Raw genomic sequence first — 90,594 nt, forward strand, 5'->3', positions numbered from 1 at the left:
AGCCAAAGCGCGAAAAGCGAAGCAAGCAGACTCAGCTGAAGCGGAAGAAGCTGAAGCACCTGCCGAGCAAACCGAAGATCCGAAAAAAGCCGCAGTTGCCGCTGCAATTGCTCGAGCCAAAGCGCGCAAAGCTAAGCAAGCAGACTCAACCGAAGCGGAAGAAGCTGACGCACCTGCCGAGCAAACCGAAGATCCGAAAAAAGCCGCCGTGGCTGCTGCGATTGCACGTGCCAAAGCACGAAAAGCGAAGCAAGCAGACTCAATTGAAGCGGAAGAAGCTGAAGCACCTGCCGAGCAAACCGAAGATCCGAAAAAAGCCGCCGTGGCAGCTGCCATTGCACGTGCCAAAACGCGTAAAGCTAAGCAAGAAACGCAAACAGAGCCTGTTGAAGAAGCAACCTCCGAAGAACCAGAAGTGGATCCGAAGAAAGCCGCGGTTGCCGCAGCAATTGCGCGCGCGAAGGCACGCAAAGCGCAACAAGAAGCTAATAAAAATAATACTGAGGAGAACGAGTAGTGTCGTTTTTTATTGCCAGTTCACCGCATACCCACAGTCGTCGTAGTACGCCAGACTTAATGAAATGGGTGGCACTTTGCGCACTTCCAGGTTTAGTAGCTCAAACCTACTTCTTTGGTTGGGGTACGCTTATTCAGCTGATTTTTGCCATTGCAGTCGCTGTATCCCTTGAAGCCTTAGTCATGATCTGTCGTAAACGCTCACCAATGAGAGCGCTACGTGATAACAGTGCAATAGTTACCGCTTGGTTATTAGCCGTTGCTATACCACCATGGTCTCCGTGGTGGATTATGGTGATCGGGCTTATTTTTGCGATAGTAATCGCTAAACACCTCTATGGTGGCCTTGGACAAAACTTATTCAACCCTGCAATGGTCGCTTATGTGGTCTTGTTGATCTCTTTCCCAGTACAAATGACGAGTTGGAGTGCACCGACATCACTCATACCTGATCATGTAAATTTTGCAGATACACTCTCTTTAATTTTTACGGGCTATGATTACGACGGCTTATCACTTCAGCAAGTTCGCTCAGGTGTTGACGGTGTGACAATGGCGACACCACTTGATGCATTTAAGACTGGCATTCTTACAGGTGCCACTCCAAGCGAAGTAATGTCGCAGCCAATATTTGATGGCTTAGGTGGTATTGGTTGGCAATGGGTAAACCTTGCTTACCTTCTTGGCGGCATAGTCATGATCAAAAAGCGTATCATCCAATGGTATATTCCAGCAGGTTTCCTTGCGAGTCTGACTCTGTTTAGCCTAGTGTTCACGTTGCTGACGCCAGGGGAAACTGCGTCGCCAGTTTTACACTTGTTATCTGGTGCAACCATGCTTGGCGCATTCTTTATTGCAACCGATCCCGTTTCGGCGTCTACCACCGTCAAAGGACGTTTAATCTTCGGTGCGCTTATTGGTGCTTTGGTTTTTATCATTCGCAGTTGGGGCGGTTTCCCAGATGGTGTTGCATTTGCAGTGTTGCTTGCAAATATGTGTGTGCCACTGATCGATTACTACACCAAACCTAGAACTTACGGTCACTGAGGTAAACATGTTAACCGCTATTAGAAAAAATGGTCTGACACTCGCGATATTTGCATGTGCAACAACCGGATTAGTCGCCCTTACTCAGTACCTAACAAAAGACCAAATCAAGGTACAAGAGCAAAAACAATTACTTTCTGTTTTGAATCAAGTCATTCCAGAAAACATGCATGACAACGCACTCACGCAAGCTTGTACAATGGTCACGTCTCCAGATCTGGGGACATTACGTGCGATGCCAGCCTACCTCGCCACGAAGAATGGTGAACCAACAGCAATCGCAATAGAATCTATCGCGCCAGATGGCTACAATGGTGAGATAAAAGTGATTACTGGGATTGATAATCAGGGCAATATTTTGGGGACACGCGTCCTAAACCACCAAGAAACCCCTGGTCTGGGCGATAAAATCGATCTTCGTGTCACCGACTGGATCCTGAGCTTTACAGGAAAACAAGTCACGGAAAACAATTGGAATTCGTGGAAAGTTCGTAAAGATGGCGGCGATTTCGATCAATTTACTGGTGCAACGATCACGCCAAGAGCCGTCGTAAAAGTGGTGCGAAATACCGTTAACTACGTAAACCAATCTCGTGAAGACATTCTTAACCAGCCGTTAGGCTGTGAAGGAGAGCAGTAATGAATGAGAATAAATTACTGATGAAAAACGGTATGTGGAGTAACAACCCCGCTCTCGTACAACTGCTGGGCTTATGTCCACTGCTAGCGGTTTCTTCCACGATAACCAATGCATTAGGTCTTGGTATTGCAACCTTACTCGTGCTAGTTGGATCCAACGTAACAGTTTCTCTTATTCGTAACTATGTGCCAAAAGAGATCCGTATACCTGTATTCGTTATGATCATTGCCTCACTCGTTACCTGCGTTCAGTTGTTAATGAATGCCTATGCGTACGGTTTGTACCTGTCTCTAGGTATCTTTATTCCTCTGATTGTAACGAACTGCATTATTATTGGCCGAGCAGAAGCTTACGCGTCAAAAAATGATGTTGCACCCGCTGCGCTAGATGGTTTGTGGATGGGCCTTGGTATGACGAGCGTCTTGGTTGTTTTAGGTGCCATGCGCGAATTGATTGGTAATGGCACACTATTCGACGGAGCAGACCTTCTCCTAGGAGACTGGGCTTCAGCTCTACGGATTCAAGTTTTCCAATTTGACAATAGCTTCCTGTTAGCGCTTCTCCCACCTGGTGCATTTATCGGTGTTGGGCTGTTGATAGCGCTCAAAAATGTCATAGATAATTCAATTCAGGCACGTCAACCAAAAGAAGAAAAACCAACCATAGAACGTGCTCGCGTCACTAACGCATAACAAGATAAGGCTCTGTCATAGGAGCCTTTTTCATAAACCGCAGAGACGGTATTGGAAGTCAGCAATGAACAAAATAAAAAGAATCGAAATTCTTGAGCGATTACGAGAAAACAATCCGAATCCTCAAACTGAGCTTAACTGGAGCTCCCCTTTTGAGCTGCTAATCGCTGTATTACTATCAGCTCAAGCAACCGATGTAAGCGTCAATAAAGCCACCGACAAGCTTTTCCCTGTAGCGAATACACCTCAAAGCATTCTTGATTTGGGAGTCGATGGCTTAAAAGAATACATAAAGACCATCGGTTTGTTTAACTCAAAGGCAGAAAACACAATCAAGACTTGTAAGATCTTGTTGGAAAAACACAATGGTGAAGTTCCTGAAGATCGTGCCGCGTTAGAAGCGCTACCAGGCGTAGGTCGCAAGACCGCAAACGTCGTGCTCAACACCGCTTTTGGTTGGCCAACTATTGCCGTCGATACGCACATTTATCGCGTGTCGAATCGCACTAAATTTGCGATGGGAAAAACGGTTGATGATGTCGAGCAGAAGCTATTAAAAGTTGTGCCAAAAGAGTTCAAACTCGATGTGCACCACTGGCTCATTCTTCATGGTCGTTATACGTGCGTAGCAAGAAAGCCTCGCTGCGGTAGCTGTATTATCGAAGATTTGTGCGAATATAAAGAGAAAGTATACCCAGATAGCTAATGCTATTTGTAAATCAAAGCTAGGAGCAAAAAATGTCAAACGGTCGAATTCTCCACACTATGCTTCGCGTAGGTGATCTAGACAAATCCATCAAGTTTTACACTGAAGTTATGGGCATGCAGCTGCTTCGTACTAACGAAAATAAAGAGTACGAATACACGCTAGCGTTTCTTGGTTATGGTGACGAATCCCAAGGTGCAGTGATCGAACTGACTTACAACTGGGGTAAAACTGAGTATGACCTAGGTACTGCTTTTGGTCATATCGCCATTGGTGTTGATGATATCTACACAACTTGCGACGCTATCAAAGCGGCGGGCGGTAATGTGACGCGTGAGCCAGGTCCAGTAAAAGGCGGAAGCACGCACATTGCATTCGTAAAAGACCCAGATGGTTATATGATTGAGCTTATTCAAAACAAGCAAGCTTCATCAGGTCTTGAAGGCTAAGCGGCACTTCTAATAATCACTTGTACTGCAAGTTGAACTCCGATTACAGGCAGGTCTGCGATCTGCCTGTCCTTTTATAAACAAAACCCTTTACTTGATAATAGTTATCGTTTAGATTTATCCGCAACTTCGATATGCGGGATTACGATAATGATCAGTGAATGGGAAAAACACACACTTCTAGCCGATACGGCACTTCAACTAGATGACCCTGTTCGCAGCATTCTTCATTACCAGCAAGCCCTAAGCCTGAGTGAAGATATCAGCGAATGTGTGGAAATTGAGGCGGACGAGCGATTATTAATTTCTGTGATTTCTTGTCATAACTTAGCTCAGTTCTGGCGTTGGGCTGGAGATACTGACTATGAACTCAAATACCTTCAACTGGCCTCTGAGAAGGTCTTAACACTTATCCCACAATGCCCAAATAAAGAGTGTGCAAGCTTTATCGACTCGATAGGATGCTGTACTAAGGCGTTGATAGACTTTATGAAGCGTCACCCTAATCCGGCTATTGCCAAACAGGTTGAAAAAATCGATACCGCCACCAATTGCGAAGTCATTGCCAAATTCCGCTTAAACTAACATTCAAATTATACAGCAGGAATCACCGAAACGTGCTTGGCAAAATACCACTAAAATATTATTAACAACGTCAGTAAATCAAAAATGCCGAAGCTTTCAGCTTCGGCGTTTTTATATGCATCACACTTGGGTTCGCCCTAGAGATATCACGACTCGGCGGTTTTTGTCTTTTCCTATTGGCGAACCGTTATCTGCAATAGGACGACGCTTGCCGTACCCTTGCACTTGAATTCGATCTTCCGGTAGCCCTAGAGACTGAAAATAGTCACGAAGTGACTCTGCACGTCGCTCTGATAAACTTTGACTCGCACTTTTACCATCGGTTGAATCTGTGTACGTCGCCACCAGCACGAGATCGATATCTTGATTATGTCGGATATAATCTGCAATTTGTGATAAACGCTTTTTAGAAGCCTTGGTTAACTGATCACCTTGTCTTTCGTAGTGCAAAATCGTAAAAGCAATGTCCTCGAAACTGTATTTCAATAAGTTGGAAATACAGTCGCTAAACGCGTTGTACTTGTTTTGAAACAGTACTGATGACAATGCGACTTCAATTCTCTGATCTCGGCTCTGCCAATCTTGGTAACTAAAAGTCGGATAACGGCCTTTTTCCAGCTCAGACAAAATGCCCCATGCTGTTTGCCCTCCGACATAACCATCAAACTGTTTAAAAAACTTTAAGTTTGTAATTCGATCGGCGTGTTCACCTGGTCGCCAAGGTGGCGGCATAGAAATGAGACTGACGTTACGTGTTTCTCCCATCGGGCGACGCATTTTTAACTCAAAGTCTAAATTGATTTTTTTATTTGCACGAGATGAAAATACCGCATCTCCAAAGCTTGGAATGGGGTGTACAAGCTGACATTCTAATGGTGTATTGACCACCATTTCCCATTGAGATTGCTGTGGAGTTGCAGCATAACGTTTGCCCATCAAAGCGAAGCTGCTTGTGCTAAACAACGAAAATACAACACCACTGGTAATCAGCCATTTCTTCATCTAATACTGTCTCTTAAACGGCAGTCTGTTGCCGTCAATTTGCATCAATAAAACCACTTCAACCGGCATGCAAAAATCTCGCCAATATAGGGTTATCTGTCACACTGCCATTAATGTGAGCCACCGTGTTCCAATCACCTTAACCGCCACTTAGCGTTTTACTTCCTCATGTTTTATCGGTTTACATGATGCAAAGTATGGCGAATAAACGTCTACATAATATGCAATACAAACTTATTGATTGGATGCAAAATAGAATTCCGGTTTTCTCTTAAATTGCGGTTTTTCTCATCGGTATAATCTGCAATAATGCAGCCTTCGTCACACAAAAATAAGCCAACATGACACTAGAAAATGAAGCTCTAACCTTGAAAAAACGCTTTCGTGGTTATTTCCCTGTGGTAGTAGACGTTGAGACCGCTGGTTTCAATGCTCAAACTGATGCACTTTTAGAAATCTGTGCCGTTACGTTGAAAATGGACGAACATGGCGTGTTGCATCCGGCCTCCACCATTCATTTTCATGTGGAGCCATTTGAAGGCGCTAACTTAGAAAAAGAAGCGCTTGAATTCAATGGTATTCGTGACCCTTTCAGCCCTCTTCGTGGTGCTGTTTCTGAGCAAGAGGCGCTAAAGGAAATTTATAAGCTTATTCGCAAAGAACAAAAAGCCGCAGATTGCTCACGTGCAATTATGGTTGCTCATAACGCAGCATTCGACTTGGGTTTTGTAAATGCAGCAAATGAACGCTGTAAACTAAAAAGAGTCCCTTTTCATCCCTTTGCTACTTTTGATACGGCTACATTAAGTGGCCTTGCTTATGGCCAAACAGTTCTCGCTAAAGCATGCAAAACAGCCGGGATGGAATTTGATAACCGTGAAGCACACTCTGCGCTTTACGATACACAAAAAACAGCAGAATTATTCTGCGGTATTGTCAACAAATGGAAGGCCCTCGGCGGTTGGCCGCTTGTCGACGAAGAATAATAAGTAAACACAACATATTAGGAAAAGTATGAATCCTGTCGTTATATCAGTGTGCGTCATGCTCGTGTTAGCATTGATGCGCGTAAACGTGGTGGTTGCCCTCACGTTTAGTGCCATCGTAGGCGGCCTAGTCGCAGGCATGAGCCTTGGGGATACGGTTGCCGCATTTGAAAGTGGTCTAGGTGGCGGTGCAACTATCGCGCTAAGCTACGCCATGTTAGGTACTTTCGCTGTTGCCATCTCGAAATCAGGCATCACGGATCTACTGGCCAAAAGTGTTATCAAGCGCTTAAATGGTAAAGAAAACTCCGCTTCCACTACTGGCTTAAAGTACGCCGTGTTGGTGGCGTTAGTGCTTGTCACGATGTCATCTCAGAACGTAATTCCGGTCCATATCGCCTTTATTCCAATTTTGATTCCACCTCTTTTGGGCGTATTCGCGAAACTTAAGCTCGACCGACGTTTGGTCGCGTGTGTTCTTACCTTCGGTTTGATCACACCTTACATGATCTTACCTGTTGGTTTCGGCGGTATTTTCTTAAACAACATTCTATTAAAGAACCTACATGACAACGGTTTGGAAAACGTGGTTGCAAGCCAAGTCCCAACCGCCATGTTACTGCCAGGTGCAGGCATGCTGTTTGGTCTATTACTGGCTATCTTTGTTAGCTATCGTAAACCGCGTGTCTACAAAGAAACTGAGTTGACTGTCGTTGACGAAACCGATCATGTCATCAATAAAAAGCACATCTTAGTTGCGGCACTTGGTATTGTCGCTGCATTGGGTGTTCAGCTTTACACGGGTTCAATGATTATCGGTGCTCTAGCTGGCTTTATGGTGTTTACTTTCGGCGGCGTTATTGCATGGAAAGAGACGCACGACGTGTTCACTAAAGGTGTACACATGATGGCAATGATTGGCTTCATCATGATTGCAGCGGCAGGTTTTGCAGCAGTAATGAAGCAAACTGGCGGTGTTGAAACACTAGTACAATCGCTATCAACCAGCATCGGTGACAATAAGCCTTTAGCTGCACTACTGATGCTGATCGTTGGTCTGTTGGTAACAATGGGCATTGGTTCATCGTTCTCTACGATTCCAATCCTTGCAACTATCTATGTGCCTCTTGCGCTAGCATTCGGCTTCTCGCCGATGGCAACGATTGCACTGGTAGGTACTGCGGCTGCGTTAGGTGATGCAGGCTCTCCAGCTTCTGACTCTACATTAGGCCCTACATCTGGTCTAAATGCCGACGGTCAACATGAGCACATTTGGGAAACAGTCGTTCCAACCTTTATCCATTACAATATCCCTCTAATCATCTTTGGTTGGATTGCAGCAATGGTGCTTTAATACTATCGTTTGGATGGATATACATTTAGTTACGAAAAAGCCGCTCAATGAGCGGCTTTTTGTTATTCATAACTGTGGTTATTGCGCTGGCATATTGTCAATAATACGCTCACGAATCAGCTTCAAGGTTGGTTCTGTCGACAGGTAATCGATGGCAATCGGAAAATAAGCGTCGTTAATTTTAAGAACCAAGCTAGGGTAAGAGTTCACATCTAGGCTCTTTGCAAGGCTCAATTGATCTTCGAACACACCTTCTAAGAAAGAGCCATCCATGTCATTCTTGAATTGCTGAACATTCAAGCCAATTTCTCTCGCTAGTTGCAAGTGAGTGGCTTCTTCATGAGGAGGCAGCGCACGTAAGTAGTACGCATGCTGAATCGCTTCTAGCATCTGCTCATAAGAGTCTTGAAAGCCCGCTGCAATAACCGCACGACAAGATTGGTAAGTGCTTCTAACTGGCGTACAAAGCTTCCAGAAATCGTAGTTAAACTTAGTGCCTAACTGGCGCTCAATCTGCTTCCAAATACCTTCGAGTTTTTGTTGCATCTCGGGCGGCATCGGTAAATTAGTATCTGGCGCAAGACCACCAACCACATACTCAAACTGAATCACACCTGGCAGTTGCTGTTTTAGTTTATCCAGCGTTGGTTTGTAACCCCAACACCAACTGCACATTGGGTCATGCACGTAGTAAAGCTTTATGTTCATTCCACTAACCTAAAAAGAAAAAGGAGCCAGTACGGCTCCTTCGTATTCTATCGCTAAATGTGAGTATTTACGAATTACTCAGCTTGATCTTCAGCGCGCGCTGCTGCTTCTTTGATTAGAGGCTGCAGTTCACCTTTTTGGAACATTTCTAGAATAATGTCACAACCGCCGATAAGCTCACCTTCAACCCATAGTTGAGGGAAAGTTGGCCATTGCGCGTACTTTGGTAACTCAGCACGGATATCTGGGTTTTGCAGAATGTCTACGTAAGCGAACTTCTCACCACATGCCATTAGTGCCTGTGACGCTTGAGAAGAGAAACCACAGCTAGGTAGTTTCGGTGATCCTTTCATGTACAGCAGGATTGAGTTTTCAGAGATCTGCTGTTTGATTTTGTCGATAGTTTCCATCGCTTCCTCATTCATGGGTTTGAACTTTATTTATTTGCCACATTCTACTCAATAACGACAGAATAAAAACCATATAATTAATAAGGCTTAATTTTAGGTTGCTCATTGGCGAGCAATGCAGCACTTCACCACTGCTAACCTCTTAAAATATTTTCATATCGGGGTTTTAATAAAGTAAAAACTTGCTAAAATACTTAGCAAGTCAGCCTTAAAGGCGACATAGCTATAAAAAAACACTGGAAGCAATCGAAAGGTCATCCTTTCAAATCAATGGAGAATCGAGTAATGGCATTTGAACTACCAGCTCTTCCTTACGCGAAAGACGCACTAGAACCACACATCTCAGCAGAGACTCTAGACTACCACCACGGTAAGCACCACAACACTTACGTTGTTAAGCTTAACGGTCTTATCCCTGGTACTGAGTTCGAAGGCAAAACTCTAGAAGAGATCATCAAGACTTCTACTGGTGGCGTATTCAACAACGCAGCGCAAATCTGGAACCACACGTTCTACTGGCACTGTCTTGCTCCAAATGCGGGCGGCGAGCCAACTGGCGCAGTTGCAGACGCAATCAACGCAGCATTCGGTTCTTTTGAAGAATTCAAAGCGAAGTTTACTGATTCAGCAATCAACAACTTCGGTTCTTCATGGACTTGGCTTGTTAAGAAAGCTGATGGCTCTCTAGAGATCGTTAACACTTCTAACGCTGCTACTCCTCTAACAGAAGAAGGTACAACACCACTTCTAACTGTTGACCTATGGGAACACGCGTACTACATCGATTACCGCAACGTACGTCCTGATTACATGAACGGCTTCTGGGCTCTAGTAAACTGGGACTTCGTAGCTGAGAACCTAGCGAAGTAATATACTTCCCCCTAAGTTCAATTTAGTCTTATTCAAAAGCTCGCTATTTAGCGGGCTTTTTTGTTTCGCCTTCCCTAGCACCTTTAAATAATTCCCTCTTTTACTAAAGTTCTTCTTATCCACGCCGTTAAAAGAGCATCGAGCGAGGAACATCATGCAAATTCATACGTTAGACAAAGCTGCAATTATCAACGAACTTCAGTTCGGTAATGGTATTAACCATGCCGTACACGAAGGTCGTCGTGCGGATTTCTCGCTGATTCTGTCTATGTTCTCTAATGATGTTCGCGATGTGGTCCCAGTTGAAGAGGTCCAGGAAGTCATCACCAGTGGCAGTATTCTTCGCCAACAATTGGGTTTATCGCAACCTCAAGCTCTTCGTTCTGATAGCAGCAGCTATGAACTCGCAGCTGAACAAGCGAAACAGTTTCACGATGCAGGATTGCCTTCCGCAAAGCTGAGCCATTACCTAAAACCAGATGCGCTGACTTATCTGCCTGAAGACACATTCAACCTACCAGAGGAGGTTTATCACAACCTATCTGGTCATGAGCGACGCAGATTGGGCGAACGCAACAAACAACTAATCCCAGATGCTGGGCTATATAATCAGCTAGTGACGGCTCAACGTCAGCATCAAATTCAAGCTAAAGCATAGAGATCCGCTTTTTATCCAATAGCTTGCAATACCTACACGTCAGAAATGTGACATCTTACAAATTACCGCACAATAGCCCTCACTCGAAAGCGTTAGTTTGAAGCCTTTCACACTGAACCCAACGAATTTCAACCATGCTATTAGCACAAACCACTGGTGTATTGTTTTTCACATATGGATACAGTGAAGGTGCTATGGATATCAAAGAATCAATTATTCTCGTCACGTCTGCAGGTTCGGTTATAGGAAGAACCTGTGCAAATCACTTTGCTCACCTTGGAGCAACGTTGATTCTTTGTGACCAAAATTCTAGCGCTTTGAGAGCGAGCTATGAGCAAATCAGCGCTTTCACTGACAAAGTGTATGCGATGAATGTGTGTAGTGATAACACAACGTCCATTAACTTATTGTTTGACCAGATAGAATCACAGCTACGTGCGACACCAGATGTGATTGTTAATTGCTGGACCAGCTCCCCTATGCCTGGCTTAATGGCGCCAGAACCAATGAGTACTTACATTGATCACTTGTCGTCTGCGGCACGCTTCCTTTATACCTACGGCCAAGTAGGAGCAGAGCGCTTTCGAGCCAGAAACAAGAAAGGCGTCATTGTTAACGTCATTTCTCATGACAACCATGAAGACTTTACGGGAGTTGAAAGCATGGCGGCGTTGGTGTCAGGTTTTACTCACAGCTGGGCAAAAGAACTCACACCATTCAACATTCGAGTGGGCGGCGTTATTCCCTCGGTAAATCATACAAAAGAGGAGCTCAACGAGAGACACTGGGCTGAGATCCAAGACGAACTAGTCCGCAACACAGCATACATCGTCGCGAATGAATACTTCAGTGGCCGAGTAGTTGCGACCGAAGTGTAAGCATACACAGCAACTCTGTTTTCCCGAGCCAGATGTAACTCCTGCACCAAAATAAAAAAAGCCCCAGTCACTTGACTGGGGCTTTAACCTTTTCCCGATTAAGGTTCCGTGCTAGCGAAAACCTTGCTCACTCGATTTTTTAATTACGCGTCAGCTTTTTCTTTCTTTGCTTTAGGTGCTGCTTTTGCTGCTTCTTGGTCTGCTTTCTTCTTGATAACAGTTGTACCTTCGAAAGTTTCGCCTTCAACAAATGCTTTACCGTAGTAAGAAGCCATCAACACATCTTTAAGTTCGCTGATTAGAGGGTAACGTGGGTTCGCACCAGTACATTGGTCATCGAACGCTTCTACCGCTAGCTCATCCAGTTTCGCTACGAAATCTGATTCAGCAACACCTGCCGCTTGGATAGACATTGGGATGTCTAGGTTAACTTTTAGTTCATCCAACCATGCTAGTAGACGTTCAATCTTCTGAGCAGTACGGTCACCTTCTTGGCTTAGGCCTAGGTGGTCAGCAACTTCAGCGTAACGACGACGTGCTTGTGGACGGTCGTATTGAGAGAACGCAGTTTGTTTAGTTGGATTGTCGTTCGCGTTGTAACGTACCACGTTAGAGATAAGTAGTGCGTTAGCTAGGCCGTGTGGCAAGTGGAACTCAGCACCCAGTTTGTGAGCCATTGAGTGACAAACACCTAGGAATGCGTTCGCAAATGCAACACCAGCGATAGTAGCTGCGTTGTGTACTTTCTCACGAGCGATTGGGTCATTTGCACCGTTCGCATAGCTTGATGGTAGGTACTCTTTTAGCATCTTAAGTGCTTGAAGAGCTTGGCCATCTGAGTATTCGTTAGCAAGAACAGAAACGTAAGCTTCTAGAGCGTGAGTTACTGCATCGTAACCACCAAATGCTGTTAGAGACTTAGGCATGTTCATTACTAGGTTCGCATCAACGATTGCCATGTTTGGCGTGATTTCGTAGTCAGCTAGTGGGTATTTAGCACCAGTCTTGTCGTCAGTAACAACCGCGAATGGAGTAACTTCTGAACCAGTACCTGAAGTTGTAGTGATACATACAAGCTCAGCTTTTTTACCCATTTTAGGGAACTTGTAGATACGTTTACGGATGTCCATAAAGCGCATTGCTAGTTCTTCAAAATGAGTTTCTGGGTGCTCGTACATTACCCACATGATTTTCGCTGCATCCATTGGTGAACCACCGCCTAGCGCTAGGATAACGTCAGGTTGGTAGCTAGCCATTTGAGCCGCACCTTTCTCTACTACAGACAATGTTGGGTCAGCTTCAACATCGAAGAATGTTTGAACTTCCATGCCTTGAGCTTTTAGTAGGCTTACTACGTCATCTGCGTAACCGTTGTTGAATAGGAAACGGTCAGTTACTAGGAATGCACGTTTCTTACCTTCTAGGTCGCCCAGTGCGATTGGAAGGCTACCACGACGGAAGTAGATTGACTTAGGTAGTTTATGCCACAACATGTTTTCAGCTCGCTTCGCTACAGTTTTCTTGTTGATTAGGTGTTTAGGACCTACGTTCTCAGAGATAGAGTTACCACCCCAAGAACCACAACCTAGCGTTAGAGATGGCGCAACGTTGAAGTTGTACAAGTCACCGATACCGCCGTGAGTAGTCGGGATGTTGATTAGGATACGAGCTGTCTTCATCTTGTCACCGAAGTAACGGATACGATCAGCGTTAGTATCTTGGTTAGTGTAAAGACCAGATGTGTGGCCGATACCACCAATCTCAACCATAGTTACCGCTTGAGCAACCGCGTCTTCGAAGTTGTCAGCACGGAATAGACCTAGAGTTGGAGATAGTTTCTCGTGAGCGAATGCGTCATCGTGAGATACTTTGCCCAGACCTTCACCAACAAGAACTTTAGTGTCTGCTGGAACTTTAACGCCTGCCATTTCAGCGATTGCTGCTGCTGGCTGACCTACGATTTTCGCGTTTAGCGCGCCATCGATAAGAAGCACTTTACGAACTTTATCAGCTTCTGCTTTGCTTAGGACATAAGCTTTGTGAGAAGCAAAACGCTCTTTCACTTCGTCGTATACTTCATCAACTACGATTGCCGCCTGCTCAGAAGCACATACTACACCGTTGTCGAAAGTCTTGGACATAAGGATAGAAGCAACAGCACGTTTGATGTCTGCTGTTTCATCGATAACAACAGGAACGTTACCTGCACCTACACCGATTGCTGGCTTACCAGAAGAGTAAGCGGCTTTAACCATGCCCGGACCACCAGTTGCAAGGATAAGAGCGATGTCATCGTGTTTCATTAGAGCGTTTGAAAGCTCAACAGAAGGCTGGTCGATCCAACCGATGATGTCTTTTGGTGCGCCTGCTGCTACTGCTGCATCTAGAACGAGTTTAGCTGCATCGTTAGTTGAGTTTTTCGCACGTGGGTGTGGTGAGAAGATGATACCGTTACGAGTCTTCAAAGAGATTAGAGATTTGAAGATCGCTGTAGAAGTTGGGTTAGTCGTTGGTACGATACCGCAGATGATGCCTACAGGCTCAGCGATAGTCATAGTACCTAGGTTGTCATCCTCTTCTAAGATGCCACACGTTTGTTCGTCTTTGTATTTATTGTAGATAAACTCAGAAGCGAAGTGGTTCTTGATTACTTTATCTTCAACAATACCCATACCAGATTCTTCTACCGCTTGTTGAGCTAGCGGGATACGGGCCTGGTTAGCTGCAAGCGATGCTGCACGAAAGATTTTATCTACTTGCTCTTGAGAGTAAGTAGCGAACTCTTCTTGCGCTTTCTTAACGCGAGCAACCATTGCATCTAGTTCAGCCATATTAGTTACAGGCATAGGGAATCTCCTAAAATTAACAAATATTAAAAACTTTTTACTAAGGCTATTACTTATCGTTTTTACTGTTTATCAGTCACTTAGAAAACAAACGTCTTAGTAAATTGCTTTCAGGACTGAGTATAATATTTCAGAGTGTGAAAAAAATTGACTTGGATCAGTTCTCACCACCTAAATACTACCAAAGTGGTGCCTCATCACACCAAAATGACATAAATCACTGATAAACAAATAAATTAACTTTCACTTTTTATTGAGTAAAAAAGAAGCAAATGGACAAATAAATAAAAGAAACTACAACAACCTGTAAAAAAGTTTCATTTTTGACCAACAAAATTACATGTAGGCCCAATTCTTTGTGCTACTGAGAGTATATCGAACCGAATACATCTCTCTACAAACCACCTTGGTTTTTATCAAAAATGTGCGAATGTTAACGTTTATGTAAAACAGTGCAATTTATCAGCAACCTTATACGTAACATTTCCTTTCCAGATTAGATACAGTTTATTAAAGAATTAGTTTTTCTCACTTAAATGGCACGGAATGCGTTAGTTTTTTTCATTTCTTACAACCTAACTTTTGCCTTACATTACGCCCAAATTACCCCTTCTCCTTTTCACTAATGTGAACTTTGATGAGTACGCAACATGCAAACTTTTGAACTTGCTATCTTCTTGCAGTTTTTTCTCGGTTTGGTAGCCGCAGTAAACCCTGTTGGTATCATGCCTGTGTTTGTGTCACTAACCGGGCATATGACACCAGACGAAAAGCGCAATACGGCAACAACAGCAAATGTGGCTGTTGCGATCATCCTGATCATTTCGCTTTTTGCTGGTCAGTTACTGTTAGACATGTTCAGTATTTCTCTGGATTCGTTTCGTGTCGCTGGCGGGTTGCTATTACTTAGCATCGCATTCTCGATGATGAGCGGTAAACTGGGGGAAGATAAGCAGAACAAACAAGAGAAAACGGAATACGTCAGTCGTGAACAGATTGGTGTGGTCCCTCTTGCAATGCCTTTAATGGCAGGTCCTGGTGCAATCAGTTCGACTATTGTTTATGGTGCACGCTACCCAAGCATGTTCGATACCGTGGGCATTAGTATTACGATTGGTTTGTTCTGCCTTTGTTCATGGCTATTATTCCGTTCTGCCCCATTGATCGTACGATTTTTAGGTCAAACTGGAATCAACGTCATTACTCGTATCATGGGTTTGATATTGGGCGCGCTTGGCATAGAGTTCATTGCGAATGGCTTACGCAACTTATTTCCAGGATTAGCCTGAGTTTCTATAAAATTGTATGATAGAGCGATTCAACAATGGATCGCTTTGTCATGACGACTGACTCTCTTAAACATACTCTATATGTCACCATTTTTGGTACTCATACCAAAGCTGGTAAAACGTTCGATATTGCTCTCATTATCGCGATCATCAGTTCGTTAATCGTACTGGTGTTAGATTCGATACCCTCCGTTCGGGCCGAGTGGGAAAAAGAGCTGAAGTTTATTGAATACACATTTACTGGCCTATTCACGATTGAATACCTTCTAAGGCTTTATTGCTCCCCCAAACCTGCCGCCTACGCAAAGAGTTTTTATGGTGTCGTCGATTTACTTGCGATTTTGCCCACTTATTTAGCACTCTTCTTCCCATCGGCTTCGTTTATGGGTGTGATCAGGGCGCTGCGAGTGATGCGAATATTCCGCATACTCAAGTTAGTCCGATACCTCCAAGAGTCCAATATCCTCTTACGTTCACTGCTTATGGCGCGCAGAAAGATTTTTATCTTCTTTAGCTCCGTCGCCATTATGGTAACGATTTTCGGCTCATTGATTTTTATCATTGAAGGACCTGAAAACGGATTTACTAGCATTCCTAAAAGTATTTATTGGGCGATCGTGACCATCACAACGGTTGGGTATGGTGACTTGGTCCCTCAAACAGACCTAGGTAAAGGGCTTGCATCACTCACCATGTTACTGGGTTATTCCATTTTGGCGGTACCTACAGGTATTTTCACTGCCGAACTGCACCAAGAGATGCAATCGCACAAAGTATTGGTGAAATGCCCAAACTGCTCCCACGCAGGGCACGACTCTGACGCAATTTACTGTAAACATTGTGGTAGTGAACTAGCCGATCCAGACAAAAGAGTCGTTCGAACGGAAGACGACGCATGAAAAAAGAGCTCCCTAAGGAGCTCTTTTATTTTGTCATCAAATAAAGGATTGATGTGATTATGCTTTCTCAGACAGAATAATTCGCAGAGTACGACGCAATGGCTCCGCAGCACCCCAAAGCAGTTGGTCACCAACAGTGAAAGCATTTAGGAAATCATCACCCATTTCCATCTTACGTAAACGACCCACTGGTACAGACATTGTGCCCGTAACTTTTGCCGGTGTTAGCTCTTGAGCAGTGATGTCACGGTCGTTAGGAATCACTTTCACCCAATCGTTATGAGTGGCGATGATTTCTTCGATTTCGTCCATTGGTACATTTTGTTTAAGCTTGATAGTAAGTGCTTGAGAGTGACAACGCATCGCGCCAATACGCACACAGGTACCGTCAATTGGGACAGGTGAACTTTGAGAACCCAAAATTTTATTCGCTTCAGCGCCCGCTTTCCACTCTTCTTTACTCTGACCATTATCGCGCTTCACATCGATCCATGGGATCAACGAACCAGCTAGTGGCACACCGAACTTATCGGTAGGGAAAGAGCCGCTGCGCATTGTATCCGCGACTTTCTTATCGATATCTAGGATAGAGCTTGATGGGTTTGCAAGTTCAGAGCTAACAGAGTCATTGATAACGCCCATTTGCGAGATCAATTCACGCATATTTTGCGCACCAGCACCAGATGCGGCTTGGTAAGTCATTGCGCTTGTCCACTCAACAAGGCCTTTCTCAAATAGACCACCTAGCCCCATTAGCATTAAACTAACCGTACAGTTACCACCGACAAATGTGTTCGTGCCACCGTGGATGCCTTGTTGGATTTGCTTTAAGTTCACTGGATCAAGTGTGATGATCGAATCTTCAGCCATACGTAGCGTAGAGGCCGCGTCAATCCAGTAGCCTTTCCAACCAGCCTGACGAAGTGCAGGGAAAACTTTTTCTGTGTAGCTACCACCTTGACAGGTGATTACCGCATCAAGCTGTTTTAAGCTTTCAATATCATATGCGTCTTGCAGTAAGCCTGCGTCTTTTCCTAAGTTAGGAGCAGGAATACCAACTTGAGAAGTACTGTAGAATACTGGTTCGATTAGGTCGAAGTCTTTCTCTTCAACCATACGCTGCATAAGGACTGAACCAACCATACCGCGCCAACCAACTAAACCAACTCTCATCGTATTAACTCTCCATGTATTAAAAAACCTACCCCATAGTTAATTTTTCACAGCAAAATCTCAACCCCTATTTTGTAAATAAGCGCGTTTTTTAACCTTTTCCTCTGAAAAACCGGGTTACACGAGATTTTTTAGTGTTTGGTTTGCGGTTTTAACCATTTTTCAAGTAGGGAAAGCACTTTAGCCCCCTAATTGGTCTTACCACTCAATGAGAAAATAACACATGAAGCACAATAATTTCACATTACACAACATTTAAAACCAAAAAAGTTAAAACAAACTAACAGTTAATTTCACAAGCAAACGTTTTTACCGACGAACATCAAGATAAAACACCAAATGTTCGAAATATAATTTTTGTTAATGTATGTTATGCGCGATTACAACAAGGAGCGCCTTCCTCTATTGCTCCAAGATTGACAGAGGCACATATGAAGCAAGTTACACCACGCCTACCAAGCTTGATACAGGTATTTATCTCGCTCGGTTTATTTCTCCTGCTGGCATTTTCGTTCACAGCCAAGCTAGACCTACCGATTCAGCTAGCGCTATACATCGGTTGGTTCATTGTCATGATATTGGGCATAAAGCTTGGCCATCAGTATAAAGATCTGGAAAAAGCAGCACTAAATGGCATTTCCAATGGACTTGGAGCCGTTTTAATCCTTTTGGCCGTTGGCGCGCTTGTAGGTACTTGGATCTCTGGTGGTATTGTTCCAACCATTATTTACTACGGCCTTAAAGCAATCCACCCTTCCATCTTTTTGCTCGCGACCATGATCATCTGTTCATTGACTGCGCTAGCGACTGGCACATCTTGGGGTGCGGCTGGCACGGCAGGTATTGCAATGATGGGCATCGGTCAAGGTCTTGGTGTTCCTGCGCCAATCACTGCAGGTGCCGTACTTTCAGGCTGTTACTTTGGTGACAAAATGTCGCCTCTATCGGATTCAGTAATCCTTGCTTCATCTATGTCTAACGTTGAAGTGATGGAACATATTAAAGGCATGTTGCCGATAGCACTCATTAGCTACATTATTACAGGCATTATGTTTACTGCATTTGGCTTCCACTACGCAGGTCAAGTTGACATGAGCCAGGTAGACTCTGTCATTAAGGCGATGGAACAGCAGTTCTACATCACCCCTTACTCATTTGTTCCTGTGGTCATCGTATTGTCACTTCTAGCGATGCGTATGCCTTCATTCCCAGTGATCAGTTTTGGTTCTCTGCTAGGTATTATTTGGGCAGTGATGATCCAAGATGTCGATTTCCTAACCGCGTTCAACACGGCTTGGGCTCCGTTTGCAATCTCATCTGGCGTAGATTTCATTGACTCAATCCTTAACCGTGGCGGCATGTCTTCAATGCTTGGGTCGGTAGCGGTTATCGTATTCGGCCTTGGTTTTGGCGGTCTACTAGATAAAGTAGGCGTGCTAGAGACTATCGCGAAGCTGTTTGAAAAACGCGTTCAAAGTGCAGGTTCATTGGCAACAAGCACAATTGGTACGGCCTTTATGGGCAACGTATTTGGTTCAGCGATGTACGTTTCACTTATCCTGACCCCAAAAATCTGTGCGAAGAACTATGACCGTCTAGGCTACAAACGTAAGAATTTGTCTCGTAACGCAGAATTTGGCGGCACGCTAACCTCAGGTATGGTCCCTTGGAGTGACAACGGTATCTACATGGCCAGTATTTTGGGTGTTGCTACACTGTCTTATGCCCCGTTCATGTGGCTGAGTTTTGTATGTATCATCGTAACGATCTTCACTTCTTACATGGGTTGGTTTGTTGATAAGTGCGAACCAACAGCAGAAGCAGTTGAAGAAGCTGAAGGCGAATTAAAGCAGCAAACCGCTTAACTTCGCAGAGATAGGAAGAACCTCCCTTCCGAATTCAATACTAAAAAAGAGCGCTTTAAAGCGCTCTTTTTTTATTTCCAAAACAAATCGTTAGCTTTGTTTGACTGGCGTTTTCACGGCTGAACGCTTCCCAAACCAATAGCCCAAGCCAAGCGGTGCAAAGAATATAACGGCAATGAACAGAATAAAGTAGATGATGGTACTTTTGACAAGTTCAATCAGCTTAGTCATTGCGAGATTCACAACCTCTTGCGACACTCGATCCATATCTTGAGCAAACTTCTCGCGCTCATGGGTAATGATCTGTGCGATTTCTTGGCGCTCTCTGGCAACCATCAGCTCTATAGCTTGGCGTTCTTCACCCAACTGAGATAAACGCGCCTCCGTCCTTTGATCGATATCGTCAACCAAAGGTTGTAACTCCAGCGCCATTTGCTCTGCCAAATAACGCATGTACTCTGGGTTGTTATCGATAAAATCCCTCACCGAATCAGCGGTAACTTGCAAACTATTGAGCGCCGCATTGACTTTTTCGATACTGGCAGAGCTATTCAAGGCCAACAACTGCGCTTTCCACGTCATAATTTTTGGTGTCTGTTCTGATACCAGACTTAGACGATCAGAGACATCCCCGAGTGCTTCTGGCATCGTGCCTAGCGTTGTAACGGCTTCCTCTTCGCTAATTTGGTTTGCATCTAACCACCTACGGTAAGCCGGAGTCCTAATCATGCTTAAATCAGCGAAGGGATGCTGCTTGGCGAACTCTGCAACAAACGTTTGTGTCTTGATGTATGCTTCTTTCTTCAATAAAGATTGAGCCAGTTTATCTACCTCTTTCGCTAAATAAACGGAAACTAACTTGGCCTCATCGGACGCAAAGAGCTCATTACCAGAAGCGGTAGTAAAAAACTGTTCCATTTGTAGCGTGAAAGTCCATGTATCAATCAGTGCAGCCATTGGGGACACTTGGTATGCAGAAGCTTGGATGCCTTCTTCAGCATTTATCTTCCAAAGTAAAATATAAGATTGATGAACTTCATCATGAGGCTCATATTGTTCGTGTAGTGCGTCTGCTGCTTGCTCAACCTGAGCAAAAAACTGCTGCGCATACTCACGAGTCAAAAGACGCATATTGAGCTCTTGTTTGGTAAGAGGGACGGTTTGACTCTCGATCTTGACTTCGAGCAGGGAGCACCCTGAAAGCATCATAACCAGCCCTATCAACATCATTGAAGACATTCGGCGAACGGACATGAAAACACCTTTAACAAATTGTATAGAACAGGAATAAAGCGAACTAAGTCATATAGTTCGAGCCTTTATTACCTCAACTCTTATGACATTAAGTCAGAGCAATATCAATCTGTTAGCGCTTCTGTTATCTTTTCACTATTGAGAACATTATTAGCAAAAAGTATGGTTTGTTTTAGGACATCATCTAAACATGCCAACTTCTCTTCCGGCACTTTTTGCCCTTGTTTAATCAACAGTTCAATATCACCCGAAATACAGTGCAATGGCATTGCACCTAAACTCCCTGAGACCCCTTTAAGACTGTGTGCGGCTCTTTGCGCTTGCTCTTTATCCTCTTCTAACAGCTGATACATTTTAGTGCCATCGCCAGAGTGGTCCTGAATAAAGACCTCCAGTAACATCCGCACAGCGCCCTCGTCACCAGACAGAGAATCTAACATTTTATTGATATCTATGTACGGCTCACGTTCCACTACTTCCACTTGTGATGAATTCACCTCATTACAACTTTTTTCGTTCATTTGGACGTTTTGAAAATTTTCTGACTGAGCTGAGGGAACAGTGTTAGCTCCATTTTCATCATCGCCAACTTGCTCTGACTTTTTATCATCGGTTCTGGGTAGTGGTATCGGTTGAATCGTTTTTGGGGAGAAGGCTCCCAATGAAATGAGGAAAAGGAGCAAACCACTGATTACAGACAGCCAAACAATAAAAGTCATTAGCTTCTGTTCCAACTTATCATTTATCGAAGTTAACTGGTTCGGGAAATCTGGATTAAGCAGTTGATTAGATAAATAACTGCCCTGTGCCTGAGCAGATAGTGCGCTTGAGGTTTGAGCAAGCTGGCGCTGAAGAGCACTTCGCTCTTCGGGAGAGAGTGCCTCTGATTCAATAAAAAGTCGGTCTAAGTCACGGTAAGTATCGCTATTCGTTGCAGAGTCACTAAAGACAGACTCAAAAACAAGCGCACCTAAGCGATAGTACATTGCCTGAATTTGCTCAGAGTTTTCTGTTCGAGCACGGCTGCTTCGTAACTGTTCAGCTAACGAAACCAATTCACTGTCACTTCTTACAAAAGCTCGAGCACTTTCTAAAAATCGGTCGGTCGTATAAAGCAATTGAGTGATGTCTGGTGTGATTTTCCCTTCAGAAAACTCACTTTCAAGCTGTAAGCGAACTGCATAAGCCAACTGAAGTTTCAGTGAAATTTGGTCGACGTGTTTAACACGGTAAGGCAGATCGAAGTTAAAAAAGTGCCTGACTTCTTCAACTTTACTTCCTAACTCATTTACAGTCGAAATCGTTTGAATCGTTTGTTTGGCTTGCAGCCAAATGCCAAGTGCTAAAACACACCACAAAACGAACCAGAACCAAACAAACCGCCGTATTCCTTCTTTTAGCTTCAGCAACACTTGCCCCTCGCATATCTCCATTAATTACAAGCATATACTATGGATGTTTCTTATTCACATAAAAAAAGAGAGCCGTTTGCTCTCTTTATTTAACGATATGATTTTAATTGCGACTTAACTGATCTTTTAGATTTGGAGGCGTCCCTTTAATCGTTAAGGTATCCGTCTCTGGATCATAAAAAATACGCTCGCCAAGTAAGAGACTATCGAAGCTAATATTCAAACCACCACCAGCTCCAACAAATTTAGTCAGTTTGCGAACCGTCGCACGATCACCTGGGAAAGACTCTTCAAGTTCGTACCCTTGCTCTTTGGTGAAATCCATAAAGCTCGTGCCATCTTGGCTTTGAGGAAGCTCTCCGGAAAGTTCTGAGATTTGAACTTCATCACCGGATTTAATTTGCTCATTGCAGTAGTCGTAAACTTGTTTCTTGTACTCGTTCACTTCTTGCTTTTCTAGCTTCGAGTCAGCACAAAAATCATCCACCGCCTGCATCAACACTAAGTTTTGTTGTTTAGTATCTAAGCCAATATCCGCTTGCAGAAAATCTAGGAAGAAGTCCGCCACTTTACGGCCAACGCGTCCTTTAATGTATTGCAGATAACGATTGGATTCCTTGTCGGTCTCGTAGCTCGACAGGTCGATGCGTGCGGCAATATCCATTTTGGTGATATCTAAGTAATCTGTCGCACTGATGTCCAAACCTTCGGTCACTTTTAAACTTTGATTCATTGGTAAGATACCGATGAACAAGTAGTCCGTTGCTAAACTCTGATACTCAGCGAAAACCAAGATACCTTCATCCGCAAATGGGTACTTAATCAACTCTTCTTTCAAGCGATTTGCACTAATTTGTGAGAAGTCGTAAAAATCTCGCTCTCCTTTGCGCATTTCTTGAAGCCAAAATTGAAATTCGCTGTCTGACTGGAAAGCGCCAAAACCTTTACCAGCTTTAGAATGGAATACTCGGTGAAGCTCAGCGACTAAGTTTTCTGTAGATGCATCGTTCTCTAATGATGCTGGACGAAAGTTTACAACCAGCTCGTCCTGATCGTTTTTGCACAGTTGATGCAGAATAACGTTTGAAAGATGAAGACTCATAGTGATTTTATCTTGCTACAAGGTTTTAGTTGATGGGCATTGTAGGTTATCATAAGCCGCTTTTACTATCATTATTAGAGTCTTTATGCCGATTACATCTAAATATACTGACGAGCAAGTAGAAAAAATTCTTGCTGAAGTAGCAACAGTTCTTGAAAAACATGCTGCTTCTCCTGAGTTGACGCTAATGATTGCCGGAAATATCGCAACCAATGTCTTAAATCAACGTGTTGCTGCTTCACAACGCAAAGCGATTGCTGAAAAATTTGCTCAGGCGCTGATGTCTTCTTTAGAAACACCAAAAACACACTAATCACGGACAATAGAACACATACATGGTAGACAGCGGAAACTCATACGGCGAACGTGTATCTCGACTAGTTGGTTGGGGTCACTGGTTTGCATTCTTCAATATCGTTGCATCGATGTTGATAGGCACACGCTACATTGTTCAGTCTCCTTGGCCCGAGACGTTACTTGGTCAGTTTTATCTGGCGGTTTCTTGGGTTGGTCACTTTGGCTTTCTAGTTTTCGCACTTTACTTGCTTGTTCTATTCCCGTTGACGTTTATCCTGCCATCGCGGAAATTGTTCCGTTTGGTGGCAGTGATTTTCGCAACCGTTGGGCAAACCATATTATTAATTGATACCCAAGCGTATCAGTCGATCAATTTGCACTTAACTCCCGTTGTCTGGGAGTTACTATTCAGCGAAGACAAAAGTGCACTCAGCACTGACCTACAACATTTATTTGTTGTGATGCCGCTGATCTTCCTTATTCAACTCGCACTATCCGAATGGGTATGGCGAAAACAGCGCAAACTATCTCATAAGCACGTAGGACGCCCTCTCGCGGCCGTCTTTTTCCTCAGCTTTATGACCAGCCATTTGGTTTACATTTGGGCAGATGCGTATTTTTACAACCCAATTACTAGCCAGCGTTCAAACTTCCCGTTGTCTTACCCGATGACAGCGAAGAGTTTTATGGAAAAACATGGTCTACTTGACCGTGAGGAATACCTAAAACGTTTAGCAGAAAACGAAGGCAACGTAGAGTTAGTCAACTACCCTCTTGAAAAGCTTGAGTTTAACCGCCGAGTTAATAAGCTCAATGTGTTGATGATAAGCATAAACAATTTACGAGCGGATGCGCTGAACCAAGAAGAGATGCCTAACCTCTATGAGTTTGCTGAAAACAATCAGAACTTCCGTAATCATTACAGCTCAAGTAATGATACATACGGGGCCTTTGGTTTGTTCTATGGCTTACCGACCAGTTATGCATCAAGCATCAAGGCGCAAGGTGCTTCCCCAGTATTGCTCGATGTACTGAAAGATCAGGGCTACAACTTTGGTTTATTCAGTGGCAGTGGGTTTGAAGATGATCTCTACTCAGAAATTATTTTCCGCGACTTGAACTTAGCGGAAGACCTAGATGGCACGCAAGCTCATACCGATAAACAATCTATCGCAAACTGGAATACATGGTTAGCAGAGAAAGCAAGTCAGCCATGGTTTAGTTACATCGAAGTCACCACCGTTGATAATTTTGAATCGATTCCTTCAAATAATGACGAAGAAATGCCCGCAAGTGAGCGATTCAAAAAAGCTTATGAATATGCAGTGAAGTCGGCGGATAGAACTATCGCCGGTATTATTGATGAACTAGAAACGACGGGACAACTGACAAACACCATCGTAATCATCACTTCTAATCACGGTAGTGAATTTAACGAAACCAATACGAACAGCTGGGGAGCAAACAGCAACTACAGCCGTTATCAATTACAAGTTCCGATGGTGATCCATTGGCCTGGAATGCTGGCTGGCGAATTTAATCACAGCACAAGCCACCTGGACCTCTCGGTTACACTATTGCAAGATATGCTCGGCGTATCTTCCAACCCATATGATTACAGTAGTGGTCGCAACCTATTCGATGAAAGTCGTCGTCGCTGGATCTTGGCGGGCGATACTCGCGAGCTTGCCTTAATTACTAGCTCGCAAACCACAGTGATCGATAAGTTTGGCAACTACAAGCTGTATGACAAAAACTACAAACGACTTCGAGATGATGCACCTAAGTTGCCAGTTTTGATGCAAGGTTTAACTGAGTTACAGCGTTTTTATTCTAAAAACGATTAATACCTAGCAATCCATATACTATTCAAACTCCCCCCTTTTTGGGGAGTTTTTGTTTATTTAAACAACACAAACCACAAATTTGCGCAGTAAACATCCAATCAGTTCAACTAGGGGTTTACAACATTTTCAAAGCCTTATATTATGCGCCTCAACAACGGAGAGATGGCTGAGTGGTTGAAAGCACCGGTCTTGAAAACCGGCATACGTTAATAGCGTATCTAGGGTTCAAATCCCTATCTCTCCGCCACTTTTAGAAAAAGCCCGCTAAGAAATTAGCGGGCTTTTTCGCATCTCCAGACTTAAAAAGATTTGTACAAATCACTTACCACTTCTTGAACGCAACTAAGCACTCCGCCACACTCCGAAAGAACCCACAAAAAATTAATGCCCTTTTCGTTCGTTCCAGTGTTGAATCAATTTGATATTTACATCTAGTTGTATCTACTCATCAATAAAGACTTCTTTAGCGGCATTGATAAGCTGCAAATGGATTGGGACGAGGTCAGCATGATTCGTTCGATATCCACCTCCAACGACAGCTGCGACAGGGATACCTCGAGATTTCACTGTTTGCATTAAAAATCTATCACGTTCTAAAATCCCTTGAGTCGACACATCAAAATATCCAAGCTCATCGTCTTGATGTATATCGACACCAGCATCGTAGATAACTAAATCAGGGCGATGAAGATTAAGTGCCATATCGACCACTTCTTTAAACGCCATTAAAAAATCCTCATCACCTGTCCCTCGCACCAAAGGCACATCGAGGTCAGACTGAGGCTTCCTCGCTGGGAAGTTTTTATCACAGTGGAAAGAAAGCGTGATGATATCTGGCTCATCGTCACATAAAGTTGCTGTTCCATCCCCATGGTGAACATCACTATCAATGATCAATACTTTATCGACATGCTCGACTTCGAGCGCTTGCCTGGCCGCGATCACTAAGTCATTAAATAAACAAAAACCACTGCCAAACTCTTTGTGTGCGTGGTGATACCCACCACTCAAATGAATGGCCACACCGTACTCAAGTGCCTTTTTTGCGGTCAGAGCCGTGCCCGCTGCTGAAGTTAGCGTTCTGGTAATGAGAGACTCACTCCAAGGAAAACCTATTCGGCGCATCTTCGCAGCTGGCATGTTTCCACTAACAAGTAACTCGACGTATTCCTCGTCATGAACACGTTTTACTTCCCCAACAGTTAATGCTTCGGGCTGGAAAAACTGCGTGTGCTCTTTCCAGTTATCTTTCTCCATATGCACCAATACCGATTCATAGAGGTACTGGTATTTCATAATTGGGTAACGATGCCCCTCTGGCAACTCAAGTTGAGAATAAATCGGGTGGTAGATAAGTGGCAGCATGAGAAATTCTTAATAACAATGGTAACGAAATAGTATCAACTTCAAGGGTTGAATAAAACGCAATTTAATTGATAATGATTTTCAATATCAATTAAATTTAATATACATATGAATTCTACTTTCTTTGCTATTCTCGGCGCACTGTTTGGCTCTCTTTGTGCTCTGTCCCTATTTTCATCTCTTGTTGTTGGTGCGTGGTGGTTGGTTGATTTTATTGTGCTTAGCTAACACAATGACTTTCAACTGAAATCAAAAAAACATAGGTGTTTGTATGAGTCAAACCGTCTTTATTACCGGAGCAAATCGCGGCATTGGCCTTAGCTTAACTGAGCTGTACCTGAAGCAAGGCCACCAAGTACATGCTACTAGCCGTTCCTTAGAGAACAGTTCAGAACTACAAACTCTAGCCTCACAATTCAGCAATCTAGTTTTGCACGAACTGGATGTCACGCACTACGAACAAGTCGCTAAGCTTGCCGATAAACTCCCTGCCATCGACTTACTCATCAATAATGCAGGATATTACGGGCCCAAGGGATATGGCTTTGGAAATACTGACGTAGAAGCATGGCGTAAAGTCTTCGAAGTAAACACCATTGCTCCATTAAAACTGGTTGAGTACTGTTACCCTCGCTTACAACAAGGCAAGATGAAAAAGATTGCTTGTATCTCATCAAAAGTCGGCAGTATGACCGAAAATACGTCCGGCGGCGGCTATATTTATCGCTCATCGAAAGCGGCGCTTAACTCGGTTGTGAAAAGCTTAAGTAATGATTTAACACCTGAAGGATTTACCGTTTTAGCGCTTCACCCTGGTTGGGTAAAAACGGCGATGGGCGGGCCAAATGCTTTGATAGATACGCAAACCTCCGCGCTAGGCCTAGCGAACGTGATAGAACTGAGCACACCGCAGCTTTCAGGTCGATTTATTAACTACGATGGTACTGAGTTACCTTGGTAGCAGCATTAAGACACAACCATCACTAAACCAAATACCATCAAAGCCAGGCTTCATAATCGTGACTTGGTTGGCAAACATAATGTTCATCAGTGATCCACCAGCATAATTCGCGCAATCTAACTTGAATTTATCTACATCCAATCCAGACTTAGGAAAAAGTAGAACAAATAAGGAGAAAGCACGATGGCAGCAGATAGGGATTTGGTTAATTTTAGCGAAGAGCACGAACTAAATTACTGCTTGAGAAGTGCTGGTAAACGCCAAACTCAAGCGAATCGAGATACATTAGTTGACTTGGGCAACCAGGTGAAAGAGGTACTGGACAAACGCGTGTTAACTCAAGGTGAAGTAAGAGGCGCGATCCAAAACCACGGTGATCTGTTCGAGTAATCTATTTTCAAGCATGCGCGGAGTTTAATTACGCCGCGCTTGTCCTATGCCTGCTTACCTTTGGTTGCACGAGATTTAGTCGCGCCACCATTCTTTGAATAACTGCGCTTTTTACGTTTAAACGCAGGACGTTCCACCTTGGGTAGATGACGTAATGAATCAGGGATAGGCCCTGCTTTTACTTGTGCCATCAAGCTATCAATGCGTTGTTCCAGTGCTTGCATGAACGGCTGATATGCTTGATTTCTCTCTGCCATACCTTGTAACTGGTGCTCCCAATGAGCCGTCATATCAGGGTATGTTGAATCTTCTGGCAAGGCATGAATGAGACCTCTTCCAGCAGGAGAACTGAGAATTGACTTACCTTGACGCGTAAGCAGTTGGCGTTTGAACAGCGTGTCCAAAATACCAGCGCGAGTCGCTTCCGTGCCTAGCCCATCAGTGTCACGAAGGATTTTTTTCAGTTCTTTATCCGCAACGTAACGGGCGATCCCGGTCATCGCTTGCAACAACGATGCCTCGGTAAAATGCTTTGGTGGCTCGGTTTTTCGGTCTTTTATTTCCCCTTCACGACAAGTTAACACGGTGCCTTCGGGTAGCGGTGGCACGGCATCAATACCTTCATCTTCCTTGTCAGTGTTGCCCATTAGCGCTTTCCAACCCGGCGAAACTAACTGACGACCTTTCGCGACAAACGTACCACCAGCGATATCGAAAACCAATTTCGCTTCTGCGTAAACCGCCGCCGGATAGAACTGCATGAGGTACTGGCGTGCAATCAATTGATACACTTTCATCTCATTGCCGGAAAGCGCATTCACATTAGCTTGCTTCGGTGTAGGGATAATCGCATGGTGCGCATCCACTTTTTTATCGTTCCAGGCTTTGGACTTTAATGTTAAGTCTGCTCCCTGAACGGCAACTTGCAACTCTTTTGCGTTATTCGCAATAGCAGTTGTCACCGTCCCTGCTTGTGAGTAGTGTTCCATCGGTAAATAGCGACAATCTGAACGCGGGTAAGTGATCAGCTTGTGCTTTTCATACAATGCCTGACAAGTATCTAGTACTTGTTGCGCACTCATACCATAGCGCTTCGCGGCATCGATCTGTAAGGCAGATAACGAATAAGGTAATGGTGCTGATTGCTTGGTTTGCTTTTGTTCCGACTCCGTCACTTTTGCAGGTTGATTTGCGATGCGGTTTGCAACATTTTCCACCAACTTACGGTTTAACACTCGACCTTCTTCGTCCTGCCAAGGCTTGCATGCCTCACTTGGCTTCCAACGAGCACGAATATCAAAAGTACCATTGGCATCTTGATATGGGATCAGAGCATGTAGGGTAAAATAGTCCTTCGGGACAAAGTTTTCGATTTCTTCATCACGACGCACCACTAAGCCAAGAACTGGCGTTTGCACTCGCCCTACCGAGAGAACACCTTGATACCCTGCTTTTTGACCAAGCAAGGTATAAGCACGAGACATGTTCATACCATACAGCCAATCAGCCCGAGAGCGGGCCAATGCAGAAACTGAAAGTGGGATAAACTCGCGATTACTGCGCATAGAACTGAGTGCGCGTTTAACCGCAGGTAAGTTCAAGTCGGAAATCAGCAAACGCTGTGTGGATTCCTTCTTGGTTTTAGATAACTTGCAATAGTCCAGAACTTCATCAACTAACAGCTGACCCTCTCGATCTGGGTCTCCTGCATGAATGACTTCGTTAGCTTCTTTGAGCAATTTACGAATCACTGTTAATTGCTTACTTGCGCTTTTCCTCGGTCTGAGCTGCCATTGCTGCGGAACAATTGGTAAATCTGCCATATTCCACTTTTTATAACGCTCATCGTAAGCGTCAGGTTCGACTTGTTCGAGCAAATGGCCGATACACCAAGTAACGATATCCCCGTTCCCACAGCGGATGAATCCTTGATCTTTCTTTTGAGGGTTTGGCAGTGCAGCGGCAATCGCACGGCCTAAACTTGGTTTTTCAGCAATAAACAGACGAGACATAACGTTTTGGAAATAAATATAATTAGGGCCACATTATCGAATGTAGCCCTAATAAATCAAGAAAAACTGTATAAATAAACAGTCAGTTTATTTAAGTTTTTAGTTATAGGAATTCAACAAACTGAGAAAGGTCACGCTCAGGAACTTTCATCGGTGTACAACCAGGCGTGCCTAAGTACAAGAAACCAACAATCTCATCGTCACCCTCTAAACCAAATGCTTGATGAACTTCTGGATGGAACATCCACTTACCTGAGCGCCAAAACCCTTGAAAGCCTTGCGCTACAGCTGCCATTTGCATCGCTTGTACAGCGCATCCCGCAGATAAGTGTTGCTCTAGTGCTGGTACTTTCTCATGTTCTGTTACTTTAGCAATCACCGTGATCACCATTGGTGCGCGAAATGGGGCATTCTTTACCTTTTCGACCACCGCTTCATCACTATTTTCAGCTTCTGCCGCTTTTACCAATATATCTGACAGTTTTTTCAAACCATCGCCCTGTGCGATAACGAAACGCCAAGGGGTTAATCCCGCATGGTCAGGCGCACGAAGGCCAGCACGAATGATGTTCTCAAGTGCTTTACCTTCTGGAGCAGGCGCGGATAACTTCGCGATAGATCGGCGATTGAGCAAAAGATCGAGAGCGTCCATGAAAGAATCCTTATTGAATATCGTTGTTATTTTGTTTACGCCACTTTAGCACAATCTGCTCCTGCGAATAACAACCGGTTTTCTGTGGGCTTGATAACGTGCTTCACTTAACATCAATCTGGGTTTAATGTTAATTTATTCGCGAAATGAATAAGTTGAACATAGGCAGGTTGATGAACAAGGACAAACAAAACAGCATTTACGAAAAGATCGTTAATGACGAAGATGCCCGTGCCTGTAAGGCGATTCCTGAATCAGCTTGTCATCAAGTTCCCGGCAACTTTCTTAAAATCATTCTCGCTCAGTTTTTAACGAAGGTCGGCGATGCGTTAATCAACCCTAAAGTCACGTTGCCGTGGATACTACAAAGTCTCGGGGCACCGGTTTACTTAATTGGTTGGCTCGTTCCTATTCGTGAATCAGGTTCCCTTATCCCACAACTTAGCATCGCGCACTACATCCGACGCATTCCAGTAAGAAAATGGGTCTGGGTAATTGGCAGCATCTTGCAGGCTCTTTCCATATTTGCAATCGGATTGGTCGCATTAACTCTAACAGGAGCAGCTGCGGGTTATGGTGTGATTGCATGTCTTGTGATCTTCAGCCTCTCACGCGGTTTAAATTCCGTCGCATCAAAAGATGTATTGGGCAAAACCATCCCTAAAAACCAACGAGGTCAAGTCAACGGCTGGTCTTCAAGCGCTGCTGGCCTGGTTACGCTGCTTTTCGCTAGCCTTCTGGCACTAGCCTGGTTATGGGACGTAGAGCCGACAGAGCGCTTTTACGGTCTGAGTTTAGGCTTAGCGGGCGTCATATGGCTCATCGCGGCATTAGTCTATGCGCGAATTAATGAGTATGCCGGTGAGGTAGACGGTGGTCGAAATGGCGTCCTCGAAGCATTTAAACAACTCGCGTTACTTAAGACAGACGTGACCTTTCGTCGATTCGTTATCACGCGGACACTATTTTTATGTTCTGCGCTGAGTGCACCGTACTACGTTGTGCTGGCACAGCAATCTCTGGGTGGACAGCTCTGGGTGCTAGCTCTCTTTATGTTTGCGAGTGGCTTAGCCTCCTTTGTGTCAGGTCCTTTCTGGGGAAGAATGTCCGATCGCTCTAGCCGCAGTGTGATGGTCATAGGCGCAATGATGAGCGCGCTACTTGGTGTTGTGTTATTTGTTTACGATACATGGGTCACCGCTAGCCAAAGCTTCCTATTCGTGATTCCTCTGCTTTACTTTTGTGTTTGTATTGCCCACGACGGAATACGAGTCGGACGAAAAACCTATTTAGTTGATATCGCAGAAGGTGACAAACGGACGAGCTATGTAGCCGTGAGTAACACAGTGGTTGGGATAATGCTGCTTCTAATGAGCTCTCTTGGTGTTATGTCGAACTTCTTGAGCCTTTCAGCTGTGGTGTTAGTGTTCTCTTTTATTACTTTTGCTGGCGTGGTAATGGCCAAACAACTGCCAGATATCAGTGACTAGTTCTATACAAAAAAGCTGCGCTCAAAGCGCAGCTTTTATGGTAAACACACATTAAAAGGCTAGAGTTTTACCGCCAATTTAACACCTTGACGAATCGCACGCACAGCATCAAGTTCACCCGCATGGTCAGCTCCGCCAATGATATGAATCTTCTCTCCAAGTTCAGACCATTTATCTTCAAACGGACGTACAGACTCTTGCCCAGCACAAATGATAACTTTGTCTGCATTAAGTACCTGCGCGCTTCCGTCTACATGAATGTGCAAACCTTGATCATCAATTTTATCGTAAGACACGCCGCCGACTAAATGTACGCCCCGTTTTTCAAGGGTACGTTTATGGATCCAACCTGTCGTTTTACCCGGACCTTTACCTACACGACCTTTACGACGCTGAAGTACCCAGACTTCTTTATCGCTGACCGCATCAGGGTAAGGGTATAAACCGCCCGGCTGAGACATCTCCTTGTCGATTCCCCATTCATGCAACCAGTCATCCAACGTTTGTCCAACTGGCTCTGTGAGCATGGTCGCGACATCTACGCCAATGCCACCAGCACCAACGATAGCCACTTTCTCACCGACTGGCGTTTTGTCTCGAATGAGAGTTTGATAGTCGACGACTTTCTCTGGGTTATCAATTCCATCAATATTGACTTTACGTGGCTCAACACCCGATGCCATCACTATCTCATCGTATTCTGTGAGTAAGTCATAGTTCGCTTCCGTCGATAAGTGCAGATTCACGCCTGTTTCATCAATACGGTTAGCGAAATATCGTATCGTCTCTCGAAACTCTTCCTTACCAGGGATCTGCATCGCAAGACGGAACTGACCACCGATGCGGTCGTTCTTTTCGAACAAATCAACCTTATGGCCACGTTCAGCCAGTGTGGTCGCACAAGCCAAGCCCGCAGGTCCAGCACCAACAACTGCAATGTTTTTCTTTTTAAAGGCTGGTTCAACAACAATTTCGGTTTCATAGCACGCTAGAGGGTTCACTAAGCAACTGGCGCGTTTACCTTTAAACACGTTATCTAGACACGCCTGATTACAACCAATACACGTATTAATAAGCTGCGCTTTTTCCTGTTCGGCTTTAGCAACAAAGTAAGGATCGGCCAAGAATGGGCGCGCCATCGAAACCATGTCGGCATGACCGGAAGATAAAATGCGTTCTGCTTCATCTGGCGTATTTATACGGTTGCAAGTGATAATAGGAACCGAAACGTGAGGTTTAACTTTTTCCGTAACCCATGTAAACGCACCGCGTGGTACTTGAGTCGCAATTGTCGGAATTCGAGCCTCATGCCAACCGATACCCGTATTAATAATCGTGACGCCAGCCTCTTCAAGTGCTTTCGCCAATTCGATAACGTCTTCAAAAGTGCTGCCCTGCTCGACAAGATCCAGCATAGAAAGACGGAAGATGATGATGAACTTGTCACCCACCGCCTTGCGTACCGCTTTAACAATTTCTAGCGGAAACCGCATACGTTTTTTATAGCTGCCACCCCATTCGTCGTAACGCATATTAGTACGTTTACATAAGAATTGGTTTATCAAGTAACCTTCCGAGCCCATTAACTCGACGCCATCATAACCAGCAAGCTGTGCTAACTCCGCACTATTAGCAAACGCGTCGATGGTTTTCTTTATCTGGCGGTCGCTCATTTCACTCGGAGCAAACTTTGCAATCGGCGCTTTAATGCCAGATGCACTTTGCGAGAATGGATGCATTGCATAACGCCCAGCATGGAGAATTTGCAACGCAATTTTACCACCGTGCTTGTGCACCGCTTCTGTCACAACTTTATGGGCTTTAGCATGTTTTGGCTTGCTGAATTCAGCACTCAACGGGTGTAAACGACCGCGTAAGTTAGGAGAAAAACCTCCGGTTACAATCAGTCCGACACCGCCTTTCGCGCGTTCTTCATAAAAAGCAGCGAGCTTCTGTAATCCTTCTTTGTGCTCTTCTAAGCCCGTGTGCATTGATCCCATCAGAACTCGGTTTCGTAATTGTGTGAAACCGAGATCCAGTGGCTTTAATAGGTTTGGGTACATGGCAGACATCACTTAACATCCATTGTTATTATCATGGTCTGACCAGATTAAGCCTGCTCAACCAAAAAATCAAACAAGCGTTTACATTTTTGTAACACCGATCAATCTCGTGTGAAAATATGCCAATTGTTGAGTGGTCGTGATAAGCTAAAAAAATGTTATCTTTTGAGATCTTAGAGATAAGAACCCATACTTTGTTAGACTCGGCGTAACTATCTCGTTATGGAGACAAGATGAAAAAACTCTTCAAATTTATTGGTTTGATATTTAAAGGGATATGGAAAAGTATCACTTTCATCAGACTCGCACTGGCAAACCTAATTTTCTTGCTGATGATTGCCGTTTTCTACTTTGCCTTTACTTATACCGGAGACGGTCAACCTGTCGTCGAAAAAGAATCTGCATTGGTGATGAACCTTTCAGGCCCAATTGTCGAACAAAGACGTTATGTAAACCCAATGGACTCTTTTGCTGGTTCCCTTTTGGGTAATGAGTTACCGAAAGAAAACGTCCTTTTCGATATCGTTGATACTATTCGCTACGCGAAAGACGATCCTAAAGTGTCTGGATTAGTGCTAGCACTACGAGACATGCCAGAAACAAATCTCACGAAACTACGTTACATCGCGAAAGCGTTGAACGAATTTAAAGCGTCAGGCAAACCCGTTTACGCCGTAGGTGATTTCTACAACCAAAGCCAATATTACTTGGCAAGTTACTCTGACAAAGTTTATCTGGCACCTGATGGTGGTGTATTGATTAAAGGTTACAGCGCTTACTCAATGTACTACAAAACGTTACTTGAAAAGCTTGACGTTTCTACTCATGTTTTTCGCGTAGGTACTTATAAATCCGCTATCGAACCTTTTATTCGTGATGACATGTCCGATGCGGCGAAAGAGTCAGCAACACGTTGGGTTACTCAATTGTGGAGTGCTTTTGTTGATGACGTAACAACAAACCGAAACATTGATGCGAAAGTGCTTAATCCAACCATGGATGAGCTGATTAACGAGATGAAGTCTGTAAATGGCGATATTGCTCAGCTCGCAGTCAAATTGGGGCTAGTGGATGAACTTGCTACACGCCAAGACATTCGCACTCTATTCGCAAAACAGTTTGGTAGCGACGGCAAAGACAGCTACAACGCGATTGGTTACTACGACTACCTTGCAACGATTCGTCCCGATTACACACTACCTCAGCACGACATCGCCGTTGTTCTAGCAAGTGGCGCGATTATGGACGGTCAACAACCTCGCGGAACTGTTGGTGGTGACACAGTCGCAAGCTTGCTGCGTCAAGCACGCAATGATGAAAAAGTGAAAGCGGTCGTATTACGAGTAGATAGTCCAGGAGGCAGTGCCTTTGCTTCTGAAGTGATTCGTAACGAAGTAGAAGCTCTGAAGCAAGCAGGTAAGCCGGTTGTTGTATCCATGTCGAGTTTGGCCGCTTCTGGTGGTTATTGGATTTCAATGAGCGCAGACAAAATCGTTGCTCAGCCAACAACCCTGACGGGCTCCATTGGTATATTTAGTGTCATCACCACGTTTGAAAAAGGCTTTAGCAAGTTAGGTATTAATACTGATGGCGTTGGCACATCGCCGTTCTCAGGTGACGGTATTACCACTGGCCTTTCTGAGGGCGCGTCTCAAGTGTTCCAATTAGGTATCGAGCACGGTTACAAGCGCTTTATTTCTCTAGTTGGCGAGAATCGCGATATGTCTCTAGAGGAAGTTGACAAAGTTGCTCAAGGTCGAGTTTGGACTGGCCAAGATGCACTATCCTTTGGTCTTGTCGATCAAATGGGTGACTTTGATGATGCTGTAGAGCTAGCGGCGAAACTAGCGAACGTAACCGATTACGGCATTTACTGGGTAGAAGAGCCTCTTTCACCTACTGAACTATTTCTACAAGAGTTTATGAAACAGGTGAAAGTCTCTCTAGGTATTGATGCAACAAGCTTGCTACCAAAAAGTCTTCAACCCGTAGCTCAACAATTCGAACAAGACGCAAGCTTGCTCCAAAGCTTCAACGATCCTAAAGGTCAATACGCATTTTGTTTGAACTGCCAAGTGCAGTAGTTTTTCCATCAATATTACAAAGGGCACTTCTACTTGAAGTGCCCTTTTTATTAGGCTTTGCATCTCCTCAGATGACTTTCTGATGCTGTGCGTATAGCCTCGCATCTCAAGGTTATTTAGGTATATAATCCCCGCCTCTGTTCCCCTACACGAAAGAAAAAACGATGACTAGAAAACACATCTACATCGCTTACACCGGTGGTACCATCGGAATGCAAAAATCCGACCACGGCTATGTGCCTGTTGCTGGCTTTATGGAAAAGCAATTAGCAAGCATGCCCGAATTCCATCGTCCTGAAATGCCGGATTACACCATCCACGAATACGACCCTCTGATTGACTCATCAGATATGACACCTGCTGACTGGCAGCAGATTGCGAATGATATTCGTGACAACTATGACAAATACGATGGTTTCGTTATCCTACATGGTACTGACACCATGGCGTACACAGCGTCCGCATTGTCTTTCATGCTTGAAAACCTTGGTAAGCCAGTGATTGTAACGGGTTCACAAATCCCTCTCGCAGAGCTGCGTTCTGACGGCCAAGCAAACCTATTAAACGCGCTACATATTGCAGCAAACTACCCGATCAACGAAGTAACTTTGTTCTTCAATAATCAATTGATGCGTGGTAACCGCAGCACAAAATCTCATGCAGACGGTTTTAATGCCTTTACTTCACCAAACCTTCCTCCACTATTGGAAGCTGGGATCAATATTCAAGTTAGCAACAGCGTAACCGTTGGTGCACAACCAGAAGGTGAGTTTAAGGTTCACAACATCACGCCACAACCAATCGGGGTGATCACCATGTACCCAGGTATTTCACACGAAGTTATCCGCAACACGCTTCGTCAGCCCGTGAATGCGATGATTCTTCTGACTTTTGGTGTCGGTAATGCTCCTCAGAACCCTGAGCTGCTTGGTCACCTGAAAGAAGCCTCTGAGCGCGGCGTTATTGTCGTCAACCTAACTCAGTGTTTGGCAGGTAAAGTGAATATGGGCGGATATGCCACAGGTTGTGCTCTCGCAGACTCTGGTGTTATCAGTGGCTTTGACATGACGCCCGAAGCGGCGCTGGCAAAACTACACTACCTTCTAAGCCAAAACCTTTCTTACGAAGAAGTAAAAGAGAGAATGCAACAAGTACTGCGTGGTGAAATGAGCCTGTAAGTTCAAGCTTTCTACGATCTAAAAAGCCCAATACAATTTGGGCTTTTTTCTTTCAAAATCAAAATAATAAAATTTTGAGAAATAAGGCGTAAGGATTAATCAATGTTCGGATTGACACGAACAATATCGCTCTCTTCTCCGCTGAATTGTTTTTTAAGCTCTTGTTTTGATTTAAAACTGATTTCACCACCGGCTGCAACCGTCATATGCTGCGCATCAGTATTATGTTTTGATTGATACAACATCACAGCTTGCATACACGAATCTCGCTGCTCTTTAGAAAGTGTTGTACCCTCAGGCCATCTTCCCGTTTCTACTGCATAGACTAAGCGATCATAAACTTCTGGAGTCATCGCTTGTAATAGTTGTTCTGCGTCCATAGTGTACCTTCTTATTACATTCTATTTACAGAACATAACGGGTTAAGAAACTGAGTCAAGAATACGAAAATGAATTGGTGTAACGGATCACAAGCAAAGCCATGAAAAGAACAAACTGGTTACTTCTCAGCCTCGCATGTTTTGCGCTATCGGGCTGTTTTGAAGGTAACGTGACAACCGAAGAGTTGTGCCAAAAAACACCAGAGCTGCGTTGCGAGCAGCTCAATATGGATGACGGCCAATGTCGAATTCCAAGAACAAATTTGGTTTGGCATCGGTTTGAGCAATTGAAAAACCCATCGGAAGCAAACCAAATCATCGAATACGGTCTGGTCGCTGAATATAGGAAATGCTTAGAACTCGCCTCCCAGATCACCCCTATTGATCAAAGTGCTCTCAAAAGACAACGCTTTAATGCATTGGTACACAGTATTGATGAGCTAGAGCGCATTGTAAACGAGTTAAAAGGCTCAGAAAACCCGGCTACTTTGTATTTTTTATGGTCTCAAACGGGAGATACTCAAGCTCGGCGCGCATTTTTACAAATGGAAGGGTCTCCCCAATTAAATAATGCTGAGATGCAATATGCATTAGCCACTTTTTATACCAACCGAGATACCAAGAAAACCCTGGAGCTTCTTAATAACGCGTTGTCTTTATCTGATGAAGACAACATCAATCCGGTCATTCTCAAGTCAATGGCAAGTATTCATCAGGGGCTTGGAGACAAAGAGCAAGCGTATCTATGGGCAATGGTCGCGAAGAGATTCGACGTACCGCTTGCTGATGAAAAGCAGCTCCAACGTATGTTCAATTTCAGTCATCCAGAGCGATATAAGCAGTTGGATGAATTAGCCGAATCGGTGGCGAAAGCCATAGAGAAAGGTATCTATTCCCCAGCAATGATACCCACTGAGATATAAACGAAAAACTCCCGCAATGAGCGGGAGTTTTTCGTTTAAGTCGAGCGACACTCAGATCACCGTTGAGCATGAATCATCCTGAAAGGATAAAACAATCTCGAGCACAATTTTGTCGTTATTATTCTGATTTGTTGAAAATTAACGACACAGAATTAACACAAAAACGCTCTCCTGTGGTCTGTGGGCCATCTTCAAAAACGTGCCCTAGATGGCTATCACACGTTGCACAACGAATCTCTGTACGTACCATTCCGTGACTTAGATCTTCTAAATAGCGCACCGCTTGATCGTTGATAGGCGCATCAAAACTTGGCCACCCGCAGCCAGAGTCATACTTGTTATCAGAGACAAAGAGAGGGGCATTACAACAAGTACAAGCATAAACACCAGTTTCCTTATTATGCAGTAGCTTACCGCTGAAAGGAGGCTCTGTACCTTGCTCTCGGCAAACACGGAACTCTTCATCAGACAGTTGCTCACGCCACTGTTCATCTGACTTCGTCACTTTTTTCCCGCTTTGTTCCACGACTTTCGGCTCCTTATTTACTGTTCTTGGTATTGACTTTTTTAGCAAAAAACTTGCTTCTCTTAACAGTTGTAGCACATACTTTCTCACCAGGACACCATGCGTAATTAATTTGATAAGAGCACTTATCTCACCAGTTATATTACGCCAACTGGGCTACAGAAGAATCAGTTAAAAGTTTAAAAAACGTACATTTGCAAAGAATTGTTAAAAAAAGCGTCGCTTTTTTTTGACTTTAAACAAGTTAAGTCCGATTATCACTTGCAGATGTTTACTGGATTCTGTAATTTTACTACCAGTTATCTTTAATCAGAAATTAAGTTGTGGAGCAACTATAATGACTATCAAAGTAGGTATTAACGGTTTTGGCCGTATCGGTCGTTTCGTATTCCGTGCAGCGCAAGAGCGCAACGACATCGAAGTAGTAGGTATTAACGACCTTATCGATGTAGATTACATGGCATACATGCTTAAGTATGACTCAACTCACGGCCGTTTCAACGGTACTGTTGAAGTTGAAGGCGGTAACCTAATCGTTAACGGTAAAACTGTACGTGTTACTGCAGAGCGCAACCCTGAAGACCTAAAATGGGACGAAATCGGTGTTGACGTTGTAGCTGAAGCAACTGGTCTTTTCCTAACTGACGAGACTGCACGTAAGCACATCACTGCTGGCGCGAAAAAAGTTGTACTAACTGGTCCTTCTAAAGACGCTACTCCAATGTTCGTTAACGGCGTAAACTTCGACACTTACGCTGGTCAAGACATCGTTTCTAACGCTTCTTGTACTACTAACTGTCTAGCGCCTATCGCTAAAGTTCTTAACGACAAGTTCGGTATCGAATCTGGTCTTATGACTACAGTTCACGCAACTACAGCAACTCAAAAAACTGTAGATGGTCCTTCTGCTAAAGACTGGCGCGGTGGTCGTGGTGCTTCTCAAAACATCATCCCATCTTCAACTGGTGCTGCTAAAGCTGTAGGCGTTGTACTTCCAGAAGTAAACGGCAAACTAACTGGTATGGCTTTCCGCGTACCAACTGCTAACGTTTCTGTAGTTGACCTAACTGTTAACCTAGTTAACGGTGCTTCTTACGAAGACATCTGTAAAGCGATGAAAGAAGCTTCTGAAGGCGAACTAAAAGGCGTTCTAGGCTACACTGAAGATGCAGTTGTATCTCAAGACTTCATCGGCGAAGTTTGCACTTCAGTATTCGATGCTAAAGCTGGTATCGCACTAACTGACAAATTCGTTAAAGTTGTATCTTGGTACGACAACGAAATCGGTTACTCAAACAAAGTTCTAGACCTAATCGCTCACATCTCTAAGTAATTAGAAAGTTAGCAATTAGCGAATAACTTCGTTAAAGAAAAGGCGGCTCTAGAGTCGCCTTTTTTGTATCTGGAATTTGAGAGAATGCAGGCTCGATGTTGCATTTAATGTGCGAAGCGCGTCTAAAAGCTCTCCCCCAGCGATAGGAAACTACACATGGATTTAAAAACTCTCCCAGCCCTAACGGTGCTATCTGATAACGTCACTATCGTTGAAGTTGATCAGATAAAAATCGTCCGCGTGATTCATGAAAAAGCAACGGCAGGCATCTCGCTACACGGTGGTCATGTCGTGTCGTTCACGCCTGAAGGTCAAGAAGATCTGATCTGGATGAGCGAAAAAGCTGTCTTCGATGGTAAAGCTGCTCTTCGCGGTGGTATTCCGGTTTGTTGGCCTTGGTTTGGGCGTATTGCTGCTCCAGCTCACGGCTTTGCCCGCACCGCAGAATGGGAGTTGGTTGAACATCGTGAGAACCATAACGGTGTGATTGTTGAACTTGCTCTGTTCCCGACAGAAGAAATCCACGATATTTGGCCCCATATGTTTGACGCTCGTTTGGTGATTGAAGTGGGCGATGAGCTAAAAGTGACGCTCAAAATCATGAACATCGATGACGAGGCTTGGACCTTCTCTGGCGCATTACATACTTACCTAAACGTTGGAGACATTAAGCAAGCACAAACGACAGGCATGGGTGCCGAGTACATTGATAGCTTGAAAGCTGATGCGGTATGCCAAGGTGGTAATGTTCTACAACTAACTGACACCATTGATCGCGTTTACACGCAACCAGAAGCGAAAATTTTGGTAAAAGACCCGGTATTGGATCGTACGCTAAGCGTACACAACCAAGGCCACAACTCAGCAGTATTATGGAACCCTTGGGCAGAAGGTGCGCAAAGCATGGGTGACATGGCTGACGATGGTTATCAAACCATGTTGTGTGTGGAGTCTGCTGTTCATGCACCAAGTATTGAGCAAGGTCAAACGCTCCAACCAGGTGAGACACATGAACTTGTCACTGTCATTTCAGCGCAGTAAGAATCACCATATAAAGGCCGGGGATACCCGGCTTTTTTTGTAATAAAAGCTCTGCTTAGATGGTCCTATCTTTACTAACTTATTGGTTACTGGTCACTTTTGACGGTTTCATTAATAAATATCAAAAAAATTGATCATATAAACCGATAGCATACCGATACAAAACTCATAAATAATAAAAATATCAGGAATTAGTCTATGTTAGAGAGATACCGAAATCAAAGTGTCGGATTCCAGTTGAAACTGGTGATCACTTTGTGTCTATTCATTGCTTTCAGCAGTATTGCAGCGCTTGTTTACCGCAACGCTTCCGATGTTCTATTGGAAAGCACACTGAAAGAACACCAATCTAAAGTAGAATCAATGGCAAAAACCATTGCTGGCCAATTCGATGCTTACCTGCACACCGCTAAAGTCCTCGAATCTACTTTTCGCAATGGCTACCTTGCCGGTGTCTATGTCGAAAATTACACGGTTGACTTCATGGGACATGAAGTACCAAACATCACTCAATACAGTGAAAGCTTAATTAATGACACCAAGTTGGTCGACAGTTTCACACGTGATACCGGCGCTATAGCAACGCTATTCGCACCATTGGGTGACGACTTTATTCGGGTGTCCACCTCCCTAAAAGATCCACAAGGTCAGCGAGCGGTCGGAACCACGCTAGGCATCAACCATCCTGGTTATCAGCAACTTAAAGCAGGACAACCGTATTACGCTCAAATTAAATTGTATGGCGAGCGCTACATTACCTACTATGCCCCAATCAAAGATGCGACAGGAAAGGTAGCAGGCCTATCGTTTATTGGCTTACCAGTAGACCAAGCGACACAAACCTTATTCGATGCACTCGAAGAGATAAAATGGGGCGACACTGGTTACACCATTATCGTTGATAACGACGAAAACAATCTTGGTAAATACCTACTTCATCCAGCAAAAAGCGGCTCAGATTCGTCAATACTAGAAGTCGCCGACTACAATGGTCACAAGCCTTTTGGCCAGATTTTCGAACAATCTAGTGGATTAATTCGCTACCCTTTCGAGTACCAAGGTAACGTAGGCGAAAAGTATCTTGTCTACACAGAGGTTCCAGGTTGGAACTGGAAACTGCTAGGCGGTACGTTTATCAAAGAAGTTACAAAAGGTAGCGACACGCTTCTCACACTCATTGCCATCATTTCTTCGGTAGCGGCAATCATTACTTTTGTTGTACTGACACTTTTCTTGAATCACAGCTTACAACCTCTCACGACTCTAAACTCATACATGACTCGCTTAGCCGGCGGCGAAGTCAGCTTGAGCATCCCAGCGTCTCGTAAAGCATCAAAGAATGAAATTACGAACCTGAGCTCGGGTGTCGCCAGTATGGCAAGTCAGCTCAATGAACTTGTCGGTAAGATCCGTTCAACAAGCGACTTAGTGGAGAGCAACTCCACCAGCGTTGCCAACGATGCACATAGCAATTTGACCCAAGCCGACCGACAACAACAAGAAGTCGAGCAAGTTGTGACAGCGATTGAAGAAATGGCCTCTTCCGCTCAATCTGTCGCACAACAAGTCGAAAGCATTGCGGAAAACGTACGCTCAGCAAATACTGATAGTCAATCTGGTCTCGCGATTGTTGAAGGCGTATGTATCGACGTTGCTCAACTTAACGATCAATTGGATCAATCAGCAACGGCTATCGAGCAAGTAAATCGCGATAGCGAGAGTATTCAAACCGTCACTAAAATGATTGATGAAATTGCTGAGCAAACCAATTTACTTGCCTTGAATGCCGCCATTGAAGCAGCACGAGCAGGTGAGCAAGGCCGTGGCTTCGCTGTTGTAGCAGATGAAGTGCGCACACTTGCGCACCGAACCCAAAGCTCAGTTCAAGATGTCGTGGAAATTATCGAGAAACTAAAAGGGTCGACTCATAATGCAGTTAATATGATGACAGACAGCCAACGCAGTGCAAACCAGGTCTTGGACAAAGCACAAGACGCGGGCACAGCATTAGAAGCCATAGCAGTACAAGTGCAGTCGATAGCCTCTCAAGCCGACGCCATTGCAGCGACTTCAGAAGAACAAGCTCAAGTTTCACAAGAAATTGCAGCAAATGCCCATTCTATCAGTGAACTTAACCGAGAAAGCCGCAACACGAGCGCAAAAACCTCGCAAAGTGCCATTGAACTTCAACAACAAGCACGAAACTTGAAAGAGCAAGTAGACTTCTTCCACTAATACTTAATAAGAGCCGACCCAGTCGGCTCTTTTTGTTTCACTTGAGACCATGCTTTTTGATAGAATTTGCCGCCCTACTTCCTGTTCGAGATCGTCATGAACTATCAATGCCCTCTATGCCACCAAGCTCTAGCGTTAAATGAAAAAACGTTTAAGTGCGAAAACAATCATCAGTTTGACTTAGCAAAAGAAGGCTACGTTAACTTGATGCCAGCGCACCACAAACGTTCTAAAGATCCTGGTGACAACAAAGAGATGATGCAAGCTCGTCGTCGATTCCTTGAAGGAGATTACTACAACCCAATGCGCCAAGAAGTGGCGCAGCTGTGTGCAACATACACTGAGGGGAGCACTCATCAATTATTAGATATTGGTTGTGGTGAAGGTTACTACACAGATCAAGTACAAAAGACGATAGAAACACAAGCAAACCATGCCACGATTTATGGCTTAGACATTTCCAAAGTTGCCATTCGTTACGCGGCGAAGCGTTACACGCACTGCAACTTTAGTGTGGCTTCTAGTCACCGACTTCCCTTCGCAAATGAATCCTTAGATGCCATTTTGCGCATTTATGCCCCTTGTAAAGCTGAGGAGCTGCAGCGCGTTGTAAAAAACGAAGGCGTTGTTATCACGGTTACTCCTGCTAGTCGCCACTTATACCAACTGCGTGAGCGCATTTATCAAGAAGTTCGTCTTCACAATGAAGAACCAGAACATATTAAAGGGTTTGAATTAGAGCACCAGCAGCATCTTAACTATGTTATGGACTTGAAAAACGGAGCCGCAGTCGATTTATTGCAAATGACGCCATTCGCATGGAAAGCAACCGATGCTCTTCGTGAAGAGTTGAAATCCGCTACACTTTTCCAATGTGAGGCTGATTTTATGTTGCGTGTATATCGCAAAAAAACACTCAATTAATAAGTCAAAAAAAACAACAAACGCAAATAGTTATCATTTATATTGATTCATTGCTCAGCCTCCATTAATATCATCCGGACATTTTTGGAGGCTTTTCAATGCGCTTTTCTACTTTGAGCTTGCTCTTTGCAGGCTTACTTACTGGTTGCTCTTCATATACGCACACCAACTCTCACGCAACCTCAGCGGAAGTCACTAGTTTTTACGACTACCAACTATACACCCCTTCTGGCGAGCACATCGCTCTAAGCAAACTGCCAATTGAGCTGCAACAAGCAGATGTCATTCTTATTGGTGAATGGCACACACACGCCGGCGTTCATCGCTTTCAAACCGATATGCTCAAACAACTTACGTCCTACGACCGCTCACTCGCGTTATCTATGGAACAATTTACCCGCGACAAACAACCTGTTGTTGACGCTTACCTACGTGGGGAGATCGGCGAACAGTACTTAATGAAACAAGCCAACGCTTGGCCCAATTATGAAAGCGACTATCGCCCTCTCGTGGAGTTTGCTAAGCAGAAAAATCTCCCGGTCATTGCAGCAAATGCACCAAAGAGCATTGTTCGATGCATTGGTCGACAAGGGCTAGATTACATTAACAAGCTCGATGATGATCAGCGGATGTTCATTGCACAAGCCATCAACACTGGTAGTAGTCCGTACAAAGAAAAGTTCATGGCATCCATGCATCACGGTAAGCCAGAGCAGACGGAAAAACAGTTTGCAGCTCAAGTTACTTGGGATGAAACTATGGCGGAATCTATCGTTAGCTATCTAGACGACAACCCAGGCGCTCAGATTGTCCATGTTGCGGGCAAGTTTCACACCGAGCAAGGGTTGGGTACGGCAGCATCAATCTTAAGCCGCAACCCGAGCTTAAAAGTGGTTGTAATTAGCCCAACAGATAACGTGCTTTCTGATAATACAGACTATCAGTTAGAGGTTCTCGCACCACCAGTACGGTATGTACAAGATGCTCACCGCATGGCGGCATATCAACATCTAACTAAACGCAATAACGATCTTCAATGTAAGTAGCTGGTCTTCAATTTAAGTTACTACCTTGCGTTGCGTTGCATCATCACACCGCTCCGAGTTCATAGAGTGACAACGGTCTGCTTCCTGCTGGTCTATTTTTTGCTAATGATCACCAATAGAAACTAGAAGCGGCAAAAGCAGACCTGTTTTTATCCAAATAGCTTCAGGAATAAACTTTGCCGCCGATAAAAATATAACTGCTTTTTGCCCGCACTCAGTGACCGAGTGTCGATGTTCCAAGGAGTATTCGATGAATCCAGTAGGAAACACTTCTGTTAATAGCTATGCCAAACAATCTGTCGCCTCTAAACAAGCAAGTATTGCACAAGAAGAAACTAGTGCTTCGCCGCTGAAAGTCGAACACAACAAGGTGACGCTTTCGACCGAGGGCAAAGCGCTACTTGCCGCTCTGCAACAAATCGAGCACGACAGCAAGAAAATAGAAGCAAAAGATAAATCTGTTGGTGAAAAGGTCGAATCTTTCACGCATGGTGCGCTTGGCATGGATCACCCTGATAAAATCGAGAAAGAAGAGGATGGCTCATATTCTGCGGGTCAATACCTGTCTGCGGCACTTACCGTTGGTGGCATCATATTGGCATTAGTCTGATAACCAGTCTGATAATCGTCACGACAACAAATCCTATTTGAACCAAACACTTACTGCAGCCCATAATTTAATAAGCCAAAGAACGATATGATGCAAACGTAAGTGAATTCGACCGCTCTTGTGGCCCGATAATACATGCTCGTTTATTGCTCCCTAAACTAGGTTTCTTGTGAAGGCACTGAATGGATAACTTTAGTCCATGCTTTCAACTCCTAAGCGTAATCCAAGCCCACGTTTGTGGGCTTTCTTCTTTCCAAACTAACGAACGTTAGAGAGCGACTCATTTTTTCTGCAAAACCAAACAAAAACGACAATTTGGTTAAACTTTTATTACCGACACAAAACTTTCATAAATCATTGCTTTAATGCCTGCGCTTTCAATAAACAAGGAAAATATAATGAAGCGCTTAGTATCTCCAATCGTTACGGCAGTGGCTGCATCTACCCTCTCTTTCAACGCACTCTCAGCTGAAATCAAAAACGTCATTTTGATGATCGGCGACGGCATGGGTCCTCAACAAGTTGGTTTACTCGAGACCTACGCAAAACACGCACCTAACTCGGTTTACAAAGGCGAAAGCACAGCGTTATACAAACTCGCTCAAGAAGGTGTGATTGGATCATCACTGACCAATCCAGAAGACGCAATTGTCGTCGACTCTGCGTGCTCAGCTACGATGCTAGCGACAGGAATCCCTACCGCTTCTGAAGTCATTGGCATTGATAGCCAAGGCAACCATGTCGAAACTATTTTGGAAAAAGCCAAAAGTAAAGGTAAAGCAACAGGGCTCGTCTCTGATACGCGTATGACCCACGCAACGCCAGCAGCATTTGCCGCTCATCAACCACATCGCTCCCTAGAAAACAGTATTGCGGCGGATATGCTCGAAACAGGCGTAGACGTGATGATGTCTGGGGGACTTCGTCATTGGATTCCAAAGTCGACAAACGACAAGGGAGAGACATACGAGCAACTTGAAAAGCTCACTGAAGGTAATGTCTACCTAAAGTCGAAACGCAAAGACGAACGCAACTTGCTTACTGAGGCACAAGACCAAGGTTACAACCTGGCTTTCAGCCGCGATATGCTCACACAAGCTAAAGGTGACAAATTACTTGGACTTTTTGCTTACTCGGGCATGAACGATGGTATTGCCTACAGTCAAAGCAAAAACGATCCAAAACGCACGCAGCCATCGCTGAAAGAAATGACCACCAAAGCAATCGACATTCTTTCAAAAGACAAAGACGGTTTTTTCTTGATGGTTGAAGGCGGCCAAATTGACTGGGCTGGCCACAGTAACGATGCAGGTACGATGCTGCATGAAATGCTTAAATTCGATGAAGCGGTAAACTCAGTTTATGAGTGGGCAAAAGGCCGTGATGACACCCTGATCATTGTTACTGCTGACCACGAAACCGGCTCTTTTGGCTTTAGCTACTCATCAGCAAACTTGCCTAAACCACAAAAACGCGACGGCGAAGCATTCAAAAATCAGGATTACGCGCCAAACTTCAACTTTGGTCAGTTCGAGATCCTCGATGGTTTATACAACCAAAAGAAAAGTTACTACGGCATGATCAGTGAATTCCAAGCGCTTGATAAGAAAGAGCAAACTCCAGAGAAGTTTGCGGAAGTCGTGAACGCAAATAGCGATTTTTCTATTACGCCTGAGCAAGCAGAACGCGTATTAGCAAGTAAACCAAATCCATACCGACTCGCTGGACACAAATACTTAAGCGAAGAGAACGTACCGACAATCAATGACTTTGATGCTTTCTTTCCTTACAACGACCGTGGCAACTTGCTAGCGCGTGAGCATGCAACAAAGCAAAACACAGTATGGGGGACGGGTACTCATACGCATACTCCTGTCAACGTATTTGCTTGGGGACCTGCAGAAACTATCCTTCCAGTATCAAAAATCATGCACCACTCGCAACTAGGCGAGTACTTGAAGCAACAAATTAAATAATCAACTTGCACTTACTTCACAACTCGTGATGTTTCAACGCTCTCGCAAGGGAGCGTTTTTTTATGCATGAAAACAGTTGACGTTTTAAATCGTACACCACAATAATTATGGGTCTTTAATTATATGAATAAAGAAAATGTGCGAAATCTTTGCTAAGCAACCCCAAGACAACTATCAGTTCATCACCCGCTCTATCCGTATTGATGGTCACGCGACCAGTGTAAAACTTGAAGCGAGCTTTTGGACAATTCTTGAGGAAATCGCTAGTGCTCAAAACATGACGGTTCCTAAATTCATAAGCACTGTTTATCAAGAAGCACTCGAATACAATGGTAAAGTGAACAACTTTGCCTCCTTACTTCGATGCGCTTGCCTCACTTACGCCCGCCAACCTCAAGAGACCACTCGTCAAGCACTTGCGCAACTTAACAGTTAATAGCAACCAACCGAGCAATAACCATCCTAGGCTATGCATCCGTATTATAAACCCTTGAGCATCTTCTAATTTGTCGTACTAGAGTACTACCCAGACTCCTTTTGAAATCGCTAACCTGTGCGGACTATCAAGGAGTACCTATGACAAAAATGATTCACACCATGATCCGAGTAAGTGATCTGGACCGCTCTCTACAATTTTACTGTGACGTACTTGAACTAGAAGTCGCTGATCAATACATCTTTGATGGCTTTTCTCTAACCTATCTAGCCAACCAAGAAACTGGCTTTGAATTGGAACTGACGCACAATCACGACCAAAGTGAGCCCTACACTCACGGCTCAGGTTACGGCCACCTTGCCGTCAGCGTGGAGGACATTGAACAAGCCCACAAACGCATTAAATCTCTCGGCATTGAAACTGGTGACATCAAAGCCTTTGACCATCAACAAAAGCATTTAGCAACGTTCTTTTTTGTAACCGACCCTGATGGTTACAAAATTGAGTTCCTGCAACGCCAAGGGCGTTACCTATAACAAAAAGAGTAAACATTATGATTCACTTGACGGCTACCTTTCATGCACAACCGGGAAAAGAACAAGAGTTGAAAGAGGTACTTACCCGAGCGCTTGAACCTACTCGCAATGAAGAAGGTTGCGTTCGTTATCAATTGTTCCAAGATAAAGACAATACATGCCACTTCGTTTTTCAGGAGCAATTTAAAAACCAACAAGCATTTGAGCTTCATGGTAAAACAGAACACTTTGCTCTTTTGATTAGCCAGATCGACAACTTGTTAGAATGCGAGCCGAAACTGGTGTTCTTCGACGAACTGTAACTATAGCGCTAACCGAAGATCAAAAAAGGCACTCTATCTAGAGTGCCTTTCACTAGTTGGGACCTGTGATTAAGCGTCTTGCTTCTCCACCATATGCAAATGCACATCTTGTTGTGGGAAAGGAATCGAAATACCTTCTCGGTCGAAGCGTAGTTTCACCTCTTTTGTCACATCCCAGTATACATCCCAGTAATCATCCGTTTTTACCCAAGGACGCACAATAAAATCTACAGAAGACGTATTTAATGTATGAACTTTGATCATTGGCTCTGGAGTGCGAAGTACCGAAGGGTGAGAGGTAATGATATCAGACAATACTGACTCCGCTTTTAAGAGGTCATCCGCATAGCCAATGCCAAACACCATATCCACGCGGCGAATGCGTTCATGCGTGACGTTCTTAATAACATCTCCCCAGATTTTGCTGTTAGGCACAATAATAATTTGGTTATCAAACGTACGGATTGTGGTGTTCACCAAACTCATATGGCTTACCTTGCCATCCACACCGCCAGCATACACAAAATCACCAACATCAAATGGGCGATAAATAAGCAGCATCATACCCGCCGCGAAGTTGGATAACGTGTCTTGCAACGCGAAACCAATAATCACACCAGCAATACCGAAACCGGTTAGGATTGGCGCTAGGTTCAAACCAAGCTGAGATAAGCCCACCATGATACCGATCACCCACACGAATTTGCCGGACATCGAGATAAAGAAGTCCTGCATCAAGTGGGAAAGTTTTAAGTTTTTCGATGCAACTGCTTTACGGACGACTTTGCGAGTTAACTTAGCCAGTCCGCGAGCGATCAATAAAATCAGCGCAAAAACAAACAACTGGAAGATATGCTGCGGTGCATTCTCGGCAAACCAATCCAGTGCCGAGTTGGACCAGTGACTCAGTATTGACCACACAACTTTGGTATTCAGTAAATCATGGGTGATATTACCCGTCACTTCAAAAATTTGGCGTTTGTATTCAGACGTTTCTAAACCGACTTTATCACCAATTGAAATCAGGTTGCGTAAGCTTTCTGTCGCAATATTTAGCCTTTGTTTAGTAATGAGCTGACTAAGTTGCAACGACGCTTTTTCCGACTCTGGGCTAGACGAAAGTTGGGAGCCAATGATCTCACTTTGCTGACTCAAGTACTCAATTGAAGCAGACAGTAAGCGCATACGTTTATCAATTTTATCTTTTAGTTCCGCTTCTGCGCGCTCGTTTTGGGCCCCTAGCTCCTTCAACCAAGCGAGATTTTGCCAGCTCGAATCGAAGCTAACATCAAGATAACGCTGTAGCTCTCGATAATCATTAACAAGAGCAAGCTTCTCTTCATCCTTAGCCTTATTTAAATCCTCGACGACTTTCTTTATTTTTTCCGATAGATAGTTCGTCGCGTCCTCAGAGTATTGTTCTTGTTTTTTAACTAGCAAGATCAGCTTGTCGCGAGAGATAGTTTCACGTTCAATCGCTGACGCTAACTGGCTTCTTAATTCTTCATTCTTTTGGAATAGTTGCAGTTGAAGGGCATCACGCTCGTCGCCACTCGCTTGCGAGAGGCTTTGGGATAAATCCACAATCTCTCGGTTCAAGTTGTCAATCGAGATTTCGGCAGCAGAAGGCTCTTGGATATCGTCAGTAGCAGTCGCATGAACAGCCATTGGGGAGAACATAATGACGGCAAGTGCGAATAATGTCACCCAAGATGTCAGGCGCAGTTTCTGGGGGAAATGAAACGTCATGTTTACCTCATAGGAAACAATCCTGATCAAAACAATCAGGAATAGAAGTGTAAAGCGTTGAAATCATACTCCTAAGTTTACAACACTAAATAATAAACTGAGCAGCATTTCGTTAGCGAGACGTCAAAGTTGGGAGCCCCAATAGCAAACAAGCCTTTCATTTAATCAATGAAAGGCTTGTTTGTATTCGACTAAGGACGGTTGGGATGATTTAAAATGTGGTCTTCCCAATCCACCACATCAATCTCGTAAACGACTTTGTTACGGACACTTTCCCCTGCCGCATGCATTGCGGACTTAGAGCCTGTAATCAGCGGATGCCATTCTGGTAAAGGCTGCTTTTCAGCCAACAGACGGTAAGCGCACGTGTGTGGCAGCCAAGTAAAATCGTCGATGTCTTCTCGGGTCAGCTTGGTGCACTCTTCACCCGAAGTGAAACGGTTTGGGTAATCCTTACATGAACACGTTTTACTGTTCAGCCAGCTACAAGCCACATTGGTATAGTAGATTTCATCGGTATCTTCATCCATAAGCTTATGCAAACAACATTTGCCACAACCATCACAGAGAGATTCCCATTCCTCTTCTGTCATCTGCTCTAACGATTTACTTTGCCAAAATGGAGTGCTCATACTTCAGGTCTCACCAAGGGAATTTAGGGGGCGATTTATACTCTTCTCAACGCAAAAGTTCAAGTTTTGAGAAGATCTTGCATCCTTCCCACATAACGGTGGAGATATTCAACTACTTTCGTTTTACTGTTCTATCCTTAAACAAGTTTCCATTACTCAATTGATCAAGAAGGCATTAAGGAGTTTTCATGGGTATTATTTCTTGGATTATTTTGGGCTTAATCGCCGGCGCACTTGCTAAATGGCTCATGCCAGGAAAAGATGGGGGCGGTTGGATTGCAACAATGTTACTTGGTATTGCAGGGGCATTTGTAGGTGGCTTCCTTGGCGGCATTCTCGGTTTCGGCGGAGCAACTGGCGTCAACATTGGTAGTATCATTACCGCAACACTAGGCGCATTTATTCTGTTGTTTGTTTATAACCGTTTCTTAAAATAATCACGATGATTTAAAAGCAAAAAACCAAAAAGGGAGCGTAATGTTAAGCGCGCCCTTTTGTTTTTTTCTTTCTTCACTCTTCCAATCCACGTCAAAATGACCATAATTGCCCCCTTAATTTTTTAAGAGGTTTACATTATGGATTGTCGATTAGGATGTGGAGCGTGCTGTATTGCGCCAAGTATCTCTTCACCAATACCTGGAATGCCCAAGGGCAAACCTGCAGGTGTTCGTTGTGTGCAACTCAACGACGACAATTTGTGCAAGCTATTTGGTAAGCCTGAACGCCCTAAAGTCTGTCACGATTTTAAACCGTGTCCGATTGTATGCGGCAACACCAATCAAGAAGCACTCGACAACATCACTGAATTAGAACAATTGACGTAATGCGACTCTAGACCACACGTTTAAAGTTAGTACCTCGGTTGTTTCTCTCCGAGGCAGTAATCAAAGCAAACTCAAGATTTAGCACTTCCCCCCTCTGCTTTTTATCTCACCTTTGAGAACTCTTGCCACATAGCGTTCCATTTGCGGTTTTTGCGCGATCTCCCTCACAATTTATTGACAATTCTCGACTATGTTCAGCGGGTCATTTAATTAAAGATCAGGAAAGAACATGAATAAGTATTTGGCTGAGGCTTTTGGCACGTTCTGGCTAGTGTTAGGCGGCTGTGGTAGCGCGGTGTTGGCTGCGGGTTTCCCTGAAGTGGGTATTGGTCTGTTGGGCGTTGCTTTGGCATTCGGTTTAACCGTTCTGACGATGGCATTTGCTATCGGTCATATTTCAGGTTGTCACTTGAACCCTGCAGTGACAGTTGGCCTTTGGGCTGGCGGTCGTTTTGAGACAAAAGACGTTACGCCTTACATCATCTCACAAGTGATCGGCGGGCTTATCGCAGGTGGCGTGCTTTACGTTATTGCATCTGGACAAGCAGGATTCGATGTTGTGGGTTCTGGCTTTGCCGCCAATGGTTATGGTGAACACTCTCCAGGCCAATACTCGATGATCGCTGCACTTGTGACTGAAGTTGTCATGACGATGATGTTCCTGATTGTCATTATGGGTGCAACAGACAAACGTGCGCCACAAGGCTTTGCACCTATCGCAATTGGCCTGTGTTTGACTCTCATTCACCTGATCAGCATTCCTGTCACCAATACGTCAGTAAACCCTGCTCGTAGCACGGCAGTCGCAGTATATGTGGGTGACTGGGCGGTTTCTCAGCTATGGCTGTTCTGGATTGCTCCTATTGTGGGTGGCGTGCTTGGTGCAGTTATCTACAAAAATCTTCTTGGTAAAGAATCGAACGATTAATCGTTCCTAACTCCCAAAATCAAAAAAGCCGCTGAATTCAGCGGCTTTTTATTAAATTCTGTGTCGACCTAATAGCGAATGTGACAACGTCGTGCCATCAACAAGCTCTAGCTCCCCACCGACAGGCACACCATGCGCGATGCGGCTGGCATCAACTTGGTGCTCTTTACATAGCTCTGCGATGTAGTGGGCAGTGGCTTCACCTTCAACTGTTGGGTTTGTCGCCAAAATCACTTCGGTAATATCACCGCGACGTAAGCGGTAATCAAGGACATCCAATCCAATATCACTTGGACCAATACCATCTAATGGCGACAAATGCCCCATAAGAACAAAATACCGACCAGAATATTGGCCTGTTGCTTCAACGGCTGCGATGTCTGCCGGGCTTTCTACCACACAAATTTGACCATTTTCTTGGCGTTTTGGGTTGGTACAAATGTGACAGACTTCTTCTTCGGTGAAGGTTCGACACTCAGTACAATGACCTATTTCTGTCATTGCCTGACTAAGCGCATCTGCAAGCTGCAAACCGCCTTTTCTATCGCGCTGTAACAAATGAAAGGCCATACGCTGCGCTGACTTGGGGCCAACCCCAGGTAGACAACGTAAGGCCTCCATCAATTGTTCCAGCATATGACTGGTACGCATTAAAAGTCCGCTTAATTAAATATCAGCAGATTAGAATGGCATTTTCATACCTGGTGGTAGTTGCATACCGCCAGTTACAGAAGCCATTTTCTCTTTTTGAGTTTCTTCAACACGACGGGCTGCATCATTGAACGCCGCAGCGATCAGATCTTCAAGCATTTCTTTGTCGTCTTCCATCAAACTTTCATCGATGTCAACACGACGTACGCTGTGGCTACCAGTGATAGTAACTTTAACTAGACCAGCACCAGACTCGCCAGTTACTTCCATATTCGCGATTTCTTCTTGAAGCTTTTGCATGCGATCTTGCATTTGCTGGGCTTGCTTCATTAGGTTGCCCATACCGCCTTTACCAAACATGTTTATCTCTCTGGTTTAATGAGGTGTTGCATCAATTAATGGGGTTATACCTTTGGGTTTTCAACCCCATTCCATTCGATTATTAGATAGGGCGCACACTATCTTTATCAAGCTCTGCAGCAAAACGACGTTCAATAAATTGAACATTTGGATCGTTTTCTAAACTGTTCAGCGCTTGCTGTAATTTCTCTTGGTAGAGCCTATCTCTCAGTTCAAGTGGTGTTTCTCCACTCTCCCCTATTTCGATGCTCATGTGGCACTCTTCACCTAACACGGTATTAAGTGCTTTGAGCAATTCGGCTTGAGCTCTATCAGTATTCAAATGAGCTTGGCTGCTTCTCAATAGTAACGAAACGGTTGTTCCTTCCTTACTATAATGAGAGTTTAGCGCAAGTTGCTCTACCAGCTTAGGGATCTCCATTAAGCTGATGAGCTTCGCCCATTCATTATGTTCTAATGACTCATCGATGAGCTTTTGTGCCATTTCAGGCGTTTTCTCATGCTCAAGTGCCTGCTTGAGCTGCGTAGGTGTCAGTTTTGTATTTACTTTTGTCTCAACAGGCTTGCTTGGACGCCAGCGATACGCTTCCTCAACTTGTGGCTCCGTCGACTTCGGAGCTGAGTTTGGCGACACCTGCGCGGAATTGCCATGCAATTGCGCTACTCGGTCGATAACCGATTCTGGTTGTGCAGATGCCGCTTTAGGCTTTTTTGAGCCACCATTTTGAGGAGTGTTCTGTTGTAGGCCTTGACGCTGAGAACGTAATTGGTGACGTAAACCGCTTAGACCACCGCGCGCCGGTGTTGAAACGCTCTCTTGCACTTGTTGAGGTGGCGTTTCATGCTGCGGTGCAGGGTTTTCGCTCATCGGCGGCGCCATATCATACTGTGGCGGAACCGTCTCATATCCACTCGCGTGATATTCAGGTTGTGAACTGGATGAAGGTTGAGGCGCCACTTGTGGTGAGCTTTGTGCTGGACTCGGCTGCTGAGCTCGAGGAGCCGCGGCTGTCTGAGCTGGCGCAGCCTTTGGTTGACTGGTACTTTGAGCCGGAGATGACGCTGGCTCGCAGTTACTAGAAACAACATTTGCCCCACTGTTATTTGATGGGCGGAACGCCAACATACGCAGCACAATCATTTCCAAACCGACTCGCCCATTTGGCGAGAGGGTCAAATCTTCACGACCTTTTAATGCAATTTGATAGTAAAGCTGAACGTCTTGCGGGCTTAGAGCTTTACTCAACAGCTCAATTTTCTCTGCATCTGGTTGTGCTCGGTCTAACGACGCGGGCAACGCTTGATACATCGCAATTCGGTGTAACTGTGTTGCGACTTGCTGCAACAAACCATCCCACTCAACACCATTTGCCGCTAATTGTTGGATTTTATCCATAGCTTGTTGAGGTTTCTTGCTGCTGATTGACTCTAGTAAGTGAATCGCTTGGTCGGTATCAATCGTCCCCAACATGTGGCTGACAATATCGGCTTGCACCGCACCGTTACCTAATGCAATTGCTTGATCAGTCAAGCTAAGAGCATCACGCATACTGCCATCTGCAGCATGTGAGATCATACCCAACGCTTTTGGCTCTGCTGAAACTTGCTCTTGACCTAGGATGTAATCAAGTTGCTGGTGAATATCATCAACGCTGATTGGTTTCAGATGAAACTGAAGACAACGCGACAATATAGTGACAGGCAGCTTTTGTGGATCAGTTGTTGCGAGTAAGAACTTCACATACTCTGGCGGCTCTTCCAGGGTTTTCAACAACGCATTGAAAGAGTGACGCGATAGCATGTGCACCTCATCGATGAGGTACACTTTAAAACGTCCACGAGCAGGTTTGTATTGAACGTTGTCTAACAGTTCACGAGTGTCTTCAACTTTAGTACGTGATGCTGCGTCGATTTCAAGAAGATCGACAAAGCGACCTTCATCAATTTCACGACAAGTATCACACTTACCACAAGGTGTCGCGGTAATGCCGGTTTCGCAGTTCAAGCCTTTGGCAAACAGCCTACCGATACTCGTTTTACCCACACCACGAGTCCCGCTGAACAGATAAGCATGGTGTAAACGGTTTTGCGCCAGTGCGTTTTCCAACGCCGTCAGGACATGTTTTTGTCCGACAACTTGGTCAAACTGATTAGGACGCCATTTTCGCGCTAAAGCTAAATAACTCATTGAATGTATTAATGTCCTTCAAAATCGCAGATGCTGTACACGTTTAGACCTAGTGCTTCTAAACGTTTATCGCCACCGATTTCTGGTAGGTTGATAACGAACGCAGCGTGCTCAACTTCACCACCCAGTTGGCGAATCAGCTTAGTCGTCGCTTCAATAGTACCGCCCGTTGCCAATAAATCGTCGACAACCAGTACTTTGTCGCCTTCAACGATGGCATCTGTATGGATTTCTAGTGTATCAACGCCGTATTCAAGCTCATAAGATTGAGCAACAGTAGGGCGTGGTAGCTTGCCTGGTTTACGCACTGGTACAAAACCAACACCTAGCTCAAGCGCTAAAGGCGCGCCAAATAGAAAGCCACGGGCTTCCGTACCCACAACCTTGGTAAAGCCCATATCTTTGTAACGTTCAACAAGTAAGTTGATCGTCGCTTGGTATGCTTTCGCGTCTTCAAGAAGGCTCGTCACATCACGAAATAGAATGCCTGGCTTTGGGTAGTCTTGGATGCTTTTGATGCTAGATTTGATCAGTGAAATTGTTTCTGTAGTCATAATACCGATTTACTTAGATTGGCTCATCGCCCTCTCTAATCGCAGTATCACGAGGGCAACGAACAATAGGTTTTCACCACTATGTGCTTATTTTCGTAAAAGTCACAGGCGCTGAAAATACAAACGCCCACTCGAAGAGCGGGCACACTATTCTCTACAATCTTAGTGATTTTCTTCTCGGTCAGCAACCAACTCAATCACAGGCAGACGCATAAACCAGCTGAGTAAAACGATTAGCATCACTAAAAGACCAATTTTTACCCAAACGAGGGGGACAACAACGATTGAAACCATGAAACTAAGCGCAATAAAAATCGCACCACGCTTTTTTACTTTTGAAGTAACAGCCCGATGCTTATGCCAATTGTCGAGAATGGGTCCAAACGTTTTGTGGTTATGTAACCATTGATGAAATGCGGGGCTACCACGCATAAAACATGCGCTAGCAAGCAAAATAAAAGGTGTGGTGGGTAACAGTGGAAGGGCTATGCCGGCTATGCCGAGCACAATACAGAGTCCACCAACAGTATTGAAAAAGTAACGCTTAATACGAATGGTGAACTCCGGTACAAAATTGCTAGATTAAAAGCCTGCGTAACCATTCATTACACGAAGCCAGGTTAGCGTTGCAGGAAGTGTTGGGATCAAAAGAACTGCAATAAAACCTAAAAAGTAAAAAATATTATAAGGCTCTTTAAAATCTTTGTCTGCCATGATGTGTCTTCTCACTAGTTGACTTTGCTTCTCCCAAGGCACAGCGTTAAATTATCGTTGCACAAATGGGTCATTATTGTTTTAAGCGCTGACTATACATTAAACAGCCAAATCTAAACACCAGTAAAAAGTAAGGTTATTGAACTAAACGTATGTTGTTTTGGTGGTTCTAAAAAGATAATAAGCAGCGTCAGGACGCTGCTTATTGTTGGTTTGCAAGTCATAATTATACTAGTCGGGATTTCCGGGTAATACTTAAACTAAAACTTGAAGAACCTAAACACCCGATAGATAACTGTCCTGCAACACTAAGCGGTAAATCGCGGGTGATGAAGTTTTTCATACTTCCTCCCCCTAAACGGTTACCTGCTGCGATGTGTTGATTCGTATTTCCGTCAGACCAATGGCTATCTAAACCCGCAGGCAATATAGAGACCGAGGATGAAGCGAGGTCGGCGACACCAAACACAGCATTGACTGCACCCGCACACTCCGAACACTCAATTCCTTTTTCAATGATCCCTACCATGTCCTTGAGATCAGCACTGAAACTTTTCAAGTTACGGAGATAGTCGTCAAACAATGCCCTAACGAGCAATGTCGTCGCAACTCCATCATTAGCTTGGGAAGCAGAATCAACTAGATAAAACGCAAATTGACCATTCATTAACCAACGATAATCGAAAACCAAGGGCATCACATCCGTCGATTGCAATAAACGGTACGAGCAGCGCCAATCTCCCTGAGCAGCATCCTTTTCTGGCAATAGAGCTTGCAGTAAATCTCTTGCCGCACTCGGATTCTGTTGTAAATATTCCAGATGCCAATACAGCTCTTGTTCATCTGGGATTTCACCACCATCATCAACCCTGAACCACTGACTTGAAAAGTCACGTTGTTCTGAGAAGTGGCTATCGGTATCTTCTAGCGTATTCTCTATCGCCTGAGATAGGTGCTCATAATTACCTATCGGTTTAGGAAGAAAATCTTTAATACCAAATCGCAACGCTTTCGCGACATCGGACATTTCATCCGTGCCTGATACCACGATAAGCGGCATATATGGGTATTCGAGACTAACTTCTTCGACGAACTCGATACCATCTAAGACCGGCATCGATAAATCACATAAGATAAGATCGGGTTGGCATTCCCTGAGTTGTTGAAGCGCTTCTAGGCCGTTTTCTGCTTCTACTACTTTAAAACCCTGACTTTCTAAATAGGCATTGGTTACTTTACGAAATATTGGATCATCGTCCACCAACATTATTAGTTTTTGATTAATCACTTCCTGTGCCGAGACCATTGCCGTTTGACTGTGAGTCTTAAACATACCTTTATCCCTCACAAAGCTCAGTCAAAAAAACAGATTTATTATTAAGTCATTATTTTTGTTGTGTTTACTTCCAGCAAAACGTGTCACAGCAAGACCTGAGGCCGCTTTACCTTGTTATAAAACTTAGCTCGGAAACTGCATTAATACAAATATTACGGCGTATAACAGTATTTACTCAAACAGGGTTGCTGTGTTCAAATGATGCAACATGTTGACTTAAAGCAAGCTTTGATCACAAAGTTAATTATAAATTAACCGTAATCGGTAATTTAATGTGTCTGGAAATATGAAATTAGATGACTTAAACCTGTTTCGACTGGTTGTCGAAAATGGGAGCTACACCGCAACTTCGCGAAAAACCATGATCCCGGTTGCGACCATCACCCGACGCATTCAAGCGCTAGAAGACTCTGTCAATCTTCGACTATTGAACCGTCATGCTCGCAAACTTTCGCTCACTGAAGCAGGGGAACGTTTTTACCATGAGTGCTCTCCTTTACTACAAAGGCTAACAACCGCAGCAGAGGAAATCACTGACGACTGCCGAGGAGCATCCGGCAAGATTAAGATATCCGCGCCTTACAACTTAACTAAACGAATGATGATGCCGATGTTCAACAGCTTTATGAAGCAGTACCCGGACATCAACATTGAGCTAACGACAGAGAATAATGCGGACAAGCTTGACCCTACTGAATGGGATGTAATTTTTCGAGTGGGACCTCAACGCGACTCTAGCCTCATCGCGCGTAAGATTGGCGAAGTGAAGGATATTCTCGTTGCAAGCCCTGACTATCTAACCTCGAATCCTGCGCCACATCATGCAGAAGAGCTCTCTAACCATTCATTGCTAAAAGGGTACCCGCTTATTAAGTGGACCTTGATTAATAGCAAAGGCGAGTCTGTGGTGAATGTTGACCGTGGTCGTTTTCAAGCAAACGCGCTCAATGTGGTGCGCAGTGCTTGTTCCGAAGGTTTAGGCATCACACTAATGCCAGATGTCATGATCAAAGAGTATATCGAGAGCGGCGATTTGGTACGCGTACTGCCAGATTGGAGTGCAAACCCGCGCGACATTTATATGCTTTACAACCACAAAGACCACCTGCCAGAGAAAGTTCGCCTCTTTATTGACTTTGTGATCGCTTATAACATTCACTAACTAGATAGCGAAAACAAAAAACCAGAGCCAAAGCTCTGGTTTTTTTACGACTTAAGAAAGCGCATCCTATGCGCCTTCGTTATGAAGCTCTAGATTTGCTAAATCCTGTTGGATTTCAAGTTGTGTTTTCGCATCATCATTACGAAGACCATCTAAAAAATCTAGGTATTGTTGGTCAATATCACCCGTTACGTATTCGCCGTTAAACACGGAAGTATCGAACTGAGTAATGTCTTGATTTCCAAGACCTACAGCTTCTACCAAATCTTCTAGGCGTTGATAAATAAGCGCATCGGCACCAATCTGCTTACAAATTGTATCGTTGTCACGGCCATGGGCAATAAGCTCTGTAGCACTTGGCATATCAATGCCATATACGTTCGGGAAACGAACTTCAGGGGCCGCTGAGACCATGTACACTTTCTTGGCACCAGAATCACGAGCCATCTCAATAATCTGCTCTGACGTTGTACCACGAACAATAGAGTCATCCACCAGCAACACGTTCTTACCTTTGAATTCCGAACGAATAGCATTCAACTTGCGACGTACTGATTTCTTACGTTGTTGCTGGCCAGGCATGATAAACGTACGTCCAACATAACGGTTTTTCACGAAACCCTGGCGATAAGGGATATCGATCGCTTGAGCGATTTGCAGTGCAATGTCGCAAGACGTTTCAGGGATAGGAATGACAACATCGATATCAAGGTTTGCATAATCTTCACGAATACGTTCGCCCAGCTTTTTACCCATTTCAACGCGAGCGCTGTATACCGAAATTTTATCGATGAACGAATCCGGACGAGCAAAGTACACGAACTCGAAAATACAAGGGTTAAGCTTAGGATTATCTGCACACTGCTTCGTGTAAAGCTCACCGTCAAACGTTGCGTAAATCGCTTCCCCAGGTGCAACATCACGGACGAAATCAAAACCGACCGCATCCAATGCCACCGATTCAGACGCAACCATGTACTCTGCTCTGCCGTTAACTTCACGCTTACCTAAACACAGCGGGCGAATACCGTGTGGGTCACGAAATGCAATCATACCATGACCAATGATCATAGCTGTCACAGCATAAGCACCGCGAATTGTGCGATGAACATTGGTGACTGCGCGGAATACGTCTTCGGTCGTGACATTTCCTTTTACTGAGTCAATTTCGTGCGCCAGTACATTTAGTAATACTTCAGAGTCTGAAGTGGTATTGATATGACGGCGATCTTTTTCAAACAGCTTCTGACGAACTTCGTTAGCGTTAGTCAAGTTACCGTTGTGGGCAAGTGTAATACCGAAAGGAGAGTTTACGTAGAAAGGTTGAGCTTCTGAAGCGCTTGAACTGCCTGCTGTAGGGTAACGAACATGACCAATTCCGACCTCGCCTTGCAGGCGTTGCATGTGTCTTGCTTCAAATACATCCTTGACTAAACCGTTCGCCTTACGTAGACGAAAACGATTGCTTTCTATGGTACAAATACCAGCGGCATCTTGGCCACGATGCTGTAACACCGTTAACGCGTCATAAATAGACTGGTTTACAGGCGTTGTGCCCACGATTCCAACAATACCACACATGTCCTAATCCTCGATTTGCGACAGTAGCTGGCACTACTAGATAGTGCCAGACAGAAAACTTGATGTTGCTTGTAAATGCTCGAAGAATGGGGCGATGATACGGCTGAACTCAGGGATCAACTGTGAATCTTTCCACCAATCCGAGCTTGGGAATGCAGTAAACGCATCCATAAAAAACAGCACCGCAGAAACAATTAAGACTCCGCGTAGACCACCAAATACAATCCCGAGAATTCGGTCCGTACCTGATAGCCCTGTTTTTTGTACCAGTTGACCAATGACGTAATTCACCACTGCACCAACTACCAAGGTTGCGACAAATAACGCCGCAATCGCCGCTCCGTTACGAAACATATCATCTTCGATGTTGGTGAAGTACACCGCCAATTTGGCATAGTAATTACTGGAGATAAAAAACGCTCCGAACCAAATCACCAAAGACAAAGCTTCTTTAGCAAAACCGCGAACTAAACTGATCAGAGCTGAAAATCCGATCACACCTAAAATGATAAAATCTATCCAATTCATCTTTTCTTCATCTTAAGTTGGCGCGCATTTTAACAGAAAAAATGCTGACGCAAACGTTTTCTTATGGATTTAATGGCTTAAATTTAAGCAATTGACCTTTTGAGCCTGTAATTTTTTGTAATTCTTGAACTTGTCGTTCAAGTTTACTTTTTGACACATCAGGGCCAACAATCACTCTCGTAAACTCGTTTTCTTTCTTTGTGTGAGCTTGATAACCACGCTTTTGCAAATCCGCGACAAGCGCGACAGCATTTTCGTGATTCTTAAGTGCCATCAACTGAATGATCCAAGCTGAATCTTCATATTGATTTTTCTCTTGAACAGGACGAGTGACGACCTCAACTTGCTCTGGTTGTTTGATGACCTCAGGTTTAGATGTTGGCACTGGCTCGGGCTCAGAAACGGCTACTTGAGCATCCTCACGTTCTTGCACTACAGCTTCAACCGGAGAATCCGGTAACGTAATGTCGTCTTCCACCGGCTCTAATATTTCGAAGTTTTCCACATCACTATCAAGTTCTGGTTTGATAGGAATACTGGCAAATTCTTCTTTGTAGTGCAGTTTCTTACCATCTAGCACATCGGGAAGAACAATGACTCCGACTGCGACTAGAATGATGGTGCCGACTAAACGACTTTGGAATTTACTTGCCATCAAAATACCTTTGCTTATTTATTATTTGATTGCCAATGTTCCAATACCTCTCCGACGGTATGGAATGAGCCAACCACCAGAATAACGTCTCCTGCCTTTGCGTGGCTTCTCGCACTCTCGAAGGCGTCAACAGGGTTTTCAAAATGAACTTGCCCATCAGGTAAGTATTGGCACAATTCATCAGCGGTCGCCGCTCTCGGTCCAGTAAGCGACGCTGGATACCATTGTGTTGCAACTGGAGTTAGCGCTTCAATGGTTGCTTTAATGTCCTTGTCATGCAGCATTGCAACCACAATATGGATATTCTTACCCAGATATTGTTGCTTCACTCTTTCTACCAAATACTCAGCAGAGTGCGGGTTATGAGCGACATCAAGGACTATTTCAGGTTCGTGATGCAGTACTTGCATACGCCCCGCCAAACGAGCATTATTCAAGCCATTGACAATATTTATGTCAGTGATTTGCAATTCCGAAGCCCCTAGTGCCATCAGTGCAGTGGCTGCATTTTGTAATGGTAGCGATGGGATTGGTAAATCCTCTAACTCAAATGCCCCACTGCTCCATTTCCAACCATTATCAGTTAGTTGGTAATCGTACTGAATACCTACTTGGAAGAACTCAGAACCAATATCGTCAGCATGAGCCGCCACGGTCGCTGGTGGCGTCGGTTGACCACAAATTGCTGGCTTCCCTGAACGGTAAATGCCCGCTTTTTCAAAACCAATAACATTGATGTCATCACCAAGCCAATCCACATGATCGATCGCTAAGCTCGTAATAACAGAAACATCATGGTCAACAACGTTAGTGGCGTCTAGACGGCCGCCAAGTCCTACTTCAAGTAAGACAACATCAACTTTCTCTACTTGGAAAATACGTAGCGCAGCAAGCGTACCGAATTCAAAGAGGCTAAGGCTAACATCACCACGCTGCTTTTCTACATAATCGAATGCTTCACAGTGCTTGGCATCTACAACGTCAACGCCATTAATGCGTACACGCTCGTTGTAACGAATCAGGTGCGGAGAACTATAAACACCGACTGAATAGCCAGCATCAAGTAAAATGGCTTCCATTAACGCACACGTTGAGCCTTTGCCATTGGTTCCGGCAACGGTGATTACGGTTGGAGCTGGTTTGGTAAGATTGGCTTTGTTTGCTACCGCTTGGACACGGTCTAAGCCTAGATCAATTGCTGAGGAATGAATATTTGCTAAATAATCAAGCCACATCTCTAATGAAGATGTGGCTTGAGGAATTGGGTTTTGGGTCATCTAACTTTAACCATTAAATTCTTTGGTTTTTATGTTAGTTGATACTTTACCCTTTTTCGTCCGCTTCTGGTACAGAATATGGCTCTTCATTTGGAGATTCGTTAACCGAAACCACCAAAGGAGACTTGTGGTTAGTCATCTTAGCGATAAGACCACCCACACGCTGACGCATTTCACGACGGTCAACGATCATATCAATAGCACCGTGATCAAGTAGGAACTCACTACGCTGGAAACCTTCAGGAAGATCTTCACGTACAGTTTGCTCGATTACACGACGACCAGCAAAGCCAATGAGGGCCTTAGGTTCACCGATGTTGATATCACCCAACATAGCCAAACTTGCTGATACACCACCCATTGTAGGGTCAGTTAGAACAGAAATAAACGGCAGACCTTTTTCTGATAAACGCTCAAGCGCAGCACTGGTTTTTGCCATTTGCATAAGAGACATTAAAGCCTCTTGCATACGAGCACCACCACTTGCTGAGAAACAAACAAGCGCACAGTTATTTTCAATGGCTGCATCCACTGCTTTCACAAAGCGAGCACCAACGACTGAACCCATTGAACCACCCATAAAGGAGAATTCAAACGCACACGCCACAAGCGGCAGACCAAGCAATTCACCCTGCATCACAACTAGCGCATCTTTCTCACCGCTATTTTTTTGTGCAGCAGAGATACGCTCTTTGTATCGCTTAGAATCTTTAAATTTCAGTTTATCCTGTGGCTCAAGTTCAGAACCTAATTCAACTCGATTACCTTCATCTAAAAATGTTTCCAAACGACGACGCGCTTTCATACGCATGTGATGGTTACACTTTGGACAAACTTCTAAGTTACGCTCTAGCTCTGCATGGTATAAAACCTGTTCACAAGAGGTACATTTAGTCCACACACCTTCTGGGATAGAAGCTTTGCGTGAACTTACTAGATTGCTTTTCTCTAAAATCTTTTCAAGCCAACTCATGGAAGACCTTTTCTCTCAACTCTTCCGCTTCATTGCGAAAGATATAAATTCGACATAATACCGACGGATTAAACCATATCTTGCAGCTACTGTAGATAAAAAACTGGTTGTACCTATTTTTGATATCGTAAATAGCGTATGTTTTCCGTTCACATTCAATGTAAACACTACCGATATTTTGAAATAAGTTTGTAAAATTAGTTCAAATTATCTGGTAAAAACAGTGGACCGATCGGCACTTCAGGTAACCCAAACTCTTCTGGGTAGTCTACATCTACCAGGTACAGACCTTCCGCTTTCGCTGTCGCACCCGCTAGTTTGCGATCTTTGGCTTCTAATAACCACTTGATCCATTCAGAACTCTCTTCGCCACGTCCAACTTTTATCAAGCTACCCGTGATATTACGAACCATATGATGCACGAACGCATTAGCTTTAATATCAATAACCACATAGTTCCCATGGCGCGTAACGTTCAGATGCATCAAGTTTCGAAATGGGCTGCGAGACTGACAATGCGCCGCGCGAAACGACGTAAAATCATTTTCGCCAAGTAGGAACTGCCCTGCTTCATGCATTTTTTTCTCGTCGAGCTCACCATGATAGTGACTAACCCCCGAGTTTAGGATGCCTGGACGTAAAGCATGATTGAAAATAATGTAACGATAACGGCGAGCTGTCGCTGAGAATCTTGCATGGAAATCATCTGAAACTTCCTTAGCCCAACGAACCGCTATATCGCTTGGCATGTTCGCGTTTGCGCCCATGGTCCAAGCTACCATTTTTCGAGTAACGTTGGTATCAAAGTGCACAACTTGTCCCGTGCCATGCACGCCTGCGTCTGTCCGACCAGCACACTGAACTTCAACTGGGTGATTAGCGACGACGGACAATGCTTTCTCTAGCTCTTCTTGGACACTTTTCACTTCTCTTTGGCGCTGCCAACCAAAGTAGTTTGTACCGTTGTACTCGATACCTAATGCGATTCTCATCTTAACCTTCGAACTCTAAAATGGGGCGGGAAGTATATACTCAAGTCACCTCAAGTTGCCAGTTTCACCAAGGGTGACATAAAGGTAGCATCCTACTAACGGGACACAAAAAGGGTAGCAAACGCTACCCTTTTGTTTCGGTTTATCGGCCATTAATGGCGTCAATCAGGCTTTTTGCTTCGCGGCGAATATCATCCTCACCGTAAACAATCGCCTCTTCTAGTAGTTTAATCGCCCCTTGAGAATCGTTCATCTCGAGATAGATTTTAGCCAAATCCAGTTTCCCAGCCGCTTCAGCATTGTTATCTACGTCAATATCGCCGATCTCGCCGATAACATCTGGAAACTCGTTCAATCCGACATCGAGCTTAAGGTCTTCTTCTTCGAACTCACCACCTTCTCTGTCGACCTGAGCCATCAATTCATCAATCGTCATAAATTGATTTTTCTTCGGGTCGAAGTCATCCAAGTCGCTTTGCTCTGCCCAGTTTTCTTGCGCGATCTCTGGCTGACTTAGTGCATCACTCGAATTCCAAACATCACGCTGGTCCTCAGGCACTTCTTCAGTAGAACTTACGTTATCAGCAGCGGGTTTAAAGCCATCCCAATCATCTCCAACATCAAGCATGGTTTCAAAATCCATACCTGCACTTGCGATGGTGTCACTGTCTAGTTTACCTTCAAATACTTCTGAGTTTGCGTCTTCCGCAAGAAGGTTAGCCATTGATGATTCATCATCCAAATTACTGAGCGGCTCACCCTCTGTCGCTGTTGGCTGCACTTCTGGGTCAGTATCAAAGCCGTTTTGCTGCGCAAATACTTCAAACAAAGCATCATGATCGTTATCGGCTTGAATAGCTGGTCTCGATGTCTCTGCTTCAACCTTAGGGCTCTCTGACGCACCCTCGTTCATTGACGCGAGAACATCTTCCTCATTGAACTCTGGAAGATCTTGGTCGTCAAAACTTAACTCTTCATCCTCACCGGAGATTGGTTCTATATCTGCAGTCTCAGAGCTCGGTAATTCTGGCTCTTCTTCCATCGACGCCAAGGCATCTTCTTCGCTGAACTCTGGCAAATCGAGCTCATCAAAATTGAACTCTTCTTCGGACTCAGTTGGCAAGTCGGCTTCAACTTGTTCTAGTTCAATGGACTCGGACGTTTCTAACTCCGGCTCATCCACCATAGACGCCAATGCGTCTTCTTCACTAAACTCAGGAAGATCCAGCTCGTCAAAATTGAATTCATCTTCTGATTCAGCTGGCAAGTCGGCTTCAACCTGTTCTGGCTCAACGGACTCGGACGTTTCTAACTCCGGCTCATCCGTCATAGACGCCAATGCGTCTTCTTCGCTGAACTCTGGCAAATCGAGCTCATCAAAATTGAACTCTTCTTCGGACTCAGCTGACAAGTCGGCTTCAACTTGTTCTGGCTTAACGGACTCGGACGTTTCTAACGTAGGCTCGCCAGCCATAGATGCTAGAGCATCTTCTTCGCTGAACTCTGGCAAATCGAGCTCATCAAAATTGAACTCTTCTTCGGACTCAGCTGGCAAGTGGGCTTCAACCTGTTCTGGCTCAACGGACTCGGACGTTTCTAACGCAGGTTCGCCAGCCATAGACGCCAGTGCATCTTCTTCACTGAATTCTGGAAGATCCAGCTCGTCAAAATTGAACTCTTCTTCGGACTCAGTTGGCAAGTCGGCTTCAATTTGTTCTGGTTCAACGGATTCGGACGTTTCTAACGCAGGTTCGCCAGCCATAGATGCTAGAGCATCTTCTTCGCTGAATTCTGGAAGATCCAGCTCGTCAAAATTGAACTCTTCTTCTGAATCGTTGGTCGACTCAGTTTCCGGCTCCAATTCAGGCTCATCCAGTAGCCAATCTTCTTCTTGTGGAACACCGAATTCATTTTCTATTGTATTTGGTGTCGGCGTGAAGGCTGGAATGTCTTCCTCTTGCTCAACGTGAGGCTGTACCTCAGCATCGGACTCCACGGATGGTTCTTGTGTTGAATCAGTATCGGTAGCCTCTTGTTGTAGTGATGAAGCTTCCTCTATCTCCGTTTGTGTTTTTTCAACTTGCTGCGGTAAATCGTCTTCACTATCAAATAGAGCGTCAAGTTCAGCAGAAAAATCCGCTTTTTCTTGTTCTGTTGGCAGAAGTTCTTCACTGTCTGACTCAAATAGGTCGTCTAGCTCGCTCATTAAAGGATCATTCTCTGGTGAGAGGTCCTCTAAATCACCAAGAAATTCATCGCTGCTAAATGGCTCTGAAGCAGCTTCTGGCTCGGTTAATGGTTGCTCTTCTGCAGCTTGTTGCGTGTCTGGTTGGCTTTCACTTAATAAAGCGTCGATGTCCAACCCAGACTCAATATCCGGATCTTCATGAGTTTGTTCTGACTCAACTACGGAAGATGGCTTTTCGCCGGCGTCTGACTCACCAAAACCAAGTGATTTCAGTAACTCTTCCTCTTCCGATTTATTCTGCTCTGGGCTCTCGTCCTCTCGAATCAGATCATCAAACGGATCTAAATCAGCTTCAGTCTCTTCATCAAGTTCAGAGGTAACATCATCAATGAGTTCATCCAGTAAGTCTGTGCTATCTGCGTCTAACTCTTCGATCGAGTCATCACCTTCAAAACCAGAGATTGCTTCTAGCTCGTTTAGTGGATCAAACTCGTCTGTGTCATCTTCATCAAAATCAATGAGTTCATCGAGTAGCTCTGTACTGTTTTCATCTAGAACAGGACCTTCATTGGCGTCAGCTTCTCGAACTTCCGATTCACTAGCCGGTTGTTCATACTGGGCCAATAGCTTATCGATATCGTCGTCAGATGCCTCTCCTACACTAAAGTCATCATCCGAAACGGGCTGTTTTAACTCAGGCTCATCAGTATCTAAATCGAAGTCATCGTTGCCAAGTTCAGCAAACAAGTCATCAAGCATATCCTGGTCGACAGTGTCACTTGGTAACTCTTCTGACGGCTCATCGGCTGCAAGTAACTCGGCAAATGCATCGTCTGAAAGCGAGTCTGATTTCTCATTCGTATCATCCGAAAGATCGAAGCCAGACTCATCGTCATCGAGCACTTCTAGTTCTGGAGCAACCTCATCTAAGGCTCGCTCCATTTCTTCTAAACCAAGCGCTTTTTCTTCGCCGTTGACTTGGATACCATTGTTCGATGACTCAAACTCATCCAGACCAACATCTAGGTCACCGTCATCGCCAATATCTGCAAATGGGTCATCGTCCCCTTCCAGATTGAAATCAAGTTCTTCATCGTCGAGGTTAGCAAAGACGTCTTCTTCTAAATCTGACTTCTCTTCTTGTAAAGACTGTGTGTTGATATCTTCATCTGCAAACAATTCATCATCAAGCGTGAGCTCTTCATCAAGCTCATCCGCCGCCGCTAAACCGATTGGCGCCGCAAGAGGATCAACGTTTTGCTGTTCCTGTGCAGCCGCTTCTTCCTCTTTCGCTTTAGAGCGTCGACCAAGAAGCATAACAACTAGCAACGCAATCAAAGCACCAGGAATTAATGCCGCAAGACCAACAAGCCAACCATTAGACAAAATTTTGTCCATGGTGCTTGGTTGCATGCGCTGTTGTTCAGCAAGGCGCTGGCGCTCTTCTGCAAGCAGTTTCTCGACTTCTGAGCGAATGCGTTCTTCGTCATTCAGCTCGCTTTTCAAAGTTTCGACTTCGCTTTGCACTTCTGACAGCATCAATCGAAGACGATGGTTCTTCTCTTCTAATGACTCTAATTCACTTTGTGAGCCTTGAAGTTTGTCCTTTAGCGCACTGACCTGCTTTTCACCCTGCGGAGAGGTGGTTACTGGTGGCGCAGGGATGACGGGTATTGTTTTCGGAGTTGGTTTTGGCTCCGTTGCTGCCACTGTCTCTGGCTTAGCCGCAGGCTTGGGTTCTACTTTAATTTGTGGCTTTGGTTGCTCGGTGACTCGTTGTGCTGGCGTCGCTCTATTTGACGGCTTCGGCTGTTTTAACTTAGCTTCATGCGCCTTCATAATCGCAACAGCTTGCGCTGTGGTCGCGCTTTGCACTTGCTCTAGAGAAGGTACTCGTAGCCGACTCCCTGGGATCAATTCATGAATGTTTTGGTTCTCAAACGCTTGAGGGTTAATTCGGTAAATGGCAAGAAGCGTTTGTTGAACGGTAACACCGCGTGAAGGTCGTAATTCTGAAGCGATCGACCATAGTGTTTGATTTTCACCAGTCGGACCAAAGAAACGTGACGGTTGAGTATTCGCAGGAGGAGCAGGTAATGCTCGCTCAATATCTTCAGCATAGCTCGGAGATGATTGCACTTCACCAGACGGTCCAACAAGACGAATTCCTTCGGCTTGAACCACTGATGATGTCTGAGTCGCGCTCATCAACACAAGGGCTGCTAACAAACGCTTATAATTTTGACGCATAGAAGGCTCAGTTTTGTGCTAAATACAATTTGAAATGGTGATCGGTTAAATATATCGGATATCGCATGCAAAACTATAGCGTTGAGAATAAAAAATGTGTGGCTCTCGCCATATTCGTACTAATCTCACACTATTTTGTTTCGTTCGTACAAAAAAGCCTCGCACTGTGCGAGGCTTTGAAACGAATTGTAAACGACTTAGTAGTAATCGCGGATCAGAACTTCTGCGATTTGCACCGCGTTAGTTGCCGCGCCTTTACGCACGTTATCAGCAACAACCCACAGATTTACGCCACTATGATGACTGATATCGTTACGGATACGGCCAACCATTACATGGTCTTTACCGCCCGCATCGCGAACTTGTGTAGGGAAGTCTTCACCGTGGAACACTTCGATACCGTCAGTTTGTTCAAGCAAGTTAACGACTTCTTGTGCATCGATAGGTGAACGAGTCTCAATGTGAAGTGCTTCTGCGTGACCGTAGAATACAGGAACACGTACACACGTTGGATTGACTGTGATTGATGGATCGTTAAAGATCTTCTGTGTTTCCCACACCATTTTCATTTCTTCTTTGGTGTAGCCGTTTTCCATCATCTGATCGATTTGTGGAATACAGTTAAACGCGATCTGTTGAGAGAATTGCTTCTTGTCTGCAGGCAGACCGTTTAGCAGCTTCGCCGTTTGACCTGCTAGCTCATCGATACCCGCTTTGCCTGCACCAGACACCGATTGGTAAGTTGATACGTTAATACGCTCAATACCCACCGCATCGTGAATTGGTTTTAGTGCCACCAGCATTTGGATGGTTGAACAGTTCGGGTTCGCAATGATGTTACGGTTACGAAACTCTGCAATCGCTTCTGGGTTTACTTCAGGCACAACAAGAGGAATGTCGTACTCGTAACGGAAGTGTGATGTATTGTCGATAACAATCACGCCTTCATCAGCGGCAATTGGAGCCCACTTGGCTGATAGCTCACCACCAGCAGAAAACAGTGCGATATGCGCTTGAGACCAATCGAACTCTTCTACGTTTTGAACGCGTACCGTTTTACCATTGAAGCGATAAGTCTTGCCTTCGCTGCGCTCACTCGCGAGTAGGAAGATTTCGCCTACTGGGAATTTGCGCTCTTGAAGCACATCCAAAATTGTTTCACCGACCGCACCGGTCGCACCTAAAATGGCAACATTATATTGCTGGCTCATTGACTTACCTCAATCTGAAAACCTAGTTCTGCTAATGGAGCAAGGTTACATGTTTTGTTACCCACTAGCGTGACAGCGCTGTATTCACGGCGATCCCAGTAGTTTTTACGCATCAGGTCAAAAGCGCCTGGCTTACTGATTTCACGGCGGAAAAGAGCGTCATCTCTACGCACATCATAGATTAACTGCGTGATGTTATGCAGTGTTGCTTCGTCCCAAGCTCTGTCCAATACCATAGTAGGAACAGGCGCGGTTGGCAGTAAATCGCTGGCATGCGCACGTAATTCGTTATTTAAGAACTCACAGTAGCTGTTGAAAATCATCGTTGTACCGCGAGCTTTCCCTTCCAAGCCGTAGCCTGCAACGTGAGGGGTTGCGAATGCTAGCAGAGGCAGAAGCTCCATATCAACCTCTGGTTCAAATTCAAATACGTCGAGTGCCGCTGTAAAGCCATCGTTTTTCAAAAGACGTTGCTTCAAAGCAGCGTTGTCAACGATGGGACCTCGAGCCGCGTTAATCAAAATTTGATCGCTGCGGAGACCATTTAATACCTTCTCATCAATCAAATGATGCGTTGGGTATGGGCCATCTTTGGTGATTGGCGTATGTAGTGTAATGATGTCTGAGCTTTCAATCAGTTCTGTCAGCGGAGTAAAGCTACGAGGATCACCAGCCTCTTGTTTGAATGGGTCATTGATCAGAACTTTAATACCCATGCCTTTCAAACATTTCTCTAGGTAGCTACCTACTTGGCCTGCACCAATAATACCTACCGTCTTGTCAAATACCGAGAAACCTTGTTGCTGAGCGAGCACCATCATCACGCTGAACGCGTATTCCGCCACACCCACTTTGTTACACCCTGGCGCCGCAGTGAAGAAAATGCCTTTCTCTTTTAAGAGTGCTTGGTCAACATGATCCATGCCTGCCGTGGCCGTACCAACAAACTTCAGCTTGTTTGCTTTGCTGATCAGGTCAGCATTCACTTTGGTGACTGAGCGAATCATTAGGGCATCAACATCCACTAAATCATCGGCGGTCAGTGTACGACCTGGTTTTAGAATTACGTTACCGAGTTGGCTGAATAGTTCTTCAGCATACGGCATATTTTCATCAACAATAATTTTCATAGCGCCAGCGTTCTAACATCCATTTGTAAGAGTTCGTTTATTCGCAAGATGCGAAACTAAAGCGATTGTGCCCTTTTCCCGAAAAATCTCAAGATATAACACCAATAAACCTCAAGGAGGTAACTCCTATAGAATCGATTGACGGGAAGCCTAGAGAAAAGCAGAAACAGAGAAAAGAAAAAGCCCGGCTAAATAGCCGGGCAAAGTTCCAGAACAAAAGGATCCTATCCCGCTCTCCATGGGATAGAGTCTGCGTCTGTTCGATCAGTGTGACTGATCAAGCTCTGGAAACTGGATTGTTGGCGTTTACAGTACTCTCGCAAGGCGCCAACAAATTCAGTTAACCTTGGTACTTTTTAATAACCAAAGTTGCGTTTGTGCCGCCAAAGCCAAAGCTGTTTGACATTACGGTCGTTAGCTCTGCATCACGTGCTTCTGTCACGATGTCCAGACCTTGTGCTGCTTCGTCCAAGTTTGAAATATTGATGCTTGGAGCAATGAAGTTTTTGTCTAGCATAAGTGTTGAGTAAATCGCTTCGTGCACGCCCGCTGCGCCGAGTGCGTGACCAGTCATTGCTTTTGTTGCAGAGATTGCAGGGCTGTTCTCACCAAACAATTGTTGGATAGCACCAAGCTCTTTCACGTCACCAACTGGTGTCGATGTGCCGTGCGTGTTGATGTAATCCACACCATCAACGTCTTGCATCGCCATCTTCATACAACGAATTGCGCCTTCACCTGATGGCGCTACCATGTCGTAGCCATCTGATGTCGCACCGTAACCTACGATTTCACCGTAGATTTTCGCACCACGTGCCAGTGCGTGCTCTAGTTCTTCAATAACCAGCATGCCGCCGCCGCCCGAGATAACAAAACCGTCACGGTCTGCATCGTATGTACGAGATGCTTTGTCTGGCGTGTCATTGTATTTGGTTGACAGTGCGCCCATCGCATCAAACATCATAGTTTGAGACCAATCTAGCTCTTCGCCGCCACCAGCAAAAACAATATCTTGTTTGCCTAGTTGAATAAGCTCCATAGCATGGCCGATACAGTGTGCAGATGTTGCACATGCAGAGCTCATTGAGTAGTTCACGCCACGAATCTTAAATGGCGTAGCAAGACAAGCAGAAACAGTAGAAGACATAGTACGAGGAACCATGTAAGGACCAACTCGCTTTACGCCTTTGGCGCGCATCGTGTCTGTCGCTACCGTTTGGTTGTATGCAGAAGCACCGCCAGAACCTGCAACGATACCGGTACGGTCGTTTGAAACCTGCTCTTCTGTAAGACCAGCGTCTGCGATTGCCTGCTCCATTGATAGGTATGCATAAGCAGCCGCATCACCCATAAAGCGCATCTGCTTACGGTCGATGTGTTCCGCCGGGTTGATTTTTAGGTCACCCCATACTTGCGAACGAAGACCGTGTTCTTTGAACTGCTCAGATGCAGTGATGCCAGATTTGCCCGCTTTAAGAGACGCTAGAACTTCTTCGACGTTGTTACCGATACTTGAAACAATACCCATACCGGTGATTACGACTCGTTTCATTATGACATTCCTATAATTCAAAAATCCGCTAGATGATAACTAAGATAGTCAACAAAAGTGGTCAGCTTTCCCATAAATTCGTACAATCGCCCCATTCTTACCGCGCCAAATCACAAATTTGCACCATTATGACTTCAATAAAAAACGCAGAACTTGGTTGGAACGAAGCTGGTACTCCGGTTTCAGACCAATTTGATGATGTTTACTTCTCTAACGTAAACGGTCTTGAAGAGACACGCTACGTTTTCTTAAAACAAAATCATCTCCCAGAAAGATGGCAGGAATTTGACCAAAGACGTTTTGTCATTGGTGAAACAGGATTTGGCACGGGATTAAACTTCTTAGCAGTATGCCAGTGGTTTAGTGAGTTTCGTCGTCAGCATCCGGACGCAACATTGAAAGAGCTGCATTTTATTAGCTTTGAAAAATACCCATTAAGCAAAGCCGATTTAAAGAAGGCGCATGAAGCTTGGCCTGAGCTAGCTGAGTACGCGGAAAAGTTACAAAAGCACTATCCTGCCGCTGTGCCGGAGTGTCATCGCATTGTTTTAGAAGACGGTGCAATCACACTCGACCTTTGGTTTGGTGACATTAAAGACTGCATGCCGCAAGTCCCATACAACGAACAAGGTTTGATTGATGCTTGGTTCTTAGATGGATTCGCGCCAAGCAAAAACCCAGAGATGTGGAACCAAGGCCTGTTCAACAACATGGCAAAGCTAGCCAAGCAAGATTGTACAGTTGCCACGTTTACCGCAGCAGGCTTTGTACGTCGTGGTTTGAACGAAGCTGGCTTTACAATGAAAAAGGTGAAAGGTTTCGGCACTAAACGAGAAATGATCGCCGGCTCTATGGAGCAACGTGAAAAGCAGTCGAACCATCTCCCTTGGTTCAATCGCACAGCATCTAGCAATCTTGATTCGATAGCCATCATTGGTGGTGGTATAGCCAGCGCGGCGTTAGCGAAAACGTTAGTTCGTCGTGGCCAAAACGTCACCCTTTACTGTAAAGACAAACAACCAGCCAAAGGAGCTTCAGGCAATCGACAAGGAGCCGTTTATCCACTGCTTAATGGCCCGCACACGGGTGTTTCACGAGTGTTTGCTCCTGCATTTTTGTTCGCACGTCAGTTTGTTGAACAAGCAGCACAAGAGATCGATTTTGATCATGACTGGTGTGGCGTGACTCAGTTGATGTGGGATGACAAATCCACAGACAAACTGGAGAAAATACTTGCGGGTAACTTCACACCAGAGCTCATTCACAAGCTGTCCGCCGAGGAGACTGCGAACACTATCGGGTTACCTATTGATATGGCATCTGTGCACTACCCAATGGGAGGGTGGCTGTGCCCTGCCGAGTTAACTCGTGGGTTAATTAAACAATTGGAGCAGACGTCGTTACTCTCAACGAAGTTTGAACACCATGTTGAGGCATTAGATTGGGATGAAAAGCGTCAGCTCTGGCTACTAACGGCGAGTGGTCAAACATTTGAGCACTCAACGGTTGTGATTGCGAACGGCCATGAGTTCCAGACATTGAGTCAAACCGCTTCCCTACCAATGGGACAAGTGAAAGGACAAGTCAGTCATGCGCCAGCAACCGAAACGCTGAGTCAGCTGAAAACGGTGTTGTGTTACGACGGTTACATGACACCTGTTAACCCAAGTAATCAACACTTGTGTATCGGTGCAAGCTACGACCGCAGTCACCTTGACTACGAATTTGATGAAAACGCCCAAAAAGATAATGCGGAAAAGCTAGTGAAATGTGTACCGAATCAAACATGGGCAAAAGAGGTAGATATCACTGGTAATCAATCTCGCCAAGGTATTCGTTGTGTTAGCCGAGATCACTTACCATTTGTCGGAAATGTGGGTGACTTTGAGACGATCAAAACGCAATACGCCAACTTACAAAATCAAAAAGCAGAAGAGGTAGAAACCATTCATCAGTACCCTAACCTATTCTGCTTCTTAGGTTTAGGATCTCGTGGACTGAGCTCTGCACCACTATTAGCTGAAGTGTTGGCCTCCCAGATCTGTGGGGACCCGCTGCCATTACCTGTTGATGTATTAACCGAACTTCACCCAAGTCGAATGTGGGTTCGTAAACTAAGAAAAGGCAAAGCCATTACCGAGCTGTAAGAGTATTCTCTCGTTTTAATTCCCGACACAGATACGTGTCGGGAATCGCTAACTCACTAAGTTGCTCGTACTGAGATTACTTCAGCAGTGCAACTGCCTGTTTCACTTGCTCTGCCACTTCTGGGTTTACAACCTTACCCGATTCCACGTCAAAATTTTCGTAGAAGCTCGGCACCGATAACGATGCCTTTACATCCGCGCCAAAAAATTGTGCAGAACCTGTCGCCGCCGCAAGAACACTTTGTGCACCACCGGGACCTGGGGAAGTTGCTAAATAAACGACAGGTTTGTTTTGAAATACATTACGCTCAATGCGCGTCGCCCAATCGAACAAGTTTTTATAGGCCGCTGGGTACGAACCGTTGTGCTCTGCGAAGGAAACAACGAGAGCGTCAGCCTCCGCCAAGTCACGTAAAAACGCGACAGCCCCTTCAGCTTGACCTATTTCTTTCTCTTTGTCCTCGCTAAACATTGGCGCTTGATAATCGTTTAAGTCTAGAACATTCACTTGAGCGCCTTCGACTTGATTTGCTGCGTATGTAGCAAGTAGTTTGTTGATTGAGGTAGAGCTGGTAGATGCACCAAATGCGACAATTTTCATGGTTGTAATCCTTTGTTCACGTTTTATGCTGATCAGAATAAAAGTTGAACAGTTTCGCTACAACCACAAAAATTTTATGGAGAGGTTCGAATTTTTCGAAGTAGTAAATGACTAGGATTAAATAAAGGGAGAACGCTGCTTAGGGATTAAGCCTGAGCCTGGAGCTCTTGCCACAAATCACTGACAATCACGCGATCGGCCGGGCTTAACTCGGTACGCGCATCTTCTAAGCTGCTCTCAATGCGTGACTTCAGCTCAGTAATATCGCTAATCCCTTCTTCTTCACAAGACGCCGCGGATAAAGAGATGTGACCACGTAAATAACCACCAGCAAACAATTCATCGTCAGATGCTGTTTCAATTCGAGCATCAATCAGTTCCAGTAGTTTTTCTTCAAATTCAATAATCATGGTGTATCTCTGAGGTTATTAGTGGTTATTTAACGCAAAAGTCCGACGCTTCCAGTGGCTTAGTTTGATAAAATGCGCGCAGGGCATCAGAAAGCATTTTCACTCGCAAAGGCAAGCCAACGTCCAAAATACCTAGCACTTCTTTATGCACTTTTTTCATAAAGCCGAGCCTATCTGGTTCAAAATCGCCGTGTAGATTGTCACAACTCACCGTAAAAGGGAAGCCAGCGCTTTGTGCCAGAATCCATTCATAAGCTTGAGGTCGCACTTCAACTTTCTCAAACTCCGCTTGAACTTCTGCTGTTCGCCCATCGGGTTCATACCAATAGCCAAAATCTTCCAGCAAACGACGCTCTGGACCAGCCACACACCAATGCGAAATCTCGTGTAAAGCAGAGGCGTAAAAACCCCGAGCAAAAATAATCCGATGATGAGGGTGTTCATCATCAGCAGGAAGATAAATAGGCTCATCACCACCTAACTCTAATTTCGTATTAAATTGTTCTAAAAAGGTGTCATTAAAAATGGTGATTAAGTCTTGGTATTCGTGGGTCATCGTCGAGTTTGTACTTCAGTTTGACATGCGCTGCATATTGTCGCTGTTTTTAGCTATGAGGTAAAGGCAACCCCACATTTTTGGTTATTAGTTGAATTTATCTGAACATCGCTTTCTCCATACAATTTCTCATTCGTCAGCGTACTTATTTACCACTACACTCTCGCCTTATTTTGATGCCGTTCAAACCGCTATTTTTAAGCCGTTTGATTACAAGCATGTTGCTGGTTTTAATCACTTTTTAAGAGAGATAGAACCGTTTGTAAGTGTTGTTACTTCGCCTACGCTGATTCTCGTAGAACGTAGTGACTTTTTACGTTGAGTGTTTCCCTATGTTGCTAAGTGTGTTGTATATCATTGGTATCACGGCTGAAGCCATGACAGGTGCGTTAAGTGCTGGTAGAAGAAAGATGGACTGGTTTGGTGTTATGTTGGTGGCCAGCGCAACGGCCATTGGTGGTGGCACCGTACGTGACATTCTATTAGGCCACTACCCTCTCGGTTGGGTAAAAAACCCAGAGTTCCTTGCAATTACGTGTGTTGCAGGTGTGCTAACAACAGGTTTAGCGAAATGGGTGATTAAGCTGAAAGGTCTGTTCATTCGCCTCGATGCATTAGGTTTAATCGTGTTTAGTATCATCGGAACAAAAATTGCGATGGGCATGGGCTTGCACCCTGGTATTTGTATGGTTTCAGCGTTAGTAACTGGTGTATTCGGTGGGCTACTTCGCGACTTAATCTGTCGCCAAACACCATTGGTACTGCATGAAGAGCTTTACGCTTCTGTCGCTCTTATCGCATCAGGAATGTACTTAGCGCTATTAGAATTCAATGTTCCCGATGTCACTGCCACTATTATTACACTGGTTACTGGTTACATGTTGCGTATGGCTGCGGTACGCTTTAAGTGGCGTCTGCCTTCTTTCCATTTGGAAACCGAAGGCTCGATTCATTAAGCAAAAACTACTTAAACAAAAAAGGTTGCCTGATAAAATTGTGCCACCCGCGATTCAGTGAGTGGCATAATTTTATATTCAGTCATCCTGAACAGCGACGAAGGAGCATGATTCAGGATCTATTATCCGAGCACTCTGTTGTCAGAGATGTTTCTTTCTCTTTTCATCGTGCTGAAATTAGATTCCTAGTCTCGCTATAGCTCGCTGGAATGACACAAAGCTCTTAAATCTTCGGTGTTTCAGTTGTTACGCCATGGTTTTGACCACGGTGGCGTAGTAAATGATCCATCACCACAATAGCCAGCATCGCTTCTGCGATAGGCACAGCACGAATACCCACACATGGGTCATGACGACCTTTGGTGATCAACTGAGTTGGTTCACCTTCTTTTGTGATGGTCTCACCCGGCACAGTGATACTTGATGTTGGCTTAAGCGCAATGTTAGCGACAATGTCTTGACCAGTCGAGATACCGCCAAGAATGCCACCCGCATGATTACTACCAAAACCTTCAGGAGCAAGCGTATCACGGTGTTGACTGCCTTTTTGGTTTACCACCTCGAAACCGTCTCCGATTTCCACGCCTTTCACCGCGTTTATGCTCATTAGTGCGTGCGCGATGTCTGCATCCAAACGGTCAAATACGGGTTCCCCAAGACCAACAGGCACGTTAGTTGCCACAACCTGGATTTTTGCGCCAATAGAGTCGCCTTCTTTTTTCAGGTCACGGATAAGTTGGTCAAATGCTTCTACTTTGTCAGCATCAGGGCAGAAGAATGCATTGTTCTCGATTTCGTTCCAATCTACCTTGTCGATAGATACATCACCCATTTGTGACAAGTAAGCACGAATCTCAACACCAAACTCATCTTTTAAGTATTTCTTCGCGATTGCACCAGCAGCCACACGCATTGCGGTTTCACGAGCTGAAGAACGGCCGCCACCGCGATAGTCGCGGATGCCATATTTTTGGTGGTAAGTGTAATCAGCATGACCCGGTCTGAACTTATCTTTGATGTCAGAGTAGTCTTTTGAGCGCTGATCGGTGTTTTCAATTAGCAAACCGATCGATGTGCCCGTGGTTTTGCCTTCAAAAACGCCAGAAAGAATTTTAACTTCATCCGGTTCACGACGTTGTGTGGTGTAACGTGATGTGCCTGGACGACGGCGGTCGAGATCGATTTGTAGATCTGCTTCTGTAATTTCCAACCCCGGAGGACATCCGTCTACGATACATCCCAGTGCGATACCGTGACTTTCCCCGAATGTCGTCACTCGGAAATGTTGTCCGATACTGTTTCCTGCCATTACTTCCTCAAGTTTTTATCGCCACGCTCTCTCAAAACAGAGCATAGCTGCTTTCCAATTCTTCGTGGATTCATAGTGGCTTTATTACGTTTTGATGTAAAGAGTTAATATCGGCGAGGTATGCATAAAAAACACCGAGCATAAAGCTCGGTGTTTTGATGTTTAGTGCAAGACTTTATTAGTCTTTGTACAGTTTAAACTCTTCTGCACACTCAACCAGCTGGTCACGCGTTAGCATAAACACGCCATGACCGCCGTTCTCGAACTCAATCCAAGTAAATGGAATCTCTGGGTACTGTTCCATCATATGAATCATTGAGTTGCCGACTTCACAAATAAGAATGCCGTTATCTGTTAGATAATCTGGCGCGTTAGCAAGAATACGACGCACTAGTTTTAGACCATCCGTACCCGCAGCTAGCCCAAGCTCAGGCTCATGCGTGAACTCATCTGGCAGGCTGTTCATGTCTTCTTCATCCACATATGGTGGGTTGGACACGATTAGATTGTATTTCTCTTTTGGAAGATCACGGAACAAATCAGAGCGAATTGGGAACACTTGCTGCTCCATGCCATGATCTTGTACGTTTTGCTCAGCCACTTGTAGAGCATCTGTAGAGATGTCGATCGCATCCACTTCTGCTTCAGGGAAAGCGTGCGCACAAGCAATCGCGATACAACCAGAACCCGTACATAGGTCCATGATGCGCGTAGGCTCTTCCACCAACCAAGGTTGGAATTCCGCTTGAATCAACTCACCGATTGGAGAGCGTGGTACAAGTACACGCTCATCAACGAAGAACTCAAGACCGCAGAACCATGCTTTGTTGGTTAGGTATGCTGTTGGCGTACGCTCGTTGATGCGTTTTACTACGCGCTCAACAATACGCAGACGCTCGCTTGTCGTTAGGCGAGAGTTCAATACGTGCGGAGGCACATCAATCGGCAAGTATAAGGTTGGCAGGATAAGCTGAACTGCTTCATCCCACGCATTATCAGTACCATGACCGTAAAACAGGTTCGCTGCATTAAAGCGGCTTACCGTCCAACGAATCATATCTTGAAGGGTATGCAGCTCCGATACCGCTTCTTCTACAAAAATCTTATCCAAAATTGCCTCCGAAAAGCGCTACAATACTGCCAATAAAGTTTATTAATGAAATTGTTTACCTAATGAGCAAAAAAGACACCGAGAACGATGACGATTTCGCCTTGTTTCAGGAAGCAGTACAGGGCGTAAAAAAGTTGCGACAGGATACCATAATCCAGCAACCAAAAAAAAATACTAAGCAAAAAGAAATCAAGCGCTCCAACCGTGAAGCGAGTGACTCTGAATTTTACTTTTCAGACGAGTTTGTCCCTCTATTAAACGATGAAGGTCCAACTCGTTATGCACGTGACGACGTCTCCACTTATGAAGTCAAACGTCTACGTCGTGGCGTGTATGTACCGGACGTGTTCCTCGATATGCACGGCATGACACAGCAAGAAGCAAAACGCGAGCTTGGTGCGATGATAGCCTATTGCATCAAAAACGAGATTCATTGTGCGTGTGTGCAACATGGTATTGGGAAACACATCCTGAAACAGAAAGCCCCACTTTGGTTAGCACAGCATCCTGACGTTATGGCTTTTCACCAAGCGCCACTAGAATTTGGTGGTGATGGTGCGTTGTTAGTGTTGCTTTCAATTCCTGAAAAGTAACAAGCTTGCTGTATACACGACGAAACGAAAAGGCAGGGATCTCCTGCCTTTCTTATTCTGTCTCTAATTTGCAAACGCTTATTTTGGTTTAGACACTTATGGCGTAATATGCCAAAGCACTTCACCATTTTGTGTTTGTAAATCATATTCAATGCACACTAGCCCTGATGTAGGAAACATCGGTGGTGTCATGTCTTTTACAAACTCTGAAGTCAGATAACCGACCAAAGGCAAATGCGATACGAACAAAAGCGAGTCCAATTGTTCGACTTCGATTAATGCACTTGCGAAATCGAAGACATGCTCGGACTGGCCATAAGGTGTAATATCTTCACAAGTTTCAATGCTTTTTGCAGAGAAATACGCACTGATCTCTTGCCAAGTTTGTTGAGCTCTAATGTACGGACTCACCAACACTTTATCGAATTGCGCAAAACCCTGTTCTTTACAGGCTCTCGCAACCGCTTCTGATTCGACTCTGCCTCTTGGGGTCAATTGTCGTGCTGCGTCTGAATCTGCAAAATGCTCGGCTTCACCGTGACGCATGATGAATATTTTCATGTTATTTCCTAGGGATAGCTAACGCTACCAAAAGGTTGACTGCTATCTTTATTAGATAGACGGGGCTAACTTTAACAATGACGAAACAAAAATACTGATATAATTATCTGTTCATTATACCAATTCGCTTGTTAAAGATAGCGACTTTCTTAACAATCTATTAAAAGAATGTACTCAGTTCATCACACTATTTAACTGTGCAATGAGTTCAGAGCATTCACTCAGACAGTTCTTCCCCATACGCAAACGCGATGGGCCTGTGCAGAAGTCTACGAATAACAAAAATACGGCAAGCAGTATTTGTCGAAACGCAAACTTTGCGCCCCCCGCGAGGGGAGCCTAAATTACTGTAATGCGAAATCTGGAGACGCATCGTGCATCTAAGTCCTAACGATTCAAATCAATACCGCTACATTACCTTGAGCAATGAACTGCGTGTACTGCTGATTCATTCCGATACAGCTCAACAGTCGGCAGCTGCTCTGGCAGTGAACGTTGGACACTTCGACGACCCAAACGATCGCCAAGGTCTGGCACACTATTTAGAACACATGCTTTTTTTGGGTACGGAAAAATACCCTAAAGTGGGCGAGTTTCAAAGCTATATTAGCCAACACGGTGGAACAAACAACGCTTGGACTGGTACAGAGCACACTTGTTTCTTTTTCAATATTGCTCCAAATGCCTTTGAAAGTGCCTTAGATCGATTTAGCCAATTTTTTACCGCACCTTTGTTTAACGAAGAAGCATTAGACAAAGAACGCCAGGCTGTCGACTCCGAATACAAGCTCAAACTCAATGATGATTCTCGTCGCCTGTATCAAGTTAACAAAGAAGTCATCAATCCAGAGCACCCGTTTTCAAAATTCTCTGTCGGAAACTTAGATACTCTTGGCGACCGAGATGGTAAATCCATCCGCGACGAAATTGTGGAGTTTCACCACTCTCAGTATTCCGCCGATTTGATGACACTGACTCTATTTGGGCCACAGCTGCTCGATGAACAGCAAGCTTGGGTAGAAGCCATGTTTGCCGACATCCCAAATCACCACCTTCGTGGAAAATCGATTGATGTACCGATCGGCACTGAGGAAAGCACGGGCATTTTGGTTCAAGTCGAGCCGCTCAAAGAGTTCCGTAAACTGATTCTCACATTTCCCATGCCGGGAATGGATGCGCATTATAGCGTGAAGCCTCTCTCCTACTTTGCTCACCTGTTGGGTTATGAAGGAGAAGGCAGTTTGATGCTTCAACTCAAAGAAAAAGGCTGGATTACTTCTCTCTCAGCGGGCGGCGGCGCGAGTGGCAGTAACTACCGAGACTTTACCGTAAGCTGCACCCTGACGCCAAACGGCTTAGATCATGTTGATGATATCGTTCAAGCAGTTTTTCAATACCTCTCGATGATCAAACAAGACGGGTTAGATGAATGGCGCTATCTCGAAAAACAAGCGGTATTAGAATCGGCTTTTCGCTTCCAAGAGCCATCGCGCCCAATGGATCTCGTCAGCCATCTGGTGATCAACATGCAGCACTATCAACCGGAAGACACGGTTTATGGTGACTACAAAATGGCGGGCTACGATGAGGAGTTACAGCGTTCATTGCTGCGATACTTAACCATCGATAATGTACGCGTCACTTTGATTGCTAAAGGCCTGGAATACAACCGTACTGCCGAATGGTACTTTACCCCCTACTCCGTCACGCCTTTTAGTGAAGACCAACGTCGTTTCTATCAACAAATCGATCCAAGCTGGCAATTCGTCTTACCGAAAAAGAACCCTTATATTTGCTACGACCTCGACCCCATGCCACTCGAAAATGGTGACTCGCTGCCAGAGTTGATTGAGGATCTCGAAGGGTTTCGGCTGTGGCATTTGCAAGATGACGAATTTCGCGTGCCTAAAGGTGTCGTTTATGTCGCTATCGACAGCTCTCATGCCGTTGCATCACCAAAGAACATCGTCAAAACGCGCTTATGTGTAGAGATGTTCCTCGATTCGCTAGCAAAAGAAACCTATCAAGCAGAAATCGCAGGGATGGGTTACAACATGTACGCTCACCAAGGTGGCGTGACCTTAATCCTCTCTGGGTTCAGTCAAAAGCTGCCTCAGTTGCTGGAAATGATTCTGCACCGTTTTGCTTCTCGAGATTTCAGCCCTGCTCGCTTTGAAACCATCAAACAACAACTGTTACGAAACTGGAGAAATGCTTCACAAGATCGCCCTATTTCGCAGCTGTTTAACGCGCTTACTGGGTTACTTCAACCCAATAACCCGCCTTTCGCAACCTTAGTCGAAGCGCTAGAAGAAATCGAAGTCGATGAACTCTCGGTATTCGTAGAATCCATTCTTGCAGAACTGCACGTTGAAATGTTTGTTTACGGAGACTGGCAACGCCAGCAAGCCCATGACATGGCTACGACCTTGAAGGATGCTCTAAGAGTTAACGAGCAACGTTATGAAGAGGCACTTCGTCCGCTCATTATGCTAGGTAAAAATGGCAGTTTTCAACGTGAGGTGCATTGTAACCAGCAAGATTCCGCGGTCGTTATTTACCACCAGTGCGAGGATATTGAGCCTCGTAGTATCGCGCTATACTCATTGGCCAATCACCTTATGTCGGCAACGTTTTTCCATGAAATCCGTACCAAGCAGCAATTAGGTTACATGGTAGGCACTGGCAATATGCCGCTAAATCGTCACCCTGGTATTGTACTGTATGTGCAGTCACCTAATGCAGCACCGGCCGAGCTGGTTACCTCAATCGATGAGTTTTTAAATGCCTTTTATATGGTGCTGTTAGAGTTAAACGATTACCAATGGCACAGCAGTAAGCGCGGCTTGTGGAACCAAATAGCAACGCCGGACACCACACTTCGAGGACGGGCTCAACGTCTTTGGGTTGCGATAGGAAATAAGGACACTGAGTTTAACCAACGTGACAAGGTACTGGCGGAGTTGAAGAAGCTGACGCGCGCAGACATGATTCGCTTCGTTGTGAACGAATTGAAACCTCGTACTGCAAATCGTTTGATCATGCACTCTCAAGGTCAAGCGCATTCGGAGGCTCCGCGCATCCATCTAGGACAAGAAATTGGATCAATTGAAGAGTTCCAACTTCGGCCAAAAGATTGCGGCTTGGGGTGATCTAGTTGCGCAGAAATAAAATTGTCGAATACTAAGTATGTACCTAGAGCCCAGTGAGATTGTCGGTCTCATAGATTGAATCGGCACCATAATTAGCAGAAAATTGAAATTACGCCATTACGGCTTATGCTCTAATTCCCCGCACTAAAAATAACTTAATGAGGTAGTCATGAAAAAAGCACTTTTACTTGTGGCTCTTATACTGCCATTGGCATCTGCTCACGCTGAAATCTCAGTCAAAGGCGATGGCTTCGAATTAAGTGACGACTGTGTGCGCCTTAGCGGAGACAATGTATCTATCAACTCAGATGATTGCTCTTCAAAGCAGTGGAATGATAAAGACAAAAAAGGTAACAGCAGCGTTCACGGGGACGACAACCCAGGTAAAGGCCACAATAAAGATAAGAAAGACAAGAAGAAGTAACCATTTCTTCTTTATGAAAAAGGCTTGCCACTGGCAAGCCTTTTTCTCTACCGAAGAAACGTTTAATAGAACGTTGTCCCTTCACCAGCTCGAGTAAGCAAACCATCACATGGCGCGTAACGATCGCCATACTTCGATGCAAACTCATTCATTTTCTCTACGAGCTCTTTAATGCCAAATTGGTCCATGTAACGGAACGGACCACCCAAGAACGGTGGGAAACCAATACCAAATATCGCGCCAATATCACCGTCACGTGGCGAGCGAATGATGCCATCATCCAAACAACGTACCGCTTCATTCAACATTGGCAACACACAGCGCAACGCAATATCGTTATCGCTTAGCTTAGATTCAGGGTCGAGCTTAAGCAGTTTGTAAACTGATTTGTCGACATCTTTCTTCTTGCCCTTGTAAGTGTAAAAACCCTTACCACTCTTGCGTCCTTTACGTCCATCATTTAACAAGATATCAAACACATCCGGGCCTTTGAATCGGTCACCTAACTCATTAACCAGAATCGGCATAATTTTCGCGCCAATGTCGACACCGACTTCATCCAGTAAGGTAATCGGGCCGACAGGGAAACCAAAGTCAAGCAACGCCGTATCAATCTTTTCGATCGGTTCGTTAGCCAGCAGAATATGCGCCGCTTCGTTCATGTATGGCGCAAGAATGCGGTTCACGTAAAAGCCCGCTTTGTCTTTCACTACGATCGGGGTTTTACCTTGCTTCTTAGCAAGTGCAACAACTGTTGAAACGGTTTCATCTGACGTCGTTTCATGCGGAATCACTTCCACCAAAGGCATTTTTTCTACTGGGCTGAAGTAATGCAAACCCACTACGTTTTCTGGACGCTCTGCTTTTTCTGCAATTTTGTGGATAGGCAACGAAGAAGTATTGGTCGCAAAGATAGTTTCTGTCTTAGCGTTCGCTTCAATGTCCGCCACCATTTTTTGCTTAAGATCTAGGTCTTCAAAAACGGCTTCAATTACGACATCAATATGATTAAAACTGGTAAAGTCGACACCACCAGACAGTTGCAGCATTTTCGCTTGCAGGTCGGCCTTGGATAGAATGCGACGTTTGCGCTGTTTCTCAAATAACTTGTAGTTGTAGTTGAGCGCGTTTAAAACGCCATCGTTGCTAACGTCTTTGATGCGAACAGGTACTTTTGCTTTTGCAACAGACACATGGCTGATTCCGGCGCCCATCAGACCACCACCAAGCACACCAACTTTATGAACTGGTGCTGGTTTCGCATCCGTGCCATTTTCTTTCTTCATTTCTGTTGTGGCAAAGAAGATCGAACGGAGCGCTTTTGACTCTGAGCTCATTACAAGCTCACCGAAGCGCTTCGCTTCAAGTTCTTGGCCTTTAGCGAAGCCTTTCTCTAAGCCATGTTGAATAACTTCTAGAATTGCAACCGTTGCTGGATAGTTACCACGGGTTTTTTGATTCGTTTTCTTCGCAGCTTGCTCAAATACAAACTTGCGCCCTAGCCCGCTACCAGACATCACCTTTTCTTTCGTCGATAGCTTTTTCGTACCCTTGTTTTTACCTTTGTCGATAAACTGTTTTGCTACGTCGAGCAAAATGGTGTCCGGCACACAGGCGTCCACAACGCCCAGTTTTTTAGCTTTCTTCGCACAAAGTTGTTTACCCGTCAGGATCAAGTCCAACGATGGTAACAGGCCAATCAAACGTGGCAGACGCTGAGTACCACCAGAACCTGGCAATAAACCAAGTTGTACTTCTGGCAGACCTAAACGCGTTTTGTCAGAATCCGTACAAACACGATAATCACATGCAAGAGCCAGTTCTAAACCACCGCCCAAACATGGGCCATGAATAGCCGCAACGACAGGATAAGGTAAGTCCGATAGCTGCTGGAATAAATCCTGACCTTGCCTTGCTAAGGCTTCCGCTTCACTTGCTGTGGTGCATGCTTCTAGCATTCGAACATCAGCACCCGCAACAAAATTGTCCGGTTTTAGGGAGTGGATGATCATCCCTTTAATACCACTGGAGTCTTTTAGCTGAGCAAAAATTTCTTTCATTTCGTCAGCAAAAGCCGCCTGCAGCGTATTCATTTTTTCATTAGGAACATCGATGGCTAACCAAGCAATATTTTGCTCATCAATCTTTAGACTAAATGCTTTTTGCTCGCTCATTACTCAACCTCCAGAATCATTGCCGCACCAAGACCACCAGCAGCACATGCGGTATTCAATGCAATACCACCGCCACGGCGTTTTAGCTCTCGTAGGGTTTGCGTCATCATACGCGCACCAGTCGCAGCAAATGGGTGACCATAAGCAATTGAACCGCCAAGCACGTTGAACTTATCCATATCAATTTCACCAATCGCTTTTGAGCGACCAAGGTTTTCTTGAGCAAACTTATCGGAAGCAAACATCTTCACATTCGCCAATGCTTGAGCAGCAAAGGCCTCGTGCATGTCGATCAACGTCAGGTCTGACAGTTCCAAGCCTGTATTTTCAAGCACTTTCGCTGTGGCATAAGTCGGCCCCATCAGCATGTCCTTTTCCACGCCGATAGCAGAGAATGCATAACCTCGGATGTAACCAAGGATCTCCATTCCGAGCTCTTTCGCTTTACCTTCTCGCATCAACATCACTGCCGCACCACCATCAGTCAATGGCGTACTGTTCGCAGCCGTAACACTGCCATACTGACGATCAAACGCAGGTCGCAATTTCGCGTATCCCTCAACCGTTGAGTCATGACGAATATTGTTATCTTCCGAAATCCACTTTTTGTATGGTTCAGGGAAAGCCGTCATCACTTCATCTTGGATTTTTCCTTCTTTCCAAGCTTGAGAAGCCAGCGTATGAGAACGATGTGCAAGCGCATCCTGTTCTGCGCGAGAAATACCATGTGTTTTAGCCATTTGCTCTGCAGTTTGTCCCATGGATAAACCCGTAGAGTACTCTGCTACTGCTGGTGGCACTGGCATCAGGTCTTTAAAGCTCAAGTTTTTGAGGATACTAAGCTTCTGACCCATTGTTTTTGTCTTACTAAGAGCAAGCAGATTAGCGGCCAGTTTCTTTGATACGCCAATAGGCAGGACGGAAGAAGAGTCTGCACCGCCAGCAATACCAATATCAATGGTTCCCGCCATGATGCTTTCTGCGACATTAACCGCCGCTTGAAAACTCGTCGCACACGCTCGAGTCACACTGTATGCATCAGTATGGATGTTCATACCGGTGCCTAACACGATTTCTCGTGCGATGTTTGGCGCTTCAGGCATTTGTACTACTTGTCCAAATACCACTTGTTCGATTAGCTTCGGATCAATATCTGTTCGAGCAAGCATTTCGCTTACTACCATTTTCCCTAAATCGACCGCTGGCACTTGGCTAAA

82 protein-coding genes, 1 tRNA gene and 1 pseudogene are annotated in these 90,594 nt (G+C 44.7%); 43 read left to right on the forward strand and 41 right to left on the reverse strand.

Annotated elements, in window-relative coordinates; genetic code table 11:
* The 7 genes and pseudogenes from R7Q41_RS17820 to R7Q41_RS17850 all read left to right on the forward strand — a co-directional run.
* Positions 1-517, forward strand: a pseudogene (locus tag R7Q41_RS17820) (electron transport complex subunit RsxC); the annotation flags it as partial.
* Positions 517-1,563 (forward strand): electron transport complex subunit RsxD, encoded by a 1,047-nt coding sequence (gene rsxD / locus R7Q41_RS17825; protein WP_005390256.1) that lies wholly within the window; start codon positions 517-519, stop codon positions 1,561-1,563. The pseudogene R7Q41_RS17820 and the gene rsxD, both read left to right, overlap by 1 nt.
* 7 nt (positions 1,564-1,570) lie before the next feature.
* A complete protein-coding gene (gene rsxG, locus R7Q41_RS17830) occupies positions 1,571-2,203 on the forward strand; it encodes an electron transport complex subunit RsxG (protein ID WP_047103464.1) in 633 nt (210 codons plus the stop codon).
* Positions 2,203-2,895, forward strand: coding sequence for an electron transport complex subunit E (locus tag R7Q41_RS17835; RefSeq protein WP_005380745.1), 693 nt, complete (start codon positions 2,203-2,205; stop codon positions 2,893-2,895). Before rsxG ends, R7Q41_RS17835 begins: the two co-directional genes overlap by 1 nt.
* Positions 2,896-2,959: 64 nt before the next feature.
* Positions 2,960-3,601 (forward strand): endonuclease III, encoded by a 642-nt coding sequence (gene nth, locus R7Q41_RS17840; protein WP_005380743.1) that lies wholly within the window; start codon positions 2,960-2,962, stop codon positions 3,599-3,601.
* 32 nt (positions 3,602-3,633) lie between these two features.
* Positions 3,634-4,050: a lactoylglutathione lyase gene (gene gloA / locus R7Q41_RS17845; RefSeq protein ID WP_017635317.1), complete on the forward strand. Its 417-nt coding sequence runs from the start codon at positions 3,634-3,636 to the stop codon at positions 4,048-4,050.
* Between the two features lie 150 nt (positions 4,051-4,200).
* Positions 4,201-4,635, forward strand: a complete 435-nt coding sequence (locus R7Q41_RS17850) for a DUF2753 domain-containing protein (RefSeq protein WP_005384886.1) — start codon at positions 4,201-4,203, stop codon at positions 4,633-4,635.
* 120 nt (positions 4,636-4,755) lie between these two features.
* Here the strand turns inward: R7Q41_RS17850 and motY are convergent, their stop codons facing one another.
* Positions 4,756-5,637 carry a flagellar protein MotY gene (motY, locus tag R7Q41_RS17855; RefSeq protein WP_005384887.1) on the reverse strand — a complete coding sequence of 294 codons (882 nt, stop codon included), beginning with the start codon at positions 5,635-5,637 and terminating at the stop codon, positions 4,756-4,758.
* Positions 5,638-5,978: 341 nt separating this feature from the next.
* Here motY and rnt point away from each other — a divergent pair, with 341 nt between their 5' ends.
* Together rnt and R7Q41_RS17865 are read left to right on the forward strand one after the other, a co-directional pair.
* Positions 5,979-6,623 (forward strand): ribonuclease T, encoded by a 645-nt coding sequence (gene rnt, locus R7Q41_RS17860; RefSeq protein ID WP_005384888.1) that lies wholly within the window; start codon positions 5,979-5,981, stop codon positions 6,621-6,623.
* A 28-nt stretch (positions 6,624-6,651) separates the two neighbouring features.
* Positions 6,652-7,977, forward strand: a complete 1,326-nt coding sequence (locus R7Q41_RS17865) for a Na+/H+ antiporter family protein (protein ID WP_017821192.1) — start codon at positions 6,652-6,654, stop codon at positions 7,975-7,977.
* A 78-nt stretch (positions 7,978-8,055) separates the two neighbouring features.
* On the opposite strand, the gene R7Q41_RS17870 is transcribed toward R7Q41_RS17865, so the two are convergent.
* Both R7Q41_RS17870 and R7Q41_RS17875 read right to left on the reverse strand, forming a co-directional pair.
* The gene (locus R7Q41_RS17870; protein ID WP_318144615.1) at positions 8,056-8,685 is read right to left on the reverse strand and encodes a DsbA family protein; all 630 of its coding nucleotides are present in this window, start codon (positions 8,683-8,685) and stop codon (positions 8,056-8,058) included.
* A 74-nt stretch (positions 8,686-8,759) separates the two neighbouring features.
* On the reverse strand, positions 8,760-9,095 hold the full coding sequence (locus tag R7Q41_RS17875; RefSeq protein WP_017635833.1) for a Grx4 family monothiol glutaredoxin: 336 nt from the start codon (positions 9,093-9,095) through the stop codon (positions 8,760-8,762).
* 285 nt (positions 9,096-9,380) lie between these two features.
* On the opposite strand from R7Q41_RS17875, the gene sodB reads away from it, so the two are divergent.
* The 3 genes from sodB (at position 9,381) to R7Q41_RS17890 (ending at position 11,501) form a co-directional block, all read left to right on the forward strand.
* Positions 9,381-9,965: a superoxide dismutase [Fe] gene (sodB, locus tag R7Q41_RS17880; protein ID WP_005396533.1), complete on the forward strand. Its 585-nt coding sequence runs from the start codon at positions 9,381-9,383 to the stop codon at positions 9,963-9,965.
* Between the two features lie 154 nt (positions 9,966-10,119).
* Positions 10,120-10,623 (forward strand): VC2046/SO_2500 family protein, encoded by a 504-nt coding sequence (locus tag R7Q41_RS17885; protein ID WP_318108858.1) that lies wholly within the window; start codon positions 10,120-10,122, stop codon positions 10,621-10,623.
* A gap of 134 nt (positions 10,624-10,757) precedes the next feature.
* On the forward strand, positions 10,758-11,501 hold the full coding sequence (locus R7Q41_RS17890) for an SDR family oxidoreductase (protein WP_005380732.1): 744 nt from the start codon (positions 10,758-10,760) through the stop codon (positions 11,499-11,501).
* 143 nt (positions 11,502-11,644) lie between these two features.
* On the opposite strand, the gene adhE is transcribed toward R7Q41_RS17890, so the two are convergent.
* The gene (gene adhE / locus R7Q41_RS17895; RefSeq protein ID WP_005380731.1) at positions 11,645-14,347 is read right to left on the reverse strand and encodes a bifunctional acetaldehyde-CoA/alcohol dehydrogenase; all 2,703 of its coding nucleotides are present in this window, start codon (positions 14,345-14,347) and stop codon (positions 11,645-11,647) included.
* A 650-nt stretch (positions 14,348-14,997) separates the two neighbouring features.
* Between adhE and R7Q41_RS17900 the strand changes: the two genes are divergently transcribed.
* A complete protein-coding gene (locus tag R7Q41_RS17900) occupies positions 14,998-15,636 on the forward strand; it encodes a YchE family NAAT transporter (RefSeq protein ID WP_005380729.1) in 639 nt (212 codons plus the stop codon).
* Between the two features lie 35 nt (positions 15,637-15,671).
* Positions 15,672-16,535 carry an ion transporter gene (locus R7Q41_RS17905; protein ID WP_005380728.1) on the forward strand — a complete coding sequence of 288 codons (864 nt, stop codon included), beginning with the start codon at positions 15,672-15,674 and terminating at the stop codon, positions 16,533-16,535.
* A gap of 57 nt (positions 16,536-16,592) precedes the next feature.
* Here R7Q41_RS17905 and asd read toward each other — a convergent pair whose 3' ends face one another.
* Positions 16,593-17,708, reverse strand: a complete 1,116-nt coding sequence (gene asd, locus R7Q41_RS17910; RefSeq protein ID WP_318144616.1) for an aspartate-semialdehyde dehydrogenase — start codon at positions 17,706-17,708, stop codon at positions 16,593-16,595.
* Positions 17,709-18,139: 431 nt separating this feature from the next.
* Between asd and nhaC the strand changes: the two genes are divergently transcribed.
* A complete protein-coding gene (gene nhaC, locus R7Q41_RS17915; protein ID WP_206954792.1) occupies positions 18,140-19,573 on the forward strand; it encodes a Na+/H+ antiporter NhaC in 1,434 nt (477 codons plus the stop codon).
* A gap of 90 nt (positions 19,574-19,663) precedes the next feature.
* Here nhaC and R7Q41_RS17920 read toward each other — a convergent pair whose 3' ends face one another.
* The 3 genes from R7Q41_RS17920 to yejK form a co-directional block, all read right to left on the reverse strand.
* A complete protein-coding gene (locus R7Q41_RS17920) occupies positions 19,664-20,827 on the reverse strand; it encodes a chemotaxis protein (RefSeq protein WP_206954223.1) in 1,164 nt (387 codons plus the stop codon).
* A gap of 104 nt (positions 20,828-20,931) precedes the next feature.
* The gene (locus R7Q41_RS17925) at positions 20,932-22,260 is read right to left on the reverse strand and encodes an Hpt domain-containing protein (RefSeq protein ID WP_053349606.1); all 1,329 of its coding nucleotides are present in this window, start codon (positions 22,258-22,260) and stop codon (positions 20,932-20,934) included.
* 82 nt (positions 22,261-22,342) lie between these two features.
* Positions 22,343-23,341: a nucleoid-associated protein YejK gene (gene yejK / locus R7Q41_RS17930; RefSeq protein ID WP_005380723.1), complete on the reverse strand. Its 999-nt coding sequence runs from the start codon at positions 23,339-23,341 to the stop codon at positions 22,343-22,345.
* 85 nt (positions 23,342-23,426) lie between these two features.
* Between yejK and R7Q41_RS17935 the strand changes: the two genes are divergently transcribed.
* From R7Q41_RS17935 to R7Q41_RS17945, 3 genes are all read left to right on the forward strand, one after another.
* Positions 23,427-23,654, forward strand: coding sequence for a YejL family protein (locus R7Q41_RS17935; protein WP_005380722.1), 228 nt, complete (start codon positions 23,427-23,429; stop codon positions 23,652-23,654).
* Between the two features lie 22 nt (positions 23,655-23,676).
* Positions 23,677-25,485, forward strand: coding sequence for a DUF3413 domain-containing protein (locus R7Q41_RS17940; protein ID WP_005380721.1), 1,809 nt, complete (start codon positions 23,677-23,679; stop codon positions 25,483-25,485).
* 156 nt (positions 25,486-25,641) lie between these two features.
* A tRNA-Ser gene (locus R7Q41_RS17945) sits at positions 25,642-25,732 on the forward strand.
* A gap of 194 nt (positions 25,733-25,926) precedes the next feature.
* Here the strand turns inward: R7Q41_RS17945 and R7Q41_RS17950 are convergent.
* Positions 25,927-26,850, reverse strand: coding sequence for a histone deacetylase (locus R7Q41_RS17950; protein WP_149192545.1), 924 nt, complete (start codon positions 26,848-26,850; stop codon positions 25,927-25,929).
* A gap of 271 nt (positions 26,851-27,121) precedes the next feature.
* Between R7Q41_RS17950 and R7Q41_RS17955 the strand changes: the two genes are divergently transcribed.
* Positions 27,122-27,811, forward strand: a complete 690-nt coding sequence (locus R7Q41_RS17955) for an SDR family oxidoreductase (RefSeq protein WP_054575561.1) — start codon at positions 27,122-27,124, stop codon at positions 27,809-27,811.
* A gap of 183 nt (positions 27,812-27,994) precedes the next feature.
* Entirely contained in the window at positions 27,995-28,201 is a 207-nt protein-coding gene (locus tag R7Q41_RS17960) for a hypothetical protein (protein ID WP_005380717.1), read from the forward strand.
* 44 nt (positions 28,202-28,245) lie between these two features.
* On the opposite strand, the gene R7Q41_RS17965 is transcribed toward R7Q41_RS17960, so the two are convergent.
* Both R7Q41_RS17965 and R7Q41_RS17970 read right to left on the reverse strand, forming a co-directional pair.
* Entirely contained in the window at positions 28,246-30,213 is a 1,968-nt protein-coding gene (locus R7Q41_RS17965; RefSeq protein ID WP_318108863.1) for a DNA topoisomerase III, read from the reverse strand.
* 103 nt (positions 30,214-30,316) lie between these two features.
* Positions 30,317-30,865, reverse strand: a complete 549-nt coding sequence (locus tag R7Q41_RS17970) for an NAD(P)H nitroreductase (protein ID WP_005380711.1) — start codon at positions 30,863-30,865, stop codon at positions 30,317-30,319.
* A 173-nt stretch (positions 30,866-31,038) separates the two neighbouring features.
* Here R7Q41_RS17970 and R7Q41_RS17975 point away from each other — a divergent pair, with 173 nt between their 5' ends.
* The gene (locus R7Q41_RS17975) at positions 31,039-32,355 is read left to right on the forward strand and encodes an MFS transporter (protein WP_054701571.1); all 1,317 of its coding nucleotides are present in this window, start codon (positions 31,039-31,041) and stop codon (positions 32,353-32,355) included.
* A 59-nt stretch (positions 32,356-32,414) separates the two neighbouring features.
* On the opposite strand, the gene R7Q41_RS17980 is transcribed toward R7Q41_RS17975, so the two are convergent.
* Entirely contained in the window at positions 32,415-34,427 is a 2,013-nt protein-coding gene (locus tag R7Q41_RS17980) for an NADPH-dependent 2,4-dienoyl-CoA reductase (RefSeq protein ID WP_005380708.1), read from the reverse strand.
* A 224-nt stretch (positions 34,428-34,651) separates the two neighbouring features.
* Here R7Q41_RS17980 and sppA point away from each other — a divergent pair, with 224 nt between their 5' ends.
* Positions 34,652-36,502 carry a signal peptide peptidase SppA gene (gene sppA, locus R7Q41_RS17985; RefSeq protein ID WP_064368684.1) on the forward strand — a complete coding sequence of 617 codons (1,851 nt, stop codon included), beginning with the start codon at positions 34,652-34,654 and terminating at the stop codon, positions 36,500-36,502.
* A gap of 164 nt (positions 36,503-36,666) precedes the next feature.
* Positions 36,667-37,680 carry an asparaginase gene (ansA, locus tag R7Q41_RS17990; protein ID WP_017635822.1) on the forward strand — a complete coding sequence of 338 codons (1,014 nt, stop codon included), beginning with the start codon at positions 36,667-36,669 and terminating at the stop codon, positions 37,678-37,680.
* A gap of 95 nt (positions 37,681-37,775) precedes the next feature.
* Here the strand turns inward: ansA and R7Q41_RS17995 are convergent, their stop codons facing one another.
* Positions 37,776-38,060 (reverse strand): YeaC family protein, encoded by a 285-nt coding sequence (locus R7Q41_RS17995; RefSeq protein WP_005380700.1) that lies wholly within the window; start codon positions 38,058-38,060, stop codon positions 37,776-37,778.
* 101 nt (positions 38,061-38,161) lie between these two features.
* On the opposite strand from R7Q41_RS17995, the gene R7Q41_RS18000 reads away from it, so the two are divergent.
* On the forward strand, positions 38,162-38,983 hold the full coding sequence (locus R7Q41_RS18000) for a DUF2989 domain-containing protein (protein WP_085569746.1): 822 nt from the start codon (positions 38,162-38,164) through the stop codon (positions 38,981-38,983).
* 118 nt (positions 38,984-39,101) lie between these two features.
* Here R7Q41_RS18000 and msrB read toward each other — a convergent pair whose 3' ends face one another.
* Positions 39,102-39,509: a peptide-methionine (R)-S-oxide reductase MsrB gene (gene msrB, locus R7Q41_RS18005; RefSeq protein ID WP_005380698.1), complete on the reverse strand. Its 408-nt coding sequence runs from the start codon at positions 39,507-39,509 to the stop codon at positions 39,102-39,104.
* Between the two features lie 337 nt (positions 39,510-39,846).
* On the opposite strand from msrB, the gene gap reads away from it, so the two are divergent.
* From gap to R7Q41_RS18055, 10 genes are all read left to right on the forward strand, one after another.
* Positions 39,847-40,842: a type I glyceraldehyde-3-phosphate dehydrogenase gene (gap, locus tag R7Q41_RS18010; RefSeq protein ID WP_005380697.1), complete on the forward strand. Its 996-nt coding sequence runs from the start codon at positions 39,847-39,849 to the stop codon at positions 40,840-40,842.
* Between the two features lie 156 nt (positions 40,843-40,998).
* Positions 40,999-41,883 (forward strand): D-hexose-6-phosphate mutarotase, encoded by an 885-nt coding sequence (locus R7Q41_RS18015; RefSeq protein WP_054701566.1) that lies wholly within the window; start codon positions 40,999-41,001, stop codon positions 41,881-41,883.
* A 198-nt stretch (positions 41,884-42,081) separates the two neighbouring features.
* Positions 42,082-44,118 (forward strand): methyl-accepting chemotaxis protein, encoded by a 2,037-nt coding sequence (locus tag R7Q41_RS18020; RefSeq protein ID WP_033907353.1) that lies wholly within the window; start codon positions 42,082-42,084, stop codon positions 44,116-44,118.
* Positions 44,119-44,214: 96 nt separating this feature from the next.
* On the forward strand, positions 44,215-45,042 hold the full coding sequence (rlmA, locus tag R7Q41_RS18025; protein WP_085569745.1) for a 23S rRNA (guanine(745)-N(1))-methyltransferase: 828 nt from the start codon (positions 44,215-44,217) through the stop codon (positions 45,040-45,042).
* Positions 45,043-45,140: 98 nt separating this feature from the next.
* Positions 45,141-46,088: a ChaN family lipoprotein gene (locus R7Q41_RS18030; RefSeq protein ID WP_054701560.1), complete on the forward strand. Its 948-nt coding sequence runs from the start codon at positions 45,141-45,143 to the stop codon at positions 46,086-46,088.
* 250 nt (positions 46,089-46,338) lie between these two features.
* A complete protein-coding gene (locus R7Q41_RS18035) occupies positions 46,339-46,698 on the forward strand; it encodes a hypothetical protein (RefSeq protein ID WP_318144617.1) in 360 nt (119 codons plus the stop codon).
* A 398-nt stretch (positions 46,699-47,096) separates the two neighbouring features.
* Positions 47,097-48,674, forward strand: coding sequence for an alkaline phosphatase (locus R7Q41_RS18040; RefSeq protein ID WP_025767190.1), 1,578 nt, complete (start codon positions 47,097-47,099; stop codon positions 48,672-48,674).
* A 136-nt stretch (positions 48,675-48,810) separates the two neighbouring features.
* Positions 48,811-49,110, forward strand: a complete 300-nt coding sequence (locus R7Q41_RS18045) for a ribbon-helix-helix domain-containing protein (protein ID WP_005380686.1) — start codon at positions 48,811-48,813, stop codon at positions 49,108-49,110.
* 140 nt (positions 49,111-49,250) lie between these two features.
* Positions 49,251-49,646, forward strand: a complete 396-nt coding sequence (locus R7Q41_RS18050; protein ID WP_005380685.1) for a VOC family protein — start codon at positions 49,251-49,253, stop codon at positions 49,644-49,646.
* Between the two features lie 17 nt (positions 49,647-49,663).
* Positions 49,664-49,948: a putative quinol monooxygenase gene (locus R7Q41_RS18055; RefSeq protein WP_005380684.1), complete on the forward strand. Its 285-nt coding sequence runs from the start codon at positions 49,664-49,666 to the stop codon at positions 49,946-49,948.
* Between the two features lie 69 nt (positions 49,949-50,017).
* Here R7Q41_RS18055 and R7Q41_RS18060 read toward each other — a convergent pair whose 3' ends face one another.
* Both R7Q41_RS18060 and R7Q41_RS18065 read right to left on the reverse strand, forming a co-directional pair.
* Positions 50,018-51,697, reverse strand: a complete 1,680-nt coding sequence (locus R7Q41_RS18060; protein WP_005380681.1) for a mechanosensitive ion channel family protein — start codon at positions 51,695-51,697, stop codon at positions 50,018-50,020.
* Between the two features lie 191 nt (positions 51,698-51,888).
* On the reverse strand, positions 51,889-52,329 hold the full coding sequence (locus R7Q41_RS18065) for a YcgN family cysteine cluster protein (protein WP_005384948.1): 441 nt from the start codon (positions 52,327-52,329) through the stop codon (positions 51,889-51,891).
* A 188-nt stretch (positions 52,330-52,517) separates the two neighbouring features.
* Here R7Q41_RS18065 and R7Q41_RS18070 point away from each other — a divergent pair, with 188 nt between their 5' ends.
* The 3 genes from R7Q41_RS18070 to aqpZ all read left to right on the forward strand — a co-directional run bounded on the left by R7Q41_RS18070 (position 52,518) and on the right by aqpZ (position 54,081).
* Positions 52,518-52,766, forward strand: a complete 249-nt coding sequence (locus R7Q41_RS18070; RefSeq protein ID WP_005380625.1) for a GlsB/YeaQ/YmgE family stress response membrane protein — start codon at positions 52,518-52,520, stop codon at positions 52,764-52,766.
* Between the two features lie 138 nt (positions 52,767-52,904).
* Positions 52,905-53,153: a YkgJ family cysteine cluster protein gene (locus R7Q41_RS18075; protein WP_017820793.1), complete on the forward strand. Its 249-nt coding sequence runs from the start codon at positions 52,905-52,907 to the stop codon at positions 53,151-53,153.
* A gap of 229 nt (positions 53,154-53,382) precedes the next feature.
* Positions 53,383-54,081 carry an aquaporin Z gene (gene aqpZ / locus R7Q41_RS18080; protein WP_258494094.1) on the forward strand — a complete coding sequence of 233 codons (699 nt, stop codon included), beginning with the start codon at positions 53,383-53,385 and terminating at the stop codon, positions 54,079-54,081.
* A gap of 51 nt (positions 54,082-54,132) precedes the next feature.
* Here aqpZ and recR read toward each other — a convergent pair whose 3' ends face one another.
* From recR to R7Q41_RS18115, 7 genes are all read right to left on the reverse strand, one after another.
* Positions 54,133-54,732, reverse strand: a complete 600-nt coding sequence (gene recR, locus R7Q41_RS18085; RefSeq protein ID WP_005380619.1) for a recombination mediator RecR — start codon at positions 54,730-54,732, stop codon at positions 54,133-54,135.
* 30 nt (positions 54,733-54,762) lie between these two features.
* Positions 54,763-55,092, reverse strand: a complete 330-nt coding sequence (locus tag R7Q41_RS18090) for a YbaB/EbfC family nucleoid-associated protein (protein WP_005380618.1) — start codon at positions 55,090-55,092, stop codon at positions 54,763-54,765.
* Between the two features lie 82 nt (positions 55,093-55,174).
* On the reverse strand, positions 55,175-57,280 hold the full coding sequence (dnaX, locus tag R7Q41_RS18095; protein ID WP_053306682.1) for a DNA polymerase III subunit gamma/tau: 2,106 nt from the start codon (positions 57,278-57,280) through the stop codon (positions 55,175-55,177).
* Positions 57,281-57,288: 8 nt separating this feature from the next.
* Positions 57,289-57,834, reverse strand: a complete 546-nt coding sequence (apt, locus tag R7Q41_RS18100) for an adenine phosphoribosyltransferase (RefSeq protein WP_005380615.1) — start codon at positions 57,832-57,834, stop codon at positions 57,289-57,291.
* Positions 57,835-57,996: 162 nt separating this feature from the next.
* Positions 57,997-58,383 (reverse strand): YbaN family protein, encoded by a 387-nt coding sequence (locus tag R7Q41_RS18105; protein ID WP_080276930.1) that lies wholly within the window; start codon positions 58,381-58,383, stop codon positions 57,997-57,999.
* A 33-nt stretch (positions 58,384-58,416) separates the two neighbouring features.
* The gene (locus R7Q41_RS18110) at positions 58,417-58,548 is read right to left on the reverse strand and encodes a hypothetical protein (RefSeq protein ID WP_005380608.1); all 132 of its coding nucleotides are present in this window, start codon (positions 58,546-58,548) and stop codon (positions 58,417-58,419) included.
* Positions 58,549-58,774: 226 nt separating this feature from the next.
* Positions 58,775-59,881 carry a response regulator gene (locus tag R7Q41_RS18115; protein WP_005380606.1) on the reverse strand — a complete coding sequence of 369 codons (1,107 nt, stop codon included), beginning with the start codon at positions 59,879-59,881 and terminating at the stop codon, positions 58,775-58,777.
* A gap of 289 nt (positions 59,882-60,170) precedes the next feature.
* Between R7Q41_RS18115 and R7Q41_RS18120 the strand changes: the two genes are divergently transcribed.
* Entirely contained in the window at positions 60,171-61,046 is an 876-nt protein-coding gene (locus R7Q41_RS18120; RefSeq protein ID WP_005384959.1) for a LysR family transcriptional regulator, read from the forward strand.
* Between the two features lie 66 nt (positions 61,047-61,112).
* On the opposite strand, the gene purF is transcribed toward R7Q41_RS18120, so the two are convergent.
* The 10 genes from purF to fabB all read right to left on the reverse strand — a co-directional run bounded on the left by purF (position 61,113) and on the right by fabB (position 75,383).
* Positions 61,113-62,627: an amidophosphoribosyltransferase gene (gene purF, locus R7Q41_RS18125; RefSeq protein ID WP_005380592.1), complete on the reverse strand. Its 1,515-nt coding sequence runs from the start codon at positions 62,625-62,627 to the stop codon at positions 61,113-61,115.
* A 36-nt stretch (positions 62,628-62,663) separates the two neighbouring features.
* Entirely contained in the window at positions 62,664-63,155 is a 492-nt protein-coding gene (locus R7Q41_RS18130) for a CvpA family protein (RefSeq protein WP_005380590.1), read from the reverse strand.
* A 61-nt stretch (positions 63,156-63,216) separates the two neighbouring features.
* A complete protein-coding gene (locus R7Q41_RS18135; RefSeq protein WP_005380588.1) occupies positions 63,217-63,810 on the reverse strand; it encodes an SPOR domain-containing protein in 594 nt (197 codons plus the stop codon).
* A gap of 14 nt (positions 63,811-63,824) precedes the next feature.
* Positions 63,825-65,087 (reverse strand): bifunctional tetrahydrofolate synthase/dihydrofolate synthase, encoded by a 1,263-nt coding sequence (gene folC / locus R7Q41_RS18140; protein ID WP_005380586.1) that lies wholly within the window; start codon positions 65,085-65,087, stop codon positions 63,825-63,827.
* 46 nt (positions 65,088-65,133) lie between these two features.
* Complete coding sequence (accD, locus tag R7Q41_RS18145; protein ID WP_005380583.1) at positions 65,134-66,060, reverse strand: acetyl-CoA carboxylase, carboxyltransferase subunit beta; 927 nt, start codon at positions 66,058-66,060, stop codon at positions 65,134-65,136.
* A 197-nt stretch (positions 66,061-66,257) separates the two neighbouring features.
* The gene (truA, locus tag R7Q41_RS18150; protein WP_318144618.1) at positions 66,258-67,052 is read right to left on the reverse strand and encodes a tRNA pseudouridine(38-40) synthase TruA; all 795 of its coding nucleotides are present in this window, start codon (positions 67,050-67,052) and stop codon (positions 66,258-66,260) included.
* Between the two features lie 142 nt (positions 67,053-67,194).
* Complete coding sequence (locus R7Q41_RS18155) at positions 67,195-71,490, reverse strand: FimV/HubP family polar landmark protein (RefSeq protein ID WP_318144619.1); 4,296 nt, start codon at positions 71,488-71,490, stop codon at positions 67,195-67,197.
* Between the two features lie 197 nt (positions 71,491-71,687).
* A complete protein-coding gene (locus R7Q41_RS18160) occupies positions 71,688-72,701 on the reverse strand; it encodes an aspartate-semialdehyde dehydrogenase (protein WP_005380562.1) in 1,014 nt (337 codons plus the stop codon).
* Positions 72,698-73,831, reverse strand: a complete 1,134-nt coding sequence (locus tag R7Q41_RS18165) for a 4-phosphoerythronate dehydrogenase (protein ID WP_005380560.1) — start codon at positions 73,829-73,831, stop codon at positions 72,698-72,700. The genes R7Q41_RS18160 and R7Q41_RS18165 overlap by 4 nt, the downstream gene beginning before the upstream one ends.
* Before the next feature lie 340 nt (positions 73,832-74,171).
* Positions 74,172-75,383, reverse strand: a complete 1,212-nt coding sequence (gene fabB, locus R7Q41_RS18170; protein ID WP_005380557.1) for a beta-ketoacyl-ACP synthase I — start codon at positions 75,381-75,383, stop codon at positions 74,172-74,174.
* A gap of 128 nt (positions 75,384-75,511) precedes the next feature.
* On the opposite strand from fabB, the gene mnmC reads away from it, so the two are divergent.
* Entirely contained in the window at positions 75,512-77,530 is a 2,019-nt protein-coding gene (gene mnmC, locus R7Q41_RS18175) for a bifunctional tRNA (5-methylaminomethyl-2-thiouridine)(34)-methyltransferase MnmD/FAD-dependent 5-carboxymethylaminomethyl-2-thiouridine(34) oxidoreductase MnmC (RefSeq protein ID WP_213868040.1), read from the forward strand.
* A gap of 76 nt (positions 77,531-77,606) precedes the next feature.
* Here the strand turns inward: mnmC and R7Q41_RS18180 are convergent, their stop codons facing one another.
* The 3 genes from R7Q41_RS18180 to R7Q41_RS18190 all read right to left on the reverse strand — a co-directional run bounded on the left by R7Q41_RS18180 (position 77,607) and on the right by R7Q41_RS18190 (position 79,097).
* On the reverse strand, positions 77,607-78,131 hold the full coding sequence (locus tag R7Q41_RS18180; protein ID WP_005380552.1) for an NADPH-dependent FMN reductase: 525 nt from the start codon (positions 78,129-78,131) through the stop codon (positions 77,607-77,609).
* A 146-nt stretch (positions 78,132-78,277) separates the two neighbouring features.
* Positions 78,278-78,541 (reverse strand): YfcL family protein, encoded by a 264-nt coding sequence (locus R7Q41_RS18185; RefSeq protein ID WP_005380548.1) that lies wholly within the window; start codon positions 78,539-78,541, stop codon positions 78,278-78,280.
* Between the two features lie 25 nt (positions 78,542-78,566).
* Positions 78,567-79,097: an elongation factor P hydroxylase gene (locus R7Q41_RS18190; RefSeq protein ID WP_005380546.1), complete on the reverse strand. Its 531-nt coding sequence runs from the start codon at positions 79,095-79,097 to the stop codon at positions 78,567-78,569.
* 332 nt (positions 79,098-79,429) lie between these two features.
* Between R7Q41_RS18190 and R7Q41_RS18195 the strand changes: the two genes are divergently transcribed.
* A complete protein-coding gene (locus tag R7Q41_RS18195) occupies positions 79,430-80,053 on the forward strand; it encodes a trimeric intracellular cation channel family protein (protein WP_005380544.1) in 624 nt (207 codons plus the stop codon).
* A 223-nt stretch (positions 80,054-80,276) separates the two neighbouring features.
* Here R7Q41_RS18195 and aroC read toward each other — a convergent pair whose 3' ends face one another.
* Both aroC and prmB read right to left on the reverse strand, forming a co-directional pair.
* Positions 80,277-81,362 carry a chorismate synthase gene (aroC, locus tag R7Q41_RS18200; RefSeq protein WP_031780893.1) on the reverse strand — a complete coding sequence of 362 codons (1,086 nt, stop codon included), beginning with the start codon at positions 81,360-81,362 and terminating at the stop codon, positions 80,277-80,279.
* A 178-nt stretch (positions 81,363-81,540) separates the two neighbouring features.
* Positions 81,541-82,473 (reverse strand): 50S ribosomal protein L3 N(5)-glutamine methyltransferase, encoded by a 933-nt coding sequence (gene prmB / locus R7Q41_RS18205; RefSeq protein ID WP_005380541.1) that lies wholly within the window; start codon positions 82,471-82,473, stop codon positions 81,541-81,543.
* Between the two features lie 62 nt (positions 82,474-82,535).
* Here prmB and smrB point away from each other — a divergent pair, with 62 nt between their 5' ends.
* Positions 82,536-83,066: an endonuclease SmrB gene (gene smrB, locus R7Q41_RS18210; protein ID WP_005380539.1), complete on the forward strand. Its 531-nt coding sequence runs from the start codon at positions 82,536-82,538 to the stop codon at positions 83,064-83,066.
* A gap of 96 nt (positions 83,067-83,162) precedes the next feature.
* Here the strand turns inward: smrB and sixA are convergent, their stop codons facing one another.
* Complete coding sequence (sixA, locus tag R7Q41_RS18215; protein ID WP_005380537.1) at positions 83,163-83,627, reverse strand: phosphohistidine phosphatase SixA; 465 nt, start codon at positions 83,625-83,627, stop codon at positions 83,163-83,165.
* A gap of 374 nt (positions 83,628-84,001) precedes the next feature.
* Here sixA and R7Q41_RS18220 point away from each other — a divergent pair, with 374 nt between their 5' ends.
* Both R7Q41_RS18220 and R7Q41_RS18225 read left to right on the forward strand, forming a co-directional pair.
* Positions 84,002-86,779 (forward strand): insulinase family protein, encoded by a 2,778-nt coding sequence (locus R7Q41_RS18220; protein WP_318144620.1) that lies wholly within the window; start codon positions 84,002-84,004, stop codon positions 86,777-86,779.
* A gap of 169 nt (positions 86,780-86,948) precedes the next feature.
* Complete coding sequence (locus R7Q41_RS18225; protein WP_017635936.1) at positions 86,949-87,203, forward strand: hypothetical protein; 255 nt, start codon at positions 86,949-86,951, stop codon at positions 87,201-87,203.
* Between the two features lie 62 nt (positions 87,204-87,265).
* On the opposite strand, the gene fadJ is transcribed toward R7Q41_RS18225, so the two are convergent.
* Together fadJ and fadI are read right to left on the reverse strand one after the other, a co-directional pair.
* A complete protein-coding gene (gene fadJ, locus R7Q41_RS18230; protein WP_318144621.1) occupies positions 87,266-89,377 on the reverse strand; it encodes a fatty acid oxidation complex subunit alpha FadJ in 2,112 nt (703 codons plus the stop codon).
* On the reverse strand, positions 89,377-90,594 hold a 1,218-nt coding region (fadI, locus tag R7Q41_RS18235; protein WP_411978878.1), incomplete at its 5' end, for an acetyl-CoA C-acyltransferase FadI. The genes fadI and fadJ, both read right to left, overlap by 1 nt.

Source organism: Vibrio sp. 2096 (genome assembly GCF_033339595.1).
GTDB lineage: Bacteria > Pseudomonadota > Gammaproteobacteria > Enterobacterales > Vibrionaceae > Vibrio > Vibrio alginolyticus.

What these genes read in the sequence shown, in the direction of transcription:
- rsxG (WP_047103464.1), top strand. Translation starts at nt 1,571, where the DNA reads ATGTTAACCGCTATTAGAAAAAATGGTCTGACACTCGCGATATTTGCA.
- R7Q41_RS17835 (WP_005380745.1), top strand. Translation starts at nt 2,203, where the DNA reads ATGAATGAGAATAAATTACTGATGAAAAACGGTATGTGGAGTAACAAC.
- nth (WP_005380743.1), top strand. Translation starts at nt 2,960, where the DNA reads ATGAACAAAATAAAAAGAATCGAAATTCTTGAGCGATTACGAGAAAAC.
- gloA (WP_017635317.1), top strand. Translation starts at nt 3,634, where the DNA reads ATGTCAAACGGTCGAATTCTCCACACTATGCTTCGCGTAGGTGATCTA.
- R7Q41_RS17850 (WP_005384886.1), top strand. Translation starts at nt 4,201, where the DNA reads ATGATCAGTGAATGGGAAAAACACACACTTCTAGCCGATACGGCACTT.
- motY (WP_005384887.1), bottom strand. Translation starts at nt 5,637, where the DNA reads ATGAAGAAATGGCTGATTACCAGTGGTGTTGTATTTTCGTTGTTTAGC.
- rnt (WP_005384888.1), top strand. Translation starts at nt 5,979, where the DNA reads ATGACACTAGAAAATGAAGCTCTAACCTTGAAAAAACGCTTTCGTGGT.
- R7Q41_RS17865 (WP_017821192.1), top strand. Translation starts at nt 6,652, where the DNA reads ATGAATCCTGTCGTTATATCAGTGTGCGTCATGCTCGTGTTAGCATTG.
- R7Q41_RS17870 (WP_318144615.1), bottom strand. Translation starts at nt 8,685, where the DNA reads ATGAACATAAAGCTTTACTACGTGCATGACCCAATGTGCAGTTGGTGT.
- R7Q41_RS17875 (WP_017635833.1), bottom strand. Translation starts at nt 9,095, where the DNA reads ATGGAAACTATCGACAAAATCAAACAGCAGATCTCTGAAAACTCAATC.
- sodB (WP_005396533.1), top strand. Translation starts at nt 9,381, where the DNA reads ATGGCATTTGAACTACCAGCTCTTCCTTACGCGAAAGACGCACTAGAA.
- R7Q41_RS17885 (WP_318108858.1), top strand. Translation starts at nt 10,120, where the DNA reads ATGCAAATTCATACGTTAGACAAAGCTGCAATTATCAACGAACTTCAG.
- R7Q41_RS17890 (WP_005380732.1), top strand. Translation starts at nt 10,758, where the DNA reads ATGCTATTAGCACAAACCACTGGTGTATTGTTTTTCACATATGGATAC.
- adhE (WP_005380731.1), bottom strand. Translation starts at nt 14,347, where the DNA reads ATGCCTGTAACTAATATGGCTGAACTAGATGCAATGGTTGCTCGCGTT.
- R7Q41_RS17900 (WP_005380729.1), top strand. Translation starts at nt 14,998, where the DNA reads ATGCAAACTTTTGAACTTGCTATCTTCTTGCAGTTTTTTCTCGGTTTG.
- R7Q41_RS17905 (WP_005380728.1), top strand. Translation starts at nt 15,672, where the DNA reads ATGGATCGCTTTGTCATGACGACTGACTCTCTTAAACATACTCTATAT.
- asd (WP_318144616.1), bottom strand. Translation starts at nt 17,708, where the DNA reads ATGAGAGTTGGTTTAGTTGGTTGGCGCGGTATGGTTGGTTCAGTCCTT.
- nhaC (WP_206954792.1), top strand. Translation starts at nt 18,140, where the DNA reads ATGAAGCAAGTTACACCACGCCTACCAAGCTTGATACAGGTATTTATC.
- R7Q41_RS17920 (WP_206954223.1), bottom strand. Translation starts at nt 20,827, where the DNA reads ATGTCCGTTCGCCGAATGTCTTCAATGATGTTGATAGGGCTGGTTATG.
- R7Q41_RS17925 (WP_053349606.1), bottom strand. Translation starts at nt 22,260, where the DNA reads ATGGAGATATGCGAGGGGCAAGTGTTGCTGAAGCTAAAAGAAGGAATA.
- yejK (WP_005380723.1), bottom strand. Translation starts at nt 23,341, where the DNA reads ATGAGTCTTCATCTTTCAAACGTTATTCTGCATCAACTGTGCAAAAAC.
- R7Q41_RS17935 (WP_005380722.1), top strand. Translation starts at nt 23,427, where the DNA reads ATGCCGATTACATCTAAATATACTGACGAGCAAGTAGAAAAAATTCTT.
- R7Q41_RS17940 (WP_005380721.1), top strand. Translation starts at nt 23,677, where the DNA reads ATGGTAGACAGCGGAAACTCATACGGCGAACGTGTATCTCGACTAGTT.
- R7Q41_RS17950 (WP_149192545.1), bottom strand. Translation starts at nt 26,850, where the DNA reads ATGCTGCCACTTATCTACCACCCGATTTATTCTCAACTTGAGTTGCCA.
- R7Q41_RS17955 (WP_054575561.1), top strand. Translation starts at nt 27,122, where the DNA reads ATGAGTCAAACCGTCTTTATTACCGGAGCAAATCGCGGCATTGGCCTT.
- R7Q41_RS17960 (WP_005380717.1), top strand. Translation starts at nt 27,995, where the DNA reads ATGGCAGCAGATAGGGATTTGGTTAATTTTAGCGAAGAGCACGAACTA.
- R7Q41_RS17965 (WP_318108863.1), bottom strand. Translation starts at nt 30,213, where the DNA reads ATGTCTCGTCTGTTTATTGCTGAAAAACCAAGTTTAGGCCGTGCGATT.
- R7Q41_RS17970 (WP_005380711.1), bottom strand. Translation starts at nt 30,865, where the DNA reads ATGGACGCTCTCGATCTTTTGCTCAATCGCCGATCTATCGCGAAGTTA.
- R7Q41_RS17975 (WP_054701571.1), top strand. Translation starts at nt 31,039, where the DNA reads ATGAACAAGGACAAACAAAACAGCATTTACGAAAAGATCGTTAATGAC.
- R7Q41_RS17980 (WP_005380708.1), bottom strand. Translation starts at nt 34,427, where the DNA reads ATGTCTGCCATGTACCCAAACCTATTAAAGCCACTGGATCTCGGTTTC.
- sppA (WP_064368684.1), top strand. Translation starts at nt 34,652, where the DNA reads ATGAAAAAACTCTTCAAATTTATTGGTTTGATATTTAAAGGGATATGG.
- ansA (WP_017635822.1), top strand. Translation starts at nt 36,667, where the DNA reads ATGACTAGAAAACACATCTACATCGCTTACACCGGTGGTACCATCGGA.
- R7Q41_RS17995 (WP_005380700.1), bottom strand. Translation starts at nt 38,060, where the DNA reads ATGGACGCAGAACAACTATTACAAGCGATGACTCCAGAAGTTTATGAT.
- R7Q41_RS18000 (WP_085569746.1), top strand. Translation starts at nt 38,162, where the DNA reads ATGAAAAGAACAAACTGGTTACTTCTCAGCCTCGCATGTTTTGCGCTA.
- gap (WP_005380697.1), top strand. Translation starts at nt 39,847, where the DNA reads ATGACTATCAAAGTAGGTATTAACGGTTTTGGCCGTATCGGTCGTTTC.
- R7Q41_RS18015 (WP_054701566.1), top strand. Translation starts at nt 40,999, where the DNA reads ATGGATTTAAAAACTCTCCCAGCCCTAACGGTGCTATCTGATAACGTC.
- R7Q41_RS18020 (WP_033907353.1), top strand. Translation starts at nt 42,082, where the DNA reads ATGTTAGAGAGATACCGAAATCAAAGTGTCGGATTCCAGTTGAAACTG.
- rlmA (WP_085569745.1), top strand. Translation starts at nt 44,215, where the DNA reads ATGAACTATCAATGCCCTCTATGCCACCAAGCTCTAGCGTTAAATGAA.
- R7Q41_RS18030 (WP_054701560.1), top strand. Translation starts at nt 45,141, where the DNA reads ATGCGCTTTTCTACTTTGAGCTTGCTCTTTGCAGGCTTACTTACTGGT.
- R7Q41_RS18035 (WP_318144617.1), top strand. Translation starts at nt 46,339, where the DNA reads ATGAATCCAGTAGGAAACACTTCTGTTAATAGCTATGCCAAACAATCT.
- R7Q41_RS18040 (WP_025767190.1), top strand. Translation starts at nt 47,097, where the DNA reads ATGAAGCGCTTAGTATCTCCAATCGTTACGGCAGTGGCTGCATCTACC.
- R7Q41_RS18045 (WP_005380686.1), top strand. Translation starts at nt 48,811, where the DNA reads ATGTGCGAAATCTTTGCTAAGCAACCCCAAGACAACTATCAGTTCATC.
- R7Q41_RS18050 (WP_005380685.1), top strand. Translation starts at nt 49,251, where the DNA reads ATGACAAAAATGATTCACACCATGATCCGAGTAAGTGATCTGGACCGC.
- R7Q41_RS18055 (WP_005380684.1), top strand. Translation starts at nt 49,664, where the DNA reads ATGATTCACTTGACGGCTACCTTTCATGCACAACCGGGAAAAGAACAA.
- R7Q41_RS18060 (WP_005380681.1), bottom strand. Translation starts at nt 51,697, where the DNA reads ATGACGTTTCATTTCCCCCAGAAACTGCGCCTGACATCTTGGGTGACA.
- R7Q41_RS18065 (WP_005384948.1), bottom strand. Translation starts at nt 52,329, where the DNA reads ATGAGCACTCCATTTTGGCAAAGTAAATCGTTAGAGCAGATGACAGAA.
- R7Q41_RS18070 (WP_005380625.1), top strand. Translation starts at nt 52,518, where the DNA reads ATGGGTATTATTTCTTGGATTATTTTGGGCTTAATCGCCGGCGCACTT.
- R7Q41_RS18075 (WP_017820793.1), top strand. Translation starts at nt 52,905, where the DNA reads ATGGATTGTCGATTAGGATGTGGAGCGTGCTGTATTGCGCCAAGTATC.
- aqpZ (WP_258494094.1), top strand. Translation starts at nt 53,383, where the DNA reads ATGAATAAGTATTTGGCTGAGGCTTTTGGCACGTTCTGGCTAGTGTTA.
- recR (WP_005380619.1), bottom strand. Translation starts at nt 54,732, where the DNA reads ATGCGTACCAGTCATATGCTGGAACAATTGATGGAGGCCTTACGTTGT.
- R7Q41_RS18090 (WP_005380618.1), bottom strand. Translation starts at nt 55,092, where the DNA reads ATGTTTGGTAAAGGCGGTATGGGCAACCTAATGAAGCAAGCCCAGCAA.
- dnaX (WP_053306682.1), bottom strand. Translation starts at nt 57,280, where the DNA reads ATGAGTTATTTAGCTTTAGCGCGAAAATGGCGTCCTAATCAGTTTGAC.
- apt (WP_005380615.1), bottom strand. Translation starts at nt 57,834, where the DNA reads ATGACTACAGAAACAATTTCACTGATCAAATCTAGCATCAAAAGCATC.
- R7Q41_RS18110 (WP_005380608.1), bottom strand. Translation starts at nt 58,548, where the DNA reads ATGGCAGACAAAGATTTTAAAGAGCCTTATAATATTTTTTACTTTTTA.
- R7Q41_RS18115 (WP_005380606.1), bottom strand. Translation starts at nt 59,881, where the DNA reads ATGTTTAAGACTCACAGTCAAACGGCAATGGTCTCGGCACAGGAAGTG.
- R7Q41_RS18120 (WP_005384959.1), top strand. Translation starts at nt 60,171, where the DNA reads ATGAAATTAGATGACTTAAACCTGTTTCGACTGGTTGTCGAAAATGGG.
- purF (WP_005380592.1), bottom strand. Translation starts at nt 62,627, where the DNA reads ATGTGTGGTATTGTTGGAATCGTGGGCACAACGCCTGTAAACCAGTCT.
- R7Q41_RS18130 (WP_005380590.1), bottom strand. Translation starts at nt 63,155, where the DNA reads ATGAATTGGATAGATTTTATCATTTTAGGTGTGATCGGATTTTCAGCT.
- R7Q41_RS18135 (WP_005380588.1), bottom strand. Translation starts at nt 63,810, where the DNA reads ATGGCAAGTAAATTCCAAAGTCGTTTAGTCGGCACCATCATTCTAGTC.
- folC (WP_005380586.1), bottom strand. Translation starts at nt 65,087, where the DNA reads ATGACCCAAAACCCAATTCCTCAAGCCACATCTTCATTAGAGATGTGG.
- accD (WP_005380583.1), bottom strand. Translation starts at nt 66,060, where the DNA reads ATGAGTTGGCTTGAAAAGATTTTAGAGAAAAGCAATCTAGTAAGTTCA.
- truA (WP_318144618.1), bottom strand. Translation starts at nt 67,052, where the DNA reads ATGAGAATCGCATTAGGTATCGAGTACAACGGTACAAACTACTTTGGT.
- R7Q41_RS18155 (WP_318144619.1), bottom strand. Translation starts at nt 71,490, where the DNA reads ATGCGTCAAAATTATAAGCGTTTGTTAGCAGCCCTTGTGTTGATGAGC.
- R7Q41_RS18160 (WP_005380562.1), bottom strand. Translation starts at nt 72,701, where the DNA reads ATGAGCCAGCAATATAATGTTGCCATTTTAGGTGCGACCGGTGCGGTC.
- R7Q41_RS18165 (WP_005380560.1), bottom strand. Translation starts at nt 73,831, where the DNA reads ATGAAAATTATTGTTGATGAAAATATGCCGTATGCTGAAGAACTATTC.
- fabB (WP_005380557.1), bottom strand. Translation starts at nt 75,383, where the DNA reads ATGAAACGAGTCGTAATCACCGGTATGGGTATTGTTTCAAGTATCGGT.
- mnmC (WP_213868040.1), top strand. Translation starts at nt 75,512, where the DNA reads ATGACTTCAATAAAAAACGCAGAACTTGGTTGGAACGAAGCTGGTACT.
- R7Q41_RS18180 (WP_005380552.1), bottom strand. Translation starts at nt 78,131, where the DNA reads ATGAAAATTGTCGCATTTGGTGCATCTACCAGCTCTACCTCAATCAAC.
- R7Q41_RS18185 (WP_005380548.1), bottom strand. Translation starts at nt 78,541, where the DNA reads ATGATTATTGAATTTGAAGAAAAACTACTGGAACTGATTGATGCTCGA.
- R7Q41_RS18190 (WP_005380546.1), bottom strand. Translation starts at nt 79,097, where the DNA reads ATGACCCACGAATACCAAGACTTAATCACCATTTTTAATGACACCTTT.
- R7Q41_RS18195 (WP_005380544.1), top strand. Translation starts at nt 79,430, where the DNA reads ATGTTGCTAAGTGTGTTGTATATCATTGGTATCACGGCTGAAGCCATG.
- aroC (WP_031780893.1), bottom strand. Translation starts at nt 81,362, where the DNA reads ATGGCAGGAAACAGTATCGGACAACATTTCCGAGTGACGACATTCGGG.
- smrB (WP_005380539.1), top strand. Translation starts at nt 82,536, where the DNA reads ATGAGCAAAAAAGACACCGAGAACGATGACGATTTCGCCTTGTTTCAG.
- sixA (WP_005380537.1), bottom strand. Translation starts at nt 83,627, where the DNA reads ATGAAAATATTCATCATGCGTCACGGTGAAGCCGAGCATTTTGCAGAT.
- R7Q41_RS18225 (WP_017635936.1), top strand. Translation starts at nt 86,949, where the DNA reads ATGAAAAAAGCACTTTTACTTGTGGCTCTTATACTGCCATTGGCATCT.
- fadJ (WP_318144621.1), bottom strand. Translation starts at nt 89,377, where the DNA reads ATGAGCGAGCAAAAAGCATTTAGTCTAAAGATTGATGAGCAAAATATT.